Origin of the sequence: Pontibacillus yanchengensis Y32 (assembly GCF_000770635.1) — a bacterium.
Taxonomy (GTDB): domain Bacteria; phylum Bacillota; class Bacilli; order Bacillales; family BH030062; genus Pontibacillus; species Pontibacillus yanchengensis.
In genome coordinates this window covers 1-115,343 of sequence record NZ_AVBF01000002.1, presented here as the reverse complement: position 1 = coordinate 115,343, position 115,343 = coordinate 1, and the positions used below count along the sequence as shown (strand labels likewise).

Genomic DNA, 115,343 nt, shown 5'->3' with positions numbered 1-115,343 from the left:
AGATCACACAAGGGGTAGCGCAACTTGAATTAAATTTAAAAGAAAGCTTAAACAAATCATTAAAATTCGTTTACTACGTAGAGGTGTAAAAATGATTTACAAAAAAGATGCAAATTTTCCATACCCTGTGTTAACGAATAACTCTAATAATTATTCAACAAATCTTTTTATTTTGGATGTAGAATTACATGAAAATACTCATAACTACCGCTTTGATTTTCAATATGAAATTGAGTCACCCTTTATCAACGATCTATTAACAAAGGGCCATGTTCAATTAATATTAATTATTCAATCAAAAGATAATAAGTTTTTTAGATTAGAAAAGAATCAAAAATCTGTCGAAATTGCCAAATCACGTATATCTGTTAGCAAACGTACTTCCATTCAAATGCATATACAATCAAAAGCTGAAATTGACTTCAAACAAAATGAAGATTTAAGTGGATTTTATGATCTATTTAAAGAGGAGATAGTAGTACCCAAGCATGCGATTCTAGGTTTTTCAAATGTCGTCTTGTTTGATGGTAGCTTTAAAGAGCCATTGGAACTTTTTGAGAAAAAACTAGATGCTAATTTAAAATCAGATATAAAAATTGAACTTAGTCACGAAACAATCGTTATTTATTACAGGAAACCAGATTTCCAATTTAATAACTTACCCCAAAGCAATACGTTAAATCACCCATATATATATACTGGTTTATACGCTGCACTTCAACGCTTTATTGTGAATAACGGGGAAGATAGTGAATATGTGGATTTGGAAGTTATTGAACCACCGAACAACCCATTAGAATTCAAGCTATATCGATTAATGAAGAAAAAACTAATAGAAGAGCTGAGCATTAATAATATTGATGAAGTAATATATGCAATTTCAGATCGTATATTAGAAAAATATACATCAGTGGTAAAGGGGTTAATTTCACATGGAAGTTAAGCTATTAGCTAATGGGTATAAGCAAAATGAACAGTTTTATAAAGATTTTTTAGAAGATCAAATACATCTTAAAGACGAGTATTTCTCGGGAGAAGTTGTAAATCTAGAACATGCCCCAGAGTTTCCTATATATATGGCTCATGAAAATGAAGGAGATAAAAAACAATTATTTTTTGAAGCTATTGAAATTTTGGCGGAATATTATTTGAGTACAGATCGAGATATTCACTTTGATGAGCTATTTTGGCACTCCTTATTAGTAACAACTAAACGAGAATTTTTGTTAAAAAATTATCCTCAAATCACACAAAGCATGAACCAATTCCATAATATTGTCCTAAAAAACTTCGATTGGGAAAACTATATTTATAAATGTGTTCTTGGTGCTCAATATATAAATGATAGTGTTGGTGATGAAAGAGAAAGAAAAAGATATTATAGTTTACTAGTTGATAATCTAGATTTATACAATTACATTATAAAATATGAAATATTCCGAAATGAAAATTTTTTAATAAATATATTAGGCATTATAGATGATTTGAACCTTTCAAAAGTTATGAAATCAAAAATAAAGGGGAGAGATGATCTAGGAAAGGATGAAAGGGTAGGTAGACGTGTAATCTTTGAATTTAATAAAAGTTACCCAGTCATTATGTCTCCTATGTTAGAGAAAGAGGAATTGAAAGAAATATTTTTAGAGTATTTAGGCTATTATTATGATCTGTCTCAAACAGTTACACCAGTGTGAAGATACTTGAGTTGTCTAAAAGGTAAGCAGGGGCCTAGTAAAGGTTCCCTGCTTATCTTTTAGCTGGAGGATATTAACAATTAGTATTGAAATATTTGCATAGATAAATTTTTAATTATATTACATACTGTTATTAAAAATTTATTTAATATCAATACGTTAGGGGAGTTAATCTTTATCAGACAATAGTATTTGCATTTAAAAATTAAAGAGATAATATAATAACTATAATGGAGGATATATTATGGCAATTCAAAACTCAGGCAAGGAAACTGTTGGTTCATTTTTACAGAAAGATAGATATTTTATACCTGATTATCAGAGAGAATATGCCTGGGAAGAAGGAGAGCAAATTGATGACTTCTGGGCAGATATTAACTACGCTATTTCAGAGAGGACATTTAATCATTTCTTTGGGCAAGTGGTTATTCATGATAATAGAGATGAACAGAAAAAATACGTTATCGATGGTCAACAACGTACAACCACATCAATTATCTTCTTAGCTGCTTTAAGAGATTTATTTGAAGAACTATTCAAAGCCTCAAATCTATCAGGTGCTCGCAATAAAGTTGAAGATATACGCCTGAAGTTTATTGGAAGATGGTCAGAAGAAGAAAATGAGCTTAGACTGACCCTGGGGGAAATTGATAGTGAATATTTTAGGAAAAATATTCAAATAAATTCACCTGAAGATGCACCACCTAATGAAGACTCTCATCAAAGAATAAAACAAGCTTATGATTTTTTCTACAATAAACTTAAAAAGAAACTAAATCAGGAAGATGATTATGAAGCACAGTATAAGCTATTAACAAGTTACTATAGTACTTTCATCACAGGATTCCAGCTTATGTATGTAGAAACAGATGAGCTAAACGAAGCTTTTATAATTTTTGAAACTTTGAATGCTCGTGGTAAAGATTTAGAAACATCTGACCTATTAAAAAATCATTTGTTTAGAACTTCTGGTACTCTAATAGAGAAGGTGAAAAGTGAGTGGATGAGAACAGTAGATAATCTGGATAATATAGATATTACGAATTATCTAAGACACTATTGGAATTCTAGATCAAACTTCATTCGAGAAAAAGATCTATATAAAAGAATGAGAGATTTTGTTTCCACCCCCAAAAAAAGTGAAGAATTCGTTACAGACTTATTAGCTATGTCAGATGTATATAAAACACTTGTAAGACCTAATGAAGAGTTTTATTTTGTTGACAGTGAAATTAATAAGGTACTTGCTAACTTAAAAACACTTAATGCACGTTCTTTTTATCCTATTGTTTTATCAATGGTAAATAGTCAATATAGTGAGGATACTATTTTAAAAGTGGTCCAAATGGTTGAAACATTCATATTTAGAAACTGTGTCGTAGCAGGTCGAGTTGCGAATAAATATGAGACATTATTTGCAGGAATAGCTTTTAAGATATCTGAAAAACAAATTACCACTAGTGAAGAAATTTTTAAAGAATTGAAACCAGAACTATTAAATGATGAAGATTTCGAAAATGCTTTTCGAACCCTTACCATAAAAAAAAGCTCAGTAGCTAAATATATCTTACGAGCCATTAACAATTATAACGAACAAGAGATTCAAGTATTAGAAAACAATTCAAAAATCCATCTAGAACATATTATGCCAAAGAAATTAGGTGTTTGGGAAGTTGATGAGGAAACACATCAAACATATCTACATAGAATTGGTAATTTAACACTTCTAGGTAATGAATATAACACTAGGTTGAAGAATAAATCATTTGATGTAAAAAAACAGACCTATATAAATTCAAAAATAGAGATAACTAAATCTATTTGTACCTATGATGAATGGGACATAGCTGCTATTGAAGAAAGGCAAAAGCTACTTTTTGAAGGGGCATTGAACCGTTGGGGCATACAAGATTTACTATTAAACACCTAATTTTATGGTATGATGTACCGGGAAAAATTAGGTATGGGATTTCAATTATACAATGCCTTTATCAAAACATCACCCCTCCCAATTATCCTGAAACAGGAATGGGGAAATTTCGTTATAGTGGTAATCTTTCAGATCTATAGATCGTTTTTCATTAAGATTACATTTCAAAATGTAAGCAGTATATACCATCAATAGTTTGTATTAGGTAAACACTTCTACATCAATATGTCTGCTAGTACTCTACAAACCATGTTGAGTGTGTGACATATCTCAAAAGAAAACTTCTAAGTTAATGATGAAATGATTAAAACATAGGGACGGTTCTCATGTTTGTTTATTACTATACAAACACAAGAACCGTCCCTATATTTGTTTACTCATAGGCAGTATTCAGCAAATATTGAAAATTTATCTATCCGCCAAGTTAAGTACAGGTATTTCATCCACCTATTATGTATGCTTAAATAAAGGAAAATAATTTAAAGAAAGTGGAGGTGATAAAGTGAAAAAACATCCTCTCAAACTTAGCACTGTCATCACACTATTTGTCTGTCTAGTCGTCATTATTTCCTTGCTTATTACAGGGGTACTGATTAGAAATTCTACTACCGAAAATATTGAAACTCAATTAAGGGAAAAAGCGGTCATCATCTCTCGGACGGTTGCGGATTCTCAAGTGGTCCAGGATGGGTTACAAGGGGATCCGACGGAGGAAAGTATTCAAAGTTATGCGATGGAAGTGCAGAAGGATGCTGGGGTTATGTTTGTCGTGGTGATGGATATGGAAGGGATCCGAAAGTCTCATCCGAAGCCTGAGAGGATTGGGAAGCATTTTGTTGGGGGAGATGAGAAAAGGGTCTTAGAAGGGGAGGAGTATGTGTCGCGTTCTACGGGGACGCTTGGTGATTCGCTCCGTGCGTTCACTCCTGTGTTTGGAGAGAAAGGGGATCAGGTAGGGGCTGTGGCTGTAGGAATTTCGCTCGAGGCGGTGCAGTCTTCTATGATGCAAAGTCAGAAGCGGATTTTGATAGGATCTTTAATTGGCATGATGGTTGGAATTGTGGGGGCTGTGTTGCTCGCTCGTTATATTAAGCGTAGTTTGTTTGGATTGGAGCCTTCGACGATTGCTCGTATTCATGAGGAGAGGAATCAGATGCTTCAATCGGTGCATGAGGGGATTATTGCGATTGATAACGATGCGACTATTGTGTTGGTGAATCGTTCAGCTCGAGATATTCTTAAAAAAGCTGGGTTGGAAACGAAAGACCCGATTGGGCTAAATATTAATGAGTATCTTCCGAATTCCAGATTAAATCACGTGCTAGAAGGCAAGGAAATAGGGGTCGATCAGGAACAGAATATTAACGGTCTATCGATTATTACCAATCGAGTCCCTATTGTAGTAAATGATAGAATTATAGGTGCTATCGCCACATTCCGTGATAAAACGGAGGTAAATCAATTGGCGGAGCAACTAACGGGAGTACAGATGTATGCGGATACATTACGTTCTCAGTCCCATGAATTTATGAACAAGCTCCATGTGTTACAGGGGATGATAGCGTTAGAAGAATATGAAAAAGTGAAAAACTACATAACGCATTTAGTAGATCACTCTGCTCATGAAGTAGGTAATGTTACCAAATACGTAAAAGATGCTGCTTTTGCAGGTTTTTTAATAGGGAAGATGAGTTATTCCCGGGAAGAGAAAGTCGATTTAATCATTACATGTGAGACGGAAATTCCGGAAACGGACTCCGCTTTTACGCATGAGGTGATTACGATTCTAGGTAACGTGATCGATAATGCTATCGAGAGTGTTGCTGCAAATGATGATAACAAAGAGGTACACGTAGATCTTTCCTTTATAGATGATCTTATGACGATGGTGGTGCGTGATAATGGGCCAGGTATTCCTAACGAGCAGGAGGAGGCCATTTTTGAGAAAGGTATTTCTACTAAAGACGGAACGGACAGAGGCTTTGGATTATTTATTACGAAGCAGAGTGTAGAGGAATTAGACGGTTCCATCGAAGTGGAATCCTATGCTTCCGGAACGACCTTTACCATTATCATTCCTTATGAGGGAGGAGGTAGAAGTGATGATTAAGGTGCTTATCGTTGAAGACGATCCGATGGTAGCTCAGTTGAATAAACAGCATACCAGCGAAGTAGAGGGGTTTGAGGTTATCGGAGTTGCTTCTCATGCGGAAGAGGCGATGCAATTGCTCGAGGAAAAGGAAGTCCACCTTATTTTGTTAGATGTATTCATGCCAGGGATAAATGGCATTCATTTCTTAAAAAAGCTGCGAAAACAAGAGGAAGATGTGGACGTTATCCTCATTACCGCTGCATCTCAAATGGATCAGATCCAGCAATCGTTACGCCTTGGGGCCATTGATTATTTGATTAAGCCGTTTGAATATGAGCGTCTATATGAAGCCCTTCATAAATATAAGGCGAATCGGTTCACGATACAGCGTCATGATAGTCCTGTTACCCAGAAAGATGTGGATGTTCTGTTACGGAAAGAGGAGCAGGAAGGAAAGGCTAGGGATTTTACTCCTCAAACGCTTCCAAAAGGCTTGACGAAAAATACGCTAGAAACGATTAGGGAAACGATTGAAAGTAATTCTCCAGAAGCCTTTTCGACCAATGAAATGGCAGAGGCTACGAAAGTTTCGAGAGTTTCGGTGCGCAAGTATTTGAAGTTTCTGAGTGACATCGGTTATTTAAAAGAGGAACTCGTGTATGGTGTGGGGAGACCTATTTACAAGTATTATTTGAATGAACAAAACCAGCATATCATTGAACAATATGTAGAAAAGTAGCCGGAGAGGCTACTTTTTTTAATTACAATAATAACAATAGTTTCACAATATATGAACGTTTTGTGAATTTTTCTAAAATGAAATCAATCAATTGGAAGCGCTTTCTAATCTAACAAGGAGTGATCTGTATGAGTCAGGCCGCTAGAGAGTGGAATTACGAAGAGGAAGCTTATCAACAAGACGTGCAACCAGAAACGAAGAAAAAAGGATTTACGATCTTTGGAATTCCTGTTCTTTGGTTTAGTATTTTTGGTGTTGTTACGTTGATTAGTCTTTATAGTGGAAGTTTGCCAGGCGGGATGATTGGAAGCTTGTTGCTTATGATGATTCTAGGAGAGTTGTTTGGTTGGATTGGAGACAATACTCCTATTATCAAAACGTTCTTAGGTGGAGGAGCTATTGTTGCGATATTTGGTGCGGCGTTTATGGTGTACATGGGATGGTTGCCGGATTCCTCTGTCACGACCATGACGACCTTTATGAAAGATGGAGGCTTCTTGAGCTTTTATATTGCCGCATTAATTACCGGTAGTATTCTAGGAATGAACAGAGAGATATTGATGAAGGTTGGGTTGAGATACTTTTTACCTATTTTCGGTGCAATTGTTGGAGCGGCTTTAATGGCAGGATTGTTAGGGGCTATTGCAGGATTTTCGATTAGAGATGCCGTTATGGTTATTACCATGCCGATTATGGGAGGAGGCATGGGAGCTGGTGCCGTTCCGATGAGTCAAATCTATTCCGAAATTATGGGGAATGACCCGAGCTATTATATTTCTATTCTAGTACCAGCGCTTGCGCTAGGGAATGTCTTTGCCATCGTCCTTGCTAGTATGCTGAATCTGTTAGGTACTAAAGTCCCTTCCTTAACAGGGAACGGGAAATTGATTAGTGGATTTCATTATAAAGAAGAACAGCATACGTACGATATTCAGAAGATGGGCATAGGTTTACTGGCAGCTATTACATTCTTTACGTTAGGAAATCTATTAGGGGATATTATTCCGCTTCACCCATATGCATTGATGATCATTGTCGTGGCAGTCGCTAAGATTGCGGATATTATTCCTCAAAACATTATTCAGGGTGCTAGTCAATGGTATAAGTTTGTCGCAAACAATTGGACCCTTGCTTTATTATTTGGAATTGGTATTGCTTATACAGATTTAAATACCGTATTGGAAGCATTGACCCTACCATATATTCTTACCGTTTTTGGAGTCGTATCCGGAGCCATATTAGGAGCGGGATTACTTGGAAAACTAGTAGGTTTCTATCCAATCGAATCCGCTATCACAGCTGGTTTATGTATGGCCAACATGGGTGGTACAGGAGACGTAGCCGTGCTATCTGCTTCCCGTCGCATGGAGCTGATGCCATTTGCACAAATTTCCTCCCGTTTAGGTGGAGCGTTAATACTATTATTAGCTGGCCTAATTATCCCTCTATTACAGTGATAGATAGGAAGGAATTTTGATAGAAACTTGGTGAAGTGAAATGGACGTTATTGTAGTAGTTCTTCCAGCATTTATCATCTTTGCGATTGGGTTTATTGGACAAAAGGCAATCGGATTTGATCGGAAAACGATTTCCAAAGCAGCTTTATATTTAATGTATCCTTTCTTAGCCTTTCAAACGTTTTATAACAATCCAATTACGCTAGATTTTCTCTATATCATTCTATTTTGTGTATCTCTCATGACGTTACTGATATTGCTCGTTAAAATAGTAACAAGTATAGGAAACATGCCGGGGCCAAAAGCCTCGGCCATGGTTTTGTCGAGTGTGTTTATGAATAGCGGGAATTACGGGGTACCTATTATTCTATTTGCTTACGGGGAAAGTGGGGTAACGTATGCTATTATTATGATGGTCATCCAATCATTATTAATGAATACCGTGGGCCTCTATTATGCTTCCAAGGGCAGTGCAGATGGCGATGCGAATATACGAGAGTCCCTGAAGAAAGTAATGAAGATGCCAATTAATCATGCGGTCTTATTGGGGATAGTGACGCAGCTATTTCCTATTACGATCCCTTCCTTTATCATGCAGGCTGTTAACCTTGTTGCAGACGCTACCATACCAACGATTATGATTGTATTAGGAATGCAGCTTGCTACGCTTTCTAAAGGCGCTGTTCAAATCAGAGACCTGGTTACGATCGGATCGATTAAAATGATTGTTTCCCCTATCCTGGCTTTCCTTATTACATCGTTACTCGGATTAAGCACCTTGCTATCCAGCATTTTAATTGTGCTGGCAGCTATGCCAACAGCGGCTAACACTACCATGTATTCCATCCAATACAATACCGAACCTCAACTCGTATCCTATAGTACGTTCTGGACTACGTTATTAAGTATTGTCACTATTCCATTGTTATTGTGGATGGTAGGAGCGGTTTAGAGTGATTATGGGATTATGATCATGTGGGCTAACTATTTTAGTTAGTCTTTTTTTATGTAGAGATAAAAGTAACCCTCCCAAGAATTTATAAGAAAACACAGGGACGGTTAGACTGCATTCCACCGGGGATGCAGTCTTTTTTTACATGGGTGGTGGCATGGTTGGTTCAGAACTAACCTATGGGTACTGTCATCACCTGTAGTTTATCGATATAATCCTTCATTAGCAATTAGGAGTGAAGGGTTTTTTTACTAAGAAAATCGACCAATTGTGGGATCTATCCTATTTACCTATTTAATGGAATTGGATACACATGGCTTGAATATACATATAAGAATGATGTTTTCAACGAACCAAAAAGGAAAGGATGATTGGAATGAACAGAGACATCCTTCATATCGCAAGAGATTTTATAGCCACTCATTTTCCAGATAGTCGGGCTGCTTTATTGGCGGGTAGCCATGTTCGAGGCGAGGATACGCCTTCTTCCGATTTAGATATTGTCATACTGGATAGGGATACCTATAGAAAGTCTTATATATTTTTAGATCACCCGATAGAAGCGTTTGTCTATAATGATGATTCGCTTGATTTCCAGTTATTCGCGGAACAACAGCATGGGATTCCCTTGATTACTCGGATGTGTGCGGAGGGTGTTGTACTTAAGGGTGAGGAAGAGGCGCGTACATTAATTTCACAAGGAAAGCAACATTTGATGGAAGGGCCCAACCCGTTGTCACCGAGCAAATTGGATGATTTTCGATACTTCATTACCGACCTACTTTATGATTTAGAAGGTTCTACAGTAGAAATGGAGGATACATATAGTGTGGGCGAACTCACCTTAAAATTGCCGGAATTTATTCTTAGAGCGAACCAAGAGTGGATCGGTGAAGGCAAGTGGATGTATCGGTGTCTAAAAGAGTTTGATCCAACTCTCGCCAAGGATTTTACCAAATGTATTCAAGCTTACTATCAATCAAATAATAAACAGGAGCTAATCGGTTTTGCTGACCATGTATTAGAACCGTTTGGGGGGAGGTTATTTAACGGGTATGAAAAATAGTTTTGAATGGGTATAAGTGCTATGTTGGGGCAGTTTCTATATTTGTATTAAAAAAGAGTGGGAATCCATTTAGGGTTTCTGCTTCTTTTTATATTACCAGGTAGTTCTTTGTACAATACCCTGATAAGGATAGGGATTAAAGTTTGAAAAACATATTTGAGGATCTATTTAATCCTATAATGTTTCCGAGCTATCTATCCCAGATTATGAACTGTTGAGAGCCTTGCAGAATGTATATCTGCAGGGCTTTTTCATTCTAGTAAACGTTTATAATTCAGATATCTAATGCCTCTAATCTAACTGTAATTTAAAAAATTTCTTAAAACATAGACACCAACCAATCGACTCCTTTCGATTATTAAATTGAAGGAAACTAATTCGTAATAGTATAGGAGTCGATAAAAATGAATTATGTAAGTTTAGCAATCAAACATCAACCGTTTAAAACCAAGGAAGAAATGAATCAAGCTGTTAGGTGTCACATTGTAGAGCATGGTGGGCATCTGTCAGCAACAGAAATCGAGATGATCCATCTTCTATCCGTTATGCATGTAAGTATCCAGGGGTGGCGTATCTTAAAAATGATACGATTGCCGATTTAATTGGGAGAAGTAGAAGAACGGTGATTCGAGTAATGAACAAGCTAGTAGCGTATTCTATTATTACCCGCATCGAAAGTATGCGCCCTCAAAGAGGGGGAAATGGGGCGAATCTGTATATTATTAACCCTTCTGTCACTCGGAATGTGTCACGTGGCAAGGAAGTTAAAAATGTAGAAGTACCAACGGATTCAGCTCCTGAAATGCCAGATGAACCATTATCTTTTAAAAACATAAATAATAAAGAATTTAAAGAATCGTTACAGGTAGAAGGATCTCACTTAAAAAACTCGTATCGAGAATTTAAAAAATTGGTCTTCTGCTTCATTCCAGAAAAGCATTTTTTCTACCGCTTGTACCGTTCTTATAAAGCACAAATTAAATCATTAGAGACTATCTATGCTGAAGAAACGCTTCATGAGGTAGGGATTCAAGCTCTAAAGGCGATGTTCTCTGCCATGAAGATGAAAGATGTACATAATCCTGTGGGGTATTTTAGTCGAGTAGTGAAACAGAAGGTGGATGATTTATACTTTGAGCGTTTGATGGAATTGGAGGAGTCTGTAAATCCCTGAATTATTTATTTTGTAGCATAGTTGTGTTGTATCCAAGAACTTATTCCTCAGCATATTTTTGTGATTTTATGATGTGTTAATGCTGGAATATCTCCGTTAAGACCCAATATTAAAAGAAGCTATTTAATGTATGCAAATTTTACTATTTATAGGAGTTAGTCTCACCCTAATATAAGTCTTGTTCAAATATGTCTTACTTACCCAATCATATAAAAGTAAAAATAACAAACAAAAAGTATAATTTCATGCATGTTGATTATCAAGATATTACTCTATGATTTATGTAAAGGCTTACAAAAAGGAGAGGTTCTATGGGTTTTGTGCCATTAAAGCATGGAGAGGTATTTTCAGTAACAAATGAACTTGGAGATATGAATCCTAATGACATAGGAGCTGGAATTTACTATAGAGATACAAGGTTTTTACGAGAGTATAATATGATGATCAATGATCAACCTTGTATATTTTTGAAAAAAGATCAAAGTAAAGGCATTGAGAATCAGTTTAAATTGAGTAATGGAGATATCCAATCGGGGGATGCTCATTATGAAAAGATGGACTTGGAAATTAACCGAAAACAATTGATGTATAAAGGCATCTTTTACGACAAAATACAGGTTAACAATGGAAGTCAAAAGCATATCACGTGTTCCTTAAACTTAACTTTTGATTTAGGTTTTGAGGATTTATTTGAAGTGCGTGGGGCCAAAAGAGAAAAAAGAGGTACACTCCATAAACCAGAAGTAAATCATAACCGCCTGAAATATCAATATTCTGGACTCGATGATATTGAGAGGATATTAACAATTGATGTTTCGCGTAATGGTCACTCTCATGAGGATGGTCTTTCTTTTGATATGGATCTGCACCCAGGAGAAAATCATACCATTGAAATCGCCATTCAAGTTCGAGAAGGTACAGAAGATGATCATGAACCACTGAATTATGAGAGGGCTTATGCAGAATGTGAAAACGAATTAGAAAAGTGGATCAATGATCAAACGAAAATAACCACAAGTCATCCATTAATAAATAAAACACTGGAAAGAGCAGAAAAAGACCTCTATCTTCTAGCAACAGATATTGGTCAAGGTAGCTTTCCTGTAGCAGGGATCCCATGGTTTTGTGTTCCGTTTGGTAGAGACTCGATGATTACTGCTATTCAATCTCTAGTATTAAATCCTGACCTTGCTAAAAGTACTTTACGTACATTGGCGAATTTGCAAGGCGATGTTGAAAATGATTGGAATGAAGAAGCACCAGGTAAGATACTCCATGAAATGAGAAATGGAGAAATGGCTAATCTAAATGAAATTCCTTTTAAACGTTATTACGGAAGTATCGACTCAACTCCTTTATATATCGTTCTGTTTGCGGAAACGATTCGTTGGACGGGGGATATGGAGCTCATGAATGAGTTACTTCCTTCAGTTGAAAAGGCACTCGAATATGTAGAGCAATATGCTGACCTTGATGGGGATGGTTTCGTTGAGTTTCATAAGCAGTCAGATGGAGGGTTAGCGGTACAAAGTTGGAAGGACTCAAACCATTCAATGGTCCATAAAGACGGGACTCATTCCGAATCCCCTATGGCTGTTGTAGAAGTTCAAGGGTATGTTTATGATGCGAAAGCTAAGATGGCTGAGCTATATGAGTATATTGGAGAAGACCATAAAGCACAAAAAATGATTGAAGAAGCTCGGCAGCTAAAGACATTATTTAATGATGCATTCTGGATGGAACAAGAGGATTTCTATGCTCTTGCGTTAGATAAAGATAAACAGCAAGTTCAAACCATTACCTCAGATCCTGGCCATGCATTGTGGTCAACTATTATAGAAGAAAGTAAGGTGCAGGATGTAGCACGAGTTCTATTATCCGACAAGTTGTACTCTGGATGGGGCATCCGCACAATGAGTCAGGAAGAAAAGGTATATAATCCAATAGCTTATCATAACGGAACAGTATGGCCACACGATAATTCACTGATTCTATTAGGGTTAGCGAAGCACAGCCTAAAAGATCAGGTGAATCAATTAGTACAATCATTATTTGAGAGTGCAAACCAATTTGAAGATGCTAGGTTACCAGAATTGTTTTGTGGTCACAGTCGTGAAGAAGAAGAAACGATTGTACCGTTTCCTGTTGCATGCTCACCTCAAGCTTGGGCTGCTGGTACACCATTTGCTTGTGTACAGGCTTTACTTGGAATGGAAGTTAATGCATTTACCAAGTCAATTTCGATCAATCCAACTTTACCTGAAGATATAGATTGGCTAGAAGTTAAAGATTTAACTGTTGGGAATGGGAAGCTAAATATTGTTCTTAAGAAGTCAGAAGATCATGTGGTAGCTAAAGTAGAACAAAATACTTCTGAATTTACCATTAATCAATAAAGCGGGGGATATACATGCAAAATGTATCCACACAAACACGAGCTACGAATGTTAAAGGTAAGCGAAAGATCAGTCGTACAAGGTTAAAGGAAATTGGAACAGGAGTCTTCTTTATGGCTCCTTTCCTCCTGATTGCAGGGATTTTTATTTTTTATCCCATTTTATATTCTCTTCAAATTAGTTTTCAAAATTTTAGTTATTTGAATCCTTCAGCAGCAGAGTGGGTTGGGTTAGAAAACTATAGAAAGCTTCTACAGGATACTACATTTTTAACAGCGATATGGAATACCGTAAAACTTTTAATTATCGTCTTACCGATCCAAACCATTATCTCTCTAGTTTTAGCGAATATATTAAATTCTAAGATAAAAGGTAAATCATTTTTTAGGATTGTATTCTATCTACCATATATCACCTCACCAATTGCTGTTGGAGCGGTAATGGTTTACTTATTCAACCAAGATGGGCTTGTTACTAGATTTTTCACTCTTTTTGGTCTAGAGAATGTTGCGTGGTACACAGATGGTGACTATGCATTTTATTTAATCGTTCTCATAATCATTTGGACACAAATTGGTTTTTACACGGTGATTTATCTGTCAGGTCTTCAAAGTATTCCAGAAGATTTATATGAAGCAGCTCGAATTGATGGTGCTTCAAGGCTGCAACAATTCTTGCATATTACCGTTCCACTCCTGAAACCTACTACGTTTTTAGTGTTATTTATGGGAGGGTTGGCTACATTGCAAATTTTTGAGCAACCTTATGTTGTATCAACAACAGGTGGAGCATTACCAGGAAGTCCAGGGGATTCTACTCTAACTATGGTGATGTATTTATACACTCAAGCCTTTAAATATTTTGAAATGGGATATGCCTCTGCAGCAGCGTTTATCATTTTTGTGATGATCTTTTCATTAACCGTACTACAGTATCTATTCTTTGAGAGAAAGAATAAGGGGTGAATGTCATGAATACGAAACGAATTCTATTTTATCTTGTGTTAGGGTTAACTGCATTTGTTATGCTTTTGCCGTTTATTTGGACATTGTACGCTTCATTTGTAAAGCAAGACTTAAACGTAGATACATTTTCTTTTGATCTAGCTCAGTATGGAATTGACAATTTTGTCTACATCATAACGCAAAGTCATATTGCAGATTGGTATAAAAACAGTGTTTTTGTGACTGGTGTTATTACGATTTGTAACCTTCTGTTTAATTCTATGGCAGGTTATGCTTTAGCACGTGTACGCTTACCAGGGAAAAATATCATGTTCTTCTTCACGCTTGGCATTATGATGGTACCCGTTCAAATTTTGCTAATACCGATCTTTGTCATGATGGCAAAAATGGGGTGGATCAATACGTATTTTGCTTTAATTGTTCCTTTCATGGTTAATCCATTCGGTGTGTTCTTAATGAGACAATTCTTTGTAGGTTTTCCTTCAGAATTAGAAGAAGCCGCCAAAATGGATGGACTAAGTAGGATTGCGATTTTTTTCAGAATTGCCCTTCCATTGGCCAAGCCAGCCTTGATTGCACAAGCTATCTTTATCTTTGTGTGGAATTGGAATAGCTTCCCTTTCCCAAGCATTTTGGCAACTGAACCTGATATGTTTACACTTCCTGTTGGTATTTATCAAATTACCAATACAGCCTATACAAGTTCAATTACCAAGTCTATGGCTGGTGTGGTATTAATGACAATTCCAACTCTCATATTCTTCATGGTTTTCCAGAAACATTTTATGAAAAGCTCTATTAATACAGGTGTTAAAGGATAGTATAATCGAGGTTACAACATCTTGTATTGAGAGGGGGGTCATCTATGAAATATAGGCATAAATTGATGATTGCTTTCACTGTTATAGCTTTATTCCCAATGAGTATTTTCGGGGTTTACGCTTACCAAAGTGCAGTCAGTCACACAAAAGAAAAAGCGTTGACGTACGGAAGAACAATGGCAACAGATCTTAATTCGACTTACAATGAGTGGATTCAAAATAGTATTACGTTAACTCGTTCTATGATAGGTGACCCTCAACTAGAAACATTATTAAAAAAAGATTTTGAGTCTTATCAATATCCAGTATATGAAAAGGTTCAAGATAAAAAATCTTATCAATATTATCTAAACCACACCATGAATGTATATCCGAACGTTGATTATGTCCTTTTGTTTCCTTTAAAGCAGCCATATACTATAGGTTATTCTAACCAAAATGTACTTGTATCAGAAGAGAATAATGAAAATGATCGTTGGTATGAAAAAACAATGAGTGCAGAGGGCTATTGGGTTTATACAGGTCTTCACAAGGAAAGTCAAATCGTTGAAGACCCAAAAGTTGTTTCAATCTCTCGTTTAATTAAAGATTCTCAAACCCAAGAACCTCTAGGGATTATCAAAGTGATGTATAATAGCCAATCTATTTATAATCTGTTAAATCAAAAAGCTAGAACGAGTAATTTCTCTTTTCTTTTAACTAATGATAATGGCGAAACCATGGCTACAAGTGAACACGTTGAAGAAGGTTTTGGTAGAGTGATTGCTCAGGGTGAGAACGATGATGAAGTTTCCTATAAGGATCAGTCTTACTTTATAACTTCAAGTACATCTGATGAAACGGGTTGGACCGTTTATGCGATATCTGATCGAGATCAACTATTTCAACAATTAAATTCTATTAAAGAAATATTCTTATATTTACTTATTGGGACGATTGTCGGTTCCATTGTACTAGCGTATTTAATATCTTCAAGACTAGTGCGGCCACTCGAGCATCTAAAATCGAGTATGAGTCAGCTCACTACTGGGGAATGGAAACAAATACCTGATCCTAATCGAAAAGATGAAATAGGAGATTTAACTTACCACTACAATGATATGCTGACTAGACTTGATGAATATGTAGCATTGCTTGTTCAGAAAGAAAAGCAAAAGAAGGATCTTGAGTATAAAAGCCTTCAGTCACAGATTAACCCACACTTTTTATTTAACACGTTAAATAATATCAAATGGTGTGTGTATCTAAATCAACCTGATCTGGTAAATAGAATGATTGATTCTCTTGTCTATATATTTAAATTCATCTCGAAAAGAAGTGATGATATGATTCCTTTATCAGAAGAAGAGGAGTTCTTGCATCATTATTTACAAATCATGAAAATTCGTTTTGATGGGGAATTCGAAGTTATTTGGGAGATGAATGAAGATGTAAAAGATATGGAGGTGCCAATTCTTCTAATACAACCTCTATTAGAAAACGCTATAATTCATGGAATGGAAAAAGAAAATGAAGATCGAATGATCTGGCTAAGATCTTATTCTAAAGCTCCAAACCGAGTCATTATAGAAGTAGAGGATAATGGAGTAGGTTTCTCTGAGGATCGTCCTCAGCAAAAAGGAGTTAAATTTAGTTCTATTGGTTTTGATAATGTTAAAGAACGTGTGAGATTGATGTATGGGAACCAAGGTTCTATCACGGTTCAAAGTAAAGCAAATAAGGGGACAATCGTTACACTTGATCTAAGCGATTCACTACCATAGTTGAGGTGATAGGATGAATATCTTAATTGTTGATGATGAGAACATTACAAGAATGGGATTACGAAAGACGATTGAATCATCTGAGCAATTTTCTGTTGTTGGAGAGGCCTCTAATGGAAAACAAGCTCTAGAGTTTGTTCGTCAGCAGCATTGTATTGATGTGATTTTATTGGATCTTAATATGCCAATTATGGATGGTTTACAATTCTTAGATTATTTAGACTCTACTTTTCAAGGGAAAGTGGTTGTTTTGAGTAGTTATGATGACTTAGATCATGTAAAGAGTGCTATGAAAAAGGGAGCTTCTGATTACTTTCATAAGCCGACCATGTCCCCTGATAAGATTACAAATATGCTCATAGCAATCTCAAAGGAAGAGACTGGACCCAAGCATTCAGGAGAAGTAGACGATTGGATGAAACATTTAATTTTAACTCCTTCAGAGAAGCTTTTGAAAGTGAATCATCCTTTTGTAGATCATTCCAAAGGAAAAGTCGTTATCCTTGCATCCGTTAATGACTTTGACCAATTAAATTTAAATGATTTTGAGATTTATAATTCCCTTATCCAATGGAAAGAACAATCAAACTTTCGAGGTGAGATTGTGCCCTGGAGGGAAGGACAGTATCTTGTAGTTGATGTATTACAAACAAAGAGTCTGTTAAATCAATATCAACATATTCAAACATTGTGTGATTCCATCCAAAGGTTTTTAAAGACTACTAAAGAGCTGACTTTATCTTTTGGCGTGAGTCAAATGGTTTATGACCCTCTTCAAATGAATCAGAGTGTTAAGGAAGCAGAAGAAATCGTGCAACAAGAATTTTTTAAAGGCCGTCAAACCCTTCACTTTTATAAAGAAGAAAATAAAAGCGAGCAAGACTTTCAGGTAAGTGCACAAAGTATATGGCAAGCAATGGATGATGTAGATAAATCTGCTCTTCAGAACGAGTTAAACAAGTACTTTAAAGAATTGATCAAAATAGAAAATAAAGAAAAAGTCTTACAAGAGTCATTTAATTTATTAATCTCACTCAAAAATTACATGGAAAACTTTAATGAAACAGCCCCTTTGCAACAAATACCTATTCAACACATATCAAAACTACATTATGCTTCTGACATTCATAATGAAGTCTATCAATCATTCCACTTCATGCTTAATTGGATTGCGGAGTATGAAAATAATCACTACTCACCAATCGTTAAGTCTGTTATGAAATATGTTCATCAACATTACACCAAAGAAATTTCATTAGACGGGCTAGCAAGACATGTTCAAACAAATCCATCTTATCTAAGTAGAATCTTTAAAGAACAAACTGGCTCAACAGTCAGTGATTGTATTGCCGAGTTACGTATTAATAAAGCTAAAGAGTTACTTAAACACAATCAACTCAGAACCAAAGATGTTTCCTTAGCGGTAGGGTATGCGAATGAAAGATATTTCTCCCAAATATTCAAGAAATACACAGGAATGACACCAACAAAATTCAGAAAGCAAAAGTAAATATAATGAACGAAAAGTAAAATTTCATACATGTTACTAAAAGACCATGAACGATAAAGTTAAGGTAAGGTATTCAAGTTAATTTAATCAAAAATGAAAGGGGTTACATTATGAAGCGAATGCAGTGGAAGTTCATGGTACCGGTATTTATTTTATCTTTGATCCTATCGGCTTGTGGTGCAGATTCTGAAACAAAAGGAGAGGAAGAGAGTGAGGAAGGCGACGGTAAGGTAAACCTTCAAATCGCTATTGAAGCAACTGGTGATATTCCTGCAGAATTCCAAAAGCAGGTTGATCGTTTTAATGAACAAAACGATGAAAATATATCAGTGAAAATTCGTACATTTAGTGGTGGCGACTCTTATAACCAAGCACTCATGGGACAAGTAGCTGGAGGCGTAGCTCCTGATATCTTTTTATTAGATGGAGGTCAAAGGACTAAAACATTCGCTGATTCTGATGCAATTCTTCCTTTATCCGAATTGGCGTCGAATCATAATCTTGATTTAAATAATTTTCAAGATACATTAATGGAGGCCTTTAAAGTAGATGAAAAACTCTATGCTATACCTAAGGATTACAATACAACAGCACTTTTCTACCATAAAGACTTACTAAAAGAAGCAGGTGTCCAGCCACCAAAAACTTGGGATGAACTTAGAAGTGCAGCGAAAAAGTTAACAACTGAAGACCGTTATGGGTTTGGAATCAATCCTCAAATCAATTACTTTTTACCATTTGTTGAATCAGCAGGTGCTAATGTTATTACATCCTCTGGACTTCAGAATGACGCTCTTAAGTCTGAGGAACATCAGAAAGCTTTAGAATATATGTCCACTCTATTTAATGAGGATAAGACAGCAGCTTCTCCTCAGATGGTAGGAGCTGGTTGGGATGGTGAAATGTTTGCGAACAAAAAAGTAGCTATGCTTTATGCAGGAAGCTGGGTAACAGGAGTTTTAGATGAAAATTCAAACGTTGGAGCGGTTCCGTTACCGGTTAAAGATGAAAAAGCTAGTATGCTTTATACAGCTGGTTGGGTTATTTCTAAGAAATCTGAAAATCCAGAAGCAGCTATGAAACTAATTAAATTCTTATCTTCAGATGAAGAGCTTGTAAAAGGAAACAAAGCAGGTCTTATCGGTTTGCCACCAACCAAATCTGCGATGGATAAACTAGTGAAGGAAAAGAAAAATGATCCTTTCTTAGATGTGTACTCCAACGTAGTTGAATATGGAACACCATTTGGATGGTTAAATCCTAAGTTCGTAGACGAATATAACAAGAAGATGGAAGTTCTAATGTATAAGCCAGGTGAGATAACTCCTGAAGAAGTAGCAAATCAACTTGCAAAATAAACGCAAACAGAGGTGAACATCATGTTTCAAACAATTTCTCCAAAAGATTGGGGTTATGAAAGACCTAATGATACTGGCAAAAACTATGTAAAAGAAGTAATAGGTTACTCCTATGACGATTTAGAAAAACGAGCTTCTAAGGCAGTATATGAGTTTGTCGATCGTTTGTATAACGAAGAAGAAGGTGCCCTACATCACTACTATCGTGGAGATATTCAATATACTTCAGAAATGGATAGTGGAAACTTTTTGATGGCAATCAACTATTTAACGATGTATGATCGCTTCCATGATGAGAAGATGCTGCAAAAGGCAGAAAATTGCTTTAAGTGGGCTTATGATAATTGGACGGAAACGCATCCGATGTTTACATGGCAAGGTGGTGTGAAAGACGGATTTAAGCCTAACGAATTGTATGTTAAATATACTGGTGATGCTTTCTGGCTTGCTTTAGCTTTGTTAAAAAGAACGAATAAGGAAGAATATCAATTTTATATTAAACAGTTTCATAATTTCATGAAACAGGCTAGAAAAGCGGGGTTCAAATACAAGTATGATACAAATACGTATCAATGGACAGATACAGGATTCACGTGGAGAGGGTTTGGCTTCCCTGTTACAGCGTATCTTGAACTGTATGAACTAACAGAAGATAAGGCTTACGAAGAACATGCTATAGCTTGGGGAGAACATGGTTTAACTCTTCAAGAAGAAGACGGTGGTTTTTATTTAATAGACGGCCAGTTCTGGAATTCTGATTTAGTAGCTCCTGAATTGAGAGGGCTTGTATTCCTATATGAAATTACAAAAAATGAGAAGTTTCTAGTAGCAGCCAAAAGATTTGCGGATTGGCTTATAGAACATCAACGTGAAGATGGTGCTTGGCCAATTGGTATTGATGATGATGGGGAAGTATGTGCCCCTAACGTGGGACCAGGGGACATGCCGAACATTGCAATTAGTTTAATTCGTCTCCATCAGAACACAAAAGAGCAATGTTATTTGGACTCTGCAATCTTAGCAGTTCAATACGGATTAAAAATGCAAGCAGTAGAAGACGGCCGTTACCCTTATTATTTAGATGACCCTAATGTGAAATGGGGATTTTGGTCCTGGGAACCGTTAAATGATTATTCATTGTCTGGAGACCAGAGTGTTCACCATGTTAGAGGAATACTTTTCTTAGCTGACTATATTGGGAGTCTTAAAAACTAATATGATTCTTGTATAAGTTTTTTAATAAAAAGAAGAAGCAGGGCCCAGTTTAAGGGATCCCTGCTTCTTATTTATTATGTAGCCATAACTTTGTTCACCTAATGTTCCGTTATTTACTCTTTTTATAAATGTAATTGGTCAACGAATAATAGGTGCCTTTCACTATGAAAAATGAAATATATCCGCAGTGATTTATTTCTAATAAACTTTACATAATTTTGTAATCCAAAAAATTTTTTAAAACACAGACACCAACCATTCGACTCCTTGCGATTACTAAGACGAAGAAATCTAATTCGTAATAGTATAGGAGTCGATAAAAATGAATTATGTAAGTTTAGCGATCAAACATCAACCGTTTCAAACGAAGGAAGAAATGAATCAAGCTGTTAGGTGTCACATTGTAGAGCATGGTGGCCATTTGTCAGCAACGGAGGTCGAGATGATTCACCTTTTGTCCCGATATGCGTGTAAGTATCCAGGGGTGGCGTATCTCAAAAATGATACGATTGCCGAATTAATTGGAAGAAGTAGACGAACGGTGATTCGAGTAATGAACAAGCTAGTAGCGTATTCCATTATTACTCGCATCGAAAGTATGCGCCCTCAAAGAGGAGGAAATGGGGCGAATTTGTATATTATTAACCCTTCTGTCACTCGGAATGTGTCACGTGGCAAGGAAGCTGAAAACGCCGAAGCATCAACGGATTCAGCTCTAGAAATGCCGGACGAACCATTATCTTTTAAAAACATAAATAATAAAGAATTTAAAGAATCGTTACAGGTGGAAGGATCTCATCTAAAAAGCTCGTATCGAGAATTTAAAAAATTGGTCTACTGCTTCATTCCAGAAAAGAAATTTTTCTATCGCTTGTATCGTTCCTATAAAGCACAAATTAAGTCTTTAGAAACTATTTATGCTGAAGAAACGCTGCATGAGGTAGGTATTCAAGCTCTAAAAGCGATGTTTTCAGCTATGAAGATGAAAGATGTACATAATCCTGTTGGTTATTTTAGTCGGATAGTGAAACAAAAGTTAGATGATTTGTACTTTGAGCGTTTGATGGAATTGGAGGAGTCTGTAAACCCCTGCATTATGTAACCTTTTTCTTAAGGGATTACTGTAACTGTGAGAGCGGATGGTTTTAAAGCGAAGACTGGCTGCTATGTCAGTTTATAGAAGCAACAAAAGTGGTGTTGTTGTAATCATGTCATGATGAGTTGCAAACATGAGAGAGGTGGCAGTGTCCCTCCTAAATCAAAAGTTGTGTTCTAGTTCTTTAACTAACATTTTCTCAGCTATTAGCGTACTGACTCGAAATCACCAAATGTAAATAAATGTATTTAATACTGGAGGTAACCTTTAACAAGAGGAAAATTTTCCTCAAATTAAGATTTTTTTAATAAAATCAGAAAATTTTTCGAAAAAATCCTTTACTTCTATATCTCAGTAAATTAGAATCGCTAATAAGAAAACGCTAACAAAAAAGGAGGAAGGGAAATGCAGCAGGTTAGAGAGAAAATTACTGATTTTGAAATGGATTTCTTTAGTTTAGAAGGTAAAGTTGCGATGGTAACAGGAGGAAATTCTGGGTTAGGACAAGGATTCGCACTTGCGCTTGCGAAAGCAGGAGCCGACATATTCGCAGTAAGTATGGGGGGAGATGATGACCAGACAAAACATCTAATTGAAGCTGAAGGAGTAAACTATCATCTATCAATTGCTGATCTTACCGAGGAAGGTGTTTGCAAACAACTCGTTGAGGAATGCATCGAGGTTTTTGGGAAGATTGATATTTTAATAAACAACGCAGGGATAAATATTATCGAGCCAGATGTTACAAAGTTTACTAGACCACAGTGGGATAAGATGGTTTCGGTTAATTTAACAGCACCTTTTGAATTAGCTCATGAAGTCTCTAAGCATATGATTCCTCAACGAAGCGGTAAAATTATCAACACATGTTCCTTATTTTCCTTCCTAGGAGGTCAATCAGGACCAGCCTACGCTGCAACAAAGCACGGTTTGGCAGGCTTTACGAAAACGTATTGTGATGAACTTGGTCAGTATAATATTCAAGTTAATGGTATTGCACCAGGTTACTTTGCAACAGAACTTTCGGCGAAAACCAGAGCTGACCCTGTTTCCAATCAACGAATTTTAGATCACATCCCAGCAAATAGATGGGGGAATATTCTCGATTTAATGGGAACAATGGTGTTCTTATCTTCCGACGCATCCAATTATGTTAACGGAACTCTAATAACAGTAGATGGTGGTTATCTAGTTCGATAGAAAAAACTATTAAATATGGAGGAGATTATTATATGGACGCACAAACATTTGAAGGATTAAAGTCTATTATTTCAGAGGAACAAATCGTAACAAATCAGGAAGCTTTATATGATGCAACGGTCGATCGGTATAAAAAATATGCGAAAGTAAAAAATGCTCTTCATGTACCATCCCCAGCTTCCATCGTATATCCATACTCAACGGAGGAAGTAAAGTCCATTCTAGCTTTTTGTAACGAGAACAATATCAACGTTATTTCTAGAAGTGGTAAAACAGGAACGGAAGGCGGATTAGAAAACTGGAAAGAGAAGTCCATTGTAGTGGACGGGTCTAAGATGAACAATATCGTAAAATTAGATCCCTACAATATGCAAGCAACGGTTCAAACAGGTGTAGTATTACAAGACCTAGAAGACGAGTTGCGTAAATTAGGTTATACCACCGGACACTCCCCACAATCGAAACCAGTAGCCCAAATGGGTGGATTGGTAGCTACCAGAAGTATCGGTCAATTTTCTACCTTGTATGGGGCAATTGAAGATATGGTAGTTGGTCTGGAATGTGTATTTCCGGATGGGCAAATCTCTAAAATAAAGAACGTACCTAGACGCTCTGGAGGTCCTGACATTCGCCATATTGCAATTGGAAATGAAGGTACCTTGTGCTACATCACGGAGGTAACCGTGAAGATATTCAAATTCTATCCTGAAAATAACACATTTTATGGTTACTTAGTGGACGATATGGACTCAGGTCTTCAGATGCTAAGAGAGGTTATTGTAAACGGATTTAGACCTTCTGTTGCTCGGTTGTATTCAGAAGAGGATGCTAGACAGCATTTTAGTCATTTTTATAAAGGCAAATGTGTCTTGATTTTCATGGTAGAAGGTCCAGAAGGGATTGTTAAAGCAACAAATGAGGCGATTGAGCAATCTGTAGATAAGTTCAGGTCCAGCGTTGTGGAAAAAGTAGATTCCTCCTATATAGAAGAGTGGTTCAATAACTTAAATTGGGGCCAAGACAGGATAGATAAAGAGATCCAAGACATGATTGAAAATGATACCCATGATGGATATACCACAGAGGTTTCTGCTGATTGGGAAAACATTATTAAAATCTATAACAATGTGATGCATAGGGTAAAAAATGAGTTTGATAGAGTAGAGGATTTAACTATGCTAGGTGGTCACTCCTCCCACAGTTATATTAACGGTACCAACATGTATTTCGTTTACAACTATACGATTAACTGTGCACCAGAGGAAGAGCTGCAAACCTATCACCATCCAATTCATGAAATTATTATCGAAGAAACATTGAAGCTAGGCGGTTCCATGTGCCACCACCATGGTATTGGAAAATATCGTTCAGAATGGACAAAAGAAGAGCATGGTTCTGCATATTACATGCTAGAGAAATTGAAAGAAGCCTTTGATCCAAAAGGAATCATGAGTCACGGAACTATTTTCCCTAAGAAGGAAGAAATCGAGAAGTACATTAGAGATTAAGTAAGGTAGCAACCATTAACGGAAACACTTTTTGATTATCTAATAGAACCATATGAAGGTAAGCTATTAATCTAAGAAAAAGGGCCTCCTTGGAACAGAAGAATGAAAATCATCACATCCATTCCAGGGAGGCTCTAAATACAATACAAAAGCGAAGGGTAAGGTTATTAATTATATGATGAATAAAAGCTATATCATTGGAATTGATAATGGATCCCAGAGTACAAAAATAATCATCTTTGACACGGAAGGTAATGAAGTTGCTTTTGGTTCTTGTGAATTAAGAGACCCACTAACTCCCGAACCAGGAGTAGTTGTCCACCCAGATGATGACTTATGGGATAGTGTTTATACTGCTATGGAAAATTGCTTAGAGAACTTTGAGGGGGATCCGCAAGATATTGTTGGGATAGGGTTATGCTCCATCCGAAGTTGTCGAGTATTGCTCCAAGAAGATGGTTCATTAGCTCATCCAGTAATAAGTTGGATGGATGTTAGGTTGTCAGAAGCTTATAAGCACGAGGATGATCAGGTAAGCTATGTAACTACAACCTCAGGCTATTTAGGATTAAAGCTAACAGGTGAATTTAATGATACTGCTGGGAACTATGAAGTATCCTATTGGCCGTTAGATCGTACAACGCTAGATTGGACCAAAGATGACACCGTGATAGAAGCCAATGGTTTAAGGAGAGACATGCTCTTTAATCTTGTGAAACCTGGTGAAAAACTAGGCTCTATTCGCAAAGAATTAGCAAACCATTTTGGCCTGAAGGAAGGCATACCTGTAGTAGCCACGGCGAATGATAAAGCCGTTGAGGTACTAGGGTCAGGTATTAAAGAAGAGAATTCCTGCATGATCTCATTAGGTACATTCATTTCCTCTATGATTTTTCGAGAAAACGATTATGAAAGCGCTAACAACTTTTTCCCGACTCTTTCGGCCATACCGTTTAAGTACGTTTATGAATCGAGCGGAATAAGAAGAGGGATGTGGACCGTTAGTTGGTTTAAGAAATTAATAGGAGAAGAGTTAGTAAAGAATGCATCAGATTCAGGACTTTCAGAAGAGGAATTTTTAAACCAGAAAGCTGAAGAGGTTCCTGTAGGTAGTGATGGACTTATCACAATTCTAGATTGGTTGACTAGTCCTGATACACCTTATCGTAAAGGTCTAATGATCGGTTTTGATGAACGACACACGAAGTATCATATCTATCGCTCTATATTAGAAGCAATAGCGTTTAATATCAAAAACAATATAGATGAGATGTTAAACGAGATTGAATCAGAAATAAATGAGGTTGTTGTGACAGGTGGAGGGGCAAAAAGCGATGTAATTATGCAAATTATCTCAGATTTATTTGGTTTGCCAGTACATCGCCGAAAAGGAAATAGTAGTGCATGCTTAGGCGCAGCTATTAGTGTATGTAACTATCTGGACATGTACGATGACTTTTATGAGGCGATCGATAACATGGTAGAAACAGATGCAACGTTTACACCAGATGCAACTAACCACGCTTTTTATAACGAAATAAATAACAACGTTGTGAAGCACGTAAGGACGTACACGGATGAGATTCTGAAGCTTTCGTATCCAATATTTAATAGGGAAGAGTGATAGTAATGCGTACAAATGATATAAAAAGGTACTTTCAATTTGCTCTGATCGTTTTAGCAGGTGGCTCTATTTTTCCGCTTATTTATTTAAGAACAAATTACCAGGAAACGATTCTTGATGTATTTGGTATCACGTTACCTCAGTTGAATATTATCTTATCTGCGTTAGGAATTGCATATGTTGTTGGTTACTTCCCTAGTGGTTGGCTAGCCGATAGATTTTCAGCAAAGAAGTTACTTTCCGTATCTCTTCTCGGGGTAGGATTAGGAGGAGTTTGGTTTGCACAAGTTCCTAGCTATCCATACATGATAGCCATATTCTGCGTGTGGGGAATATTTTCTGTCTTGACGTTTTGGTCGGCGCATATAAAACTAGTTAAGCTCATTTCTAAAAAAGAAGAAGAAGGTAGACTCTTTGGTATTTTAGACGGTGGTAAAGGTGTTGTAGAAGCAGTATTAGCTAGTATTGCTGTAGCTATTTTCTCCGCCGTACTTGGATCAAGCACTGCAATTGCAGATAAAACAGATGCGCTTGTATCCGTTATTTATATGTATTCGTTAGTGTTAATTGTCGTTTCGATATTAATCATGATTTTTGTAAATGTCGATGAATCTTCAGCTGAAGAAACGGTAAATGAAGATGAAGGAAAGAAAAAATCAAACCTAAGTCTAGAGGCATTTAAAAAGGTATTTGCTAACAGACTTGTAATACTACTTGGTTTTATCATTTTTATGGCTTATATCGTAGCATGGACGGTTTATTACGTAGGTGGGTTTTTACAGACGAACATTGGCATATCTGCTTCGGCCGTAGGAACTGTTACTGTAGTGATGCTTTGGATGAGACCTATTGGAGGAACACTGGGTGGATTCTTAGGAGATAAGTTTGGAAAAAGCTTTATTTTAACCATCTCCTTAATCCTTGCGACTGTTGCGTTATTTGTTACGGCAATTCTACCATCTGGTCTACCTCATATGTACTTCTATGTATTGATCCTTTTAATTGGATTAGGGGTTTATTCCATTCGTGGTCTATATTGGTCGCTTCTTGGAGACTGTAATATAGATAAAGAAGTACTTGGACTTTCTATAGGATTTGTTTCTCTAATTGGGTATCTACCAGATATCGTGCTACCACTTGTTGTGAGTGGATTGATGAGTACATTTGGTGATTCTGGTGGATATAATGCTTACTTTATCTTTAGTGGTGCAGCAGGAATAGCAGCTATTATCTTCACAGTGATGTTTGGTATTAAAACGAAAAAGAACATGACAGTTACTCAAGAAGATGAAACCGCTTCCTTATAAGTATCCTGGTCGTTACATTTCGATTTTTAGGGTATAATATGCTAGTATAAAAGTTGTAGAAAAAATTCAGTATTACCTTACATGACACAAAGGTTAGGGTAGATAAATGTTAAGTTTAAGTACAGAAAATTTAACCCAATTAGAAAATAAAATACATGGTATATTGTCAGAAGAAATTACTAACAACAGTGATTTGAAAATTCTTGAGGCTGCAACATTGTGTCAGGTGTCATCATCAAAAATTTCAAAGCTCGTTCGTAAGTTAGGATTTGAAAATTTCAAGCAATACAAACTATATTTCAGTGGACAAGCAACTGATTTAGAAGTCAAAAAAAGATCCAGTGAGATTGAACGATTAATGCAATTTTTAGAGGATTTTGACCCGAAAATGGTAGATGATTTTATTTCTGTATTTAATAAATACAATAAAGTTATTCTATTTGGTTTAGGTCCCTCCCATATTAGTATGGAATATTTTGCGTATAAACTTGGTGCAGTAACAGATAAAAACATTTTCTCATCTCATGATGAAAATTATGTAAAACGCTTAGCGGATGAAGACACATTGCTCATTGTTTTCTCGGTAACAGGAAGATTTTCTTCATTTGAAAACCTGTTCACTTCAGCTAAGATGAAGGGCTCTGGAATCATGTTGGTCTTAGAAGAACATATCAATACTCGAGATTCTAAGGCAGACTACGTGTTTCACTTATCGAAATACAATCAGAGTGATAGCTTACAGGCGTTTGAAAAGACGCGGACAGTATTCTTTATCTTTATGGAAGAGATTGTTGCTAAGTTGGAACAGCGGATATAGTAATAGTAGGTAGATGATTTTCAGAGATTGTTTTAAAAAGGTAAGCACTACTACTATATCGTTTTTCTGCAATCACTTTAAAAGACATGTTTAGTGTATGACAAAACTAGAAGAAGCAGGGATCCCAATTCAGGGATTCCTGCTTCTTTTTTTCCTCTAGATCTTCCTTTATCCTCTTTACTTTTCCTCTCCCAATCATCAGTCCTAGCGCTATTCTAATCAATAACACTAATCTTCTGGTTTTCATACAACCCCTTAATCGTTGGGTTAATCTCTTCGGTAATCAGATAGGTCAAGTTATCTGCTGGACAAACGATATGATTAGAAACCGTGTCCAGTTTATCAGCTGTAACCATTCCTATTATTTCTGTGGAGATGGAGGCCATTTTTCGTTTTACGGATGCTTCTGATGAGCTTGGGACGCTTATGCCGATTTGAGGATCGATTTTATATATTCCCATAATATATAAATCGGCTCTCATGGTATTTAATGTTTCAGTCGTATCTATCCCTAAATTAACCATTGATTGCTTGAATAACGTGCCGCCGACCATGATCACTTCCACTTCGTTGTGATTGGAAAGCGCCATGGCGATAGGGGGGCTGTTCGTTATGATTGTGCCTCTCAACGTTAACGGAAGCTCTTGTACCAATTGCAAGTTCGTTGTTCCGCCATCTATTAGAATTACCATATCGTCTTTAATGAAGTCTAAGGCTTTCGTGGCCAGGCTTGTTTTTGTTTCGTTATACATTTCCTGTCTCGTGGAAAAATCTTCGACTGGTGGTCCTTTTCGTAATGCCCCACTATGGACTCTTTTAATGAATCCCAGGTTATCCAACTCTTTCAAGTCTCTGCGTATCGTATCCTCTGACACAGATAATCGTTTGCTTAAGTCGCTTGCGATGACTTTGTGCTCTTCATTTATTATATCGACAATTTTTTGTTGTCTTTCCTGTTTAAGCATAGACCTATTACTCCTCTATTCATTTCTTAAATTGTACCATACATTACTATTACAGAAAATTATTGCGCGCATTAATCGGCACAAAAATGCAAAAACATGCTTTACAATATCGTGAAAACGCATTAATATGGAAATACACGCAAAGATAAATGCAAAAGGAGGCAGAAACATGCAAAATCATGTAACGATTGCTCCCTCAATTATGTGTGCTGATTTATGTAATTTAGAGAAGAGCATTAAAGAAATCGAAAGCGCAGGGCTTGATACATTACACATTGATGTAATTGATGCTTCGTTTAGTCCAAGCATGCCACTCGGGCTTTCTACAGTTGAACAGTTACGAAAAATTACTGACATGAACTTTGATGTTCATATTATGTCTAACGATAATGAGTTTTTTATACAAGAGATGCTAAAAATTGGGGTGGAACAAATAACCTTCCATCTTGAGACGACGAAGCATGTGGATCGCTATATCAATATGATTAGAAAGCACGATACAAAAGTTGGAGTTGCGCTTAATCCGGCAACGCCTTTATCTGCTTTAGATTATGTGTTACCGCAATGCGATACTGTTTTGCTCATGTTAATTAATCCTGGTTTTGCCTCTGATAAAGGGGAAGCACAAGTACCATATGCAACGAAGAAGGTAGAGGATTTATACAATTTAATCCAATCTAAAGGTTTAGATACAAGCATAGAAGTGGATGGTCGCGTTTCTCTAGAAACGATTCCTAAACTAGTAAATGCCGGTGCAGATATATTAGTTGCTGGTAGTACGAGCTTATATGCAAAAGGTCAAAGCTTAGCAGAAAACAAAAAGACAGTCGAAAATCTCATCGAAGAAGGATTAAATGAGGAGGTAAGAGTAAATGGCTAATTATCAAAATGCTACGAATGTGATCACGGATGAACTGACAGCAACGTTATCCAATATTAACGACAACGAAGTAGAGCAGTTGTTAGAGGAGATCGAAAAAGCGGACAAAGTATTTTTCGTCGGAGTAGGAAGAGTTCTTTTATCCTTGAAATCAATTGCCAAAAGGTTGGCTCACCTTGGAGTAAACACTTATGTTGTTGGTCAAACAACGGAACCAGCTATTACGGAAAATGACTTGCTAATCGTAGGATCTGGTAGTGGGGAGACAGCTTTTCCATTAATTATTGCACAGAAGGCAAAGCAATATGGTGCGTCTGTTGCCCATATAGGTTCCAATCCGAATAGTTCCATGTCTGAATATGCGGATGTGTCCGTTCGAATTCCTGCTAGTTCAAAAATAGATACGCCGGAAGAAGTGCACTCTGTACAGCCGATGAAGAGTTTATTCGAACAAACTCTATTATTATTGGGAGATACGCTCGCACTCATGATGGTTAAAGAGAGAGACATAGAAATAGAGTCTCTTTGGGAATATCATGCGAATTTAGAATAAAAAGAGATCATATATAGAGACGACGATTTGGGATAAAAGGAGGGAATCAAATGAAAGCGCTCCATTTTGGCGGAGGAAATATTGGACGAGGCTTAATAGGATATGTGCTGCATCAGAATGGCTTTGAGATATGTTTTGTTGATGCGAACCAACAAGTAGTCGATGATATGAACCACTACAATAATTATCAAGTAAAAACACTAGATCAAGAAAGCACCGTCGAGACCATTTCTCCAGCCCGGGCGTTGCATGTCAGCTCCCAATCAGATGTAATCAATAAAATCATCGAATCTGACATAATTACCACATCGGTAGGAGTGAATAATTTACCGAAGGTTGCGCCTATCATTGCGAAGGGTCTATTAGAGAGAATTCGTTTGAAGGAGAAGAAAATCGATATTATCGCAAACGAAAACGCTATCAATGCTACTTCTACACTAAGGGGAGAGATTGAGAAGAACGTTTCGGAGCGGGAAATGGAGACGATTCAATCCTATGTTGGATTTCCGAATTCAGCCATTGACCGCCTTTCCCTGTCAGAAGAACGGAATGGAAGAGATGTTGCAGTTGTAGAGCCGTACTATGAATGGGTGGTTAATGAATCTGAACTGGTTAATCCAGAGATTTCTTCTTTAAACAATGTTACGTATGTGGAGAGTCTAACACCATATATAGAACGGAAATTATTCCTAGTTAACTTAGGGCATGCTACTACAGCTTTTCTGGCATTTTTAGAAGGGTATCAAACGATCCAGAGTGCGCTAAAGGACTCCCGAATGGAAGAGTTCCTGAGGGAAACGCTTAACGAGGTTAGTCGTTATTTTGTCCAGACGTACCATGTTCCGAATGAGGAAATGACTGAATTTATCGAGGAAACGATTAAACGGTTTAAAAATGAACAAATAAGTGATGATATTTTTCGAGTGGGTAGAGCGCCAATCAGGAAGCTTAGTTATAATGAGCGGTTGGTCAAGCCACTTAGAAGCATTTATGAGTTAGGCTTGCCTATCGAAAACGTAACAACAGCAATAGCGGCAGGTTTTCTATTCGATAACCCTGATGATGAAGAGTCTGTCCAGATTCAATCCTTCATTAAGGAGTATGGAATAGAGGAAGCTATTTCTCACTTCACACAAATAGAGGATACGACACTTAAGACGAAGATAAAAAATAACTATGAGCGATTAAAAGAAGGAAACGCATTAGGAAGCTTGAGCGAAAGGTGATGGTACGATGTTAGGTGAACATTTAAAAGGAAATGTACGTTTTCTAGAGTCCGTTAATTCTTGGGAAGAGGCGATTCGAGAATCAGCTGCTCCATTGCTAGAAAATGGTTCTATTACTTCTAAGTATGTTGATGATATGATTCAAAATGTAAATACGAATGGACCTTATATCGTAGTGGTTCCGGAGTTTGCGATGCCACATGCGAAAAATGAGAACAGCGTAGAGAAAACAGGAATCTCTTTTTTACAATTGCAAGAGCCTGTAATGTTCCCGGATGACAAAGAGGTGAAGGTTCTGTTTGCGCTAGCTGCTGAAGACAGCACTGGTCATTTGGATTTAATATCTGATTTGTCTGGTGTCTTAATGGAAGATGAGGCTAGGGATGAGTTAAAACAAGCTAAAAGTGAGAAGGAAATAATAGATTTAATAAACTCGGTTGAGTAGATTTTTTGGGATAAGGACATTTTATTTTTTGATTATAATTTACTGAATAATAAGAAAGGTGTGAAAAATATGTCTACGTCAGCAGATACAGTGAGCATGGGTGGAGGGAATAATTCCCCATCCATCCGTGCAAAAGTTCAAGCTTTTGGTGGCTTTTTGACGAATATGGTGTTGCCGAATATTGGCGCCTTTATAGCTTGGGGACTGTTAACAGCTTTGTTTATCCCGTCAGGCTGGATGCCGAATGAGGAGTTCGCAAAAATCGTTGGCCCAGCAATCAACTTCTTGCTACCGCTACTTCTGGCTATTACGGGCGGTCGCATGGTAGGAGGCCAACGCGGGGCTGTAATGGGGGCAATTGGTGCAATTGGATTGATCGTAGGCGCAGATATTCCAATGTTCTTAGGAGCAATGGTAATTGGCCCGCTAGGTGGCTTGATTATTAAGAAGTTTGACGGTCTCCTTGAAAATAGAATCCCTGCTGGGTTCGAAATGATTGTGAATAACTTCTCCCTCGGAATCTTAGGTTTTTTATTAATGCTTGTATCTTTCGAATTTATTGGTCCGGTTATTGAAGCCGCAAATAATGGTATAACGGTAGCCATTGAAGCACTAGTAGCAACGGGACTATTACCTTTACTTTCTCTTATCAATGAGCCAGCCAAGGTGCTGTTTTTAAACAACGTAATCGACCAAGGTATCTATTATCCTTTAGGCATGCAAGCAGCTGCTGAACAAGGAAAATCCATTTACTTTACGGTCGCTTCTAACCCAGGCCCAGGATTAGGGTTATTGCTAGCATTTACGTTCTTTGGTGGGAAGACTTCTAAACGAACGGCTCCAGGTGCAATGATCATCCACTTCTTAGGTGGTATTCACGAACTTTATTTTCCATACGTATTAATGAAACCCCTTACAATTGTTGGGATGATTGGCGGAGGTATGACAGGGATTGCGGTGTTCGAACTATTTGACGCAGGCCTTGTTGCAGGACCAAGCCCAGGCTCTATCTTCGCCTATCTAGGATTGACGCCTAAGGGTAGCTTTATTGGAATCATCGCAGGTGTCCTAGCTGCCGCTGGAGTAACTTTCCTCATCACCTCTCTTATTTTGAAGATGGATAAAAACACAGAGGAGACGGAAGAAGAGAATCTAAACGAATCTATTGAAAAATCTAAAGCAATGAAGCAAGAAGGGAAGGAAGTATCTGCAGCTAGCGAACAACATACTACTCAGATCGAAAAGATTTCCTTCGCGTGTGATGCAGGTGCAGGAAGTAGTGCAATGGGTGCAACAGCATTCAGGAAAAAGCTGCACAAGAAAGGAATAGAGGGCATCGAAGTCAAACACTATCGAATAGAAGATGTTCCGGAAGATGCAAACATCGTAGTGGTTCACAAGGATCTATTGGATAGAGCGAAAATAGCTCATAGTGATAAGGAAATTATTACGATCGAGAACTTCCTAGATGACCCGAACCTTCATGGACTGTTGGAGAGACTAGAAAATGTGAGTAAATAATAGAGTGGGATGGGGGGACAGGTCCCTCATCCCACTTTTTGTGTGCCTGACCCCCGCCGCGTTAATGCTTTAGCAGAGCGGGGGTCAGGCACCATTTCTAAATGGGAGAGCAATTTGAGTTTTTGAGCCTGCTTCCTGAGTAAGATGTTATTTTAATAAGCGTTCATACTTGCAAAATTCACGCATATAAATTAGAATATTCTTAATATTCTGCTTACGGAGAAGGGAGGTCTTTCGAAATGACAACTGACAATAAAAAGAACGAACATAATCAAAGGTTTCGCAGAGAGGGCAAAAGGCCAAATTTCCTTCAAGATGAAGTAGAAGTTCAAGGTGTCCTACCTGGAGAATCCGCTGAGAAGAAGAAGTAAATAAGATGATGAGGGCTTGTTTATGAATAGGATTTTGACCTGCCATCTTAAGGTATATAGAGGATACACATCTTAAGGAGATAATTTTTCATGTGTTATATTGGTCATAAGAACTTGGATATCATTTCTTTAATGGGCAGATTGGATCTACTTTCCTTTCTGCCCTTTTCTATGTAAAGCCCGTTTTCGTTTCTTCTGTTTCTGAGCTACTACGCGCCTTATGAAGGAATTGCGTGTGTCACCTTCTAATTGGACAAACCTAAAATATATCTCTTCTCCGTATGTTTTATCTTTCAAGCTTCATTTGAGGATGAACCTCTTAGTGAAGGAAGCGACCACCTATCCAATCATAATTGAAATGGATACTAACTCCCATTCCTGAAATCCTGGATAATGTTCGCCCTCTACCTGAAAAGAGGTGGAGTTCTTAATACGAAGAATGGGACGAGGGACCTGTCCCTTCGTCCCATTTTAATTAATAAGCGCCTTCTGAATAGGTTAATTCATAGCTGTGTGTGTAAATTTCAAAGATAATACCAAATGGATCTTCGACGTACACCATTTTGAACGGCTTTTCACCTGGGTAATACTCACGGATTGGCATGCGCTGCTTACCGCCGTGTTGTTTGATTTTTTCAACGAGGCCTTCGATGTCGGGGTCTTGGATGCAGAAATGGAATAAGCCTGTCTTCAAGTATTCGAAGTTATTTTCAGGTTGTTCATTTTCAGGGAACTCAAACAGTTCAACACCAATTCTATCTCCAGTGGAAAGGTGTGCAATGCGGAATCTCTCCCAATCGTTACCGAACACGTCTCGACACATTTGCCCGATTGGCGTGTCATCATTTTTTACCTCAGATGGTTCCATAATGACGTACCAGCCTAACACCTCTGTATAAAATGTAACTGCCTCCTCCAAGTTTGGTACAGACAGTCCAATATGAGAAAAAGCTCTTGGGTATGTTAGCATAATTTATATCCTCCTTCACAAATAAGGTAACCTCAATTGCAGCTTTATTATACGAAACAATATATAGTCATGTAAGAATGCACTTTTTTGTAAGACACTAACCTATAGGTAAGAAAGGGTGGTTAGCAATGGATGCTCCTGTGAATGATGAAGGAAAGTTAAACTGTTCGATTGAATATACATTGAGGAAAATTGGCGGTAAGTGGAAGACGGTTATTTTATGGCATTTAGGCACGGAAGGGACGTTGCGATACAACGAAATGAGGCGCATGCTTCCTGGGGTGACCCATAAGGTGTTGAGTCAGCAATTAAAAGAGCTCGAAGAAGATGGCTTCATTCATCGTGAACAATACAATACCATACCTCCAAAAGTGGAGTATTCGATTACAGAACACGGAAAGACCATAATGCCGATCTTGCAGCAAATGCATAAGTGGGGCACGGAACATGGAGATTTTTAAAATGGGATGGGGGGACGGGTTCCTCGTCCCACTATAGAATGGGACGAGGAACCCGCCCCCCCCATCCCACATAAAAAAGAGGGACAGGGATCTGTCCCTCTCTAATCCTATTAATAGTAGCAGACTGCGCCTACGATGATTAATAGGATGAACAATACAACGATTAATACGAATGTGTCTGTGTTTCGGCAAGGGCCATAGCCATAAGCAGGGGAAACGTAAGATGGTTGTGGAGGCATATTTGCGCCCATAGTAAGAGGTGCATTTACGTTAGCATACATGTTCATTCTCCCTTTCATTTGGTTATTTTCACTACATTATACGCACCTAGTTCAAACATGAGCCCGTCAACCTGCAAAATGGGTGTTTGTCACAGCACCTGTTACATTCCTCGAGTTACTTTTAGCAGATAACGTAAGTAGTGTGACGATGATATAGAAATTCTATTGTGATGGATGACAAATGGTAATATTTTTTGTGCCTTGTAGTCTCTTCGTTGGTAGGCAAACCTCTCTATGCTCTCTTGGGAAAGCCTTGAAAGGGAACGTGTTAAATAAGCAGAGCGCGTACTTCTTGGGTACCTTTTTTCATTAAGGAATTCTATGATTTCCTCAGCAGTACCTATCCCAAATCCGTGCCCAAAAAACTTTCCCCCGGTCAGTGCAATAGCATTTTCCCCTCTATAACCAGAATTCTCCTGGCTGAAGTCAGGGTTATTAAAATACACGACATCTCCAGGTAAATAATGATTCGCATAAAAGGTATATAAACCAAGGTCAGGGTCAGTGTGCCAACTATACAAATAAAGATTTGGAAAATAGGCATTAAACATGGATGCGCCAATACTATTTAACAGGGCGTGATAAAAGTTAATGACACTCGCTGTAGCACATTCGAATGCATAAAGGCTGCCGTTTTCAAAAATATCTTGAATGGCATCAGAAGGAAGAACATAAGGCTTCATCATAAAGCCACCTGCTGATGTCAAAATCCAGTATGCAGGATTGCAAGTAGATTCGCTAAAACCTTCAAATGTAACTCCACTTTCATTCATCTCTATTGCACTTTCCATCATATTTTTTCGAAAATTTATATCAAACATCAAGGTCTGGAGGGAAGGATAGGCATAGGATGCACTAACGTTTTGCATCTTTTGAAGGATTTGTTCGCCCTTATTTCCAACGTTCAGCGATTCACTTATTTGGAAAGGGCTTCCTGATACTTGTAACATGGAAATTCCCCATTTCAGGCTTTTATTGTTACCTATCCTATTCAGGGGTGAGTGTAAAGATGTATTGGAGCCCATTTCTCTAACGAAAAACCTACCCCTTGTTACCTTAATCTAGTAAAATGATAGTGAGACGGAGGGACAGGTCCCTCGTCCCAAAATGGGACGAGGAACCTGTCCCCCCATCCCACCTGAAACGTTTTTCAACTTCAATCGTATATAAATAGTAGTGAAAAAGGAGGAGTTTTATTGGATAGCGAAACGAGTAATGTCAGGGGAATGCCCTCTGCTCGAAAAAAGAAATGGAATAGATTTGGAGGCTGGTTTGGGAAAGTTGCACTTGTGTTATTTGTGCTCTTAGTACTTGCTCTATTGTCCTTCAACTGGATTACAGACTACATATGGATGGGGACTGTGGGGTATCAGGAGTCCTACATGACGATTCTCACGAGTAAGTTGATGCTCGGGGGCGTTGGTTTTATTGTGTTTTCCATTTTTACGTATATCATGTTTAATTGGATTCGAAGGGTATATGTTGGCTATTTTACCAACGATCAGTTACCAGGGGTTGTTACCAGCAAGAAGCTAAGTAGTCTATTGTTGCTGCTCATTTCCTTGATTATCGGATTTTTCGGAAGTTCGATTGTGCAAGGAGTGGGTTGGGAACCGTGGTTAAAGTTTCTCAACTATGAATCATTTGGAGTAAATGACCCGCACTTTAATCGCGATGTATCCTTTTATATGTTCGTGTTGCCTTTTATCGAGTTTGTGCTATCGACTGTGCTCGGTTTGGCAATCTTTTTCTTATTTGTGGAAGTTGGGCTTTATTCGGTTTTCCAAATGTATCAAAAGAGCAGAGCTGCACAGGTGCACATGGGTGTAACGCTCGCTATCGTTGGTGTTTTGTTAGCGGCTCAACATGTGCTTCAACCGTTCCATTCGTTGCTTACAAATCGGGTGAACGTAGCTCAGGAAAGTGTTGTGTATGGTTTAAGCTACACGGATGATGTTATTAATAATCCAGCTTCCTATGTTTTGGCTGGTGTAGCGCTGTTAGGAACGATTTGGGTAATTATTTCCTTATTCCGTGGCAAGTGGCAAAGTATGATTGCACCGATCGTCATATATATAGCGGTTGGGTTTCTTGCTCAAGGGGCGTCGATTATTGTGCAAAACTTCGTCGTATCCCCGAATGAATTTTCTCGTGAAAGTCCTTATTTAGAAGAGAATCTTTCTATGACGCGAACCGCTTATGATTTTGATAATATGACAGAGAATCAGCATCCTGGAGCGGATACGCTGGATCGGGCGATGGTTGATCGAAATCAAGATACGATTGATAATGTTCGTATCAACGATAGTCGACCAATTCTTGATGTGTACAATCAGCTTCAAACGTTCCGTACGTATTACGAATTTAATGATATTGATATCGATCGTTACAACGTGGATGGAGAATATGAACAAGTTTTCCTAGGAGCTCGTGAATTAAATACGTCGGATTTACCTTCACAAGCGCAAACTTGGGTAAACCAAAATCTACGTTACACGCACGGTTATGGTATCGCGATGAGTAACGTTCATGAGATCACACCGCAAGGACAGCCAGAATATATGGTCCAGAACTTGCCTCCGCAAGGGGATATTGAAATCAGTCGCCCTCAAATTTATTTTGGGGAAGAACAGTACGATACTGTTATTGTGAACAGTGGTGTCGATGAGTTTGACTATCCCGCTGGAGATCAAAATAAATCGAATCGATTTGAAGCAGATACTGGGATTCAACTATCTGGTATTAACCGCGCACTTTTTGCAATCAATGAAGGTTCGTTCCGTTTATTCGTTTCCGATCAGGTGACCGGAGACAGTCAGATGTTGCAGACGCGAAATATCATGGATCGTGTGGAGCGCATTGCGCCATTTTTAAGCTATGATGAAGATCCTTATATTTTCGTCAGAGATGATGGCACGATGGCTTGGATGATTGATGCGTATGTAACGGAAAGCAATTATCCGTACTCCGAGCCTTACGAGGGAAATAGAAGCTATATTCGTAACTCAGTGAAGGTCACGGTGGATGCTTATACAGGGGAAACGAACTTTTATGTAGTGAACCCAGAAGAACCACTGTTGCAGACATATCAGAACATGTTCCCGGATCTATTTACCGAGGAAGTACCTGAGGATGTACGCAGTCACTTCCGTTATCCAATCGATTTATTTAAAATCCAGTCGCAAATGTACCGGACGTATCATATGACGAATTTGGAAGTTTTCTATAATCGTGAGGACTATTGGGAAATCCCAACGGAAAAATACTTCAACGATGATGTGACGATGGAGCCTTATTATGTGACCATGCGTCTGCCTGAGGCTGATGAAGAGGAATTCATTCTCATGACGCCGTTTACTCCGAGAAATCGTCAAAATATGATCGCCTGGATGGGTGTTCGAAATGACGGGGAAAATTACGGAGAGATGATGATCTATGAATTCCCGAAACAGGAAAATGTCTATGGACCACAGCAGATTGAGAATCGAATTAATCAGGACAGTGACATTTCGCAGCAATTGAACCTATGGTCACAAGGTGGATCAGAGGTAATTCGAGGAAACTTGCTCGTCCTACCGATTGAAGATACGATTCTTTATGCAGAACCAATCTATATTCAGTCTTCCAATGAAACGTCTTTACCAGAAGTCAAGCAGGTTATCGTTGCCTATCAGAACCAAATTGTCATGGAGCCGACGTTCGACCGTGCCTTAGAAGAACTTTTATCCAGAATTGATCCGGAAGGGGAACAACCAGAAGGAGATGGAGAAGGTGATCAAGGAGACGCACCTGATACAGGACAGGAAACACTCGAATCGAGTCAAGTACTTCAGGAAATAGCCGATTTATTCGATCAGTATCAGGAAGAAACGTCTCAAGGAAACTATGAAGAAGCCGGCCGTTTAATGGAGGAAATCAAGTCCATATTAGAGGATGCACAAGAAGAGCAACAATCATCCCAGCAGGAACTTGATGGGGAACAGCAGTCTTCTGACGGGTCTTCTGATGATGCTTCAGGAGAGTCAACGGATGATACAGAGGAATAACGCATATTCGAAAAGCCTACCCTTTCGCGGGTAGGCTTTTTTTGGTGGGATGGGGGGACAGGTCCCTCGTCCCACTTCAGGCATAAAAAATGGGATGGGGTACCTGTCCCCCCATCCCACTTATCTGTATTGCTGTCTTCTTACCCACTGGGTTGCTGCCCATTTTTCTCCTACGATGACAGGGGAGCCACCGTGTAAGGTTAGCTCGTTCAAGGAAGGGTCTTGATAGAAATATTCGAAGTACACAGCCATTCCTTTTTTGGGCGCGACAGATAGGTTTAAGTGAGGGAAGTAGGTTTCGCCACCTTCCTCAACATCATTCAGGTACATAACAAGCGTGCTTATCCTTGGGTTTTTTACTGTTCTGTTAGCGGAAGTGAAGTAGTCTAAATGGGCTTTGTATTCTTGCCCCACTTTGTAGTTTAGGATATGAAGCCCCTCACCATTTTCAACGGGCACATTCATGATTTGAGCAACGCGCTTTTCAACACGCGTCACCACATCACTATCCATCTCTGGAAGAAAGGTGCCACTGCTCGTCCGAATGTTGCTTACTTCTCTGTGTGAGCCAATCTTGGAACGGTTCATGTTATCTTTGGATAAACGAATTAGCTCGTCACATTCTTCAGTGCTTAGCACATTTCCAAGTACTGCGATACATGGTTCCTCGATTTTGGTGATAATATCAATCTCTCTATCTTCTGTTTTGATTGTATTTCCTTCGTGATTGAAAATGGATGCTTCTTTTACATGCATGGCCATTTCTCATCATCCTCCCCTGATAATTATGTCTCTTATTGGAAGCGTTTTCAAAATATCTATATAACTATTGCTACCACTGAGAAGTAGCTCTATTTGATAGAAATTATTTACTTTATTTAATATATTTTACCATATAAATAAGGTGGAGGGAGAGATTTTTTTGGGATGAGGGGACAGGTCCGTCATCCCAATTTTGGGAAGCAGTGGGACGAGGGACCTGTCCCCTCATCCCAGTCAAAAAAAAGAGTCCCCGCAGTGGGGACTCTTCGTATTGATCAAACGTTTGATCAATACACCTATTTTATTAATCGCAACCGTCGTCTGTACATACGCCTGTTTGCTCGTCACCAATGGATTCAAATGCTGGTGTCTTTTTCTCTTCTTCGAGAGCTTTGTTCAACCCTTGCATGAATGCTTCTTTTGGTTGAGCTCCGGAGATTGCGAATTTACGGTTGAAGACGAAGAATGGAACACCTTGAACACCGATTTGTTGAGCTTCTTGTTCGTCTTTTCGGACGGATTCTGCGTATTGCTCCTCTTGAAATGCAGCGTCCACATCTTCTTGCGCCATTCCAGCTTCTAGAGCTAGTGCAGTTAATGTTTCTCTATTTCCAATGTGTTTGGTCGCTTCGAAATGCGCATGGAATAGTTTTTCCGAAACCTTGTCGCCCAGCCCTTTTTCATGGGCTTTTTGGAAAAGACGATGAGCGTCAAATGTGTTGGTTGGAATCATATGATCGAAATCAAATTGCAGTCCAACTTGCTCCGCTTGTTGACGTACACCTTCTGTCATTTGTTTCGCTTCCTCAAGGGATTTTCCATACTTAGCTGCAAGTCTCTCATATGTGTTTTTATCGGAATCCACTGGAGCGGATGGGTCTAACTCAAAGCTCTTAAAGCTGATGTCGACTTGATCAGCCTCAGGAAATTCCGCTAACGCTTCCTCTAAACGTCGTTTACCTATATAACAAAACGGGCAGACGAAATCTGACCATACTTCAATTTGCATGTGTAACACCTCGATTTATTTGTCTTTTTTTTATTGTAACATGGTTGCTCCTAAAAGAAGGAAGTGGCTGCTTGGGAAGCGCTTGGTTTTGTGTATGAGTGTAGAATGATGGTTGGATAGTATCTAGAGATTTCTGTATTATAGTGCGAGTGAAAAGTGTTTATTTCTAACTTAGAATCTTAGAAATAAACTCATTCATTATGTGTTTTGTTCGAAATGCCATTGAGAACTTTATGGGGCGTGATTTTAAAAGGGAAATGCAAGACCTGTGGGAATAACGTTGCACGACTTGTTGAGATGTAAGTGAGATGGAATCAGAATCCATAATAGGGTTCTGATTTTTTATTAGCTCTAATTTACTAAAAAATTTTTATAAAAAATACAAAAATCGAAAGCAAAACACCCTTACCTCACGTCTAATCAATAGAAAAGCACATAAGGAAGCAGGTGATGAAGATCATACGACTCGTCAAAAAAGCTCAAAAAGGAGACCGGAAGGCGTACTCGAAGCTTTTTCAACACTATGAGGACGCCGTTTACCGTACCGCCTACATATATATGAAGGATCAGGATGATGCGCTTGATGTGTTGCAAGAAACGGCTTATCGTTCTTTTACTAAGATTCATACGTTAAAGGATCCTACCTATTTTAAAACATGGCTCATTCGAATTGCCATTAATGCTTCATTCGATATGTTGAGGAAGCGTCAAAATGTAGTACAGCTTCACCCGGAGATGGAAGAAGGTATAACAGACCACGATGAAGTGGACATTCCGTTGTCGATATCGTTACAGCAACTGTTGCATGCTTTGGAGGATATGGAGAAAAGTGTGATTCTGCTCCGTTTTTATCATGATTATACGATTCGGGAAACGGCTGAAATACTAGATATACCTATAGGGACAGGCAAGACGATATTATATCGAGCACTGAAAAAGCTTCGCCGTATGGCAGAGGAGGCTGATGTACGTGAGCAATAATATTAAGAAAGAAGTAGATAAGATCACCATTCCTGAACAATTGGAGAAAAATAGGGAAAAAGGCATTCATCAAGCTGCTGAGGCGCAGGTTCATAGAAAACAAACCTCTTTTCAAAAATGGATGGTCGCGTCGGTTCTGATTGTATTGTTAGGATCAGCTTTTATGTACCATTCGGAAGTTATTGCAGCTGTGCAAAAGGCGCTACAATATGTCCCTGGAATTGGCGTTGTGGAAGAAGAGGAATCGGAAGGGGAAAGGTATGTATTAGAGGAAACCAAAGAAGTAGAAGTGGATGGAGGTACAGTGACCATCACTAATGTTGTCGTAGATAGTGAACAAATTTATGCTGTCTTAAGCGGTGAAGGGACGCCGCAGTATCTTGAGATGACACTCGTAAATGATTCGGGAAAAAAATACACATTCAATTCTTCCTATTGGTCTAGTAGTTCAAATCAATGGACTAGTAATTTTTACGAGAAAGGGGAATTCAACTTATCTGGTCAAGTTGAGGTTGTGCTTAGAGACAAAACCATTCCTATTACTCTCGTTGAAACGAAATCCTATGAAACGTTTCGAGACATGGGGATCACAGACACACAGAATGGCATTACCATCGCAGCGATTCCTTCTAGGGATGGTGATAAAGGTAGAATTTCACTAGTCTCTCAGCATTCGGAGGATTTTACGATTAAGGAATATGGGTTACATGAAGTTCCGGAAGATAAAAAGATTCACGTGCAAGATAATGAGCAAAAGCAGTATGAACTTTCTCGTTATAAAGGTATTTCACGTGCTTCAAATGAACTCTATTTTGAGCTCCCAACAGAAGAGAAGGAATACTATACACTCCGTATCCCAGTGGTGAATGTGGAGTATAAGGATGAGGTGGAGATTACCTTACCTCTACCTAAAGACGAGGAGAAGATAGATGAATCGTTTAAGCTTGCTGGTTACCCGGTAGATATCACTGGACTGGAACGTACCGACGATGACAGGCTGAGAATAAACGTTGATGTTCATTATGAGGAGAATGATTCACGATCGCTGCATATGTTTAGAATCAAAGAAAAAAGTCACATGGCTAAGTTTAACCCGAAAACGAATGTAATCCAGTACCTTGAGTTCGATGTGGATTGGGATCAAGAAAAGGTTAATGTAAAATTCGACGAACCTGAAGTATTCATGCGAGGCCCATGGGAATTTGGGGATGAGGGGACAGGTTCCTCGTCCCTTCGCTTTCCGGAATGAGATGAGGTAGTGGGACGAGGGACCTGTCCCTCCGTCCCACTATGCCACTATTCTTAACAAAAATTGTTGTTGGTCGTTGATAGACTTCATATGCATTCTCCTATATGCTTTGGTTAGGATAAGGAAATGAGGATATGATTGGAATGAATATTCATATTTTACGTAAGAAATATAAGATGAGCCAGGAGGCGTTAGCGGAGCGGTTGCAAGTTTCCCGTCAAACTGTAGCGAAGTGGGAGAATGAGGAAGCGCACCCGGATATATATAAATGTAAACGGTTAGCGGAAATTTTCGAGGTGACGTTGGATCAACTATCGGAAAAGATGACAGAGGCGGAGGTAGAGCAGTTAGGACCCAAGGGGAAGCAGTTCTTTGGTGTGGTGAAGGTTGGCGAGCGAGGGCAGATAGTCATTCCGAAGCATGCCAGGGAAATGTATCAGATACAAGCAGGTGATAAGCTTGTTGTGTTAGGGGAGGATGCGACGAAAGGGATAGCACTTTTAAAAAGTGACGGGTTTTTAGAGCTGGCTGATAAAATCCGTAGCTCAGAGTTGTCTGAGGGAGATGAGTTCGATTGAGTAAAATTGTGTTTTTTTCCATACCCGCGCATGGTCATACCAATCCCACAATCCCTGTAGTAGCTGAGCTAGTAAGCAAAGGCCATCAAGTTTGGTACTATTCGTTCTATGAATTCCAAGGAAAAATCGAAGGTGCTGGAGCCACTTTTATTCCGTGTGATGAGTTCTTACCACCTGCTTCAGAGGAGGAACTGAATCGCAAGGTTGGGAAAGATTTTGCTGCATTGATTGAAATGGTCGTAGATACAACTATTGCCTTGGATGAAAAAGTGTGTTCAGAGTTAAGAGCTATGCAGCCAGATTGTATCGTATCGGATTCTTTATGCTTTTGGGGAAAATTATTCGCGAAAAAATTAAACATTCCATATGTCTGCTCCACTACTTCCTTCGCATTTAATAAGCATACGTCTAAACTGATGGACAGAGGCTTGAAAGAGATTTTCAGGATGATTGTTGGCATGCCAAGAATAAACAAAAAGATGAAGTTGCTGAGGTCCCATGGATATGAAGTGGAGAGCTTTGTGTCGATTGTCCAAAATGATAATGAAACAGATACCATTGTGTTTACCTCTAAGGAATTCCAACCAATGGCCGAGACATTTTCCGATAGATATGCCTTTGTCGGACCTTCCATTCCCGAAGTTCCTGATGTAGCGGATGAAGGTAAAGGTGAAAAAACAATCTACATTTCATTAGGGACGATACTCAATCAAAACCACGATTTTTATCACAATTGCATAGAAGCTTTTGAAGGTAGTGAGTATAATGTGATTCTATCTGTTGGTCAAAAAACGGATATCACCACTCTAGGAAAGATTCCGGATAATTTTACTGTAGAAAATACCGTGGATCAACTTGCTGTTTTACAAAAGGCAGGTGTATTTATCACCCATTGCGGCATGAATAGTGTGAATGAGAGCCTTTACTTTGGCGTGCCCATGGTATTGTATCCCATGCATAGCGAACAAAGATTAGTCGCGAACCGTGCTTCTGAACTAGGGGCAGGTGTTCGATTAAAAAGCATCAAGTCCAAGCATCTAAGAAGGGCAGTAGATGAGGTGGTGGCGAATCAGCACTACCATGAAAAAGCTCATAAACTTTCTCAAACCCTTCGACATAACGGAGGCTATAAGAGAGCAGCGAACACTATCTTGGATAAGGTGTGAGAATGTGGGATGAGGGGACAGGTCCCTCATCCCATTTGAATAAATTCAGTAGAGGAGCTTCCGAATCGGAGGTTCCTTTTTATTTGGTGGGACGAGGGACCTGTCCCTCCGTCCCACTCCCTCCATCTCAGACTTTTTTATGAGAAAAATTCAATACCTATGCAGGAGGTTCCATGAACGGATTGGTCTTATTATGATAGCAGAGCAAACTTATTCGTAAAGGATCCTGACCATGTCACTCTTTACAGTAGCAGTCATTGGAATTTCAATCATACCAAGTGTTGGATTATTTCTATGTCTAGCTATTCTTCTTGGTTGGGGGAATGCAGGTACAAGAATCAATTTGAAAACACTTATGATGAATTTGGTTCCGGTCAAGCTTATGGGAAGGATTCAAGGTTTTTTTTCGCGCAATCGGGGTGTTGATATGAGTGTTGTTGATTGGAGCTTTCACACTTTCCTTTGATACCATGGGGTCTTCCTTTGCGCTTATGATTGTAGAGGGAGTGCTCATGATTGCTCTTATCGAAGTTTGGGTGAGTAATGGTATTTATGTTCAGAGTGAGGAGGTAGAACAGAGAGAGGACGTTAAGACTCAATCAAGTTAAGAAGTAACGTAGAACCCAGTGTTAAACATTAAGGCGCCCAGTAGGCTAATCCAGCAGATAGTAGAAAAATTAAAATAATAATACCAGTGAAAAGGAAGAAAAGTTTCATGTTACACCCTCATTCGAATAGATATTTATCTTAAGTATGGATAGTGATGAGCTTATTTATACACTTCTACTGATACGGGGGAGATGGGAGTGGGATGAGGGGACAGGTCCGTCATCCCATTCCTTATCCCATTTTGGGATGACGGACCTGTCCCCCCCGTCCCAACCCGCTCATCGCAGAAAAGTGGGACAAGGGACCTGTCCCCTCATCCCAGTCTGAATATTCTTTACTTTATGAGCATAAACTCTTAAACTATGAGTGATATGATTATTTTTCCAGTACATAAGATGAAAGGAGGAGTTGGCAATGATGATGATTGTCGATGTGAAAGTTGAAATGGTGGGATTCAATCGTTAAATACTAGAACTTGGAGGAACTTGTATGAAAACAATGGAACGTGTGAATATAGTCGAGTATCATGATGATCTGGCGAAGAGTTTGGCGAAGATGTGGAATGAGAGTGGGGAGAACTGGGGTGGCGATGCTGTTGTTACAACAGAGCAGGACGTCATCGATAAGGAAGCCAAGTCTACGAATCTCCATACATTCCTTGCGCTTGTGGAGGACGAAGTGGTTGGATATTGCGGTCTCTCTGAGTATAGGGAGGACATTGGCGCCCTTTATATTCCTCTAATCAACGTCCATCCAGATTACCAAGGATTAAAAATTGGCAAACAACTTCTCCTTACAGCTATTGATAAAACGGTAGAATATGGGTGGCCAAGGCTTGATCTATTTACATGGCCAGGCAATACAAAAGCCGTACCGTTATATAAAAAATGCGGATTCTTTTGGGAAGACAGAGATGATACGACGCATTTGATGAATTTTATGCCGATGGTTTTGCAGATTGATTGGCTACGACCATTTTTCGAAAAACATAATTGGTACACGACTAGTCAGCGAACGATCGACATCAAGCCTGATGGCATTAAAACAAATGAGCACACCTTTTATGAGTATAAATGGGAAGCCGGAGATGAATTCGTTCGCATTCAATTTGAGAGGACGGGAAGAGGTATTCGTCTGATCGAAACACAGGATTTGTTAATCGAAATGGAGCTACCTGATTTTAAGCTTCTGGAAAAGAAAGATCATGCGGCGAACTATCATATAAAAAATAAAACGACTACCCCTCTTACCGTATCGCTAACAGGGGATGCATCAGAGCTTGTTCATCATCCATTACAAGAAAACGTAACCATCCCAAATGAATGGAGCGGAGAATTTCCTTTTTCTATAACGGTTCCAAAGAATGAACCTAGTCCATGGAAGACGCACCCTGTAGTTGGTGCCACCATTAATATTGGAGGATACAAGTTCCCTATGAAAATGGGTGTATTCCCAATAAAAGCAGGAAAAGTGGAGGTCCGTTCTGTTACAAAAAGCTGGAGAGCGCAGCAAGAAGGAACCCTATATTTGGATTTAGAGAGTCAGTTAGAACAGGATTCAACCTGGACGATCAAGCTTCCACAAAATAAAGTCGTGAAATGGGATACGTCCGAAATTAGTACGGATTTGACTGGGAAAGGCCGCATTTCCATTCCATTACCCGTACAACTTTTACAAAATGGATTCTTATCTGAAGAAGTGGATGTACTTGTTGAATCTGAAAATGGAGAGTCTTACACGTTTACTGCTCGTTTAACACAGGCATTCCCAGGCTATGGCGGTAAATTTGGAGGAGATACGGACACACATTGGTACGGCTATAACGGACTAACGTATGTAGAGATTGAAAAAAGAAATCATCTTGTGAAGATAGGTTCCATCCATTCGTCCGAAGACCCTGTTGGATTGTTAACTCCTAAGATTGGTAAGCCATACAGTGAAGAATTTTCGAAAAAAGAAGCAACGGATGTGGAATACATCGAGCTTCCTGAGGCGTTTGTGATCAAAACAACTCTAGCATCAGAAGCCTTCTCGCCACTTTTACTCCATACGTATCTCAAAGTCTATGGAGAGGGGTTAGTGGAAGTTAAGCATGAGTTCGTAAATGACAGCATAGAAGCGATACAATCCGTCTCCCTTTTGCAACCAATTTTTATGGAGTTTAAAAGTGCAGCCATTCCTCAGCAAGGTCAAGTCATGAAAGGGCATGAAGCGTTGATTCCTTTTATGGAGTATATTCGTGATAAAGACATCTCGGAACGATGGTTATTCACGAAATCGATGGGGGAGACAAAGGGCGTTGCTTGGCCTGATGATGCTGTTGGGAAAAAGGACGATTGGCGTTTTGCAGTTGAGTATTCCGTTGACTCTATCCAACCGCAGGAAAATAAATGCTTAGGTCCGATTCAAATAGGAGTTAATATTTCACCGGACTGGCAGAAATGGAGAGAGTTTGTATTAGGGGACAATGCTCCTAATATAAAAGAAACTTCCATGTTTGCGTTAGAAGCAGAAGATGGAGCATTCATTTCTAGAGTAGGAGAATCGGTGGATTATGCGTTTCGCTCGTTGCTTACTCCGTATGTGCATGGAACATTACGAGTCAAAAACGGTGGCGGAACGTTTATAAAAGAAGCTGGAAAAGAAGATGAGATAACGAAAATGAACGTAAAGCTTAAGCATAATGAGCCTGGTGTGAAAGCAATAGCAGGGCAATTCCACTCTCCGGGACAACGAGCAGCTTTGCACACGTATCAGCTCGTACAGGGAACAGGCGATGTGCAGGTATCTCCGGGTGCCGATGGTTGGACTGTTGATAACGGGGTTATTTCTATGAAAGCATGTCCTGACTATTATCCAGGATTGTATTCTCTCTCCTATAAAGGAAAAGAAACATTGCATCACCAATATCCAGAAGCTGGCCCGAGAGCTTGGTGGAATCCATGGGGAGGCGGAATCAGCTACAGGTTCCACGCTGTCAGCGCTTATTCCATGCTAAAAGAAAAAACGAAGGTCGAACCTGCTACGAAAATCGACCAGCTCGGAAATCAATGGACAGGGATTTGTTTATCGACTTCGTTCACAGAGCATGAAACCTTCAATGGAGTTGCGCTACGTCAATATATTCTGACGCTACCAGAGGTTCCGGTTCTAGCAGTCTATGCGGAAATCCATCAAGGTGCAAACCGCACGTTTGCAAAGGAAAAATTACTATATGATAGCTTTTTTAACCCAGCTGAAAAGTTAACCTCAAGCTATGTGAATGTGAAATCGGATGGCATATTCCAAAGGTATTATGCAGGTGTGGAGGAGTATGAACTACACGATACCCCTTCTGTAACGATTGGCGCCGATGAGCGCAAAGAAACGATGACAGTCATACACCCAACGACGCGGAAAATGGCGGGCGTGTACATGAACCCAGAAGTGTTTCTTGTGGAAGCAGATTATGAATGGACTGCTGCAGCTGGAGAAACAACAGCAGTAGATCCAACCATTCTATTCTTCGGGGAAGAAACGCAACCCCCAACCCACCACCCCTTCCACAACATCACTTTTTGGGATGAGGGGACAGGTCCCTCGTCCCACTAATTGGGACAACGTACCTGTCCCCGCGTCCCACTCAGTCAAGGAGGATAATTTTGAAGATTATTGATGCACATATTCATTTTTCGGCTATTGATAGTTTTGAATACACGGCCAATGAACTCTCGCACGTAGATTATTCTGGTAAGGGTCTGCAAAAGGAAATGGAAGATGGGAATATTGAGATGGCTATTGGTATGGGTGTAACGGAAACTCCTCAGATGGGGTTTCCGGATCACCATGCCGCATCACCAATGGGACTTGATTTAGAACAGGAATTGCCAGCTGGTGTAGCGATGTGCCCTGGTATCAACCCGTTTCACTTGCATCAATCTGGCCTGGACAAGCTTGAAAAAGACCTGCAAAAGGAAGAAGTTGTGGGTATTAAAATTTATTTAGGGTATTATCCATACTACGCTTATGACGCAGTGTATCAGCCTGTTTACGACCTGGCGGCTGCTTACAATGTGCCGGTTGTCTTTCATACAGGAGATACGTATTCGGAGCGTGGGTTATTAAAATATGCACATCCACTTACGTTAGACGAAGTTGCCGTAGCAAGGCGAGATGTGAATTTTATGATGGCTCACTTAGGAGATCCATGGGTGCTGACGGGAGCAGAAGTGGTGTATAAGAATCCTAATATGTTTGCAGATTTATCTGGATGGGTCGTTGGCACGGATAAGACGCTAGAAGAGAAGATTCATAGCAATTACTTCAATCACGTGCGACATGCTCTTACCTTCTGTGGTCATTATGAAAAATTGCTTTTTGGTTCAGACTGGCCTCTCGTTCCGATTAAGGGGTATGCTGAGTTTATTGGACATTTTATCCCTTCCAAACATGTGGAGCGCGTATTTTATGAGAATGCGGTGCATCTTTTTCCGAAATTATCAGAGGTGAGGAATGCAACATGAAATACAAAGAAGTAGCGTTCCATCAGGATAGATATTTTGTTGGGAATACACTGTTGCATTTAATTGTTCCACTAAAGAGCCTGTAAAATGTTAGGTAGTTCCGATAATGTAGGGAAAACGTTAAATTGCACATATGTTTTCGTAGCATAAATAAGAAAGCTTGGGATATCCCAAGCTTTTTGTCATTAAATATAATGTTTTTGTTTAATGCCAAATCCCACTTAATCACCTTTTTCATCTGTGTTTGAGCCGTTTCTTTCTTTCATCATTTCTAACTCAATTTGTTTCTCTTCCAACTCAATTTCTCTTAATTTTTGCTTATGGTTCAATTTATTCTTATGAGCATAATAAGCCAGAGAAAATGCAACAATTAACGGTATCCCGAGCCATGCCAACATTGTTACCCCTTTTTTTCGTTATCAATGTTATACCTGCTTATTTTTTAGAAGTGTGGAAAATCTATTTAGTTCTTTACCATACATTTTACCATATAATGGGTAAATCCTTGGGTTTCATATACATATTAAAATCGCATCCCAAATACAAACCAGCAAAAACAATCATCTAATTATTGTTCTAAAACATATCCTATTTACAATTTTTCACCGCGAAAACAGAACTACTTTAGTAAAATGTACAGGTTCTTTTTTTAGGGAGTAAAGTGAAAAAGTTTTTGGCGCTAGTACGTCGCTTCTATTTATGGTTGATGCTTCTTTCAATAATCGCTTCTAACATGAAGCTGGTGTGAATACCTTATCAAATGAAGTATAGCGATGAGAAGGTCATTCATATAAGAAAGAAGTGATACCCATGAAAGCTATCCTGTATAAAAAATATGGTTCGCCAAATGTCATCCAATACATAGAAAGGAATCGTCCCGTACCCAAAGAGGATGAAGTGCTCATTCAAGTGAAAGCTACTACTCTATCTCCCTCGGATATTGCTTTTCGTTCTGGGAAACCTTTTCTTATCCGTTTTTTCGATGGACTTGTAAAGCCAAAGTCCATACCTGGAGATGCTTTTAGTGGGGATGTGGTGGAGGTAGGGAAAAGTGTGAGGTCACTTAAAATGGGGGACCGAGTGTATGGCACAACCGCCCCAAGTAATGGGACGCATGCTGAATTCGTTACTATTTCGGAAAAAGGCGCAATTGCGAAGGTGCCTGATACGATGACATACGGAGAAGCAGCCTCTCTTGCTGATGGTGCTATAACAGCGTTACCTTTTCTTAGAGATAATGGCCAGCTGAGAGAGAAGCAAACTGTACTTATTAACGGCGCATCCGGTTCGGTCGGAAGTTATGCGGTTCAACTCGCTAAGAATTATGGTGCTGAAGTCACCGGGGTGTGTAGTACAGCTAATCTTGAATTGGTGAAAAAATTAGGTGCTGATTACGTCATCGATTATACAAAAAAGGACTTTACGGAAAAAACGTAGGAGCATATAATCTCATATTCGACGCTGTTGGAAAAAGTTCTTATACCAAATGCAAGAAAGCACTCGCAGAACAGGGGAGGTATATGACAACTGTTCCCAATCTAGATGTTATGCAAAATATGGTGATTACATCAAGATCGAAGCGCAAGAAAGCTATCTTTGCCGCAACAGGTGTACGAAAAGCCGCCGAGAAAGCCAAAGATTTTCAGTTCTTCAACAACCTCATTCTAGAAGGAAAGCTATCATCCATTATTGACCGCACATACACATTTGAGGAAATGATAGAGGCACATCGCTATGTTGAAAAAGGCCACAAAAAAGGAAACGTAGTCATCCATTTATAAGAAGTGGGATGGGGGGACAGGTCCCTCATCCCACTCCACGAAGTGGGACGAGGGACCTGTCCCCCCATCCCAAAAAAGCGGGTGGAATCCTAGCTTAATAGAATATATAATGATAGAAGATGTGAAAGTAAACAAGTAGGTGGTAGAAGGTAGGTAAAATGCCTTCTACCATCTACTTTTCTTATTAATGTTAGGAGGAGGACAGCCCTATGGATTTCTTTAAACGAATGGAAGAAAAAACGGGCGTCTGTCTGAATGATGTTCAGAAACAGGCGGTAGTGCATACGGAAGGGCCGTTGCTCCTGTTGGCTTCTCCGGGATCGGGTAAAACGACGACGCTCAATATGAAAATTGGTTATCTGTTATTGGAGAAAAAAGTGAATGCCAATCAAATCATGGCAGTTACATTTAGTAAAGCTTCTGCACAAGATATGTCTGAACGGTTTGATTCCTTCTTTTCTGGATTAACAGAAGATAAGGTCCATTTTTCAACGATTCATAGCTTTGCCTTCAAAGTGGTTCGTGAGTGGTTAAGAAAAAGGGGACAACATTTCTTGATTATTGAAGGAAACATTAGTGAGGAAGAGCTGAAAAAAGGTTTTAATGGACCGGATATCCCTCTTCATAAGCATTTCATCTTGAAGAAGCTGTATGAAGATACGAATGGAACGCAAATTTCTGATGATGATATGGACGAGCTAATGACATATATTAGCTATGCAAAAAACAGAATGCTAGATGAAAATAGCCTAAAACAGGTTCAAGTTAATGTGAAAAATGCTGCTTCCATCTATCATTCTTATGAACAGTTCAAGCAACATCATGAGGACAGACTGCTGCTAGACTTTGATGATATGCTCACTTATTGTTATCACATCTTATTAGAAGATGAGGAAATTCTCTCAAAATATCAGCAGAAGTTTGAATATATTTTAACCGATGAAAGCCAGGATAACTCGGTGGTCCAGCATAAAATCGTTGAGCTATTAGCTAAGCCTCATAATAATCTTTGTGTGGTGGCGGATGACGACCAGTCGATTTTTATGTGGCGTGGCTCTGATGTGAAGAATCTTTTGCAGTTTGAGAAGACATATGCCAATGCTACTGTCATGACAATGTCGCAAAATTATCGCTCTTCACAGGAAATTGTGAAAACGTCTAATCAGTTTATCAAGCGCAATCAAAATCGCTATCCTAAAGAAATGTTCACTGAAAATGCTTCTAATCAAGCCATCGAAATAAAATCCCTTCGTAGCTATGAAGATCAGCTCAATTACGTCACGGAACAAATCAAACGAAGTGGGGGGGATGAGGAGATTGCGGTCTTGTACCGTAACAATTCATCCGCGGTACCACTAGTGAACAAGCTCGATAAAGCTGGGATCCCTTTTTACATGAAGGATATTGATGCTAAATTCTTCAAGCACTGGATCGTCGAGGATATGCTAAACTTTATGCGTTTTTCCTACAATGATCGCCGGGTCGATATTCTGGAGAGAATTCATACGAAATTCAATGCGTATATATCAAAGCAGCAAATTGCCTTTTTAAAAAAGAAAGGCAATTATGCATCTGTTTTTGATACGTTGCTCGATAGTGAACTCCCTTCCTATCAACAGAAATATATTACGAAAGCCAAGCAACAGTTCAAAAATATAAACGAGATGGAGCCAGCCAAAGCGATTCGTACGATTCGGGAAAAGCTTGGTTATGACCGTGCGATAACCAATATGTGTGAAAAATATGGATTCAACGCTGAACATCTTTTCGGCATTCTTGATACGCTGGAGGAAATCGCAGAGGGACTTGGTTCGCTCAAAGGGTTCGCAGATCGCTTAAAAGAGCTTGAGAAACTAGTGCAAACATCTAAATACAACAAACAGAAAAGCAACCTCACGCTCACCACTTTCCACAGCGCCAAAGGGTTAGAGTTCGATAAGGTGTATATGACAGACCTTGTTGATGGGGTAGTTCCGTCAAAAGATGATATGGATCGCTACCGTAATAAAGAGTATGGCCCTATGGAAGAAGCGACCCGACTTTTCTATGTAGGCATGACAAGAGCCAGGAATCATTTGGAGCTTTTAAGCTACAACTATAAAGGAAATGAACGCGTCTCCGAGTCAATATTTATGTCTAACGTTCGAAAAATCGTCCAGCCTAAAGACGCGAACGCTCTTGTAAAAGATGGACAAGATGCAAGCCTGATGCAAATGGATGAAATGGAAGTCGGCGAAGAGGTTGTGCATAAAAAATTTGGTATAGGTTCTATTACATTGTTTGATGGAGATTTGATAGGCATTCAGTTTGAAGAAGCAGGTTATAAAGAGCTGAATGTTGGTATTTGTGTGGAGAATGGATTGTTGTGGAAGTCTGAAAAGGTAACATAAGGAATATGAAATGTACAAAAAGTGCGCTACTCTAAGTTAGAGTAGCGCACTTTTTAATTCATTCATCCCCAAAAGCTTCCGGCAACATCTTAAACCCATCAATCTCCGCATCTTCATCCACTTCAATCATAATACAGCGTTTCCCTTTGTAGTTGACTTGTTTTACGAATTGCAAGTCTTGTGGACTTATGGAGATGTTAGCTACTTTAGTATTGATTTTAATAGATTTGGAATTGTATTTAGGGACAATATTGCTTGCTTTTAACTCGTAAGCTTCATTATCGGTAACGGTTTGAAAAGCACTTTTCACTTTTTCAGAATCGACTGTCTCGCCACTTTCTACTAAAAGACGTTCGACATCCCTGTATCCGAGTGTAGGCGCTTCGTCTTCTTCATTTTCTTCGACAACGCGGTTGATTTCTCCGTAAACATTAGCGAGGGTAGAAGGGTTGAGCTCATCTCCGACTACACCCCGAACGACTTCCTCAAACACCGCTTTGTCTTCTTTGGCGGTCATTGCTTCTTCACCATTTAACACTTCTTCGATAAAGTGGTGGTCAGGCTCATGCGCTTTCCCCGCTACATATAAAATGTGATTCACATCTGCAGCATGATTCGTGAAGGTAGGGAATAGAAAACCTCCCATTGGAGCGTTAAGGTCAATGACAGGATCAACATCGATGTTGTACTTGAACTCCTTCTCCACGTAATCAAATAGCCATTCTTTCTTAGGCTCTTGGGTTTTGTTAATGCTACAAAGAATGAAAGGGTGAGAATAAACGGTATCTCGTTCACTCTCCTCGGATTCTTCATTTTTTCGTTTCTTTGGCTTCAAATATTCAGCTCGAATGAAGGTGATGACAACGTCTTTTTCATAAGGCTGATCCTTGATCATTTTTTCAATCATGTGTAGCATTTGTTCTTTCCAGTCCTCAACGTCGCTGCTAAGAAGCCCTTTATGTAGGATGAGCTGGGTGTGATTTTCGGCTTCCCGTTGAAATTTCAGTTCAAATAGTTTTTCATCTATTTGCCCAGTGAGTAATTTTTTAAAGTTATTCATAAACAGTTCCTGCTGATCTCTGTCTAGCATCTCAAACGGCTGACTTTGATGGTGAAAAACCTCAGTCGTTTCTTTCAAAATATACACGTTAAATATGTCCGATATCTTCATTAAATCATGATCTACTTTCATTTGCTTGCGGATGCCGGCAATATCTTTTTTGTCCATCCATCGTCCACTCCTATGCTGCTTGGGTTAAAAATCTTCCTTAATCATCCTTTTATTTTAACATATGGAGGAGTCTATTTTAGAGTTTATGGTACATGTTATAGCTATTAATTGGGCAGCCCTTTTGAAAGCATGAATTGGTGAAAAAATCAACAGGGACTTTCTTAGACAACGCTTACAAATTCTATATATGTACATTTTGTTACAGTCATTGCTTATAGATATTTATAGAGCTACACTATATTGTGAAATGTTTCACAATATAAAAAGGCGGTGGTCTGATTGGAACAAGAAGCTCTCGCTAAAGTGATACATACGGCCAAGCGAAAAAAGAATATGTTGGAGGAAACACCTCACCAATATATGATTCGTGCGGTATTAGCAGGAATTTATATAGGATTTGCTGTAGTATTGTCTTTCTCATTAGCTCAGCCATTTTTTGAACAACATGCAGCATCGACTTACTTCATAAATGCCATATTCTTCGGAATTGCCTTTTGTTTAATTGTGTACGGGGGTTCTGAATTATTCACATCTAACACACTATATATGACAGTTTCCTCTATTACGAAAGAGACGAGTTGGGTCGATACGGGAAAAGTGTGGATCTATTGTTATACTGGAAACCTCATCGGGTTATTATTTTTTGCTGGAATGATCTATTTTACAGGCCTCTTTCAATCCATTGTTCCAGAGGACTCATTCCTTATCACTATTGCTGAGAAAAAGATGAATGTACCGACGACCATGTTGTTTACCCGTGCGATTTTAGCGAATTGGCTCGTTTGTTTAGCTATTTGGATTCCACTACAAGTAAAGGATGATGTATCTAAAATAACGTTGATGATGTTCATTGTATTTACCTTTTTTATTTCTGGCTATGAGCATAGCATTGCTAATATCGGCCTTTTCTCGATAGCATTATCCTCCCCACATACAACTATGGTTAGTATGGAGGGTTTTGTTCATAATATCATTCCAGTTACCTTAGGGAACATCATTGGGGGAGGTTTTTTCGTAGGGGCAACATATGTCTACTTAAACACCAAGAATAAAGTTGAATACCAGATTGAAAAAGTTCACACCCTGGAAGAGAAAAAATATTTATAACAGTTAGTTCCTGTCACTACCTGAGAAGTCGATCTCAAGAGTGGCAGGTATTTTTATGAGAAGCTATTTTGTATCAAAAAAGGATTTCTCTATAAAAAAGAAATCCTGTTACATGTCTACTTATTTTGCTCCGGCTGTTGAGATTTACGAGCTTTTTTGGCTTTTTCCTTGTGTGCCTCATTAGCAGCTGCACTTCCGAATTCTTCCCCAAATTCTGTATCTGCTTTCTTCGGATCAAATCCTTTTTTATGTTTTTGCTCTGCGTCATGTTTCTTTGTTTTCTTTGCCATGAGAATCCCTCCTTGTTATGTGTTTTATTATGAGGCGTGGTGAGGGATTTTATTCTGATTGAACAGTTTGGAATAACGCTATCTTTAGTGGTTTCTGTCCATTTCAAGTTCAATTATTTGATTTCGTAAACCCACATGTATTAAAGTAATTGATGGGTCAATAATTGATGCATCAATTATTTGGGGAGGAGGGAATTTATGACGAATTCCTATCAAGAAGAACAGAAAATTATTCTTCAACTGAATGAGATTTATAAGCAGATGAGCCCTAAATTTGAGCGCTGTACAGGGATTAGTCAGTCGCGTTTAGAGCTTTTGCATAAATTAATGGAAGTAGATGAAATCAACCAGACTGCATTAAAGCAACAGGTTCATATAGATGGTGCTGCTGTGACGAGACACTTAAAACAACTAGAGGAAAAAGAAATTGTCACACGCCGTAAAAGCTCTGAAGATAACCGCATCACCTTCGTTCGTTTAACAGAAGAAGGGCGGAAGAAGATAGAATCGTATTGCAAGGAAAAACAAGATTTTATCGCAAAAGTCTTTGCCGGTTTTTCAGATGAAGAACGTGAGAACTTAACAACATTACTGACTAAAGTTCAGAACAATATAAATCAAATAGAAGACTAAATAAAGGGGAACTCAACATGACACAAGCAACAGTAAACGATTTTAATCACATCATCACAGGTCGTCGTTCGATTCGAAACTATGATCCATCCGTAAAAATAAGCAGAGAAGAGATGACGGAAATTTTGAGAGAGGCAACGCTTGCTCCCTCTTCCGTAAATCTACAACCTTGGCGCTTTGTAGTTATTGATAGTGAGGAAGGGAAAGAGACCCTAAAACCACTAGCAATGTTTAACCAAACCCAAGTAGATACATCTTCTGCCATGGTGGCAGTTTTTGTTGATATGAACAGTACTGCATATTTGGAAACAATTTATAACCAAGCAGTTGAGGAAGGGAAAATGCCTGCTGAGGTTAGAGATCGTCAAGTTCCTGCCATTCAAGGATTGATTGAACAACTAACGGAAGAGCAGTATCGTGAAATGAATGTCATCGACGCTGGTTTGGTGTCTATGCAATTTATGCTAGCAGCACGTGCACATGGTTATGATACCAATCCAATCGGTGGTTTCGAGAAGGACAAAATCGCTGAAGCTCTCGATCTAGATAAAGATCGTTACAAACCAGTTATGTTATTATCCATTGGAAAAGCAGCGGAAGATGGGTATAAATCTGTCCGCTTACCAGTAGATACAATCACAGACTGGAAATAAACCTTTAGAAAAGAGGGATGGCAATGATCATCACGCATGCACATTTTCAAATCGATCCTACGAAAGAACAGGAATTCTTAGAAGAAATTCGTCCCCTAATGGAGCAATCAAGAGCAGAAGACGGGAACATTTCGTATGACCTTTTGAAAGATACTGAAAAGGAAAATACCTACACGATGGTCGAGGTTTGGAAAGACATGGAGGCTGTAGAGGTTCATGGTAATAGTAATCATTTTACAGCCTTTTTAGAAAAAGCACCCCAGTTTCTAACTGCTCCGTTACAAATCGAATCGTATGAGGGGAATAAAATAGAGCGTTAAAGGGAAGAGGCACTTAACATGATGTTAGGTGCCTCTTATCTATTTAACGTGCAATCGTTTTAAGATAAACGTTTACATATCCCGTGCTAGATAATTGTCCATGCCTTTTCAATTTGTAATAATTGAAAAAGAAAAAGAATAGATTTGAAAGAATAATTGTGCTTAACGTATGGAGTGCGTTAAGTAATCTTGGGTTTTAGTATAAAATTTATTAGAGAGAGGTTCCAAAATGGGTTATATTCTTTTGATTGTGGGATTTGTACTTCTAATAAAAGGCGCAGATTTATTTGTCGATGGATCGTCCAATATTGCACGCTCCTTTCAAGTTTCTCCTTTGTTAATAGGGTTGACGATCGTCGCATTAGGTACAAGTTCTCCTGAAGCAACCGTAAGTATCATTGCGGCATTAGAAGAGAATGCAGGAGTCGCTCTTGGGAATGTTGTGGGCAGCAATATTTTAAATATTACGTTAGTAGCAGGAGTGGCTGCTATCATTTATCCCTTGAAAGTAGAAAGTGAAACAATTAGAAAAGAAATACCTTTTACCTTGTTAGCAAGCTTTGCTTTGCTGATTTTAATTAGTGATGTGTTTCTTCAAACCGTTTCCGAAAACCTTCTTACAAGAGGCGACGGCTTTATCATTATGTTATTTTTTGCAATCTTCTTATACTATATCTTTGAAGTAGCAAGGAACAGCAGAGATAAAGTGAAATCGGAGACGAAGGTTAAAAGTACATGGGGAAAAAATGTTCTCTATACAATAGGTGGACTAGTTGGAATCATTTTTGGGGGAGAGTTAGTTGTGAAAAATGCCACTAACATAGCGTCCTCCTTTGGCATGAGTGATACGTTAATTGGCCTAACCGTTGTAGCAATTGGTACGTCGTTGCCAGAATTAATTACATCTATTACTGCCGCATTAAAGAAAGAAAGTGAAATAGCTCTAGGGAATATAGTGGGCAGTAACATCTTTAATATTTTATTTGTACTAGGCATTACTGCAGTTATTCACCCACTTACAGTTAATAGTAAGATTATCGTTGATATTATCATTATGATCATATTAACCGGTACACTACTTATCTTTTCAAGAACGAATTATAAGATTGGCAAGTTTGAAGGGGCTTTTCTAGTAGTTGTATATATAATTTATATGATTTTTATCATTTTGAGGAATTAAATCAATAGTAGGATTAATCATCGAAATCAAGTCCTCTGCTTCAACTTAATAATAAGGCTTTTTGGTGCTGAGTTGTTGATTCGGTGGGAATTCACTCGCTTTCCGCGGACAATCGGTGAAGCCTCCTCGTTCGGCTTTGCCTCTCTGCGGGGTCTTCACTCGATCGTTTCCGCAGGAGTCTCGCAAATTCCCGCCGAATCAACGCCAAGTCTTGGAGTCCTATCAAGGAAGGTATTTGCCTTTTATTTGGATTAAGGGGAATGTTTCAACAATATTGACTCATATATTCAAGGTGGTAAAACATGTTTGGATCCATCTGATGTCCAGGGGTCTAAGATGATAAACAGATTGACCATCCTGTTACATCATTATACTAACTCAACCTAGCACTAACTACGATGGATCCGTTATCCCCTATACCGATGGGCGGAGGGAAATGGTGAGACTCCTGCGGAAGAAGGGACAGTGCGAGACCCCACAGAGAGGCGTAGCCGAACGAGGAGGCTCGCATGTTCCTCCGCGGAAAGCGAACCATTTCACCGCAGCCCCTTCCTCACAAACGTAACGGATCCAGCTTCACTAGTTATGCAAGGTTATGGTGCTTATATGAAAGAACATAAAACTATTTCATTATTATATCAACAACAAACTTTAACAAAGCCAATAATAAAAAAGCCCGCAAATATATAGTTTATAAAACTCTATATTGTGCGGTCTTTTTTTGAATTGCTGGTGCTTACTCTTTTAGCTCCAGCTAATACTTAAGAGGGAGCCCCGAGCTTTTATTCTCGTCTAGGAAATTATAAAATTCAATGCTTGTGTATAACTGAAAAAGTGAAGTAGCCACGTCCAGCTCCAGCGCCCAGCGACTAGCAAACTTCCTGCACCTCCTTACGATAAGTCAACATCGAATCGCTATCGCTCTTCGTGTTTCCTTTATCTCATACGGATTCAAGGGAAGTTCGATTAAAATCGCTACGTCACGTAGCAACATCGAACCAACCCACGTCGTGTGGGCAGCAGTTTGTACGTCGCTAACCGGGCGCTTGCGCTTTTGTTCTTTTACATACTCATCAACTGAGCATTCCAATGCGCTAAAAGAGACCCAGCCGGAACGGGTTTACTAAAGTAAAAGCCTTGTACTTCTTCACATTGTAATGTTGAGAGAAGGGCTACTTGTTCTTGTGTTTCGACGCCTTCTGCTGTAACTGTAATATCTAAATTTTTGGCAACGGTTAGAATCGATTGAACGATAGCTAGGTGGTCTTGATTGTCTGGTAAATATTGAATGAAGGAACGGTCTATTTTAATACGGTCTAATGGGAACATAGATAGATAGCTTAGGGAAGTGTACCCTGTTCCAAAGTCATCCATCGAGATTTGAATTCCATATTGTTTTAGCACCTTGATTTTCTCTATCGTAGATTCTGTATTTTCAATGGCTAGTGATTCCGTGATTTCTAAATCTAACTTTGCAGGAGACATATCCGTTTCCTCTACTATTTGGATGATTGTATCCGTGAAATTAGGGTGAAGAAATTGTTTAGGTGATATGTTGATGGATAGATGAAAATTAATATAAGAATGTTGTTCCCAAGCCTTATATTGATGGCATGCTTCTCTTAATACCCAATTGCCAATTTGTATAATAAGATCACTTTCTTCAGCGAGAGGGATGAATTCCCCTGGGCTAATCATGCCTTTTTCAGGATGTTCCCAGCGAACAAGTGCTTCCACTCCTACAATGTGATTGTGAGCCAATCCATACTTTGGTTGAAAATGAAGCAGCAATTCGTCCTCTTCGACTGCCTTTTTTAAGTCCTCGAACAGAATAATCTTGGAAACATTCTTTTCTTCAAAGGATGGGGAATATTCCATAAAGCTATTTCGTCCACTTCTTTTTACTTCATACATAGCCATATCTGCATGTCGAATAAGTGTATTAAAATCTTTTCCATCTTCAGGATAATAGGAGACTCCAATACTTAAGGAAATATCCTTATAGTATTCTCCTAATATGAAAATCTCCTTCATACTATCTTGAATGGCTGTGATCTCCTTAGTCACGTCTTCGCTACTTTCAATAGAAGGGAGGCAGATAAGGAATTCATCTCCCCCTAATCTCGCAAGTAATCCATGTTCCCCAATCGCTTCTTGCATTCTTTTGGCTACCAATTGTAAAAGTTGATCTCCATACGTGTGGCCAAGGTGGTCATTGACATCTTTAAATAGATCAACATCGATAACAATGGTGGCTAATTGCTCCCCAACGTTTTCGATGAGGTTTTCCATCTCATTTTTCATGCCTCTGCGATTTAATAGTCCTGTTAGTTCGTCATGATAAGCTAAGTATGCAATTTGTTCCTGGGCTTGTTTTTCTGCTGTGATATCTTGTGCGATACCATACACACCTGTTATCTCGTTATCTACTTTTATAGTAAACGCAGTAATATTTAGGTTAGCAGTATCCCCCTCTTTGGTTAGGATGGAGGCTTCAAAATTGGCTGTATTCCCTTGTTTTACCTTTTCATATTCTTCTAATACATTAGTGATTTCTTCTGGTACTATAAGATTATCCATTTTAAGATTTAACAATTCATTTAAGCTATAGCCAGTTAGCGGAACTGCAGAAGGGTTAAACGCTGTGAAATTCCCTTTTAAATCTAAAGTGAAGATAGCTTCAGGGTTATAGTCGAAAAGAGAGCGATAATGTTGCTCCTGTACCTTAAGTTCCGTATGCTTTTCCTTTAATTTCTCTTGCTGGTGTATAAATTGATTTTCAATATATGTGATAGTTATTAAAAATAAAAGTAATACACTAGTTGCTTCCACTGCATTCATAAAGAAACTATTATGTAGGAATAACCCATTTATAAAGCAATAGGTGACCGAACAAATGGCAATGCTAATCATAGTAAACAACGAGATGTTCTTTAACCATGATACCTTGCGGCCAAGCAATGCTTCGTCCATCTGTATATGCTCAAAGATTCTGATGGTTGTATAAATAGTCCCGATTAATAGAAGTAGAGAGTAAGAGATATTGTCTTTTTCCAGACTGATAGCATCGGCATAAGTGTCTGTTATGAAGTATGTGAATAACAGTATGAAGAAACTCACGGTAACACTTAACACTAAATGGATATGTACGTTTCGCTGTTGGAGATGGTCTGCATTTATTTTTTTCTTACCTAAGAAGCTCATGGCTAAAAACGTTATAAGAAATAGAGCTAATGAATAGAGGCAGTGGAGTAGGAATGGAAGCGTAGTCCCTAATGATACGTCAATTACTCCTTGAGAGATTAGAGCCATCGTAGGAATGATGGTAATCGTGATGCCGCATAAACCAGCTAGAATGAAGGAAAGGGTGAATTCGTTGAATTTTTCTTTCCATTTGCTTCGAGTTACAAGCATTATAAGATGTATGAGACTAACGGTCATAATGGATCCAAGTAGTAAATAAACAAGTTGGTTTCCCATGCTTTGTTCTCTCCCTTATGTCCTAAGAGGGTGATAGTACTTAAGGACTATTATCCCATAAGGTGGAAAACATTGCGAATAGTTTACAAAAATAATATGTAAGGATTATGTAACGAAAAAGAAGACTGTCACCTGGAAAATACGACAGTCTTCTTCTATGTTTATACTTTATGATGGAGTACGACATGATAGTCTAAGCCTTTGGTTGAGCCAAATTCATTTCACTAGAGAAGCTTTTTTAAGAGTGAAAAATGTTTACTAGTACATATCTGAATGCATTTCTCGAAGCTCAATCCAATCCTCAATGTGGCAAAATAGACACATAAGAGATGATTAAGTCGGTGGGGTTAACGTGTCTTCGAGCTATTACGTTATGACTAGATTCAATCTCCAGTAAATTTCCTACCACTCTTTAATATAACGGAGAAGAGATCTTACGAAGTTCTTTCTCTTTATACACGGGCGAAAAGAATATTATTCTCTAGATGAATATGCTCATGCAAGTCCGTTTCTAAGGCTTCAAGTCGCTGGTAAACAAGCCGATACGTGCCACATGCTCCTTGAGGAGGGGTGTAATCATTGGTAGCCTCACGTAGTTTTCTCAATAGATTTCCAGCTGTATAATGTTCATTTTCTAATTCCTGTACTATCTCATTGACCTTCATACGAGTTTCTTCTGTTGGATGCTGCTCATGTTCTAGTAATAAAGGGAAGTCCTGTGTTTCTTCCTTAATCGTATGTTGTTCAAGCTCTGTCTTTAAGCGATGAAATAGATTATGAACAGTAGTTAGGTGCGGGTTAGAAGTGCCGTGAACTCGCAATACTTTTGTTACATATGGACTTAGCTGTGGCAATTCTTCATTTAAGTATCGATGATGTTTGGCAATAATATGATCAATCAATTCCTGAGAGGAAGCATTGGCCCAATCAATTTCTGCATCCTGTAATGCTTTTGATTCACTGTAAAGGGTGTTCAAGTCCGTTAACACTTGTTCTGGAGATAATTTTCTTTCTTCAATAGCCTCAATGAGGGGGCGATTTCCTCCACAACAAAAATCAATTCGATACGATTTAAACAAATCACCAGCTTTAGGGAATTTCGTTACAATATCACCTACGATGGACTCTTTCGTGAACGTTTGTTGCATCCTAATCCCTCCATTTAAAAAGAATAAGTAACTCTATATACAGAATATCAAGGTGGAGGTACTTTAAATGTGATGTATGTCACACTATTGAGCTTGTTTTATGACAACTTTGTGTAGTTGGTTACTTTTTTAGATGTGAAGAAATCATCGAACATTTTTAGTGGAGAGCCCATACGCTTTGTCACTAGATCAGTTGTAGTTGGCATTTAATCTATGTAGGTTTTGGCAGTATGAAAATTAGAACAGTGGAATAAATAAACGCCATTTAAATGTATGAAGAATAGTATGTATTCAATTAACTCGAATTCAATTCTTCATGTTTAGGCCATAATATGGAAGACTTGATTTCGAGATGATGGTGAAAATTTGTTTGAGATTGCTTCTTTTCAAGTGTATGTTCTGTTAATGGATTAACTGTTATCGTGTGATATAATATAAATAAGAATAACGATGAATTAGCTGGTGAAAATAAAATAATTGAATGTTCAAATGAAAATATAAGGTATTGAAACCATTAGATTAAGGAGGCGATTTTATGAAAAAAGTAGATGCTCAAGCGGCAAAGGTATTGGAAGAAATTGTTCAAGATAAAGATCAGTCCTTTGAACTAAATGGACAAAAATATAAAATAGTGGCGATTGATAATAAAGATGATTCAGAAACAACTGTAGCTGAAGATGTTGAAAAAGACCAGGAGCTAAAACGAATATTACTGCAGGCTAAAAAGGATATAAAAGAAGGTAATTCCTGTACTTCAGAAGAAATGAGAGAACTGATACGGAGCGGGCAAGTATAAATGAGGTTTGTTTGGCTGTGGACTACAAAGGAAGCATTTGAGAATATTAAGAGTGAGCACTTTTCTTATAATGAAACCATTAAATACAAGTTAACCTTATTAGAACGTATTGAGAAGAAAATTAGAACAGTTGGAACTAGTACGAGAGCAGATAAACCTGAATGGAAAGGAAGTTATAAAGTACTTGTAGATCAATTTATTATCTACTACTCCTTTTCTGATGATAAACAAACTTGTTATATAGAATATTTTAAGCACTCTCGTCAACATTATTAAGCTATCCTTCATGAATTAAATGCCATATACACCGGTACCAATAAAAACCATGGTCCCCTCTTAGAGAGAGACCATGGTTTTGTATCTCGTATAGGAAATGATAAAATTCAATGCTTGTGTATAACTAAAAAAGTGAAGTGGCCACGTCCAGCTCCAGCGCCTACCCCCTCGGGATCTTAAGCAAATCCTCTCTGTGACAAATTCGCCACGACGAGGCTCTACTTAATCCTGTCGTGGGTGAGTAAGGCGCCCCGAGCTTTAGCTACGCAAGGGTAAGTTCGATTAAAATCGCTACGTCACGTGTGGGCCGCAGCATATACCTCGCTAGCAGGGCGCCCTGAGCTTTGTTCTTTATTAGGACAGGTTTTCTTGATCCACTTTCGTGACTATCCAATTGTCACCGTCATGTTTCAAGGTGAATATCACTCGGATATGACCTTCTAATTGATTGTCTTTTTCCTGTGTCACAATATAGGTTGCATCGCCTTTAGACTCAACAGAAATAGGCTTGTCCTGATTGATGGCAAGGCGTGCTTGCATTCCAAGTATGGTGAATTCGCCATCTCGTTTATCAAAGCGGCTATCAACAAAGCTCTGTGCGAGTTCTTTGTCCATGAATTTCATGAGATAATTAACCGGTTCCTGCTTGGTTTCGTAATTGTTATCAGGGTTATCGTCTTCCGTTACGTTAACGACATGTGCATAAGCTTCTTTATACTCAATCAGTTTCTGCTTGGCTTCTGATTTGGTTAGCTTAGGGGCGCGTTGCTCGTCAGAACTGCTTGAGGATTCTCCCTCAGAAGTGGATGACTCATCTGAATTGCTTGAAGATTGCCCCTCGGAATTGCCATTGGAACTGGATTTCTCTTTGCTTGAGTCACTTTGTTCTTTATCCTGATTAGAACTTCCTTCAGAGGAGTTTGATGAGGAAGCGTTGTCTTCCGAGTTAGATTCCTCTGTAGAAGATTCCTGTTCCTTATTGTTTGAGCTAGATTCCTCGGATTCCTCGGTATTGCTCTCTTCTGTTTGAGTTGAGGATTCTTGGTTTTCTTGGGCTTCATCACTGCTCGAGTTTGCGCAGCCTCCGATAACGAACAAACCAGCAAGCAGGGTCATGAGTAATTTTTTCATCCAAAACACTCCTTTCTCCATCTTCGGTACCACAAAAAATGAAAGAAAAACAAGCTTCCATTTTAATTGGAAATCCACGTGATTAGACGGATAAGTGGGGAGGTGGGTTTCATTCTTTCTCTATTTGAGGAGAAGAATTTTCGCCCTGAGCTATGTTCTTACCCCTTGGCTTTTCGCATGCTTTTCGGAATATACACACAAGCTGGTTCACTTTCTAAAAAGTCCCCCGTAAGCGCATAGGCTCTTGATCTGGAGCCTCCACATACATAACGGAATTCGCATACGCCACATTTGCCTTTGTACTCATCTGGGTTTCGTAAACTTTTGAAGATAGGGGAGTGGCGATAGATATCAGCTAGGGACTCTGTGCGAACGTTGCCTGCTTTAAGGGGCAATAGACCACTCGGATAAACATCCCCAATATGTGAAATAAATACAAATCCATTTCCGTCATTTACACCTCGTGGCGCACGTCCAAGCCCGTCAAATTGGCCTGTCTTCCCGGCATGCAAAGCATCTTTATATTGAATTTCGGTTTGTTTATCTTTATTTTTTCTCATCTTATCCATAATGACTACTCGGCGGTAATGTTGAGCGGCGGTTGTTTTAATATCGAATGATACCTTTCCTTGTAAGTCGTTTAGCCATCGGAAGACTTTTTCGTGTTCAGCCGGTGAGATCATATCGCTGTCTTTCCCTCTTCCAGTTGGGACAAGGAAGAACACACTCCAAAGCACACACCCTAATGTCTCTATCAAGTCTGCCATTTTGTCTAAAACATCCACATTATAGCGGGAGATGACAGTGTTGATCTGTAACGGCAAGGATAATTCATGTATATACTCAATTGCGTTCATCGTTAGGTCGAATGATCCAGAAGTACCTCTGAAATGGTCGTGTATGTCTGCAGTTGGACCATCCAAACTAAAAGCCCATCTTGCAAGTCCGACATCCTTCGCTTTTTTAATTGCTTCTTTGGTTACATTTGGCGTCGCACTTGGTGTCATAGATACTCGAACACCCTTTTGAACAGCATAAGAGGCAATATCATAGACATCAGGTCTCATAAGAGGATCACCGCCAGTGAACACAAGCATAGGGTTGTCCATTTCATAAATGGAATCGATTAATTGTTTTCCTTCTTCAAAGTTCAATTCAAGTGGGTGGCGGGTGTACTGAGCTTCTGCTCGACAGTGCAGACAATGTAGCTCACACGCTCTCGTTAGTTCCCATATCACAATAAAGGGATTTTTGTTAAAGTCTCGATCGATCATATATATACCCCCTAATTCTAGTTACTTCTATCATAAAAATAGAAAGAACGTATGTATGTGAAATTTATCACATTAAATCTATTTTTTGTTCATTATAATGAAGGTAATTAGATAGAAAGGAAGGGATTGCAATGAAACCATTACTGCCTAAGCAACATGGAGCATGGGCGATGCTACTTGTACCATTCTTATTAGGAATAACCTCAAGCACATTTACTAGTACCCATATCCCCTTGTTCCTAGGATGGTTATTCCTCTATTTATCAACGTATCCTTTGTTAATGTTAGTGAAGGGGAAAAAGAAAAAGCAGTACTATAAATGGTCAGGTATATATGTCGGCTTCACTATACTTTTTCTCGCTATTGTTATGTTGTCTGAGTGGAAGATGCTCTATTTTGGACTTATGATGCTTCCTTTATTTTTCGTTAATTTGTATTTTGCAAAAAAGAAGAGAGAGCGGGCATTTCTCAATGATGTAACAGCTATCATCGTGTTTTGTATAGGAGGATTGGCAAGTTATTACCTTGGAGCTGGTAGCTTAGATAAGCAGGGGTGGATGATTGCTCTACTATGCTTTCTATTTTTTCTAGGTAGCACATTCTTTGTTAAGACGATGATAAGAGAAAAGAAAAATGTAGCGTTTCGTTGGTATTCTTGGAGTTACCATACATTGCTTCTCGTACTTGTCGTTTTGTTTACGCAATCATTGCTATTCATGATTGCATTTATTCCAAGTGTGATACGAGCGTTTGTTCTTTATGGTAAAAAGCTTACTATTATGCAGTTAGGGATTGGAGAAATTGTGAATGCAGTGTGCTTTTTGGTTACGATCATTATCTTGGTATAGGGTGGAGGATAAAAGAAGGATAAACTATAGAAAAAAGCGAATAGATCAGAGCGACTCGTTCACTTTTTGGAATCAGCTAATAACGAACGCAAGAATGGACAGGGTATTGGGCGGTCGCTCCTATTTTTCAAAAGTCGCTCCTATATCTGAAATCTCGCTCCTATATTTTGAATGTTACTCCTGATTTTCGATTGTCGCTCAGAATGCAGGAAAAGTCGCTACAGAGCACATGACTTTAACAAAAAAAGGAGGGGAATCAAATTCCCCTCCTTGTACTTCCTATATTTTAGCTAATTGCAGTTAAGCGTTTTGTGTTTGTTGGTTTGAATGTTGCTGTGAACTTGATTCTGTTTCTTGTTGTTCCACAGGGCCATCTTGCTTTTTCACAAAGAAGGATAGGATCATCCCTAAGAAGGAAAGAACCGTAATGACCATGAAGGCAACGTTGACGCCATGTATTTCAGGGTTGGCGATAGATGGTTGCTGCTGAGCACTCTCTGCTGTTTTCGTCATCACCGTTACGAGAATAGCTGTACCTACAGATGCCGAAACCTGACGCATTGTATTATTCATAGCTGCACCATGTGGGATGAGTTTGTCTGGTAGCTGATTCAATCCAGCTGTAGTAGATGGCATCATCACCATAGATAGACCAAACATTCGTATCGCATAAAATACGGTTAGCATCGTTAATGTCGTCGCTGTATCTAAGAAGGAAAGAAAGAACGTGGCGACAGTGATGATGGCTAATCCAACCATAGTCAACAGCCTCGCTCCAATTCTATCAAAGATACGCCCTGTAATAGGGGACATTAATCCAGAGATAACCGCCCCTGGTAACAGAACAAGTCCAGATTCTAGAGCTGAATAATCACGCATGTTTTGCATATACAGTGGGATAAGTGTCTCAGAACCTATTAACCCAATAAATCCAATCATTCCAATCATCGTTGCAATGGTGAAAATAGGATATTTAAACACTCTAAATTCAAGCATAGGATGATGGAGTCGCAACTGACGTAAAATAAATACAAGTAATGTTACAGCTCCAAGTGCTAGGAAAATGACGGTTCTTGAGCTGTCCCATCCATAATTCCCGGCACTTGTGAAGCCGTACAACAGACCTCCAAAGCCTATAGAAGATAGAATAATAGAAATAGGATCCACTTTTGGTTTGGTAAGTTCTGTGACATTTTTTAATGCGTAATTAGCAACTCCAATAATGATAAAGGCGATTGGTAGAATAAATACGAACAACACTCTCCATGAATAATGCTCGGTAATATAACCTGATAATGCCGGGCCAATTGCTGGAGCAAATGAAATAACAAGTCCAATATACCCCATAGCTGCACCGCGTTTATTGTAAGGGAAAATCATGAGAAACACGGTTTGCATTAGTGGGAGCATGACACCTGCACCACTTGATTGAATAACCCTTGCCATAATTAACACAGGATAGTTTGGGGCAATCGCACCAATTAACGTACCAAAAGCAAAGACACCCATTGCGGTCATAAATAATTGCCTGGTAGTAAAACGTTCAATTAAAAAAGCACTAATAGGAATCATAATCCCATTCACGAGCATGAAAATCGTTGTTAACCATTGAGCCGTATTCGCTGTGATGTTCATTTCTTCCATAATTGGTGGAATTGCTGTAATCATAAGCGTTTGGTTCAATACGGCGATAAACGATCCGGCAAGAAGCAAAGCAGCAATTAAGACTTTATTGTAATTTTGATCTGCCATCGAGCATCCTCCTAACCTATAAAAATACCATAAACGATAAGTTCTATTTAAAAGCATCATTAAATTCTTCTAAGCACCAATTATCAAATTATACTCCTTGTTTAACATGTAGACAACAATATTGCTCTATTATTTTGGGTTAGAATTTACAATAATGTTTCCGTAAGCCTTAGGTTATTAGAATAACTGGTGAGGCTGGATTCGTTGCTTTAGTAGGGAGGGGGCTGCGGTGAAATGGTTCGCTTTCCGCGGAGGAACATGCGAGGAGGCTTCACCGATTGTCCGCGGAAAGCGAGTGAATTCCCACCGAATCAACCACTCAACACTAAAACACTCCTTATTCTAGATTATGTATCCCTATACTTGATCAAACGTTTGATCAAAAAAGGAACCCTCTCTAGCAGAAGGGTTCCTTTTACAACTCATATACTCATAGCCTCGCTGGATAGGGGGTTAATGGTTCGTAAGTGTTTCTTAAATTGATGCATCACCCATAAGTGAGCCTTTGCCTGGGTGTACTTGTAGATGAACCATGGTAAGGATGGCATGTAATCGTGTATGGCAACGATGCATTCTTGCTGATTAGGGATTTGTCTAAACTCTAGCCTACCTCGCTCATTTTTCTTCGTATCTTCGAACACGCCTCCTGTAATGTAAAACAGGGCTCGATCTTCCGTGCTACGCTCTGGTGCGTACGTGAATTCCAAGACAGGCTGCTGTGTGATAGGGAACATGATTTGGTATTGGCTCTGATTCTTTTCTTTCACCTGTAAAAAAGGATGGACCATTCGAGACAACCATTCAATATAGTAGAGAGCTACCCAGTCAGCCTTTTTTCCTTCAGGCAAAGGAATTCGCTGCACAGAGCGTACATCATGTTGAATAGAAGGTGGTTGTAGTTTCATAGATGGCAATGTTTTCTGTTGGCCTTGTTTTTCCTCTTCTTGTAGAGAGTGTCTGGCAGCTTCTTTGAATGGGATTTTTCCATAACTGATTTCCTCAGACATATTCTCAGGATGAGCTGTCATTGGATGAACAAGGCTTTCAATCAATGGATAGACCATTTCTTTTGGTGTATTCGTCGTTAAACTTACCCATAATCGGGACAAGTTGACGGTTAAAAAAGGGACATCAATCATACGTCGTTCTTTTCCCATTGCTTGAGCTGTTTGTCGCATCATTTCTTTGTAGGTCATCGTTTGTGGTCCGCCAACATCAATCGCTTTTCCTGACAAGTTAGCGTTACCGATGCTGTGATCTAATGCATATAAAACATCTGGTAGTGCAATGGGGTGCGTCTTTTTCCTTGTCCATTTAGGCAACAGCATCACAGGTAGTCGCTTCACGAGCTTGGCTAAAATAGGGAAGGATGACCCTTTTGGACCGACGATAAGACCGGCTCGGATAGTGGTTACAGGTGTTCCGTATGCTCTTAGAATATTTTCTACCTCAAGACGGCTCCGTAAGTGACGGGAAAGTCGTCTCGATTTTGGGATAATGCCGCTTAAGTACACAATTTGTTTCAGACCTTGCTTGTTTGCTGCTTGAGCAAAATTGTCAGCTAATATCACGTCCATATCCTCAAACGAGCCTTGTGTAAGCTTGGCAGAAGGGAGCATGGAATGGACAAGATAGACCGCAAAATCTGCGCCTTCCAGTGCTTGTTCAGCATCAGCTAATGAATATAAGTCACACGCACGCCACGTAATATGCTCTGTGTCTTGTTTGTTCTCTATGTTTCTGGAAAGGGCTATGACATCAGCATGCTTGGTCAATTTTTGTAATAGATTATTCCCGATGTATCCACTTGCACCAGTTAAGGCGACAACAGGTCTTCTTCTGGTTGATGGGTTTTGATTCATCGTAACACTCCAGTACATCTTAAGTCTTTGTACCATTCGTTTTACCCCTTATATGTGTGTGCTTAACGTTATAACTCTCTTGCCAACAAGGTGTTGTAACATCTTATCCTACTATGGACGAGGTGGTAGGCATAAACTAAAACAACGACCACTATATAAGAAATTAGATAAAGGATACGAAAAACGGTAAGGAGGGAAAAGGGATGGCTTATGTTGAGGTGGATGATGGTGTTGAATTGTATTATAAAGCAGAAGGGGAAGGGAAGCCTGTTATTTTCATTCATGGTGTGTGGATGAGTAGTCGTTTCTTCCATAAACAAATGGCTTATTTTAAAGAGGGATACCGTGCCATAACATTAGATTTGCGCGGGCATGGTAACTCCTCTAAAGTACAATCCGGACACACTGTAGCTCAATATGCTCAAGATGTGAAAGTGTTCATGGAGAAGCTGGAGTTACAAGATGTAACGCTGATTGGTTGGTCGATGGGAGCGTTTGTGATTTGGGAATACCTGCACCAATTTGGAGAAGACAATATTAAAGCATCTGTCATAGTGGATGAGCTGGCTTCTGATTTTAAGTGGGATGATTTTGACATTGGTGCATTTGACCTTGCTACGCTTACAAGTATGATGAGAGATATTCAAACAGACCAATCGCAGCTACTGGAAGGATTCCTACCTTTAATGTTCAAAGAGGACCTCTCTAAAGAAGAGTTGAGGTGGATGCTAAGAGAAACCATGAAAGTACCAGCCTCTATTGCTAGTGCTATTTTATTCGATCAATCGATTATTGATTGTCGCCCCTATTTTTCCTCGATTACGTTACCTACATTACTTTGCTTTGGAAGAGCGGAGAAGCTCATACCTGTCGCAGCCGGCGAGCATCTGCACAAAGAAATTCCGTATTCCCGCTTAGAAGTTTTTGAAGATAGCTGTCATTGTCCATTTTTGGAGGAGCCGGAGCGGTTTAATATGGTGGTTGATCGGTATTTGCAATCGTTATAGGAAAAGATAGGTACAACAATAATCATGCCTAATTTCGTCTTTTCGAAATTAGGCATGAACTGGGTCTAAGAAGCATTGGTTTCTTCTATTACTCTATTCATTTCATTTTTATATAAGTCAGAACGACCTCCAAAGATTGCTTGGATGTTGTGGTCAACTTTTACAACTCCTGATGCACCAAGCTCCTTCAATTTATCCTCATCGATCTTATCTAATTCAGAAACTTCTACTCTTAACCGTGTAAAGCACGCGTCTACATGTTTAAGGTTTTGTTGGCCTCCAAGGGCATTCATGATTGCTACGGCTGTTTCTTTGGATTGGCCGCTTTTCTTTCCTTTTTTCTGTTCGTTGTAATCCTGACGGGTAAATAGCTTGTTATCCTGTCCACCACGTCCAGGTGTGGCAAGGTCCCATTTCTTTATGGCAAAAGAGAAAGAGAAATAATAGATAACAAAGAATACGGCACCGGCTACAATATTGACCCACCAGTTATTCGTTCCAGGAATGGCGTTAACAAGAATGTAGTCAATTAATCCTGAACCACCTGCCCAGCCAAGGTGTACATCTAGCATGTACATAACAGCAAAGGAAACTCCGGCTAGAAGAGAGTGGAACAAAAATAGGAATGGGGCAACAAATAAGAACGTAAATTCAATTGGTTCTGTGATTCCAGTTAGGAACGCTGTACCTGCAGCTGCTACTAGCATGCCTTTTACAACTGGACGGTTTTTCAAATCTGCTTGACGGTACATAGCAAGGGCAGCACCAACAAGTCCGAACATAATTACAGGGAATTTACCAGCCATGTAACGTCCTGCGGTTACTTTCACACCTTCTGAAACCTGAGCAAGGAAAATATATTGGTCACCAGAAACTTGTTCACCAGCTACTTCAGCTGTTCCACCAAGAGGTGTCCATAAAAATGGAGCATACCAAATATGGTGTAACCCTGTAGGGATTAATGCACGTTCTAGAAAACCATACAATCCGATGTAAAGTGGGTTAGTAGCTCCGTTTGATATAACATTGGCTACGGCATTAATGCCTGTTTGGATGGGAGGCCAAACGACCATCATTGCCATAGCAAGAAAGATGGAAGAGAAGACCATTGCTATTCCAACAGATCGATCTCCTGCAAAGAAACCCAGAACTTCTGGAGGATCAAATTCATGGAACTTGTTATAAATCCATACGGCTAATAAACCAACGACAATTCCACCGAGCACGCCTGTTTCAAGCGTGGGTATGCCAAGCGCCAAACCGTATTCACCGTTATTCGAAGCCATTTCAGGTGTAATGCTGAGGGTGAAGGAAATGGTTTTGTTCATAATAATGTAACCGAGCAATGCTGCAAGAGCAGCGATACCAGAGCCCCCGGTAAGCCCAATAGCAACACCTATAGCAAAAATGACTGCCAAGTTGTTAAAGATACTAATACCAATATCAGACATGCCTTTACCAATAAACTGAACGACGTCATTTTGTAGGAAGGTGAGTGTATCAACCAGTGGTCCTGTGAGAGCAGCACCGAAACCTAGTAATATACCCGCAGCTGGAAGCAAGGCCACAGGTACCATCAGTGACTTTCCGAACTTTTGTAGGCTTCCAAAATACTTCTTCATGTATTATCCCCCTTTATAGTAACCGCTTTCTTTTATGGGTAGAAAAGAACCGGAAACCTGTTCCGGTTCTGAGCTAGTCTATGAAGTTACTGCATGCTGCTTGTTTGCATGGAGAGTTGGCCAATAGTCTTTATTCGCATCGATAAGGTCATCGAGTATTTTCCGTGCTTTTGGAACATCCACGACAGTACGGTTTAACGTTAGTGCTTGTAGGGCTTTCTCATAGCTATTTTGTTCGTATGCATCTACGACGAGCTTTTCATAAGCAAGTTGGTTTTCGATTAACCCTTTATAAAAAGTAGAAATATTACCAACAGAGAAAGGCTTAGGTCCGCGGTTCGTGATCATGGCTGGCACTTCTACCATGACATCGTCCTGAAGGTTGGCAATCGTTCCGTTGTTCTCCACCATTACGATAAAGATATCTCCGTTGTTATAAGCCATCGAAGCTGCTACTCGAACCATATATCGACCATGGATATCGACTTCTAATTCTACATTTTCGGTCGATCCGTCTTTGATGATTTGATCGGCTAATGTGTGTACTCTTTTTTCTCTACCATTGATTACTTGGCGAGCTCGAGTGTTGGCTGGGTCTTCTTTTTCTACCATTTGAGATGGATATAAGTAATACTGTAAGTACGTATTAGGTAGGTATTCAGGGAAGTCCGTCACCATCTGTTCAACTTGCTTAAAGGTTTTGATCCAGTTCGGGTCATTCGCAATTTCTGCGTCTTCAGGAATGAAGCCATCTTCTGTAATAGCTCGTTTTAATGTGTTTGTATGATCCACTCCTTGTTTATCATAAATTTTAGTGAACCAGCCAAAGTGATTTAATCCGAAGTATTCTGGTACGAGATCAAAGACTTCCTTTCCTAGAATGCTTGCATAGCTAACCATGATGGCAGCAGGCATATCGCAAATGTTGAGGAGTTTGTTGTCTTCTGGGAATTCACGGCGTAACGCTTCTGCTACAATCGCAGCTGGATTTGTATAGTTTAAGATCCACGCATCAGGTGAAAAGGAGCGAACATCGTTAACGAGCTGAATCATGTCGCCGATGGAGCGTAGGCCGTAAGCCATTCCACCAGGACCGCACGTTTCTTGGCCAACCGCATCGTAGCGGAGAGGAATTTGTTCATCCTTTTCTCTCATAGCAAGACCGCCTGTGCGAATTTGAATGAACACGAAATCTGCGTTTGAGAAAGCTTCTTGTTTATCGGTCGTATAGTGAAAACTCTCTAGTTCTGGGTAGCGCTCTTTAAGAATGATTTCGGAGGCTTTTGCTACCTGTTCTTGTCGGTCTGCATCGGTGTCATAAAAAGTGATGGATTTAAGCGGGAACTGTTCTTTTTCTGCAATTAAGCTCATGATCATGCCAATGGTGTACGTGCTACCTGCACCAACCACTACTAGGTTTTGTCTTTTCATTGTGTGAACCTCCCAAAATTTCAAATAGGTATTATATTTGTATCTTCATTTATTTAATACAAATATAATACCTTTATATGAAAGCGTCAACATATAAAGTCGAGTTTTTGTTTGGAATTCGTTATAATAGGCTTATAGAACTAACAGGAGGACTACATATGGCAGATCCCTTATATAGAAAGATTGCGACCCAAATTAAGAATGAAATTAAAGAAGGAAATTGGAAAGAAGGGGAGTCGATTCCGACAGAGGCGCATTTGTCTGAGCAATATACAGCATCGCGTGTTACCATCCGTCAGGCCATCAAAACGTTAGTAGAACAAGGGCTGCTGGAACGAATCCAAGGAAGTGGTACGTATGTAAAGGAACATAAAGTAGAGCACAATATATTTGAACTTGTAGGGTTTACCGAGGAAATGAAAAAGTTGAATAAGGAACCAGTTAATAAGGTTCTCGATTTTCAATTAATGACTCCTACTGAACATGTTCGAAGTATGCTTCATATTGGTGAAGAGGAAAAAGTGTTCTATATAAGAAGACTGAGAATCGTCGAAGATATTCCATACGTACTAGAAATCACCTATGTTCCAGTAAGTATGTTTCCCAATTTATCTTATAGCACCATGCAAGGTTCGAAATATGACTATATCGAAAGGGAAGTAGGGATGAAAATTAAAGAAAGTTATCAAGAAGTTATCCCCATTTTACCTGAACAGGAAATTGCTGAGGCGTTAACGGTGGATGAATCAATGCCTTTATTAAAAATACAGTCGTATAGTGTACTGGATGACGGTACGATTTTCGAATATACGGAGAGCTATTTTAAGAGTGATGAGTACCGGTTTAAGCTAAAAGCGAGCAGACCTTAAAGGAAATAGATGAAAAGCCAGGACCTGATTGATAGGTCCTGGCTTTTTTGGAATGAAGAGTTATCTTTCTAACCGGGCGCCCCGAGCTTTTGTCGTAGTCCAGCTGCGGCTCCTAGCTCCTAGCGTCATAAGCAATCTTTTCTCCAGAGGCTAAACGCCTCTTACGAAAATCTTGCTTATGCGTATGGAGCTAACCGGGCGCTTGCGCTTTTGCTTCTAAATCCAAGTATAATCCTTGCCCCAGCTCTCTTTTGCGAGGTTCTGGGTTTTTTGGACAAGTTGAGCATCAACTGCGTATGCTTCGCCTTGTTCGTATGGGTTGTAGTGAAATGCATAGATTCTGGAAGTGAATTCGTGGAACAGGAGGGAGCTTTCGCCTTCTTGCTCACCGTTTCCAGTCACACTTGGCTCAATGTTTTGTCCCCAGTTTTGGGAACCATCGTTGTTAGGATTATAAAAGTAAATACGATATTCTCCGCTTGGGTCTGTATCAATACGAATAATAGATACTGCATGGAAACCTAGTAGCTTTCCATGAACATTCGTAATGAAGATGCCAACAGGATTTGGATAAATCATTTCATAATCATCGTTGTATTCAGGATGATGGGTTGCGTAAAAAAGACGGACGAATCCAGGGTAATCGTGAATGTATCCTGTTATAGGATCGATGACAGTGCTGAATCCTTTTTGAACCCAGTTGCCATAGAAGGCAGGATTGACCCAACGGTGCCCATCTTCTCCGCGTAAAGCCACTCTTGCCATCATCTCACTATAGATCCGGTCAAGGTGTGGTACTAACACAAGCGATACAGGATCAAGCTCCGTATGCAAGTCAGGAGCAAGTCCTCCACTAAGGTTTTTAGAATGAATTGATGCTCCTTCAAAGGTGAAGTCAATGTCTCCGTCACGAGCAGCTCTAGGAATGATTTCTAGTAAAAATCCAGGAGCATGTTGAGCCCATAGACTAATTCCTCTGGCTGCCTGGCATGTAGGATTGAACCCTTGACCCACACCAAGTGGTTGGCCTAGAACGCTTATCGTACCAGCTACAAGAATGCTATTCGCCGTTAGTCCTTCTCCATTTTGAGAAGATTGATAGAGCGCACTGCGCACGTCTGCACGAATATCGAGCTCAATTAATCTACGAAGACCTGGAGCGACAGGTGAAGAGGAAAGAACTCCACGCTCAAGCATCAAGGCTAATCCGTAGATAGACTGACGCGTTGCTGGGAAAATGGCAGCCTTAATAAGCTGCATGACCAGTTCGTTATTTTCTTCTAAATTCGCAATCCCCTTACTGTTTAGTTGTAAGGCGTAAGGTAGAATGCCAGGCATGCGCTTTGTTAAAAAGCGAACCAATGTAGCATGATGAGGAGCTACTAATCCAGTTTCGCGCATGGATTTAGCCAAAGCCACACTTTCAGAAATCAGTTCTCCACGAGAAAGGTCTTTTAAGCGTAAGCGGTATGCATTTACATCTGTGTATTGCTCGCTTAATGGAGAAGGACCTTCTATAGCTGCAATGAATCCTCTTAACTCGTTTTTATGCTCTTCATCTAAATCTGTATCTAACATGCCTTTTGCCATTTTAATCATTGATACGACACGTTTAATCATAATAGGACGTTGCGCTGTTAGACGCTCAATCTCATATATAAGCGTTTTTGTTAGTTCATTTGTAGATAAGTAGCTTGCTAGAAACTGGAACAGCTCACTCGCTTTTTCGTCATTTTCGTGTTTTTCGATACGATCGCTTTCAGACGAATTAGGAAACAATAGATTTAGGTTAAGGGCCATGACTTCATTTAAGAAATCTTCTGCCATCTGAGCGGGTACGTTCGGATTTTGATAGATTTCCTTAGCGATTGCAAGCATACGTAGCTCGCTTAGGACCTCAATAATCATAGGTAGCCCTTTGGCTTTTAAAGATCCTGCCACGAGTGGAGCTTGCAATTTTTCTGCATCCTCCCACGGTCCATCCTGAAATACACCAGCACTTTCAAATCGGTGAGCATACTGGAATAAATGTTCAAAGCCCTCTTCCATTTCAATTAAACGATTTGCCTCTTGATACACATCTGTTTGGTATCTAGCTTTGGCAAATGGTGGTGCTTGATCTAACGTTTCTAACGCTTTTTCGAATCGTTCAACAACAATAATAGTAGGCTGAGCCATATCACCTCTCCTTTCCAAAGAGCCTGTGCTACTTAACGGTAGAAATTGTACTGTTCATAGAGCTTCAATAGGTCAGTCATCTCATCACTATCTTTTCCAAACATAAAAATCGTTCCGTAATGATTTCCAAAACCAACACGTTCCGCCACTTTGCCTTGAGGCGGTGTGAACATATCATGCTTTTCAAAGTATGGGTGCTGCTCTAGTTCTTCAGGAATGTTAAGATCCTCTACATAATCAATCTCAGGGTGAACCATCAAACAACCAGCATACCCTTTGAAATCATCGGCACTTGGGAAGAATTCGTTTATCTCTTCCTGTGTTGTATTCGGGTCACTACATAAAATTTGCGCTTCATAGGCACTAAAGCCATATGCTCGCTCTATCAAATCAAAAATGTGTCCACCTGGTACACGAGCTGCTACCTCACCGAAGTGAAGCGTACCGTCTGGCATGATGAAGTACTCAGGGTGAATCACTCCATATTCGATTTCAAAAGCATCTACCAATTGTTGAACCGCTTTTTCAATTAATGGTCGTTTTTCTTGTAAGGAAGGAGAAGCTGGTACAAAATTGGAATACCCTAAGCGAATATATTCTGTTATGTTTAAGAATTGCACTTTACCTTTATGGACAAAAGCTTCACAGGAAAACTCCTGACCATCTAGATGGCTTTCCATTAACAATGGAAAATCTACATCTTCTAATTGATCAATATCATCTACTGTATCAATTGCCAGGTGACCTACTGATCCTGCTTTATCAAGAGGTTTAACATGGATTGGGTCAAAATGGTCCCCATCTAATTTAAGTAAGGCTTGATTCACACGTTCTAGAAATCGTTTTACATCATCTTTTGTTCTGGCTTCTTCAAAAACGCCAACCTTGATGCCTGCAATTTGTGCTTTACGCTTCATCATACCTTTATCACGCAGTAACCAGGAGCGGTTAAATATGCGTGGGTCTTGACGGAAGCGAGCATTTAGCGCACCTGCCCATTCCACACATTCTTCATATAACGGAACCGCTAGTTCTACACCTAACGCTTCTAATTGTTTATATAGATTATCAGAGCTTTCATTGAGTTTACTGAAATCCCACCCAACAAATTGTAAATCATGCTTCTTGGCATAGCTTTCAAAATCAGGAGGACCAACAACGACGAAAGGTCGATTCATGCGGGAAGCAGCTTCAATCGCCTCTAAACTCCATCCAATTAACGCAGTTAAGTATGGCTTTGTTTTGTCTTTCGTTTTAGCTTCTTCCACTGAGGTATTACGTTCTAGCTGATCTAATTCCATTTACTCCCTCTCCTTTTTATAAATTGTTATGGGGTGTAAAACAGTAAAACGTTATGAAGCAAATGCGGATGTAACTCCGAATAGCATCTCATCTTTAAACGTAACAGAACTTCATAAAAACTGTAAGCTTTTGTTGTGGGTTTCGACAGTATATGTCAAAACTAGTGAACATTCTACGAAATCTTTATCTGAAACTATCTGTTTGAAAAGTGAAAGCTTTGCGAACCCCCTGTCAAATCAGTTACGATAAATCAGATAAAGATTATATGGTGCCAGACCCCCAATGCGGTGATGCGTTATCGCTGAGAAGTGGTGGGGGTCTGGCACCATAAAAAAGCTGCATAAAAATGAGGGATACATATGAAGCAAATATATAGCGATGTTTTGCAATTTCGAGGGACGCATTACGATTTTGGATATATGCAAGGGGAGCTACTAAAGGATTCGTTAACGGTAGAAAATAGAGAGAAACAGTGGAAGCTACGTAAACCTAGATTTTCCGTAGAAGAGCAGGAAGTGAAAGATGCGATTCTTCGCTTTGCTCCAGGTGTTTGGGATGAGCTAGTCGGAATCAAAGATGCAATGGAATGGCCGATGGAGCGGGTGTTAATGGAATTTGGCGGATATCGTCTTGATTATGTGAAGTCAGGTTGTTCGATCTTAACCGGTGACGACTACATGGTGCGTAACTATGACTATCAGCCAAAAACGTATGAAGGTCGGTTCGTATTTTTCCAGCCAAGTGATCAAGGCTACGCCATCATCGGACCTTCTCAGCGTATTACTGGTCGTATGGATGGCATGAATGAAAAAGGGTTAGCCCTTGGTTATAACTTTATGCATCGAAAAAAACCAGGCGAAGGGTTTATTTGCTGTATGATTGGAAGGTTGATTTTAGAGAGCTGTGCAACTGTTGAGGAAGCGGTAGAGATGCTGCAAGAAATCCCACATCGCCATTCCTTTAGCTACATCGTGTTTGATGCGAGTGGCCAAACCTATGTGGTCGAGACGTCGCCGCGAGGAGTCGAGGTACGTCAATCCAATGCATGCACGAATCACTTTGAACAAATGAAAGATGAAAATAGAAATTATTTAGCCGATTCCTATCGCCGTTTAGATACGATGAATGAACAAAAAGATCAGTTGTCCTCTTCCTATGAGGCATTCCGATTATTAAATGATACCGATAAAGGCGTGTTCTCAAAGCAATACAAAAATTGGGCAGGCACCATCCACACATCAGCATATCTTCCTAAGGAGAAAAAGGCATGGTTTGCATTAGGTGGAGATCAGGAGCCTGTTGTTTTTGATTTTGATAAGTGGTTAGCTGGAGATGATGTGACGATAGAGCGTATTACTGGAGAAGTAGATACAGATCTTCCATTTCCACACATGGACAAAAACGCAAGATAGAAGAGGGGGCAGGTTATGTACTTAACCATTCAAGAAACAGCAGAATATCTAGAACTCCCAGAAACCTATATAGAAAAACTAATCCAACACAACCGCATCCGTTCCTTGCATGACGGCGAGCAATATTTAATCAACAAAGAACAATTTAACACCCATTTCGAACAAATGGAAAAATACCGCGAATACGTCCAGCAGATTTTGAATGAACCACTACCGGAGGACATGGATGTGAAGGATGAGGATTAGAGTTTGGAGAATGGTGTAGCTATGGGGATTCGTGCTTTTGAAAGGAGAAGAATTACTTGTGACTAGATAGGTGATGAGTACCTGCGTGAAAGTAGCGGATAAGGTCTGGTGAGTGAAGGATACCGAAGCGAAAGTAGCGGATAAAGCCATGGAAGTGGCGGATAACGAAGAGAAAGTAGCGGATAAAGCCATGGAAGTGACGGATACCGAAGCGAAAGTAGCGGATAAAGCCATGGAAGTGACGGATATCGAAGCAAAAGTAGCGGATAATGCCGGGAAAGTGACGGATATCGAAGCTGAAACAGCGGATAAAGCCACTAAAGTGACGGATATCGAAGCAAAAACAGCGGATAAAGCCAGAAAAGATACGGACACCCGCACCACCCCCACCAATACGCACAAAAAAAACAAGTGAGCTACCACAGCTCACTTGTTTTGCTTTCATCACTAAAATCTATTCCTTCACAGCAATTGCTTCTACTTCAACCTTCGCACCCTTTGGTAGTTTTCCTACCTCAATAGCTGCGCGGGCTGGGTATGGTTCGCTTAGGAAGCTTGCGTACACCTCGTTTACGACAGCGAAGTCATCCATGTTATCGAGATAGATGTTTGCTTTGGCGATGTGTTTGTAATCCAAGCCTGCTTCTTTCAGGATTGCGCCGACGTTTTTCATCACTTGTTCTGTTTGTTCTTTCACGTCATCAGAAACGAAGGCTTGTGTTTCTGGATCTAATGGGATTTGCCCTGATACGAATAGTAGATTTCCTAGGTCGACAGCTTGGGAATAAGGTCCAATAGCTGCTGGTGCTTGATCTGTTGCGATTGGTTTGAACATGAAACAACACTCCTTTTTGTATGATAGGAAATGGTAAGATATTGGCTCGTGTATAACTTGAAAAGATATAGAAGCCACGTCCAGCTCCAGCGCGCCATGCGCTGTTCTCATTCCATTATAGAGGTTAGCCTCTATGTAAGAAAAGGAAAACCCTTCTACACAGTAGGAAGAGTTTCTCCAGGTTCCAGTGTAGGGACATGAACATCTACGGTGTCTGGATATTTGATGCCTGCACCTGTGTTCAACACCACCACTTGATCGTCCTCTTGAATCCAATCTTGCTTTCGTAGTTGGCGGGCGGCAGCAAATGCAGCGGCGCCTTCTGGGCATACAAAAGCACCTTCCATCTCTGCGATACGCTGTTGTTCTTCTAGTAGAGTATCGTCGCTTACTGTCACCGAGCAACCATCCGTTTCATATAACGCATCTAATACGAGAAAATCTCCAAGTGCTTTCGGGACATTGATTCCAAAGGCAATGGTCTCTGAGTTAGGCCAAAATACGGAACTTGTTTGGCCATTTTTCCATGCTTCATAAATAGGGGCGCACCCTTCTGACTGTACTGCCACTAAGCGAGGCATCTTTTCGGAGTCAATCCAGCCTAATTCCTGCAACTCACGCAATGCTTTGTATATCCCAATTAGTCCTACACCGCCGCCAGTAGGATATAGAATCACGTCTGGGACTTGCCACTGGAGCTGCTCAGCTAACTCTAGCCCCATTGTTTTCTTGCCTTCAATGCGATAAGGTTCTTTTAAAGTAGAGACGTCATACATGCCTCGTTCTTGAACGGCTTGTCCAACCATTTTGCCTGCATCGCTAATGAGGCCATTTACTAAAAATAAATGGGCTCCAGATATGGCACACTCATTCCGGGTGATTTTAGGTGCGTCTACTGGCATGACGATGGTAGATGAGATCCCTGCTCTAGCAGCATATAGGGACCACGCTGCGCCGGCATTACCATTCGTAGGCATCCCTAATTCTGTAATTCCGAGTTCTTTTGCCTTTGAAACACCAACAGCTGCTCCGCGAGCTTTAAAGCTACCTGTTGGGACAATGCCTTCATCTTTCATCATTAATTGGGGAATGCCCATATCAATACCACTTTTATGCATAGTCAGTAAAGGTGTCATGCCTTCTCCTAATGTTATTACGGATGATCTATCCTTCACAGGTAAAAGCTCGTGGTACCTCCATAAGCTAGCTTCCCTCGTTGATACATCATCCCGTTTCCAATCTTTTTTTAAGGTATGTAAGTCATAAGAAACGAGAAGAGGAGAACCGCATTGGCATAAGTTGTGTACTTGATCACTATCATACGTCTGGGAGCATTTTGGACAATAAAGGTGAGAAACGTAACTGTAGTTCATCTTCATAAAACTCCTTCTGTCAGGTTTATCACCACTGTAACATACTCTGAACAGACCGTAGGTGCGCTTCCAAAATATATAAATTGTCATTTTCATAAGCCTGTGGTATTCTTATACGTAATGCCATCCCTTAAATCGTTACGACTGCGGGAACTTAACCACCTGTATGGGATGGCAGGTTATTTTTAAAAATTGAGCAAAACAACTATCATGTTTTTACATATACCTTCATACAATACTTCATAAGAAAAATTGCAGTTTATTACTTTACTTCGCTACCAAATGTATGTATGATGAGTGTTAACAAATATTTTAAATAGCGCTAACTTCTTATCCAGAGAGGCGGAGGGACTGGCCCTTTGATGCCCGGCAACCATTCAATCAATTTATTATTAATTGGAACGGTGCCAATTCCTGCAAGGTGAAGACCTTGGGAGATGAGAGGATCGTACGGTTATATACTTACGACCCCTTTCTTTGGATGAGAAAGGGGTCTTTTACGTAAATAAAAGGCTCGTCGATCTCTACGATAGAAGTTTTCGTTAAGAGAAAGGAAGAGATGATTATGGCAACAGCATTGTTTGCGGCAGGATGTTTTTGGGGAGTAGAGGCATTTTTTGAACGACTTAATGGAGTAGTAACGACTCGAGTAGGCTATTCAGGTGGCCATGTCGAGAATCCATCCTATGAGTTAGTCAAAACAGGGACGACAGGTCATGCTGAAACAACCAAAATTGAATTCGATCCAAATATTATCTCCTACCAACAACTTGTGGATGTATTTTTCGAATGCCATGACCCAACATCTATCAATCGTCAAGGTGAAGATGTCGGCTCGCAATATCGTTCCATTATCTTCTATGGAGATGAGGAGCAAAAAGAAATTGCCGAACAAAAAATCCAAGAGTGGTCCAATAAAGGGTTATTCAAACGCCCAATTGTAACTGAAATTACAGCATCTGCACCTTTTTATGATGCTGAAGAATACCATCAAAAGTACTTGCAGAAAAACGGATCCGTTTCATGTGGAATCGTGTGATGAACTACTCATCACACGATTTTTTTCTTGGGCTTTGTTAAATTCTGTTGTTGAAATAAAGAAATAGTTTTATGTTATTCCAAAAACGCAGCAATAACTGGTGGGGGCTGGATCCGTTACGTTGAGGGGTGGGGCTGCGGTGAAATGGTTCGCTTTCCGCGGAGGAACATGCGAGCCTCCTCGTTCGGTTTGCAACCTCTCTGTGGGGTCTCGCATTGTCCCTTCTTCCGCAGGAGTCTCACCATTTCCCTCCGCCCATCGGTATGAGAGATAACGGATCCAAGTAAGATAGAGCATGGTGGAGAATTATGATTATAACAGTTGATAGGAAAGGGATATACTTTAAAATAATTTAACTATCTCCTTAATCTTTTTAAAAGCTCCATCGCCAACTATTTCTAGCTTAGTTTCCTATCTTATATACATAAATCGGGGTCATCCCCATTGAAATATGCTCCTCGGGTTGATGACTTGGTAAAGCAAACGTATGGGTGATCAGTCTGGTGGAAGATACCTGACGACTAAGCTTCGTCATAGCGCCACCGTATAAATAACAAAAGACTACATCATACCGAGAGGAATCGACGAGGTAGAAGTCTTTTTTCCAAATATGAAGATTTGCATAACCGTTCATCCGTTGGCGCACCTTCAGTAGAAAAAATGGAATCCATGACGTTTCATATGCATCTACTCTCGCATTTGGAAATGCCTTGGCATAAGCAAATGCCATGGTACCAAACCCTGCTCCGAAATCAGCGATGGTCATTGGTTGGTAGGACTTAGTTAGGGAGAGTATTTCTTTTTTGATACGAGCGCTTGTTGGTGTTGGGGTTATACCGTTTTTTATTGAGAAATACATAATAGATACGAAGCTGAACATAACAACAAGTAGTACCGTTACTTGTAGGATAGTATAAACCATATAGATAACCCTCCTTTATTGCATAGCGAAATTATAAAATTCAATGCTTGTGTATAACGAAAAAAGTGATGTGGTCACGTCCAGCTCCAGCGCCTACCCCCTCGGGGTCTTAAGGCAATCCTCGCTGTGGCAAAAAACTCCACTTCGAGGCTTGCCTTAAGCCTGTCGGGGGTTACCAAGGCGATTGCGCTTTTGCTCTATACGTATGGGGGTAAGCAAAATCAGCGATTCCAGTAAGATAACCTGATATAATGCATGTAGAATAACAAAAGGTGTTGATAGAAATGAAACGTGCACAATCAATTGAAGAAGTGCGATCCTTCGTACAACAAGAAGATATCTCCATCCTATATATCTCTAGACCAAACTGTTCTGTTTGCCATTCGTTACTTCCGCAAATAGAAGAATTATTAGAAGATTATCAGAAAGTAACCACGTTATATGTAGATGCTGATGAAATTCCAGAGATTGCAGGAGAATATGAAATTTTCACTGTTCCTGTTTTAATTGTATCAGTGGAAGGAAGAGAAATGTTCCGAAAGGCCCGAATTATCCCTATAGAAGAACTAAACCAACAATTAGGCAAGCTATATAGCGCATACTGGGACGAAGGGACAGGTCCCTCGTCTCACTGGGATGAGGGGACAGGTCCCTCATCCCAATAAGTGTTTTTGGATAGGAATGGAAGGGTAACGTATAGTATAAGAGAATATACTGTTGCGGAGGTGTTTGTGATGCCTTGGGATACTGATGATTATCCAAGCTCATTAAAGAATCTAGAAACCCCTGTCCGAAAAAAGGCCATCGAGATAGCGAATGCTATGTTAGATGAAGGGTACGATGAAGGAAGTGCTATTCCGATTGCTACCGAGCAGGCCAAAGAATGGTACGAGGATGCTAGTGAAGATGAAATCCTTGAAATGAAGCAAAAAACCGACCAGAAATTAAAGCAGCGTGACCCTGAAGACCGCCAATACGATAACCGTCCGGAATTATTAGATAAAGGCGAGCATGTGGTCGCTCATGAGGATGGTTGGGCAGTTCAAGCAGCGGATGCTAAGAAGCCAGCTGCAACCTTCTCAAGTAAGGATGAGGCTGTAGACCGTGCCAAGGAGATTGCGTCCAACAAAGGAACGCAAGTCATTATTCACCGAAAAGATGGAACCATCCAAGATCATATCGGATTTAGTTCACAGTAAAAAATCATAGATTGCCGATAGAAAAAGTCCTGTCTATTCCTAAATAGACAGGACTTTTTCTATTACTAGAGAAATAATGATATATAGAAGAAATTTTTGTATGGGGAAAGGGAGTTTAAGATGAGCAATTATTCAATTGAAGAGTTTATAAAACAAACAAAACAAGATGAAAATGAAAATAGTTTCTTTGAGCTTGAGACGCAACGTATGCTTGAGGTAAATTTGACGGATGAAGTGTGGGCAAAGATGGGCTCGATGATTTCTTACACAGGGTCCATTAAATTTGAGCGTGAAGGCATTTTAGAGCATGGTTTAGGCAAGATGTTTAAAAAAGCTTTTTCGGGAGAAGGTAGTGCTCTCATGAAGGCAAAGGGTCAAGGGAAACTGTACTTGGCTGATCAAGGAAAGAAGATTACCATTTTAGATTTAAATAATGAAGCAATCACGGTAAACGGTAACGATTTATTGGCATTTGAGCCAGGCATTGATTGGGATATTCATTTAATGAAAAAAGTTGCTGGCATGATGTCAGGCGGACTGTTTAATGTATCTCTTGAAGGTAGAGGGATGGTGGCGATTACGTCTCATTATGAGCCACTTACATTATTAGTAACTCCAGATCAGCCTGTTATTACCGACCCTAATGCAACCGTTGCGTGGTCAGGCCATCTACAGCCTGAGTTTCTAACGGATGTAACCTTGAAAACATTTTTTGGTCGAGGAAGTGGGGAGTCCATCCAAATGAAATTTTCTGGAGAGGGATTCGTCATTGTACAACCGTTTGAAGAGATATATTATTCTTCTTCCTCTCAATCGTAATAGGGTTAAAATCACTTCGTATCGTCCATACTGCTCCTAAATAGGAAAAGTGGGAGCGATGCGGATGATCCATCAGTTGAAACGGATTGAGAAAAGTCCAAATCGAAGGGCGAGCCATAAAATCGTCGGAATTAGTGAGTCCGATCGAGAAGAATGGCTTTGGACAGCTTTTGTGAAAGGGAAAAAAGTGATGTGGATGTTTGTGTCTAGTCGTCCTTTAATGCTTAATGGGCGAGAAGTGCAATGGAAGGGTCAAGAGACGATCCCTCCAGAAATCGAAGCACATGTGAATCAAGTAGCTACACAAATTGGTGATTTATTTAAAACAGTAGAAGTATCATAGACATAATAGCAAAAAGAATCCTAGTGCCATGTATGGGCACTAGGATTTTCTATTCCATAACGTTCTTATTTTGTGTCAATGGATTCTAACTCCACAAAGTGAAGCCATGTTGCGATGTTGATTTTTTGAACAAGTTCCTTAGCTTCTTCTTCCGAAAAACTACCGGCAATTTGTACGGACTCCGTGTTAAGTGGAGTGGATACCCGCGGAGCTGATACATATGCTGGGTTTTCTTTATCCTTCTCTTCTTTAAAGCTTTGATTATCTTCATAGTTGATCCATATGACCAGTTGTTTTTTCCCGTTCTCTCGATTAGCAATGTCTTTCGTAATCTCGTGGAAGTGCTCTTTGTCCTTCATTTGGACAGCAATGGAAGCTGTGTCCAAGTCCTTTCGTGTGCTAACTTCTGCCGTACCGGCAACTAGATCTTTTTCTCCGAGCATTTTCTTATCGTTAAAATCACGAAAGGAAAGGTCAATTCCTTCTTCCAGCTTTTTTTGTAAGGTTTCTTTTTGAGAAGAAGAGATATCCTCGTTCAATGTCGCAGTAACCTCCCCTTCTGAACTACTAACCGACCCTTCCATTTCCAAAAGAGATAGTATAGAAGAAACAGCTTCTTTCGCTTCCTCATTATCAACATTTTCTGCGGCAGTGAAATGAAGCGTTGAACCACTAGTTCCGCATCCTGAAATGAAAATCGTTAGCATCAAACCAGCTATCATCAGCCAAATTTTTCGCATAAATAAGGGCCCCTTTTCCTACGGTGTACCTCTTATTATAAAGGATGATAGCTTGTGATGTAATAATCAGGAAGAAGGTTGTGCTCTACAAGCATCTTGGAATTTACCTTTATGAGACCCATCACAAAATGGTTTGTTTGCAGAGAAGCCACAACGACATAGAGAACACACTTTTTTCGTTTGAAAGGTATTCCCCTCTGCATCCACGATTTCGAAATCACCAGAGATAAATAAAGACCCGTTGTCTTTGACTTGAATCTTCGCCATATCAACACTCCTCTCGTAATCTTTCTTATATATATGTTTACAGTACTTGTCCTACTAATGCGAATACGCTGAAAAGAGCAAACGGCCAAGCAGTGCCTCATATAATACAGATAAAGTGTCTATAGAAATGAGGGAGTGGCGATGCATCCTAAATTATTTCCAGCACCTATTAATAGTAAAGAGGGGGAACGGTGGGGGTACATTGATGCGCGAGGGGATTTTCGAATCCAGCCCCAATTTGGAAGAGCGAATGATTTTCAAAAGAATGGATTGGCTATTGTGGAAGATGAGAATGGGAACTACGGAGTGATTGATACAAAAGGTCAGTTTATCGTAAAACCAGAATATCAATATATTGCTCCGTATCAGGATGGAAGGGCTGTTGTGTCAGACCAAAATGGTTACGGTGTTATAGATGAAAAAGGTAATGTGCTTACAAATAAGTATTATAGTTTCATAGGTTCTTATCAAGATGATGTAGCTGTATTTAGTCAACAAAAGGAAGAGGGGACATTATACGGCTATTTGAATAAAAAAGGAGAGGAAGTAATTCCCGCACAATACTTACTGGCAGAGGATTTCAAGGAGCGGAAGGCACTCGTGAAAATACATGAAAATCAATATGCCTTGCTCAATAAAGAAGGGAAGCTCTTATATACGTATCCATACCCTTACGTTGGGCAACGTGGGGATGGTTTACTTGTTTTTCAGCGCGAGACTGATGGGAAATATGGTTACATCAATGAAAAGGGAAAAGTCATTCTAGAACCACAGTATGATGGAGCTCAAGCGTTTCGGGATGGGAGGGCGGTTATTAACCGCATTGATGATTACCTTTACTATTATGGATTAATTAATAAAAGTGGCAAAAAGATTTTAGATACAGAGTACAATGATATCGAACAGTTAGGAGAGAATCGTATTGCTGTTGGGAAAGCGGTGAAGGCGGACCAACCTTATCTAGGTTCCCTTTACGCAATAGCTACGACCAATGGCGAGTTTCTTAGTGATTTTCGATATGAAAATGTACTCCCTTACAAAAAGGGGCTCGCTTCAGCGCATGATCAGGAACAAACCTTCTTTCTGAACCGTAAAGGTAAAATCGCTCAAAATATGCCGATACTACCAGGGCAAGGAACCTTATCTATAGAAGGTCCGCTCATTAAAGCAATGATTGACTATCAGTTATATTACGTGAATGATGCTGGAGAAATCGTCTGGCGTCCTAGAAAAACGATTCGATTAAACAATCAGTATCGAGTGCTACAAATGAAATACAAACCAAATCCTGATTACCTTGTCTACTATCCTATTGTTCGTGGGATGGAAGATGTGGTGGCGCAGCGAGAAGTGAATGATAAATTGAAGGATTATTCTCAAGTGAAACCTATCCCATCTGATCAGCAATTAGAATATAGCTACTACGGTAATTTTGAAATTGAATTCTTTCAAAAAGAATTACTCGTTCTTGAATTAAATGGGTCCCAATATTATTTTGGAGCTGCCCATCCTATGCCGACCAAAATCTATACGAATATCAATCTAGTCGATGGAGAGTTTTTTGAACTTAAGGATTTATTTAAGCCAGGGAGCTCTTATGTTGAAGTCCTTAGTCAGATTGTCGCTGACCAAATAGCAGAAGATGAGAATAATTTTTATACATTCCCAGATGCGTATCAAGGGATTAAACCAGATCAACCTTGTTATGTAAATAAAGAGAGCTTATTCGTTTATTTTCCTCCTTATGACATAGCTCCTTATGCTGCTGGGTTTGTAACATTTGAGATTCCATTTTCCGAGATAATCGATATCATTGATCAAGATGGAGCTTTTTGGAGGTCATTTCATTAAATCCTGCTGGGAAGCAGGATTTTTTTCTATCTAAAGAAACCATAAACATGTAATATTTCAAGAAAATATTGACTTTTCTGAATACTCATTATTATATATCACCCCTTATTTGTGATATTCTGTACATAAGTCAACCAAAGATTCTATATCATTATGTCGAATTTAGTTGAATATTGTATTATATTCCCGAACATATACAAATATTAACTGATTTAGTATAAGATAATAGAAACGGTATTTGGGAATGTTCGGAAAAGGTTAACTTAAGAGAAGAGAGGTTATATTGTGGTTCATGTTACTGGAAAGGGCACACATCTTTCAATGGAGGAATGTTTCCAATTAGTAGAATCGATGGGACATTGGGTGTGTATACACGAAAAAGAACACAATAGCATAGCTTGTCATCCTAAATTTCAACAGTTAATTAACGAACCGCAACAGGATATGTATGCAGAATCGTGGTTATCTTCTTTCCATATAAAGGATCGATCGATTTTGCGCATTATTCTGAATGACAAGCAAAAATTGCCGGCAAATGACGTGAGAGTACGTCTTTTTACGAAGGATAAAGAAGAACCTCAGTGGATTCAGTTAAAAATTGTTGCATTATCTGATGAATTAACGGCCATTATAGCGAAAACTCTGCAAACGGAAGATATACTTACTATCCCAAAACCAACATTAACTGAACCTTATGTCTCTAATAATGTAGATCATCTAATGACGTGGTTGTCGCTTATTGATAATCAAATGAGCACGCCACAACAAAATACCACGAGAGAGAATTTGTATCCTTCCCCAACAAGTTCTAGATCTGACAGCTTATACAGAAGAGTCAAAGATATCGTGGAGAAAATACCGCACGGATTTGCTGTTATTAGTCAAGAATGGGAAATAATCTATCTCAACCCAACATTAGAAGATATTATTGGGAAGAGTTTGAAAGATATATATAAGAAAAATTACTGGGATGTTTATCCAATTGATTTGTATCATAATTATTTTATACAATTCACAAAAGCGTTTGAGACAAAGCAAGTAGTCCAGTTTCAGGATTATTTATATGATGTAGGTAAAATTATTGAAGTAACAGCCTATCCATCTGATAATGAATTAACGTTATTTGTTCAAGACATTACCCAATCAAAATCATATGTAGAAGCTCTCCGCGAAACAGAGGAACGCTTTTCCTTGCTTGCTGAAAATGTGAACGAAGCATTCTGGATAGGGTCATCTTCTTTTCAAGATTACGACTACATTAGCCCTAGTTTTGAGAAGATATTTGGTATCTCCATAACGGATTTAATGAAAAATCCTTCTATCTGGTTACAATATATTCATGAAGATGATCAGAAAAAGGTGATTGAAAGTTACAAACGGATGCGCATGGATAAGGTTGCGGTTGAATTTCGTTTTAAAGTTCCGTTAGGGGAGCTGAAATGGATTCGAACCAAAGGTTATCCACTGCACCGGATGGGTAAAACCATTGTTGTAGGTGTCCATGAAGACATAACCGAACATAAGGATAAAGAAGTACTCGAGGCAAAGTCTGAGCAGTATGAAACGGTGGTAAGAGTCGCCGCCGGGATAGCTCATGAGATTCGAAATCCACTCACTTCCATAAAAGGATTTTTACAATTGATGCTTTCTAATGAAAAGGGTGAGAATCAATATAGTGGCATTATCTTTTCTGAATTAGCTCGTATTGAAACGATTGTGAATGAGTTTATGTTATTAGCGAAGCCTGAATCAGAGAAAGCATTAGTGGACACGAATGTAGTAGAGATTGTTCAGTATGCTGTCTCTCTATTTCGTCATCAAATCAAACAGCAGAATGTTCAGGTGGAAAAAGTAATTGACTCGGATATTCCAAATATAAATTCTGATCCCAAGCGATTAAATCAGGTATTTATTAATTTAGTTAAGAATTCGTTAGAAGCTATGGAAGATGGAGGAGAACTACTAGTTTCAGCATACTATGATAAGGATGAACAAAGCCTTGTCTTCAAAGTTCAGGATAGTGGTAAAGGGATCGAAAAAGAACAGCTTGAACGAATTGGCGAACCTTTTTTTACTACAAAAGAAAAAGGAACCGGTTTAGGTATCATGGTTACTACGAAATTTGTGGAAAGCTTAGGCGGAAGTCTGCATTATGATAGTGAGGTAGGAAAAGGTACTACAGCTACCGTGACATTACCTAAGTATATGAGGTAAATTAAGTAAGCACCCCGATTTTTGGGGTGCTTTTATTTGATTTACTGTCTCAGGAAAATTAAATAACATCAAAAATAGACAGACAGGGTCAATCATTGCTTTCTAAATAGTTTACTCCCTGAGCTGTTAAATTTGTCCCAGTTCGGCCTCTTCCAATTGAAATATACCCTTTATGCTGCAGTTTATGGAGTTGTGTTCTAATTTGTTGTTCGGTCATGGTTAATCCTTGTGACATGGATTCATTTATCAATTTCTGTCTACTGGCTCGTTCCCCGCGCTTGTTTATTTCATAAATGGATTGTAGAAGTGTGTCGTTTCTTTTGACGTTAACCCAGTCCTCCTCAACTACGGTAGGGGAAGGTTGTTGGTATATATATTCGTTGAGTGGTGCTGCATTTGGTAGGTCCTCTAGTGTTATTTGTTCTTTTTCCCTCACGGCAAGCATATAGGAGATGGTGTTTTTTAACTCGCGTACATTCCCATACCAATTCGTTTTCATTAGGGAGTCCATGACTTCCTGTGTGATTGTTACAGGCTCGTTGGTTTGTTCCTTCATAAAGTGTTCAATTAGTAAAGGAATGTCAGCCACTCGTTCTCTTAATGGTGGTAACTGGAGACATAATACCTTGAGTCTATGGTATAAATCTTCTCTGAATTGTCCTTCCCTTATTAAGGACATAAGGTCTTTATTCGTAGCGGCAAGTATACGAACATTGATAGGAATATTCTTATTTCCACCTATACGGCGGATTTCCATTTCCTGAATAACGCGTAGCAATCTTGCTTGTAGCTTTAGACTTACATCACCAATTTCATCCAGAAAGATCGTGCCTCCATCTGCTTGCTCAAAAAGTCCTTTTTTTCCGCCTTTCTGTGCTCCTGTAAATGCCCCTTCTTCATACCCAAATAACTCACTTTCGATTAATTCCTCAGGTAATGCACTAAAATTTATTGCCAAGAATGGTTGATAGTTTCTAGAGGATACGTTGTGAATGGAATTGGCATATAGCTCTTTTCCTGTTCCACTTTCCCCTTGAATGAGAACAGGTAGTTCAGTCTTTGCTAGTTTCGTAGCTATCTTCTTCGTATTGTCTATCATTTTACTGTTACCTATTATGTGATCAAAGGTATATTTGGCTATATAACCTTTTTGTACAAGGTCATGTCTAGCTGCTTTTTCAATCGAGATGGTTTCATCAGCATTTTTGAATATCAAGATGGTAGTGCCCTCTTGTTCAAGGTGGAACCGGTAAACCATTAGATTATAATGATTAATGGTTAAGAAACGACTTCTATCATTCTCCTTAAAAAGAAAGGAATGTAATTGGTCATTCTTCAAAATTTGCTTGATGTTCTTATTCATTGCATGTGTAGCAAAAACACCAGTGTATTGCTCCATCATCTGATTAAAAACGGAAATGTTTCCGTTCGTATCCATTGCAACAATTCCATCATTCACTCCGTCAACGACTTGTTTTAGGTGTTCATTTAATTGAACCGTTTGTTTATGCATATCTGAGATATTCTGACTTAGCTCAATAATCTTTCTTGTATATCGGTCAGAGATATCTCCTCCTAGCTGCTCTTTTAGGTGAAAATGCTCTAAGATGTCCATGATAGTAGTAATATCAATTAGTCTAACACCAATGTTTATGATGGTATCAATATGATCTGGAACTAGATGAACTTCACCAGGAGTAATGGCTGTCTTGATCCCTAAATGTTCTTGTGTGACAGCCGTGCCGGGGTGGTAAGGAATATACTCAATATGATCAATCCCAGTTTTGAGTAAAGTGTGGATTGCCTCTTCAGATGTTTCTGGGAAGTCGTTTACATATAAAACCTTTGACCCTTCTTTTAATTGAAAAAGTTGTTCAATGTACTGATAATTTGTTGTTCTTCTACTAACAATTACTTCGCAGCTATCATCAACCACATGACGAACCTCCTCATCTATTAAATGAGAGGAATAGACTATCAGTTTGTTCGTCAGCATGTTGGGGAGTGAAGTCTCTGAGGCGTAGCTTGTAATGGATATGTACTTTCCTAGAATATCTTTGAGTTGTTGGTGGAGGGTTAGTCTAGTCTCTTCTGTACCTGCTAGGAGAATAAGATCTCTTTTATTATCCAATATAATCACCCTTTAATTGGTTCTAATTGGGTATATTATAACAACCAATTCACCAAAAGATATAGTGAAAACTAGCGATTTGGTGGGAAAATTCAGAATTTTAAACTTGGCACGATTTTTGCATATACAAACATAAATAATGAGGGAGGAATCCAAATGACTGAAGAGCAACAACAGAAAAATAAAGAGGTCAAAGTGCCTCACACATACGTCATTATCTTCTTTGTAGTCTTACTTGCTGCTGCATTAACGTACTTAGTGCCTGCCGGAAAATTTGACACGAAAGAAGTAACCTATCAAAAGGGTGGGACAGAAGAAACCGAGACAGTATTAATTCCAGATAGCTTTCAAATTGTAAAGGATAACGATGGAGAGGCATTGAAAGAGGGAACGACCCTATTTGAACCTGGTGGTGGTGCCGGATTATTAAATTATGTGTTTGAAGGATTGGTATCAGGAAGCAAATGGGGCTCTGCAGTAGGTGTTATTGCCTTCATTCTCATTGTTGGTGGTGCATTTGGAATTATCATACGTACACGTGCAATAGAAGAGGGGATATTGAAGGTTATTGATCGAACCAAAGGTAAAGAATCTTTAATCATACCTGTCTTGTTCTTTTTATTCTCCTTAGGTGGTGCAGTATTTGGTATGGGGGAAGAGGCAATTGCTTTTGCCATGATACTTGTACCTATCGTGGTTGCTCTAGGGTATGATGCCATAACAGGGGTCATGATTACGTATGTTGCTACACAAATTGGATTTGCAACTTCTTGGATGAATCCATTTGGAGTGGCGATAGCTCAGGGTGTAGCTGGTGTGCCAGTATTTTCGGGTTCTATGTTTCGGATTGTAATGTGGCTTTTCTTTACCATTGTAGGGATTATATTTACATGGCAATACGCTTCAAAAATTCGGAAAAACCCTGAGCGCTCCTTGTCCTATCAATCGGACGAATATTTTCGAGAAGATTTTGAATCAAGAGATCTAAATGTCAATTTCACCCTTGGTCACTCATTGGTATTATTGACTGTTCTTGCAGGGATTGTATGGATTATCTGGGGTGTAGTGGTCCATGCTTATTACATTCCGGAGATTGCTAGCCAATTTTTCACGATGGGTATTGTAGCGGGTCTAATTGGTGTCCTATTCAAATTGAATAAAATGGGAGTCAATGATATAGCAGATGCATTCGCACAAGGGGCGAAAGATTTATTACCAGCAGCGCTTGTTGTAGGTATGGCTCAAGGTATTGTGATTATATTAGGGGGAGATAATCCTGCAGAACCTTCTATTTTGAATACGATCCTTCATAGTGCAGGAGAGTTATTTAGTGGCGTAGCACCATCCATATCTGCATGGTTTATGTATATTTTCCAAACGGTATTTAACTTCTTTGTTGTTTCAGGATCAGGACAGGCTGCGTTGACGATGCCACTTATGGCTCCTCTAGCCGATTTAGCTGGTGTAACGAGACAGGTCGCTGTATTAGCATTCCAGCTTGGCGATGGGTTTGCGAACATTATTGTTCCAACATCGGCAGCTCTTATGGGTACACTTGGAGCGGCTAGGTTAGACTGGGGAACATGGTTTAAATTTGTAGTGAAGTTCTTCGTCGTACTATTTATTTGTGGATCCTTATTCGTCATCGTTGCCTCCTTGATAAATTTTGCATAATGAAGACTAGAAAAATATTAAAATACGCTAGGACATACAACATGAAAGGTGTGACACACATGATTACGATACTAAAAAATGGAGATATATATGCTCCGCAATATTTAGGGAAAAAAGATATCCTTATTGCAGGGAGTAAAATTAGCACAATAGCAGATGAGATCCCTATACCAGAATGGATTGGGGATGTTGAGGTCATTGATGCTTCAAATAAAATAATCACACCTGGTTTTATTGATGCCCATGTCCATATTACTGGTGGGGGTGGAGAAGGTGGTTATAAAAGCCGAACACCTGAACTTAACCTAACCGATGCAACCATAGGTGGGGTTACTACCCTTGTGGGAGTGCTCGGTACTGATGGAACAACAAGAACAATGGGCAACCTCATTGCTAAAGCAAAAGGATTACGGGAAGAGGGAATAAGCTGTTATGTTCATACAGGCTCTTACCAGGTGCCTGTTAAAACGTTAACAGGAAGTATTGAGGGAGATTTGCTATATGTAGAGGAGATAATAGGTGCAGGGGAGATTGCTATATCGGATCATCGATCTTCGCAGCCTACTGTGGAGGAATTTGCTCGTATAGCATCTGAAGCTCGTAATGGAGGAATACTTTCTGGAAAGGCTGGGATTGTGAATATTCACGTTGGGGACAGTAAGGATCAGGTGGATTTACTAGAGGAAGTTGCAGAAAGTACGGATATACCGATTAGACAATTTTATCCTACCCATATGAACCGAACACCTGAATTATTTGATGCAGGAATTCGCTATGCGAAAAAAGGTGGATATGTGGATTTTACCACGAGCACCATTCCAAAGTTTTTGGAAGAAGGCGAATTAAAATGTGGTAGTGCCTTGAAAAAAATGCTCGAAGCCGATGTCCCTGTTGAACAGATTACATTTACTTCAGATGGCCAAGCTAGCTTACCAGATTTTGATCAAAATGGAGACTATATCGGTATGAAAATTGGAAAGGTGAGTAGTCTTTACAATGCTGTTAAAGAAGCAGTTACAGAGTATCAAATTAGCTTAGAAACAGCCGTAAAGGTGATAACCTCAAACCCTGCTTCAATATTGAAGCTTCACCATAAGGGTCGTATAGAAACTGGCCTAGATGCTGACCTCGTCATGTTAAATCGAGATTTAGAAGTTGATGGTGTATTTGCATTAGGCAAGGAAATGGTGAGAAATGGGGAGCCGGTAGTGACAGGCACATTCGAATAATGAAAAGCCAATAGACCTCTGGAAAAGGGGTCTATTTTTTATAGATATCGGGAAAACAATAAGAAAACGGTTCTAAAAGGGTGATCATATGAAAAAAATGATAGGGGTTTTCTTAGTTGCGATGTTGGTTGGATGTAGCTCTTCTCCCTCAGAGCAGGAATCAGAGTCAGATCCAACAGTAAACCAAACAACAGAACAGGAAGTGCTTGCGACTAATTTAAAAGTACCTTGGGATATTGTGAAGGTAGGAGAGGATTTTTTCATTAGTGAGCGAGGTGGAGATATTGTAAGAGTGGATAGAGAAGGGGAAAAGACACCTATGCAGCTTCAGTTGCAACAAGATGTAGTTGAAGTTGGAGAGGGAGGTTTACTAGGTTTCATCGTTGCTCCTGATTTTGAGGATTCAAAAGAAGCTTACTTATATCATACATATGTAGATGGCGGTAAGCGATTAAATCGGGTAATAAAAGTAAAGCTTCAGGATGAAACGTGGGTAGAGCAACAGGTATTGTTAGACAAAATACCAGGAGAGAGAATCCACAACGGTGGGCGTTTAGAAATGGGACCTGATGATAAATTATATGTATCCACAGGTGATGCTGCAAAGGAAAGCAGTTCTCAGGATCTTAATAGCTTGTCAGGTAAGATACTGCGGATGAACTTAGATGGCACGATACCTAGTGATAATCCATTTGAAAACTCGTATGTCTACTCATACGGACATCGTAACCCACAGGGTATGACTTGGAGCGAAGATGGAACCATGTATGCAGCAGAACATGGCTCTACCGCCCATGATGAGATTAATGTCATCGAGCCTGGTAACAATTATGGCTGGCCTGTTATACAAGGGGATGAGCAGAAAGAAGGAATGGAGACGCCTCTGTTTCATTCTGGTGATGAGACATGGGCTCCATCAGCATTAGCGTATCGAGACGGTAAGTTATATGCTGCAGGTTTACGAGGAGAGCAAATTAGAGAATTCAATTTAGACAGTAAGGAGTCTTCCGTTTTTCTTAGCGGTGTAGGACGTGTGAGAGATATTTTATTTGCGAATGGAAATATGTATTTTATTACGAATAATACAGATGGAAGGGGAAATCCTCAGCCAGAAGACGATAAACTCATCAAACTCTCTTTGGAAGGTGAGGAGGGAGCGTAAATAAGAAGCTTGCGGAAGTCCTAAACGCGTTGAAAGAGGAATTAACGGCACTTAAAAGAGAGAGCCCGGCAAATGATAACTCATGAAAAGTAATAATCATGAAGGGCTTTGTAACAAATACCCAATTGATGAATACACTATCATCGACTTCTGAATAAAAGGGGAGATGACTTACATGTATCATCAGCAACCATATAATATGCAAATGCCATACGGACAAATGATGCCAGGTCAACAGCAAGGTCAAATGGGTTATGGACAACAAATGCCAATGCAACAAGGGCAGAACATGCAACAAGGAAAAAATATGCAACAAGGGCAAAACATGCAGCAAGTTAAAGGTATGCAAGACATGAAGGATTATTGTTCGAAACATATGTACTATTTTGTCATTATTCAAATGAATGACGGATCGGAACATGAAGGGATAATTGAAGACATCGATGCTGAAAACGTGTTTATTCTAATGCCGGTTGGCGATGAAGATGAGGACGGTATGGAATCCTCTGATGAGCGTCAATTTGGCTATGGCTATGGACCTGGCTTTGGGTATGGTGGAGGATATGGCGGTGGCTATGGCTATGGATATCCTCGTCGCTTCCGTCGTTTCCGTCGCTATCGCTTCCCGTTCTTTGGAATTCGTAGCTTCTTTTTCCCGTTTTTTTGGTAGGAGAATGGTTGAGAAACCCTGCTCACTTGGGCAGGGTTTTTCTTATGTTTTGCTGGGGCGACAGTGGCCAAAACAGTGGTCGCTCATATATTTCAAAAGTCGCTCATAAAATTCAAATTTCGCTCATATATTCAGAATGTTGCTCATAAATTCCGAAAGTCGCTCATAAAACTAAAATCTCGCTCAAACCCGCCGTAACCCTCTCTCAAAAGCACATCTACACATAAAAAACCGGAGAACCCCTAAATGGGAATCCTCCGGTACAACGCTATACAGATTCTCTAAGTGGAGTGTGTTGCTCTTCACTAGAAAAGTTTTGCTTAGGTAGTCTTGGGATAGAAATACCTGTGAATCCATAAAAAAGGTTAAATGCAATGACCAAATATGCAAAGAAGATGAACGGAATGAAGCTATATGGGCTTACTTGAAGGATGTTGCTAATGAATACAGCTGTTACACCCCAAGGGACTAAATTGATGCCTACTGTACCTGCTGCTTCAACGGAACGGGATAAATTCTTCGGATCGATCCCTTTTTGTTGATAGGACCCAACTAATCCACGAGCAGGTAAAATGATGGATAAATACTGCTCCCCACAAGAGAAAGCCACAACCAGGGTAGACAATATTGTTGTAGAGATTAAGGAACCAGTACTCTGAATTTTTGAGATGATGCCTTCTAACAATGTTGCAAAAACCTTAGTACCCTCTAATACTCCTCCAAGAGCTGTAGCGATTATAACCAGTCCGATTGTACTGAGCATAGAGGTGATTCCACCTCTTGATAGTAGAGAGTTTAGTGCTTCGGAATTTGTATCTGCTTGGTATCCATCCGTCATGACTGTCGCGATATCGTTGATGGAACTCCCTTGTACAAAAAATGCCACTACCCCTCCAATTGCAGAAACGATAAGAAGTGAAGGGAGAGCAGGATACCTTCTCGCAATGATTAAAATAGTTAGTAAGGGTAGGAGTAAGAGTGTTGGATGAATGGTAAAAGAACTCATAAGCCCATCCATGATGTTATTCACTTTGCCGTTTTGTATGTTGCTAGTAGACGTGTTCATCCCTAGCCACCAAAATAGCAGGAGAGTAATGATAAAGGCTGGGATGGTATCCCACAACATATGACGCACATGATCAAATAAGTTAGCTCCTACCATAGCTGGTGCAATGTTAGTTGTATCGGATAAGGGAGACAGTTTGTCACCAAAAAATGCACCGGAAACGATAGCCCCTACTATATGAGCCGACGGAATTCCCATGCTAGATCCAATTGCCATAAATGCTAAACCTACTGTTGCGACAGATGTAAAAGAACTACCTAAAGAGATAGCAACAATGCCGGTAGTAATCGCAACAGTTGGAAGGAATAACGTAGGGTTTATAAATTCTAAGCCGTAATAGATAATAGTTGGAATGGTTCCACTAAGCATCCAATTGCCAACAATTGTACCTATTACAAATAAGATGAAGACAGCTGGTAAGGCTCGAGATACACCATTCTTCATGAAATCTTGTAATTCATTCCATGAGTAGCCGTTTAGGAAACCTAGTAGGGAAGCTACGGCTAGTCCAATCATTAAAGGTAAAAACATGCTTATCTCCCAAACCATAATCGCGTATGCAGCTGAAATAATAACCGATAGTAAGGGTAATAAAGCTAGTAAAAAGCGTGGTTGTTTGTTCATGATGAAGTTCCTTTCTCGTAATCTATATAGATGCTTTAGTGCTTTTATGCTTTTATTTGCTAAAACATATTGTAAAGATTAAGAGTAGGAGAGTCAATGGAAATGATATAATAATAGAAAAAGAGGTTGCCCGGTTGGGGAACCTCTTTTTCTGGATGGGTATTATAAAATTGTTGGCGATTTTAATTGGACTACCCTAATTAGGACAGTTTGTACGTGGCTAAGCGGGCGCTTGCGCTTTAGCCACGTCCAGCTCCAGCGCCCAGCGACTAGTGTGCTTCCCTCACCTCCGTCCGATAAGTTAACATCGAATCACTACGTTCTTCGTGTTTCCTTTATCTCAAAACGATGAAGGGGAAGTTCGATTAAGATCGCTGCATCGTGCAGCAACATCGAACCAACCCACGTCGTGTGGGCCGCAGTTTGTACGTGGCTAAGCGGGCGCTTGCGCTCTTGCCACGTCCAGCTCCAGCGCCCAGCGACTAGTATGCTTCCCTCACCTCCGTCCGATAAGTCAACATCGAATCACTACGTTCTTCGTGTTTCCTTTATCTCAAAATACACAGAGGAAGTTCGATTAAAATCGCTACGTCACGTAGCAACATCGAACCAACCCACGTCGTGTGGGGCCGCAGTTTGTACGTCGCTACCGGGGCGCTTGCGCTCTGGCCACGTCCAGCTCCAGCGCCCAGCGACTAGCAAACTTCCTGCCCCTCCTTACGATAAGTCAACATCGAATCGCTACCGCTCTCCGTGTTTCCTTTATCTCATACGGAGCCGTCCAGTTTGTACGTCGCTTAACGGGCGCTTGCGCTTTTGTTTTTACTTTGCTGCTTTTTGTAATTTCTGAATCATTTTCAGTGAACGTCCGGTGCCGATGGCTACGGATTCTAGTGGGTTTGGGGCAAGGTGGACTGGGACGTATATTTCGTTGCTCAGCCATTCTTGCATTCCTTTGATTAACGCTCCGCCTCCTGTAATCACAACACCATTATCGACAATGTCTCCGCTTAGTTCTGGTGGGCAATCTTCGAGTGTTGTTTTTACTGTTTCGAGAATGTTTTCTAATGATTCTCGAATGGCAGTTTGAACTTCCGTAGATGTTAGTGTAATCGTTTTTGGTAAGCCAGAAACCATGTCACGACCGCGAACTTCCATTGTTTCCTCTTCATGATCTATTAGGGCATATCCTATTTCCATTTTAATTTCTTCTGCTGTTTTTTCCCCTATTAAAATGTTGTAATGCCTGCGTACATGCTGGATAATTTCTTCATCCATAGTGTCTCCACCATTACGAATAGAACGGCATGATACGACACCACCAAACGAAATAATAGCGACTTCACTTGTACCTCCACCAACGTCTAAAATAACATTGGCAACGGGCTCGCTTACTGGTAAGTCTGCGCCAATCGCTGCAGCTACGGGCTCTTCAATTAAGTGTACATGCTTCGCACCATAGCTTTTTACAGCGTTATGAATGGCGCGACGTTCTACAGATGTAGAACCTGATGGTGTACATATAACAACATTAGGCTTGCGCATAGACAGGCCTATGTCTTTGCTTACTTTCTTAAGCATTTCCTTAAGCATTTGAGCTGTAATGTCATAATCAGCAATTACTCCTTCACGAAGCGGTCTTACAGGGATAACGTTCTTTGGTGTTTTACCAACCATTCGTTTCGCCTCTGAACCGACTGCCAATACGTTTTTTGTTGCCGAGTCGATCGCAACAACGGAGGGCTCGTTCAACACAACCCCTTTACTCTTAGAGTAAACAAGAATATTAGCAGTACCCAAATCTATTCCAATCTCTGCATTTGTAAACATATAAAATTTCCTCCACTGGTGATAGGTTCTATTTATAGTACTTCTACCATTGTAAGCATTTTTTGAGGGTATAGGTCGTGGTAAATCGTACCTATTTCCGCTAAAATTTAGCTAATACCCACTCTTTCCCATTAAAATACAATTGTTAAACACACTTACTTCCAGAAATTATGGCTTGATATGAAAAAAAGGCATAAAAAAACAGGAAGCTGTTGTGCTTCCTGTTCTTTTATTATTCAGCTTTGTCGAAGTATAGGTTCGCTAGGATGTGTTTTTTGTAGCTCTCAAGCTTACGTCCTTCATAACGGCTCATGCCAAGTTTTTTAAGTTCGTTAACGTACCAACCTTTGCTTCCGATATGCATGCCTATCATCCTTTCATATATAATTCCTATCATTTCAGTGCACAAATCGTCGATAGTCATTGTATCATCATTTCCAAATAAGCGAAAGTCATTCACGAAAATTTTTTTCTGTACATTATTACGATATGTGGGTGCTATTGCATCGTTTGTTATAATACATGGGAAGGAGGGTTGTACGAATGCAGCCACAGTCTTATTTATCCTACGAAGAGATACTTCAAAAGATTGAGCTACTCAATGCTCAATATGAAATAAATGACGAATATTTTTCTAGTATTGTGGACCAACTGTTAGCGAGTGATAAAGACGCTAATGAAATTGTGATGGAAGGGTTCCAATTAATGCTAGAACAAGTAAATAGAGAAATGGCCAAGATGGAGAATTTCATGGATGTGACAGCTTCCTGTTTTATGGGATGTGCCTTTTGCTGTTATTTTCCGATTATCATTACTGGAATGGAAGCCAAGACAATGACACGAATCATGGAATCATGGCCAAAGGATCGTAAAGACAAGATTGTCAATCACCTGCAACAGTACTTTGAAAAATATGAAAAAGAAGTAGAGCAAGTGACTTCCCTTGACCGTGATGATCCTAAATTCAAGCAAAACTATATCGCATCCCAGGTGCCATGTCCGATGTTAGATACGGAAACAAATATGTGTATGGCATATGAAATTCGCCCAATTCCATGTAGAACCTATGTGAATTATGCAGATCCTCAAGTTTGTGCAGATAATTATATGCCGAAAGAAACGATAAGTTATGAGTTTCTCTATGATTTCTACATGGGTGCCTTAAATGAGATTATGCAAGAACTCTATGAAAATGGGGAAGAAGCATTTGTCGAGTACCCATCCGATGTATGGAACTATGATTTCCTTGCAAATTGGTTAAAAGATTGGGTTCAAGGTGAGCAACAACAAGCGTAAGTATGTATGGGGAAGAAAATAAACTTCTTGCGCTTTTTAATAGGAGAGGAAAGGGAGTATTGTAATGGAAGATGATTTTCGCATTATATCGATGCATGTAGGCGGACCAAAAAATGTTGTGCGAAATGGAGAAGAGCTTTACACAAGTTTTCTTAAGACACCTACGACAGATCGAATTGCTCTCTCCTCTCAAGGCTTAAAAGGCGATGGCCAAGCTGTCACCAAGTTCCACGGTGGGGTAGAAAAAGCGATTTGTGTGTATCCTTATAAGCACTATGCATATTGGGAACAGCAACTCGACAAAAAAATGGATTTCCCTTCATTTGGTGAGAATCTTACTATAGATGGTCTTCATGAAGAGAATATCAATATTGGCGATGTGTTTCAGTGGGGAGATGCTAAACTTCAAGTGGTGCAGCCTCGCAAGCCATGTGAGCGTATCGCGTTTGTTCACCAAGTCAAACACCTTACGAAGCAAGTTGTTCACACGGGGTACACCGGTTTTTATATGAGTGTAGTGAAAGAAGGGGAAGTTTCGGCTAACGATCGTTTTGAACGAATCCAAACAGACCCACATGCTGTTTCTGTAGCATATGTGAATCAGATAAAACTGAAAGACCGAAACAATATCGAGGGAATACGTACCATTCTTCAAGTGGATGGTTTAGCAAATGAACTACGCCAAGGATTGCAGGAACGTTTGGACAAATTACAAGACACAATATAACAAGTGTTTTACACGAAGGCCTTTATTGTAACAAAAAGGCCTTCTTTTTTTATGCGTCAATAGGGATTTACAAGAAATTTTTAGGTTTAATGGATGAGATACCCAGTATTTTGTTAATCATATGAATCTCTTAAAATTCACACATTTCGGGTAGTTTATATTAAATTAAGTAGAGGAATATTCTTTTTGATAGATCACGTGGAAAATTATCCCGTAATTGTTACAAAAAAATAGATGCTATGATGAGGTTGTCCCAAAAAACAACAACACGGGAGGAGATTCAACTTGTTTAAAAAAATCACTATTACGTCTGCATTAGCAGCAAGCGTTATCGTTGGAGGCGTAGCTCAAACAGAGGCTAGCGCTCAATCAAACCAACAAGAAAAAAATATTCAGGTGTACTCAGAGCAATCTCTACAGTCATTTGATAGAGAGGATATCCAAAATTGGTTCTCTAAATATCTATCAGACTATCAAGTAAAATGGGGCGAAAAGCAACCAACTCAGGAACAACCTGATCAAAATACAGAACAACAGCCAACTCAGGAGCAGCCTGATCAAAATACAGAACAGCAGCCAACTCAAGAACAGCCTGAGCAAAATACAGAACAAGAAACCCAACAACAAGCTGAGCCTAAAGAGCAGCAAGAAGCAACTCCAAGTCAATCATCTCAGCAACAAGAACAAGCACAAACAGAGCAGCAAAATACAGAGCAACAAGCGTCAACACTAAGTCAATATGAACAAAAGGTAGTGGAACTGACAAACGAAGAGCGTACAGCTCAAGGTCTAGAGCCACTAAAAATAGACAAGCAGCTTAGCGATGTGGCTGAGAAGAAATCAGAAGACATGGCTCAAAACAACTATTTCTCTCACAACAGCCCAACGTATGGTTCTCCATTTGATATGATGAATCAATTTGGCGTAGATTACCGTACCGCTGGTGAAAATATTGCTAAAGGTCAACGTACACCACAAGAAGTAGTAGATGCGTGGATGAACAGTGAAGGCCACCGCAAGAACATTATGAATGAGAACTTCACTCATATTGGAGTAGGATTTGTAGAAGACGGTAATCATTGGACTCAACAATTTATTGGTAAATAAACGATCACAATAATCCCCTTTTATAACGTTTACTTTGGCGCATGGATGTATTCCATGCGCTTTTTTTAGTTTAAGAGAGGTTTTTTATCATATAGGCTTTGTTGAAGTTTGTTGTAATGACTTATTTAATCTGGGAAAGAGGTTGGGAGGTACGGAAACATGGCCAGGAAGGGGATTGGGGGTGGTCGCTCCTAATTTGAAAAAGTTGCTCCTATATCTGAATTCTCGCTCCAAAAATCCAAAAGTCGCTCCTATATTCGAAAAGTTGCTCGCAAAGGCCCCCAGCGAATCCGAGCGCAGGTCCGGGTCTGCATGTCACGAAAACTGTTCTTGCTAGTGTTATTGGCATTTCACTAGGAAAGAGAGCTATAATAAAAAAAAGCCCTCAGACAAAATCTGAGGGCTCATAAACTACAAGACGCCTATTAACTTCAATCCTAAGAATACGAAAATCCAACTGTCTAATCGATCGAGTACGCCGCCATGGCCAGGGAAGATATTACCTGAGTCTTTTACGCCATAATGGCGTTTTAGGCCTGATTCTACTAGGTCACCAACTTGTCCAGCAATGGAGACCACCAGGGTTATAGCTAATGCGTGTACGTAGCTTTGGTAAGCATCTAGTATGCTGTGTAGAGCGAAGCCGATGACAAGGGCTGTAATGATTCCGCCAGTTGCCCCTTCAATTGTTTTGTTAGGACTAATAGCTGCAGCTAGCTTGTGTTTGCCGAATTTTTTCCCGATGAAATAGGCGCCGGAGTCGGTTGACCAAATCGTTAAAAGCACGACGAACGTCCAAATGACACCTTTTTCAATCCTAGCCTCTGCTAAAGATTCAAATCCAAAGCCCAAATATAGAACTCCAATCAACACAGTGCCGGCCTTTTCAATAGAAAATCCTTTGTTAAAGATTGTTGTGGTAATGAAGAAGATCACAAGGGCTAACAATACTCTAATTTGGAATTGGGACGTCCCACCAAACAATAGGGGGGAAAATAATAAGATCACCCCTAACGAGCCTACAAACCACTTTGTTCCAAACTTCCTTATTTTAATAATTGAGGAGAATTCATAAAATCCTATAAGAGCAAGCGCTAACGTTAAATAGGTAAACACATGCCCGCCTATTTTAAAAGGTATTAAGAATAGAACCGCTAGCAAAACTCCCATTAAGATACGTTGTTTCATTATTACACTTCCTTGCATTTTCTACTTATTTCAATAAAGAGCTAGTAAACAGTTTAAGGTTTTTCATCATGTACTTATACATAGAAACGATAAGTAAATACTGCTTTACTAAGCCTACCATATGATTCGATGGAATAAAAAATGAATTTTAATATAATTTTTACAAAATCATGGTGGATTGTTTGAAGATTCCTGAAGAAAGGTAGAGAAATACTAGAATCTTTCTAACGAGGAAGGATGGATATGAATGAATAAAAAAATACAGGTCATAAAAGGCGACATAACAGAGATACAAGTAGACGCCATCGTGAATGCTGCTAATGAGCAACTAGCAGGTGGTGGTGGGGTTGATGGAGCTATCCATAGAGCTGGTGGTCCTACCATCATGGCAGAATGTCGGGAGATTGGCTCTTGTCCAACTGGTCAAGCTGTTATAACAAACGGTGGAAAGCTTCCAGCGAATAAAGTAATTCATACGGTTGGCCCAGTTTGGAACGGAGGCAATAAGAATGAAGCAGAACTTTTAGCAAGCTGTTACCAACAATCCCTTTTACTAGCTGAAGAATATCAATTGAAACGGGTAGCCTTTCCGAATATAAGTACAGGTGTATATGGATATCCTAAGAAAGAGGCTGCACGAATAGCTGTTCAAACAGTAGAAGAAACATTAAGAAATCTTAACGATGTAGAAGAGGTGTATTTTGTATGCTTTGATGAAGAAAATGAAAGCATATATAAAGAATGGTTAGGTCATAACTAAGTAAGTCATAATATAGCCCTTTGTATGGTTTTTATATAACGTGTATAGGGTAAGTTTCATAGTAGAGCAACTGATTGAGTAAGTAGGAGGAAACAAGATGAATTATGTAGAACACGCTTTGGAATTAGCCGTCGAAAACGTTAAGGAAGGTGGTCATCCTTTTGGAGCTGTGCTTGTTCAAGGGGATAAGGTTATAGCCGAAGGTGTGAACCAACTTCATCATAGATTCGATGTGACTGCACATGCCGAATTAGAAGTGATTCGTAAAGCACAAGAGAGCTTACAAACTCAGGATCTAAGTGACTGTACGATGTATGCCAGTGGTGAGCCATGTCCGATGTGTCTTACGGCCATGTACTTTGCTGGAATCAAGACAGTCTATTATTCTCAGTCCATCCATGAAGCAGAAGAAGCTGGGTTAGGCATGGCGAAAACGGTGTATATGGATTTAGCGAAACCAAGTGAACAGCGTAAAATCAATATGATCCATACTCCACATGAAAGTACGAACGAAGATCCAATGGAACTTTACAAACAACAAAACGAATCCAATACACACTCCGAATAGGGATAAAGGTACTTTAGTGCTTTACTTGACAAACTACCTAAACGAATATACTCTATAGGTTGAATTCAATAGGTAGGATTGTCACTGTTTGGCAGGCAAGACCTAAAACGTATGAGGAGTCTTCCAGGGTGTTTTAGGTCTTTTTTTAAAGTAAAGAAAGTATAAATTTCTGACGCTTACGTGTCTAGCTCCAGCGCCCAGCGACTAGCAAACTTCCTGCACCTCCTTACGATAAGTCAACATCGGATCGCTTGCGCTCTCCGTGTTTCCTTTATCTCTGAAGGATTTAGAGGAGGTTCGATTAAGATCGCTGCATCATGCAGCAACATCGAACCAACCCACGTCGTGTGGGCAGCAGTTTGTACGTCGCTAGCAGGGCGCTTGTGCTTTTCTTAATTATACTTCCTGGAGACTCTACCTTAGCTTATTTATTGCAAGAGGCTCTATGCGCATTTTTTGAACGATAAGAACAAAAAAAGGGTGATAAATATGTTAAAAAAACTATTTGGTAAGAAGGAAGAAAGCAAAGAAGCAACATTAGTCGCACCATTAGACGGAAAGATTGTTCAACTAGAAGATGTACCAGACCCTGTATTCTCCCAGAAAATGATGGGAGAAGGCATTGCGATTGAACCGGCAAATGGAGAGGTTGTAAGCCCTGTTGAGGGAGAGGTCGTTCAAGTATTCCCAACAAAACACGCGGTAGGCCTTCAAACGAAATCTGGAATTGAATTACTTGTTCATATCGGTCTTGAAACAGTTAGCATGGATGGAGAAGGATTCGAAGCTCATGTAAAACAAGGCGACAAAGTAAGTGCTGGCGATAAACTCATCACATTTGACGTTGATTTAGTTAATGAGAAAGCGAAAAGTTCGGTAACTCCAGTGATTATTACAAATAGCGATTCAATCGAAAATCTAGAAACACTAAATACAGGTGAAGCAGTTAAAGGCGAAACAGAATTGCTTCACGTTCAAATGAAATAAACGGTTGGCGTCAGGAAAGAGCTTGGATTTGTCCGAGCTCTTTTTTCGTGAGTTATTATTCGATAAGTGGCCATTATGCTGAGGACTTGGGTTTGAGAGGGGGGGGCTTTCAAACTCCATTTATGCTCGCATCGGATTGGGTTATGCTCTCTTCCAATCCCCGTATGTTCACTTTGATTTGCTTTTTTATCTCCATTAGGACAAGACGATGTTATCAATTTCCGCTATAATATAAGTAACTTAAATTGAGATTGGTGGGAGTTTTCTTGAGAAAAGGTATTATAAGCTTAGGTGAAGCATTAATTGACTTTATCCCGATGACAGCTGAGAATGTTCACTATCAAAAAAGTCCTGGAGGTGCTCCTGCGAATGTGGCGGTAGGTGCTGCTCGACTTGGTTCAAAGGTAACGTTTCTAGGGAAAGTGGGAGATGATTCCCTTGGACGATTTTTAAAAGAAACATTGACTAGTTATGGAGTTTCCACAGAAGGAATGATTTTTTCACAAGAGACGCGTACCAATATAGTTATGGTGACTCTATCAGAGGATGGGGAGCGTAATTTTGAATTCTTCATCAATCCAAGTGCTGATCAAATGCTAGAGCAGAAGGAATTAAATGGAGCGTTATTCGAAGATCATAAAATCTTGCATTTTGGTTCCATTTCGATGATACAAGAGCCAGTCAAACAAGCTACAAAATATGCAGTTGAATTAGCAAGGGAAAAAGGCATGATTGTATCCTTCGATCCGAACTTACGCTCAGCGCTTTGGCCTTCTCAAGAACAGGCAAAAGAAACAATTGTTTCGATGCTTGATCAAGTAGATGTTTTGAAAATATCAGATGAAGAGCTTGAGTTTATTACAGGTGAGTCTGATATAGAGGCAGGCATAGAGAAGATGCGTGATTATCAAGTTCCATTAATGCTCGTAACGTTTGGCGGAGATGGAAGTTATGTTGTTAAAGATGGTGAATTTGTTCAAGTACCAGCTATGAAGGTGGAAGCAGTCGACACGACAGGAGCAGGAGATGCTTATGTTTCTGGGATCTTACATAGCTTAAATGAGGTTGATCAGTCACTTGAGGAGTTAACGCTAGAACAAGTAAAGCAGATGGCAGAATTCGCTAGTGTATCAGGAGGGCTTGCAGCGTCCACCAAAGGTGCGATGACAGCACTGCCTACATCAGAACAGGTGAAAGATTACTTGAGTAAGTAATTCTATCTAACGTAAAAAACCCTAGCCTTCACATAATAGGCTAGGGTTTCATTATTTAAATAGAATGACTAAATAAGTTTAAGTTCAGGTCAGAAGAGAGGCGCTCTAGAATCTTTCCGCCTCCAACACTATTCCCTTTTTCATTAATAGCTGGTCCAATCACTCCAATACCATAACGGCCAGGAACAACACTTACAATGCTTCCACTTACGCCACTTTTACAAGGGAAGCCGACTTTAACAGCAAAGTTTCCTGATTCGTTGTACATGCCAGATGTCATCATAATGGCTTGCAGGGTTTGTAAATGTTTATCGGAGATGAGTTGCTCATTGTCGTTTAGCAATTTTCCTCCGTTGGCTATGAACAATCCTACTCTTGCTAAATCCTCTACCGTGAAGCTGATTGAGTTGATGCGAAAGTATAAATCCAGAGCCTCTTCAGGGTCTAATGCTACTGCTCCAGTACTACTCATATAGTAGGCGAGGGCGCGGTTACGATCACCTTTTCGTTTTTCTGCTTGATAGACACTATTGTCATATGAAATGTTTTCATTATTTGTGATGGTCTTCAACATCGACATAATCCGTTCGAACCGCTCTTGGACGCTATCTCCTTTAATTAATGAACAAATCGCTATGGCTCCGGCATTCACCATAGGATTATACGGTCTATGTACATCATTTGATTCCAAGTGACTAATTGTATTAAAGAAGTCGCCCATTGGCTCCATCCCAACCGTTTGGAATACTTTTTCTTCGCCGAGGTCTTGTAACGCGACCATCAGGCTGATGATTTTCGAGACACTTTGTAAGGAAAAGCTCAGATCCGTCGATCCAGCCTTATAGATTTGATTATCCATATCAATCATGGCAATCCCCAGGTCGTTTTGATTCTGGTTATCCAAACAAGGTAAATCAGCCATTACTTCTCCTTTCGTTGTATAGGGTCTATATTCTGTAATGAGTTCTTTTAAATAATCATTGCTTACATGTTTCATAGTTACGACCTCCATTTCCATAGTGGTCTATTCCCCACGGGGAGTAAGTATCAAACAATATCACCAGTATAGTGGGCTATGATATAATAATGGAAAATGAGCGTTTAAACTGAAGGAGTGGTGCTTGATGGACTTTGCATATCGAATGGCAGAGGAAAAAATTAAGCAAGCTGAAAAAAACGGAGAATTCAAAGATCTCCCAGGAAAAGGGAAGCCGTTAGACTTTAGTGAGATCAATGCTGTACCTGAAGACTTACGGATGAGTTATACCATTTTAAAAAATGCCAATATGATACCTGAAGAAATGCAGCTTAAGAAGGATATGGTTGATTTAGAAGAGCTTATTGCATTGTGTGAGCATGAAGAGGATAAGAAGCCGTATCGTAAGCAGCTAGGCGAAAAGCAAATTCGGTTCCAAACATTAATGGAGAAACGAAAACTAGGAAGCTCAGGTGCGTATCGGCAATATCGTGGACAGATTGATCGGAAGATGGGTTTATAAAGAAGAAAGCCAACAGTTTTTACTTCGTATTGAAGTAGGAGTTGTTGGCTTTTTTACATTATATAAGTTTCTGTTAAAGTTTGGTGTTGATTTTGGAATCAACTATCCAAAATAGCCTTATTCAAGATAAGAAGCATAATGTTGAAGACTTGGATTCGAGATATTTTATAGAATCAACGTGTCGCAAAAGAGGGATGTTTCCGTTGCTTTTGTGAGAATAAAGGTGGCCTCTGGAACAACTCGCGTCCTACCGGCGAGCTGGCAAGCCTCCTCGAGCCCAAAAGCGGGGCTCTGCGGGGTCTCGCCTACCTCTTTCTCCGGCGGGAGTCTCCTTGTTCCACGGCCACCTTTGCTTTTTTGGGAGGGACGGAAACATGGGCAGAAAAGGGAGTTTTAGGTTGTGGCTCCTGATTTTCAAAAGTTGCTCCTGTTTTTCGATTCTTGCTCCGAAAGTAGGAAAAGTCGCTCCAGAGCCCCATAAGTATGGCGAAAGGTCGCTACTAAGCATAGCAATGTTCAATCAATTTTATG

The 115,343-nt window shown here is 39.5% G+C and carries 104 protein-coding genes and 1 riboswitch (1 of these 105 running past the window's edge); of the genes, 74 read left to right on the top strand and 30 right to left on the bottom strand.

Annotated elements, in window-relative coordinates; all coding sequences use genetic code 11:
• The 24 genes from N782_RS01510 to N782_RS01395 form a co-directional block, all read left to right on the top strand.
• Window positions 1–89, top strand: the final stretch of a protein-coding gene (locus tag N782_RS01510; protein ID WP_036815497.1) for a hypothetical protein. Its footprint begins 1,852 nt before the window's first position; 89 of the gene's 1,941 nt are visible here — the last part of the coding sequence; the start codon falls outside the window, past its left edge; it ends in the stop codon at window positions 87–89.
• 2 nt (window positions 90–91) lie between these two features.
• Complete coding sequence (locus N782_RS01505; RefSeq protein ID WP_036815496.1) at window positions 92–943, top strand: hypothetical protein; 852 nt, start codon at window positions 92–94, stop codon at window positions 941–943.
• Window positions 933–1,694, top strand: a complete 762-nt coding sequence (locus N782_RS01500) for a hypothetical protein (protein WP_036815495.1) — start codon at window positions 933–935, stop codon at window positions 1,692–1,694. The genes N782_RS01505 and N782_RS01500 overlap by 11 nt, the downstream gene beginning before the upstream one ends.
• A gap of 244 nt (window positions 1,695–1,938) precedes the next feature.
• Window positions 1,939–3,624, top strand: coding sequence for a DUF262 domain-containing protein (locus N782_RS01495; protein ID WP_036815494.1), 1,686 nt, complete (start codon window positions 1,939–1,941; stop codon window positions 3,622–3,624).
• Window positions 3,625–4,126: 502 nt separating this feature from the next.
• Entirely contained in the window at window positions 4,127–5,734 is a 1,608-nt protein-coding gene (dcuS, locus tag N782_RS01490) for a DcuS/MalK family sensor histidine kinase (RefSeq protein ID WP_036815493.1), read from the top strand.
• On the top strand, window positions 5,727–6,455 hold the full coding sequence (locus N782_RS01485) for a response regulator (protein WP_036815492.1): 729 nt from the start codon (window positions 5,727–5,729) through the stop codon (window positions 6,453–6,455). The genes dcuS and N782_RS01485 overlap by 8 nt, the downstream gene beginning before the upstream one ends.
• A gap of 128 nt (window positions 6,456–6,583) precedes the next feature.
• Window positions 6,584–7,912, top strand: a complete 1,329-nt coding sequence (locus N782_RS01480) for a 2-hydroxycarboxylate transporter family protein (protein WP_036815491.1) — start codon at window positions 6,584–6,586, stop codon at window positions 7,910–7,912.
• A 40-nt stretch (window positions 7,913–7,952) separates the two neighbouring features.
• Window positions 7,953–8,864, top strand: coding sequence for an AEC family transporter (locus tag N782_RS01475; protein WP_036815490.1), 912 nt, complete (start codon window positions 7,953–7,955; stop codon window positions 8,862–8,864).
• 376 nt (window positions 8,865–9,240) lie between these two features.
• On the top strand, window positions 9,241–9,930 hold the full coding sequence (locus N782_RS01470; protein ID WP_052111095.1) for a nucleotidyltransferase domain-containing protein: 690 nt from the start codon (window positions 9,241–9,243) through the stop codon (window positions 9,928–9,930).
• Window positions 9,931–10,334: 404 nt separating this feature from the next.
• Entirely contained in the window at window positions 10,335–10,532 is a 198-nt protein-coding gene (locus N782_RS01465; protein WP_036815489.1) for a hypothetical protein, read from the top strand.
• The gene (locus tag N782_RS01460; RefSeq protein WP_161783054.1) at window positions 10,496–11,104 is read left to right on the top strand and encodes a helix-turn-helix domain-containing protein; all 609 of its coding nucleotides are present in this window, start codon (window positions 10,496–10,498) and stop codon (window positions 11,102–11,104) included. The genes N782_RS01465 and N782_RS01460 overlap by 37 nt, the downstream gene beginning before the upstream one ends.
• A 311-nt stretch (window positions 11,105–11,415) precedes the next feature.
• Complete coding sequence (locus N782_RS01455; RefSeq protein ID WP_036815487.1) at window positions 11,416–13,500, top strand: amylo-alpha-1,6-glucosidase; 2,085 nt, start codon at window positions 11,416–11,418, stop codon at window positions 13,498–13,500.
• Window positions 13,501–13,514: 14 nt separating this feature from the next.
• Window positions 13,515–14,465, top strand: coding sequence for a carbohydrate ABC transporter permease (locus tag N782_RS01450; protein ID WP_052111094.1), 951 nt, complete (start codon window positions 13,515–13,517; stop codon window positions 14,463–14,465).
• Window positions 14,466–14,470: 5 nt separating this feature from the next.
• Window positions 14,471–15,286: a carbohydrate ABC transporter permease gene (locus N782_RS01445; protein ID WP_036815486.1), complete on the top strand. Its 816-nt coding sequence runs from the start codon at window positions 14,471–14,473 to the stop codon at window positions 15,284–15,286.
• Between the two features lie 44 nt (window positions 15,287–15,330).
• Complete coding sequence (locus tag N782_RS01440) at window positions 15,331–17,049, top strand: cache domain-containing sensor histidine kinase (protein ID WP_036815485.1); 1,719 nt, start codon at window positions 15,331–15,333, stop codon at window positions 17,047–17,049.
• Window positions 17,050–17,062: 13 nt separating this feature from the next.
• Complete coding sequence (locus tag N782_RS01435) at window positions 17,063–18,559, top strand: response regulator (RefSeq protein WP_036815484.1); 1,497 nt, start codon at window positions 17,063–17,065, stop codon at window positions 18,557–18,559.
• 110 nt (window positions 18,560–18,669) lie between these two features.
• Entirely contained in the window at window positions 18,670–19,917 is a 1,248-nt protein-coding gene (locus N782_RS01430; protein ID WP_036815483.1) for an ABC transporter substrate-binding protein, read from the top strand.
• Window positions 19,918–19,938: 21 nt separating this feature from the next.
• Window positions 19,939–21,132, top strand: coding sequence for a hypothetical protein (locus tag N782_RS01425; protein ID WP_036815482.1), 1,194 nt, complete (start codon window positions 19,939–19,941; stop codon window positions 21,130–21,132).
• A 322-nt stretch (window positions 21,133–21,454) separates the two neighbouring features.
• A complete protein-coding gene (locus N782_RS01420) occupies window positions 21,455–22,234 on the top strand; it encodes a helix-turn-helix domain-containing protein (protein ID WP_036815481.1) in 780 nt (259 codons plus the stop codon).
• A 399-nt stretch (window positions 22,235–22,633) separates the two neighbouring features.
• Window positions 22,634–23,428, top strand: a complete 795-nt coding sequence (locus N782_RS01415; protein ID WP_036815480.1) for an SDR family oxidoreductase — start codon at window positions 22,634–22,636, stop codon at window positions 23,426–23,428.
• A gap of 32 nt (window positions 23,429–23,460) precedes the next feature.
• Window positions 23,461–24,936 (top strand): FAD-binding oxidoreductase, encoded by a 1,476-nt coding sequence (locus N782_RS01410; protein ID WP_036815479.1) that lies wholly within the window; start codon window positions 23,461–23,463, stop codon window positions 24,934–24,936.
• A 178-nt stretch (window positions 24,937–25,114) separates the two neighbouring features.
• Window positions 25,115–26,560 carry an FGGY-family carbohydrate kinase gene (locus tag N782_RS01405; RefSeq protein WP_036815531.1) on the top strand — a complete coding sequence of 482 codons (1,446 nt, stop codon included), beginning with the start codon at window positions 25,115–25,117 and terminating at the stop codon, window positions 26,558–26,560.
• A gap of 5 nt (window positions 26,561–26,565) precedes the next feature.
• Window positions 26,566–27,867, top strand: a complete 1,302-nt coding sequence (locus tag N782_RS01400; protein WP_036815478.1) for an MFS transporter — start codon at window positions 26,566–26,568, stop codon at window positions 27,865–27,867.
• Window positions 27,868–27,973: 106 nt separating this feature from the next.
• The gene (locus tag N782_RS01395; RefSeq protein WP_036815477.1) at window positions 27,974–28,684 is read left to right on the top strand and encodes a MurR/RpiR family transcriptional regulator; all 711 of its coding nucleotides are present in this window, start codon (window positions 27,974–27,976) and stop codon (window positions 28,682–28,684) included.
• A 215-nt stretch (window positions 28,685–28,899) separates the two neighbouring features.
• Here N782_RS01395 and N782_RS01390 read toward each other — a convergent pair whose 3' ends face one another.
• Window positions 28,900–29,649 (bottom strand): DeoR/GlpR family DNA-binding transcription regulator, encoded by a 750-nt coding sequence (locus N782_RS01390; protein WP_036815476.1) that lies wholly within the window; start codon window positions 29,647–29,649, stop codon window positions 28,900–28,902.
• A 169-nt stretch (window positions 29,650–29,818) separates the two neighbouring features.
• On the opposite strand from N782_RS01390, the gene N782_RS01385 reads away from it, so the two are divergent.
• The 6 genes from N782_RS01385 (at window position 29,819) to N782_RS22050 (ending at window position 34,645) form a co-directional block, all read left to right on the top strand.
• Window positions 29,819–30,529 (top strand): ribulose-phosphate 3-epimerase, encoded by a 711-nt coding sequence (locus N782_RS01385; protein ID WP_036815475.1) that lies wholly within the window; start codon window positions 29,819–29,821, stop codon window positions 30,527–30,529.
• Window positions 30,522–31,082, top strand: a complete 561-nt coding sequence (hxlB, locus tag N782_RS01380) for a 6-phospho-3-hexuloisomerase (RefSeq protein ID WP_036815474.1) — start codon at window positions 30,522–30,524, stop codon at window positions 31,080–31,082. The genes N782_RS01385 and hxlB overlap by 8 nt, the downstream gene beginning before the upstream one ends.
• A 50-nt stretch (window positions 31,083–31,132) precedes the next feature.
• Window positions 31,133–32,308, top strand: a complete 1,176-nt coding sequence (locus tag N782_RS01375; RefSeq protein WP_036815473.1) for a mannitol-1-phosphate 5-dehydrogenase — start codon at window positions 31,133–31,135, stop codon at window positions 32,306–32,308.
• Between the two features lie 7 nt (window positions 32,309–32,315).
• Entirely contained in the window at window positions 32,316–32,753 is a 438-nt protein-coding gene (locus N782_RS01370; RefSeq protein WP_036815472.1) for a PTS sugar transporter subunit IIA, read from the top strand.
• A 69-nt stretch (window positions 32,754–32,822) separates the two neighbouring features.
• Window positions 32,823–34,274: a PTS mannitol transporter subunit IIBC gene (locus tag N782_RS01365; protein WP_084102940.1), complete on the top strand. Its 1,452-nt coding sequence runs from the start codon at window positions 32,823–32,825 to the stop codon at window positions 34,272–34,274.
• Window positions 34,275–34,513: 239 nt separating this feature from the next.
• Entirely contained in the window at window positions 34,514–34,645 is a 132-nt protein-coding gene (locus N782_RS22050; RefSeq protein ID WP_272913634.1) for a hypothetical protein, read from the top strand.
• Between the two features lie 475 nt (window positions 34,646–35,120).
• Here the strand turns inward: N782_RS22050 and N782_RS01360 are convergent, their stop codons facing one another.
• Entirely contained in the window at window positions 35,121–35,615 is a 495-nt protein-coding gene (locus N782_RS01360; RefSeq protein WP_036815471.1) for a lactoylglutathione lyase family protein, read from the bottom strand.
• Window positions 35,616–35,743: 128 nt separating this feature from the next.
• Between N782_RS01360 and N782_RS01355 the strand changes: the two genes are divergently transcribed.
• Window positions 35,744–36,076: a winged helix-turn-helix transcriptional regulator gene (locus tag N782_RS01355; protein WP_036815470.1), complete on the top strand. Its 333-nt coding sequence runs from the start codon at window positions 35,744–35,746 to the stop codon at window positions 36,074–36,076.
• Between the two features lie 110 nt (window positions 36,077–36,186).
• Here N782_RS01355 and N782_RS22170 read toward each other — a convergent pair whose 3' ends face one another.
• Together N782_RS22170 and N782_RS01350 are read right to left on the bottom strand one after the other, a co-directional pair.
• Window positions 36,187–36,357, bottom strand: a complete 171-nt coding sequence (locus N782_RS22170; protein ID WP_152600690.1) for a YjcZ family sporulation protein — start codon at window positions 36,355–36,357, stop codon at window positions 36,187–36,189.
• A 101-nt stretch (window positions 36,358–36,458) separates the two neighbouring features.
• A complete protein-coding gene (locus N782_RS01350) occupies window positions 36,459–37,307 on the bottom strand; it encodes a protein-glutamine gamma-glutamyltransferase (protein ID WP_036815469.1) in 849 nt (282 codons plus the stop codon).
• Between the two features lie 246 nt (window positions 37,308–37,553).
• Between N782_RS01350 and N782_RS01345 the strand changes: the two genes are divergently transcribed.
• The gene (locus tag N782_RS01345) at window positions 37,554–40,403 is read left to right on the top strand and encodes a UPF0182 family membrane protein (protein ID WP_338048232.1); all 2,850 of its coding nucleotides are present in this window, start codon (window positions 37,554–37,556) and stop codon (window positions 40,401–40,403) included.
• A 120-nt stretch (window positions 40,404–40,523) separates the two neighbouring features.
• On the opposite strand, the gene N782_RS01340 is transcribed toward N782_RS01345, so the two are convergent.
• Together N782_RS01340 and N782_RS01335 are read right to left on the bottom strand one after the other, a co-directional pair.
• Window positions 40,524–41,165, bottom strand: coding sequence for a 2OG-Fe(II) oxygenase (locus N782_RS01340; RefSeq protein ID WP_036815468.1), 642 nt, complete (start codon window positions 41,163–41,165; stop codon window positions 40,524–40,526).
• Between the two features lie 304 nt (window positions 41,166–41,469).
• Window positions 41,470–42,174 carry a DsbA family oxidoreductase gene (locus N782_RS01335; protein WP_036815467.1) on the bottom strand — a complete coding sequence of 235 codons (705 nt, stop codon included), beginning with the start codon at window positions 42,172–42,174 and terminating at the stop codon, window positions 41,470–41,472.
• A 450-nt stretch (window positions 42,175–42,624) separates the two neighbouring features.
• Between N782_RS01335 and N782_RS01330 the strand changes: the two genes are divergently transcribed.
• The 7 genes from N782_RS01330 (at window position 42,625) to N782_RS01305 (ending at window position 51,259) form a co-directional block, all read left to right on the top strand.
• Window positions 42,625–43,155 carry a sigma-70 family RNA polymerase sigma factor gene (locus tag N782_RS01330; RefSeq protein ID WP_036815466.1) on the top strand — a complete coding sequence of 177 codons (531 nt, stop codon included), beginning with the start codon at window positions 42,625–42,627 and terminating at the stop codon, window positions 43,153–43,155.
• Window positions 43,145–44,404 (top strand): DUF4179 domain-containing protein, encoded by a 1,260-nt coding sequence (locus tag N782_RS01325; protein WP_036815465.1) that lies wholly within the window; start codon window positions 43,145–43,147, stop codon window positions 44,402–44,404. Before N782_RS01330 ends, N782_RS01325 begins: the two co-directional genes overlap by 11 nt.
• 143 nt (window positions 44,405–44,547) lie before the next feature.
• Window positions 44,548–44,982, top strand: a complete 435-nt coding sequence (locus N782_RS01320) for a helix-turn-helix domain-containing protein (RefSeq protein ID WP_237582307.1) — start codon at window positions 44,548–44,550, stop codon at window positions 44,980–44,982.
• Entirely contained in the window at window positions 44,979–46,148 is a 1,170-nt protein-coding gene (locus N782_RS01315) for a macrolide family glycosyltransferase (RefSeq protein ID WP_036815463.1), read from the top strand. The genes N782_RS01320 and N782_RS01315 overlap by 4 nt, the downstream gene beginning before the upstream one ends.
• Window positions 46,149–46,579: 431 nt before the next feature.
• The gene (locus tag N782_RS21405; protein ID WP_161783053.1) at window positions 46,580–46,756 is read left to right on the top strand and encodes a hypothetical protein; all 177 of its coding nucleotides are present in this window, start codon (window positions 46,580–46,582) and stop codon (window positions 46,754–46,756) included.
• A gap of 490 nt (window positions 46,757–47,246) precedes the next feature.
• On the top strand, window positions 47,247–50,348 hold the full coding sequence (locus tag N782_RS01310; RefSeq protein WP_036815462.1) for a GNAT family N-acetyltransferase: 3,102 nt from the start codon (window positions 47,247–47,249) through the stop codon (window positions 50,346–50,348).
• Window positions 50,349–50,398: 50 nt separating this feature from the next.
• Window positions 50,399–51,259, top strand: a complete 861-nt coding sequence (locus N782_RS01305; protein WP_036815461.1) for an amidohydrolase family protein — start codon at window positions 50,399–50,401, stop codon at window positions 51,257–51,259.
• 221 nt (window positions 51,260–51,480) lie between these two features.
• Here the strand turns inward: N782_RS01305 and N782_RS21400 are convergent, their stop codons facing one another.
• Window positions 51,481–51,654 carry a hypothetical protein gene (locus N782_RS21400; protein ID WP_237582297.1) on the bottom strand — a complete coding sequence of 58 codons (174 nt, stop codon included), beginning with the start codon at window positions 51,652–51,654 and terminating at the stop codon, window positions 51,481–51,483.
• A 415-nt stretch (window positions 51,655–52,069) separates the two neighbouring features.
• Between N782_RS21400 and N782_RS21895 the strand changes: the two genes are divergently transcribed.
• The 3 genes from N782_RS21895 (at window position 52,070) to N782_RS01295 (ending at window position 55,430) form a co-directional block, all read left to right on the top strand.
• Window positions 52,070–52,696: an NAD(P)-dependent alcohol dehydrogenase gene (locus tag N782_RS21895; RefSeq protein ID WP_052111093.1), complete on the top strand. Its 627-nt coding sequence runs from the start codon at window positions 52,070–52,072 to the stop codon at window positions 52,694–52,696.
• A 14-nt stretch (window positions 52,697–52,710) separates the two neighbouring features.
• Window positions 52,711–53,040 carry a zinc-binding dehydrogenase gene (locus N782_RS21890; RefSeq protein ID WP_237582321.1) on the top strand — a complete coding sequence of 110 codons (330 nt, stop codon included), beginning with the start codon at window positions 52,711–52,713 and terminating at the stop codon, window positions 53,038–53,040.
• A gap of 209 nt (window positions 53,041–53,249) precedes the next feature.
• The gene (locus tag N782_RS01295) at window positions 53,250–55,430 is read left to right on the top strand and encodes an ATP-dependent helicase (RefSeq protein WP_036815460.1); all 2,181 of its coding nucleotides are present in this window, start codon (window positions 53,250–53,252) and stop codon (window positions 55,428–55,430) included.
• A 58-nt stretch (window positions 55,431–55,488) separates the two neighbouring features.
• On the opposite strand, the gene N782_RS01290 is transcribed toward N782_RS01295, so the two are convergent.
• A complete protein-coding gene (locus N782_RS01290) occupies window positions 55,489–56,658 on the bottom strand; it encodes a DUF4317 domain-containing protein (RefSeq protein WP_036815459.1) in 1,170 nt (389 codons plus the stop codon).
• Between the two features lie 282 nt (window positions 56,659–56,940).
• Between N782_RS01290 and N782_RS01285 the strand changes: the two genes are divergently transcribed.
• Window positions 56,941–57,768, top strand: coding sequence for a formate/nitrite transporter family protein (locus tag N782_RS01285; RefSeq protein ID WP_036815458.1), 828 nt, complete (start codon window positions 56,941–56,943; stop codon window positions 57,766–57,768).
• A 116-nt stretch (window positions 57,769–57,884) separates the two neighbouring features.
• Here N782_RS01285 and N782_RS21725 read toward each other — a convergent pair whose 3' ends face one another.
• Complete coding sequence (locus N782_RS21725) at window positions 57,885–58,058, bottom strand: hypothetical protein (protein ID WP_202595657.1); 174 nt, start codon at window positions 58,056–58,058, stop codon at window positions 57,885–57,887.
• A 198-nt stretch (window positions 58,059–58,256) separates the two neighbouring features.
• Here N782_RS21725 and N782_RS01280 point away from each other — a divergent pair, with 198 nt between their 5' ends.
• The 4 genes from N782_RS01280 (at window position 58,257) to N782_RS01265 (ending at window position 60,844) form a co-directional block, all read left to right on the top strand.
• Window positions 58,257–58,691, top strand: coding sequence for a MarR family winged helix-turn-helix transcriptional regulator (locus N782_RS01280; RefSeq protein ID WP_036815457.1), 435 nt, complete (start codon window positions 58,257–58,259; stop codon window positions 58,689–58,691).
• A 17-nt stretch (window positions 58,692–58,708) separates the two neighbouring features.
• The gene (locus tag N782_RS01275; protein ID WP_036815456.1) at window positions 58,709–59,344 is read left to right on the top strand and encodes a nitroreductase family protein; all 636 of its coding nucleotides are present in this window, start codon (window positions 58,709–58,711) and stop codon (window positions 59,342–59,344) included.
• A 23-nt stretch (window positions 59,345–59,367) separates the two neighbouring features.
• The gene (locus tag N782_RS01270) at window positions 59,368–59,664 is read left to right on the top strand and encodes a putative quinol monooxygenase (protein WP_036815455.1); all 297 of its coding nucleotides are present in this window, start codon (window positions 59,368–59,370) and stop codon (window positions 59,662–59,664) included.
• 229 nt (window positions 59,665–59,893) lie between these two features.
• Window positions 59,894–60,844, top strand: a complete 951-nt coding sequence (locus N782_RS01265; RefSeq protein ID WP_036815454.1) for a calcium/sodium antiporter — start codon at window positions 59,894–59,896, stop codon at window positions 60,842–60,844.
• A gap of 1,062 nt (window positions 60,845–61,906) precedes the next feature.
• Here the strand turns inward: N782_RS01265 and N782_RS01260 are convergent.
• Window positions 61,907–64,324: a sensor domain-containing protein gene (locus N782_RS01260; protein ID WP_052111091.1), complete on the bottom strand. Its 2,418-nt coding sequence runs from the start codon at window positions 64,322–64,324 to the stop codon at window positions 61,907–61,909.
• Between the two features lie 452 nt (window positions 64,325–64,776).
• Complete coding sequence (ric, locus tag N782_RS01255) at window positions 64,777–65,472, bottom strand: iron-sulfur cluster repair di-iron protein (protein ID WP_036815453.1); 696 nt, start codon at window positions 65,470–65,472, stop codon at window positions 64,777–64,779.
• Window positions 65,473–66,007: 535 nt separating this feature from the next.
• Between ric and N782_RS01250 the strand changes: the two genes are divergently transcribed.
• Together N782_RS01250 and N782_RS01245 are read left to right on the top strand one after the other, a co-directional pair.
• Window positions 66,008–66,268: a hypothetical protein gene (locus tag N782_RS01250; protein ID WP_036815452.1), complete on the top strand. Its 261-nt coding sequence runs from the start codon at window positions 66,008–66,010 to the stop codon at window positions 66,266–66,268.
• On the top strand, window positions 66,269–66,544 hold the full coding sequence (locus N782_RS01245; RefSeq protein WP_036815451.1) for a hypothetical protein: 276 nt from the start codon (window positions 66,269–66,271) through the stop codon (window positions 66,542–66,544). It begins immediately after the preceding gene.
• Window positions 66,545–66,898: 354 nt separating this feature from the next.
• Here N782_RS01245 and N782_RS01240 read toward each other — a convergent pair whose 3' ends face one another.
• Window positions 66,899–67,675 carry a hypothetical protein gene (locus N782_RS01240; RefSeq protein ID WP_036815450.1) on the bottom strand — a complete coding sequence of 259 codons (777 nt, stop codon included), beginning with the start codon at window positions 67,673–67,675 and terminating at the stop codon, window positions 66,899–66,901.
• Between the two features lie 158 nt (window positions 67,676–67,833).
• Complete coding sequence (locus tag N782_RS01235) at window positions 67,834–68,949, bottom strand: TIGR04053 family radical SAM/SPASM domain-containing protein (protein WP_036815449.1); 1,116 nt, start codon at window positions 68,947–68,949, stop codon at window positions 67,834–67,836.
• 131 nt (window positions 68,950–69,080) lie between these two features.
• Between N782_RS01235 and N782_RS01230 the strand changes: the two genes are divergently transcribed.
• A complete protein-coding gene (locus N782_RS01230; protein ID WP_036815448.1) occupies window positions 69,081–69,797 on the top strand; it encodes a YwiC-like family protein in 717 nt (238 codons plus the stop codon).
• A gap of 300 nt (window positions 69,798–70,097) precedes the next feature.
• Here N782_RS01230 and N782_RS01225 read toward each other — a convergent pair whose 3' ends face one another.
• Window positions 70,098–71,549 carry an MDR family MFS transporter gene (locus N782_RS01225; RefSeq protein ID WP_036815447.1) on the bottom strand — a complete coding sequence of 484 codons (1,452 nt, stop codon included), beginning with the start codon at window positions 71,547–71,549 and terminating at the stop codon, window positions 70,098–70,100.
• 422 nt (window positions 71,550–71,971) lie between these two features.
• Complete coding sequence (locus N782_RS01220; RefSeq protein ID WP_237582287.1) at window positions 71,972–73,447, bottom strand: NAD(P)H-binding protein; 1,476 nt, start codon at window positions 73,445–73,447, stop codon at window positions 71,972–71,974.
• A 167-nt stretch (window positions 73,448–73,614) separates the two neighbouring features.
• On the opposite strand from N782_RS01220, the gene N782_RS01215 reads away from it, so the two are divergent.
• A complete protein-coding gene (locus N782_RS01215; protein ID WP_036815446.1) occupies window positions 73,615–74,418 on the top strand; it encodes an alpha/beta fold hydrolase in 804 nt (267 codons plus the stop codon).
• A gap of 65 nt (window positions 74,419–74,483) precedes the next feature.
• On the opposite strand, the gene N782_RS01210 is transcribed toward N782_RS01215, so the two are convergent.
• Together N782_RS01210 and N782_RS01205 are read right to left on the bottom strand one after the other, a co-directional pair.
• Window positions 74,484–76,040 carry a PTS transporter subunit EIIC gene (locus tag N782_RS01210; RefSeq protein ID WP_036815445.1) on the bottom strand — a complete coding sequence of 519 codons (1,557 nt, stop codon included), beginning with the start codon at window positions 76,038–76,040 and terminating at the stop codon, window positions 74,484–74,486.
• Between the two features lie 78 nt (window positions 76,041–76,118).
• The gene (locus N782_RS01205; RefSeq protein ID WP_036815444.1) at window positions 76,119–77,471 is read right to left on the bottom strand and encodes a 6-phospho-alpha-glucosidase; all 1,353 of its coding nucleotides are present in this window, start codon (window positions 77,469–77,471) and stop codon (window positions 76,119–76,121) included.
• A gap of 158 nt (window positions 77,472–77,629) precedes the next feature.
• Between N782_RS01205 and N782_RS01200 the strand changes: the two genes are divergently transcribed.
• The gene (locus N782_RS01200; protein WP_036815443.1) at window positions 77,630–78,340 is read left to right on the top strand and encodes a GntR family transcriptional regulator; all 711 of its coding nucleotides are present in this window, start codon (window positions 77,630–77,632) and stop codon (window positions 78,338–78,340) included.
• A gap of 216 nt (window positions 78,341–78,556) precedes the next feature.
• On the opposite strand, the gene N782_RS01195 is transcribed toward N782_RS01200, so the two are convergent.
• Window positions 78,557–80,518, bottom strand: a complete 1,962-nt coding sequence (locus N782_RS01195) for a hypothetical protein (RefSeq protein ID WP_036815442.1) — start codon at window positions 80,516–80,518, stop codon at window positions 78,557–78,559.
• A gap of 32 nt (window positions 80,519–80,550) precedes the next feature.
• Window positions 80,551–81,819 carry an ATP-grasp domain-containing protein gene (locus N782_RS01190; protein WP_052111090.1) on the bottom strand — a complete coding sequence of 423 codons (1,269 nt, stop codon included), beginning with the start codon at window positions 81,817–81,819 and terminating at the stop codon, window positions 80,551–80,553.
• 360 nt (window positions 81,820–82,179) lie between these two features.
• Between N782_RS01190 and N782_RS01185 the strand changes: the two genes are divergently transcribed.
• The 3 genes from N782_RS01185 to N782_RS01175 all read left to right on the top strand — a co-directional run bounded on the left by N782_RS01185 (window position 82,180) and on the right by N782_RS01175 (window position 83,893).
• Complete coding sequence (locus N782_RS01185) at window positions 82,180–83,232, top strand: C45 family autoproteolytic acyltransferase/hydrolase (protein WP_036815441.1); 1,053 nt, start codon at window positions 82,180–82,182, stop codon at window positions 83,230–83,232.
• A gap of 15 nt (window positions 83,233–83,247) precedes the next feature.
• The gene (locus tag N782_RS01180) at window positions 83,248–83,478 is read left to right on the top strand and encodes an excisionase family DNA-binding protein (protein ID WP_036815440.1); all 231 of its coding nucleotides are present in this window, start codon (window positions 83,248–83,250) and stop codon (window positions 83,476–83,478) included.
• Window positions 83,479–83,590: 112 nt separating this feature from the next.
• Window positions 83,591–83,893: a hypothetical protein gene (locus N782_RS01175; protein ID WP_036815439.1), complete on the top strand. Its 303-nt coding sequence runs from the start codon at window positions 83,591–83,593 to the stop codon at window positions 83,891–83,893.
• Between the two features lie 39 nt (window positions 83,894–83,932).
• Here the strand turns inward: N782_RS01175 and N782_RS01170 are convergent, their stop codons facing one another.
• Together N782_RS01170 and N782_RS01165 are read right to left on the bottom strand one after the other, a co-directional pair.
• Entirely contained in the window at window positions 83,933–84,313 is a 381-nt protein-coding gene (locus tag N782_RS01170; protein ID WP_036815437.1) for a RidA family protein, read from the bottom strand.
• A 155-nt stretch (window positions 84,314–84,468) separates the two neighbouring features.
• Window positions 84,469–85,686 (bottom strand): threonine synthase, encoded by a 1,218-nt coding sequence (locus N782_RS01165; protein ID WP_036815436.1) that lies wholly within the window; start codon window positions 85,684–85,686, stop codon window positions 84,469–84,471.
• A gap of 327 nt (window positions 85,687–86,013) precedes the next feature.
• A riboswitch (SAM riboswitch) is annotated at window positions 86,014–86,130 on the top strand.
• A 121-nt stretch (window positions 86,131–86,251) separates the two neighbouring features.
• Here N782_RS01165 and msrA point away from each other — a divergent pair.
• Entirely contained in the window at window positions 86,252–86,725 is a 474-nt protein-coding gene (gene msrA, locus N782_RS01160) for a peptide-methionine (S)-S-oxide reductase MsrA (protein ID WP_036815434.1), read from the top strand.
• Between the two features lie 403 nt (window positions 86,726–87,128).
• Here msrA and N782_RS01155 read toward each other — a convergent pair whose 3' ends face one another.
• On the bottom strand, window positions 87,129–87,647 hold the full coding sequence (locus N782_RS01155; RefSeq protein WP_036815433.1) for a class I SAM-dependent methyltransferase: 519 nt from the start codon (window positions 87,645–87,647) through the stop codon (window positions 87,129–87,131).
• A 284-nt stretch (window positions 87,648–87,931) separates the two neighbouring features.
• Between N782_RS01155 and N782_RS01150 the strand changes: the two genes are divergently transcribed.
• The 4 genes from N782_RS01150 to N782_RS01135 all read left to right on the top strand — a co-directional run bounded on the left by N782_RS01150 (window position 87,932) and on the right by N782_RS01135 (window position 90,008).
• Window positions 87,932–88,312 carry a thioredoxin family protein gene (locus N782_RS01150; protein WP_052111089.1) on the top strand — a complete coding sequence of 127 codons (381 nt, stop codon included), beginning with the start codon at window positions 87,932–87,934 and terminating at the stop codon, window positions 88,310–88,312.
• A 69-nt stretch (window positions 88,313–88,381) separates the two neighbouring features.
• The gene (locus N782_RS01145; RefSeq protein ID WP_036815431.1) at window positions 88,382–88,846 is read left to right on the top strand and encodes a DUF2188 domain-containing protein; all 465 of its coding nucleotides are present in this window, start codon (window positions 88,382–88,384) and stop codon (window positions 88,844–88,846) included.
• A 120-nt stretch (window positions 88,847–88,966) separates the two neighbouring features.
• Window positions 88,967–89,665, top strand: coding sequence for an AIM24 family protein (locus tag N782_RS01140; RefSeq protein ID WP_036815429.1), 699 nt, complete (start codon window positions 88,967–88,969; stop codon window positions 89,663–89,665).
• A 64-nt stretch (window positions 89,666–89,729) separates the two neighbouring features.
• Entirely contained in the window at window positions 89,730–90,008 is a 279-nt protein-coding gene (locus tag N782_RS01135) for a hypothetical protein (protein WP_036815428.1), read from the top strand.
• 65 nt (window positions 90,009–90,073) lie between these two features.
• On the opposite strand, the gene N782_RS01130 is transcribed toward N782_RS01135, so the two are convergent.
• Complete coding sequence (locus tag N782_RS01130) at window positions 90,074–90,748, bottom strand: SecDF P1 head subdomain-containing protein (protein WP_036815426.1); 675 nt, start codon at window positions 90,746–90,748, stop codon at window positions 90,074–90,076.
• A gap of 66 nt (window positions 90,749–90,814) precedes the next feature.
• Window positions 90,815–91,015 carry a CDGSH iron-sulfur domain-containing protein gene (locus N782_RS01125; protein ID WP_036815425.1) on the bottom strand — a complete coding sequence of 67 codons (201 nt, stop codon included), beginning with the start codon at window positions 91,013–91,015 and terminating at the stop codon, window positions 90,815–90,817.
• Between the two features lie 141 nt (window positions 91,016–91,156).
• On the opposite strand from N782_RS01125, the gene N782_RS01120 reads away from it, so the two are divergent.
• Entirely contained in the window at window positions 91,157–92,866 is a 1,710-nt protein-coding gene (locus N782_RS01120) for a WG repeat-containing protein (protein ID WP_036815423.1), read from the top strand.
• 285 nt (window positions 92,867–93,151) lie between these two features.
• Window positions 93,152–95,080 carry a PAS domain-containing sensor histidine kinase gene (locus tag N782_RS01115; RefSeq protein WP_052111088.1) on the top strand — a complete coding sequence of 643 codons (1,929 nt, stop codon included), beginning with the start codon at window positions 93,152–93,154 and terminating at the stop codon, window positions 95,078–95,080.
• An 88-nt stretch (window positions 95,081–95,168) separates the two neighbouring features.
• Here the strand turns inward: N782_RS01115 and N782_RS01110 are convergent, their stop codons facing one another.
• Window positions 95,169–97,211 (bottom strand): sigma-54 interaction domain-containing protein, encoded by a 2,043-nt coding sequence (locus N782_RS01110; protein ID WP_052111087.1) that lies wholly within the window; start codon window positions 97,209–97,211, stop codon window positions 95,169–95,171.
• Window positions 97,212–97,367: 156 nt separating this feature from the next.
• Here N782_RS01110 and yfcC point away from each other — a divergent pair, with 156 nt between their 5' ends.
• The 4 genes from yfcC to N782_RS20560 all read left to right on the top strand — a co-directional run bounded on the left by yfcC (window position 97,368) and on the right by N782_RS20560 (window position 101,946).
• Complete coding sequence (gene yfcC / locus N782_RS01105) at window positions 97,368–98,885, top strand: putative basic amino acid antiporter YfcC (RefSeq protein ID WP_052111086.1); 1,518 nt, start codon at window positions 97,368–97,370, stop codon at window positions 98,883–98,885.
• A 59-nt stretch (window positions 98,886–98,944) separates the two neighbouring features.
• Entirely contained in the window at window positions 98,945–100,114 is a 1,170-nt protein-coding gene (iadA, locus tag N782_RS01100) for a beta-aspartyl-peptidase (RefSeq protein WP_036815422.1), read from the top strand.
• A gap of 88 nt (window positions 100,115–100,202) precedes the next feature.
• On the top strand, window positions 100,203–101,276 hold the full coding sequence (locus N782_RS01095) for a PQQ-dependent sugar dehydrogenase (RefSeq protein ID WP_036815421.1): 1,074 nt from the start codon (window positions 100,203–100,205) through the stop codon (window positions 101,274–101,276).
• Window positions 101,277–101,451: 175 nt separating this feature from the next.
• Window positions 101,452–101,946: a hypothetical protein gene (locus N782_RS20560; protein ID WP_052111085.1), complete on the top strand. Its 495-nt coding sequence runs from the start codon at window positions 101,452–101,454 to the stop codon at window positions 101,944–101,946.
• 268 nt (window positions 101,947–102,214) lie between these two features.
• On the opposite strand, the gene nhaC is transcribed toward N782_RS20560, so the two are convergent.
• From nhaC to N782_RS20905, 3 genes are all read right to left on the bottom strand, one after another.
• Window positions 102,215–103,636 (bottom strand): Na+/H+ antiporter NhaC, encoded by a 1,422-nt coding sequence (gene nhaC, locus N782_RS01085; protein ID WP_036815419.1) that lies wholly within the window; start codon window positions 103,634–103,636, stop codon window positions 102,215–102,217.
• A gap of 822 nt (window positions 103,637–104,458) precedes the next feature.
• Window positions 104,459–105,466, bottom strand: coding sequence for a rod-share determining protein MreBH (mreBH, locus tag N782_RS01080; RefSeq protein ID WP_036815418.1), 1,008 nt, complete (start codon window positions 105,464–105,466; stop codon window positions 104,459–104,461).
• 232 nt (window positions 105,467–105,698) lie between these two features.
• Window positions 105,699–105,830: a YflJ family protein gene (locus tag N782_RS20905; protein WP_084102941.1), complete on the bottom strand. Its 132-nt coding sequence runs from the start codon at window positions 105,828–105,830 to the stop codon at window positions 105,699–105,701.
• A 179-nt stretch (window positions 105,831–106,009) separates the two neighbouring features.
• On the opposite strand from N782_RS20905, the gene N782_RS01070 reads away from it, so the two are divergent.
• The 3 genes from N782_RS01070 (at window position 106,010) to N782_RS01060 (ending at window position 108,596) form a co-directional block, all read left to right on the top strand.
• A complete protein-coding gene (locus N782_RS01070; protein ID WP_036815415.1) occupies window positions 106,010–106,762 on the top strand; it encodes a YkgJ family cysteine cluster protein in 753 nt (250 codons plus the stop codon).
• A 64-nt stretch (window positions 106,763–106,826) separates the two neighbouring features.
• Complete coding sequence (locus N782_RS01065) at window positions 106,827–107,489, top strand: MOSC domain-containing protein (RefSeq protein ID WP_036815414.1); 663 nt, start codon at window positions 106,827–106,829, stop codon at window positions 107,487–107,489.
• A gap of 285 nt (window positions 107,490–107,774) precedes the next feature.
• Window positions 107,775–108,596: a CAP domain-containing protein gene (locus N782_RS01060; RefSeq protein WP_036815413.1), complete on the top strand. Its 822-nt coding sequence runs from the start codon at window positions 107,775–107,777 to the stop codon at window positions 108,594–108,596.
• 411 nt (window positions 108,597–109,007) lie between these two features.
• Here the strand turns inward: N782_RS01060 and N782_RS01055 are convergent, their stop codons facing one another.
• Entirely contained in the window at window positions 109,008–109,784 is a 777-nt protein-coding gene (locus N782_RS01055) for a phosphatidate cytidylyltransferase (RefSeq protein WP_036815411.1), read from the bottom strand.
• A 247-nt stretch (window positions 109,785–110,031) separates the two neighbouring features.
• Here N782_RS01055 and N782_RS01050 point away from each other — a divergent pair, with 247 nt between their 5' ends.
• The 4 genes from N782_RS01050 to N782_RS01035 all read left to right on the top strand — a co-directional run bounded on the left by N782_RS01050 (window position 110,032) and on the right by N782_RS01035 (window position 113,313).
• Complete coding sequence (locus tag N782_RS01050) at window positions 110,032–110,544, top strand: O-acetyl-ADP-ribose deacetylase (RefSeq protein ID WP_036815410.1); 513 nt, start codon at window positions 110,032–110,034, stop codon at window positions 110,542–110,544.
• Between the two features lie 97 nt (window positions 110,545–110,641).
• Window positions 110,642–111,112: a nucleoside deaminase gene (locus N782_RS01045; RefSeq protein WP_036815409.1), complete on the top strand. Its 471-nt coding sequence runs from the start codon at window positions 110,642–110,644 to the stop codon at window positions 111,110–111,112.
• Window positions 111,113–111,601: 489 nt separating this feature from the next.
• A complete protein-coding gene (locus N782_RS01040; RefSeq protein WP_036815407.1) occupies window positions 111,602–112,099 on the top strand; it encodes a PTS sugar transporter subunit IIA in 498 nt (165 codons plus the stop codon).
• A gap of 266 nt (window positions 112,100–112,365) precedes the next feature.
• Window positions 112,366–113,313 carry an aminoimidazole riboside kinase gene (locus tag N782_RS01035; protein ID WP_036815406.1) on the top strand — a complete coding sequence of 316 codons (948 nt, stop codon included), beginning with the start codon at window positions 112,366–112,368 and terminating at the stop codon, window positions 113,311–113,313.
• Between the two features lie 55 nt (window positions 113,314–113,368).
• Here the strand turns inward: N782_RS01035 and glsA are convergent, their stop codons facing one another.
• Window positions 113,369–114,310: a glutaminase A gene (gene glsA / locus N782_RS01030; RefSeq protein WP_036815404.1), complete on the bottom strand. Its 942-nt coding sequence runs from the start codon at window positions 114,308–114,310 to the stop codon at window positions 113,369–113,371.
• A 127-nt stretch (window positions 114,311–114,437) separates the two neighbouring features.
• On the opposite strand from glsA, the gene N782_RS01025 reads away from it, so the two are divergent.
• Complete coding sequence (locus N782_RS01025) at window positions 114,438–114,812, top strand: DnaJ family domain-containing protein (protein WP_036815403.1); 375 nt, start codon at window positions 114,438–114,440, stop codon at window positions 114,810–114,812.
• Window positions 114,813–115,343 lie beyond the last annotated feature (531 nt).

Coding starts and splice junctions, on each gene's coding strand:
- N782_RS01505 (WP_036815496.1), top strand. CDS start 92: ATGATTTACAAAAAAGATGCAAATTTTCCATACCCTGTGTTAACGAAT.
- N782_RS01500 (WP_036815495.1), top strand. CDS start 933: ATGGAAGTTAAGCTATTAGCTAATGGGTATAAGCAAAATGAACAGTTT.
- N782_RS01495 (WP_036815494.1), top strand. CDS start 1,939: ATGGCAATTCAAAACTCAGGCAAGGAAACTGTTGGTTCATTTTTACAG.
- N782_RS01485 (WP_036815492.1), top strand. CDS start 5,727: ATGATTAAGGTGCTTATCGTTGAAGACGATCCGATGGTAGCTCAGTTG.
- N782_RS01480 (WP_036815491.1), top strand. CDS start 6,584: ATGAGTCAGGCCGCTAGAGAGTGGAATTACGAAGAGGAAGCTTATCAA.
- N782_RS01475 (WP_036815490.1), top strand. CDS start 7,953: ATGGACGTTATTGTAGTAGTTCTTCCAGCATTTATCATCTTTGCGATT.
- N782_RS01470 (WP_052111095.1), top strand. CDS start 9,241: ATGAACAGAGACATCCTTCATATCGCAAGAGATTTTATAGCCACTCAT.
- N782_RS01465 (WP_036815489.1), top strand. CDS start 10,335: ATGAATTATGTAAGTTTAGCAATCAAACATCAACCGTTTAAAACCAAG.
- N782_RS01455 (WP_036815487.1), top strand. CDS start 11,416: ATGGGTTTTGTGCCATTAAAGCATGGAGAGGTATTTTCAGTAACAAAT.
- N782_RS01450 (WP_052111094.1), top strand. CDS start 13,515: ATGCAAAATGTATCCACACAAACACGAGCTACGAATGTTAAAGGTAAG.
- N782_RS01445 (WP_036815486.1), top strand. CDS start 14,471: ATGAATACGAAACGAATTCTATTTTATCTTGTGTTAGGGTTAACTGCA.
- N782_RS01440 (WP_036815485.1), top strand. CDS start 15,331: ATGAAATATAGGCATAAATTGATGATTGCTTTCACTGTTATAGCTTTA.
- N782_RS01435 (WP_036815484.1), top strand. CDS start 17,063: ATGAATATCTTAATTGTTGATGATGAGAACATTACAAGAATGGGATTA.
- N782_RS01430 (WP_036815483.1), top strand. CDS start 18,670: ATGAAGCGAATGCAGTGGAAGTTCATGGTACCGGTATTTATTTTATCT.
- N782_RS01425 (WP_036815482.1), top strand. CDS start 19,939: ATGTTTCAAACAATTTCTCCAAAAGATTGGGGTTATGAAAGACCTAAT.
- N782_RS01420 (WP_036815481.1), top strand. CDS start 21,455: ATGAATTATGTAAGTTTAGCGATCAAACATCAACCGTTTCAAACGAAG.
- N782_RS01415 (WP_036815480.1), top strand. CDS start 22,634: ATGCAGCAGGTTAGAGAGAAAATTACTGATTTTGAAATGGATTTCTTT.
- N782_RS01410 (WP_036815479.1), top strand. CDS start 23,461: ATGGACGCACAAACATTTGAAGGATTAAAGTCTATTATTTCAGAGGAA.
- N782_RS01405 (WP_036815531.1), top strand. CDS start 25,115: ATGAATAAAAGCTATATCATTGGAATTGATAATGGATCCCAGAGTACA.
- N782_RS01400 (WP_036815478.1), top strand. CDS start 26,566: ATGCGTACAAATGATATAAAAAGGTACTTTCAATTTGCTCTGATCGTT.
- N782_RS01395 (WP_036815477.1), top strand. CDS start 27,974: ATGTTAAGTTTAAGTACAGAAAATTTAACCCAATTAGAAAATAAAATA.
- N782_RS01390 (WP_036815476.1), bottom strand. CDS start 29,649: ATGCTTAAACAGGAAAGACAACAAAAAATTGTCGATATAATAAATGAA.
- N782_RS01385 (WP_036815475.1), top strand. CDS start 29,819: ATGCAAAATCATGTAACGATTGCTCCCTCAATTATGTGTGCTGATTTA.
- hxlB (WP_036815474.1), top strand. CDS start 30,522: ATGGCTAATTATCAAAATGCTACGAATGTGATCACGGATGAACTGACA.
- N782_RS01375 (WP_036815473.1), top strand. CDS start 31,133: ATGAAAGCGCTCCATTTTGGCGGAGGAAATATTGGACGAGGCTTAATA.
- N782_RS01370 (WP_036815472.1), top strand. CDS start 32,316: ATGTTAGGTGAACATTTAAAAGGAAATGTACGTTTTCTAGAGTCCGTT.
- N782_RS01365 (WP_084102940.1), top strand. CDS start 32,823: ATGTCTACGTCAGCAGATACAGTGAGCATGGGTGGAGGGAATAATTCC.
- N782_RS22050 (WP_272913634.1), top strand. CDS start 34,514: ATGACAACTGACAATAAAAAGAACGAACATAATCAAAGGTTTCGCAGA.
- N782_RS01360 (WP_036815471.1), bottom strand. CDS start 35,615: ATGCTAACATACCCAAGAGCTTTTTCTCATATTGGACTGTCTGTACCA.
- N782_RS01355 (WP_036815470.1), top strand. CDS start 35,744: ATGGATGCTCCTGTGAATGATGAAGGAAAGTTAAACTGTTCGATTGAA.
- N782_RS22170 (WP_152600690.1), bottom strand. CDS start 36,357: ATGTATGCTAACGTAAATGCACCTCTTACTATGGGCGCAAATATGCCT.
- N782_RS01350 (WP_036815469.1), bottom strand. CDS start 37,307: ATGTTACAAGTATCAGGAAGCCCTTTCCAAATAAGTGAATCGCTGAAC.
- N782_RS01340 (WP_036815468.1), bottom strand. CDS start 41,165: ATGGCCATGCATGTAAAAGAAGCATCCATTTTCAATCACGAAGGAAAT.
- N782_RS01335 (WP_036815467.1), bottom strand. CDS start 42,174: ATGCAAATTGAAGTATGGTCAGATTTCGTCTGCCCGTTTTGTTATATA.
- N782_RS01330 (WP_036815466.1), top strand. CDS start 42,625: ATGAAGATCATACGACTCGTCAAAAAAGCTCAAAAAGGAGACCGGAAG.
- N782_RS01320 (WP_237582307.1), top strand. CDS start 44,548: ATGAATATTCATATTTTACGTAAGAAATATAAGATGAGCCAGGAGGCG.
- N782_RS01310 (WP_036815462.1), top strand. CDS start 47,247: ATGAAAACAATGGAACGTGTGAATATAGTCGAGTATCATGATGATCTG.
- N782_RS21895 (WP_052111093.1), top strand. CDS start 52,070: ATGAAAGCTATCCTGTATAAAAAATATGGTTCGCCAAATGTCATCCAA.
- N782_RS01295 (WP_036815460.1), top strand. CDS start 53,250: ATGGATTTCTTTAAACGAATGGAAGAAAAAACGGGCGTCTGTCTGAAT.
- N782_RS01290 (WP_036815459.1), bottom strand. CDS start 56,658: ATGGACAAAAAAGATATTGCCGGCATCCGCAAGCAAATGAAAGTAGAT.
- N782_RS21725 (WP_202595657.1), bottom strand. CDS start 58,058: ATGGCAAAGAAAACAAAGAAACATGACGCAGAGCAAAAACATAAAAAA.
- N782_RS01280 (WP_036815457.1), top strand. CDS start 58,257: ATGACGAATTCCTATCAAGAAGAACAGAAAATTATTCTTCAACTGAAT.
- N782_RS01275 (WP_036815456.1), top strand. CDS start 58,709: ATGACACAAGCAACAGTAAACGATTTTAATCACATCATCACAGGTCGT.
- N782_RS01270 (WP_036815455.1), top strand. CDS start 59,368: ATGATCATCACGCATGCACATTTTCAAATCGATCCTACGAAAGAACAG.
- N782_RS01265 (WP_036815454.1), top strand. CDS start 59,894: ATGGGTTATATTCTTTTGATTGTGGGATTTGTACTTCTAATAAAAGGC.
- N782_RS01260 (WP_052111091.1), bottom strand. CDS start 64,324: ATGGGAAACCAACTTGTTTATTTACTACTTGGATCCATTATGACCGTT.
- ric (WP_036815453.1), bottom strand. CDS start 65,472: ATGCAACAAACGTTCACGAAAGAGTCCATCGTAGGTGATATTGTAACG.
- N782_RS01250 (WP_036815452.1), top strand. CDS start 66,008: ATGAAAAAAGTAGATGCTCAAGCGGCAAAGGTATTGGAAGAAATTGTT.
- N782_RS01245 (WP_036815451.1), top strand. CDS start 66,269: ATGAGGTTTGTTTGGCTGTGGACTACAAAGGAAGCATTTGAGAATATT.
- N782_RS01240 (WP_036815450.1), bottom strand. CDS start 67,675: ATGAAAAAATTACTCATGACCCTGCTTGCTGGTTTGTTCGTTATCGGA.
- N782_RS01235 (WP_036815449.1), bottom strand. CDS start 68,949: ATGATCGATCGAGACTTTAACAAAAATCCCTTTATTGTGATATGGGAA.
- N782_RS01230 (WP_036815448.1), top strand. CDS start 69,081: ATGAAACCATTACTGCCTAAGCAACATGGAGCATGGGCGATGCTACTT.
- N782_RS01225 (WP_036815447.1), bottom strand. CDS start 71,549: ATGGCAGATCAAAATTACAATAAAGTCTTAATTGCTGCTTTGCTTCTT.
- N782_RS01220 (WP_237582287.1), bottom strand. CDS start 73,447: ATGGTACAAAGACTTAAGATGTACTGGAGTGTTACGATGAATCAAAAC.
- N782_RS01215 (WP_036815446.1), top strand. CDS start 73,615: ATGGCTTATGTTGAGGTGGATGATGGTGTTGAATTGTATTATAAAGCA.
- N782_RS01210 (WP_036815445.1), bottom strand. CDS start 76,040: ATGAAGAAGTATTTTGGAAGCCTACAAAAGTTCGGAAAGTCACTGATG.
- N782_RS01205 (WP_036815444.1), bottom strand. CDS start 77,471: ATGAAAAGACAAAACCTAGTAGTGGTTGGTGCAGGTAGCACGTACACC.
- N782_RS01200 (WP_036815443.1), top strand. CDS start 77,630: ATGGCAGATCCCTTATATAGAAAGATTGCGACCCAAATTAAGAATGAA.
- N782_RS01195 (WP_036815442.1), bottom strand. CDS start 80,518: ATGGCTCAGCCTACTATTATTGTTGTTGAACGATTCGAAAAAGCGTTA.
- N782_RS01190 (WP_052111090.1), bottom strand. CDS start 81,819: ATGGAATTAGATCAGCTAGAACGTAATACCTCAGTGGAAGAAGCTAAA.
- N782_RS01185 (WP_036815441.1), top strand. CDS start 82,180: ATGAAGCAAATATATAGCGATGTTTTGCAATTTCGAGGGACGCATTAC.
- N782_RS01180 (WP_036815440.1), top strand. CDS start 83,248: ATGTACTTAACCATTCAAGAAACAGCAGAATATCTAGAACTCCCAGAA.
- N782_RS01170 (WP_036815437.1), bottom strand. CDS start 84,313: ATGTTCAAACCAATCGCAACAGATCAAGCACCAGCAGCTATTGGACCT.
- N782_RS01165 (WP_036815436.1), bottom strand. CDS start 85,686: ATGAACTACAGTTACGTTTCTCACCTTTATTGTCCAAAATGCTCCCAG.
- msrA (WP_036815434.1), top strand. CDS start 86,252: ATGGCAACAGCATTGTTTGCGGCAGGATGTTTTTGGGGAGTAGAGGCA.
- N782_RS01155 (WP_036815433.1), bottom strand. CDS start 87,647: ATGGTTTATACTATCCTACAAGTAACGGTACTACTTGTTGTTATGTTC.
- N782_RS01150 (WP_052111089.1), top strand. CDS start 87,932: ATGAAACGTGCACAATCAATTGAAGAAGTGCGATCCTTCGTACAACAA.
- N782_RS01145 (WP_036815431.1), top strand. CDS start 88,382: ATGCCTTGGGATACTGATGATTATCCAAGCTCATTAAAGAATCTAGAA.
- N782_RS01140 (WP_036815429.1), top strand. CDS start 88,967: ATGAGCAATTATTCAATTGAAGAGTTTATAAAACAAACAAAACAAGAT.
- N782_RS01135 (WP_036815428.1), top strand. CDS start 89,730: ATGATCCATCAGTTGAAACGGATTGAGAAAAGTCCAAATCGAAGGGCG.
- N782_RS01130 (WP_036815426.1), bottom strand. CDS start 90,748: ATGCGAAAAATTTGGCTGATGATAGCTGGTTTGATGCTAACGATTTTC.
- N782_RS01125 (WP_036815425.1), bottom strand. CDS start 91,015: ATGGCGAAGATTCAAGTCAAAGACAACGGGTCTTTATTTATCTCTGGT.
- N782_RS01120 (WP_036815423.1), top strand. CDS start 91,157: ATGCATCCTAAATTATTTCCAGCACCTATTAATAGTAAAGAGGGGGAA.
- yfcC (WP_052111086.1), top strand. CDS start 97,368: ATGACTGAAGAGCAACAACAGAAAAATAAAGAGGTCAAAGTGCCTCAC.
- iadA (WP_036815422.1), top strand. CDS start 98,945: ATGATTACGATACTAAAAAATGGAGATATATATGCTCCGCAATATTTA.
- N782_RS01095 (WP_036815421.1), top strand. CDS start 100,203: ATGAAAAAAATGATAGGGGTTTTCTTAGTTGCGATGTTGGTTGGATGT.
- N782_RS20560 (WP_052111085.1), top strand. CDS start 101,452: ATGTATCATCAGCAACCATATAATATGCAAATGCCATACGGACAAATG.
- nhaC (WP_036815419.1), bottom strand. CDS start 103,636: ATGAACAAACAACCACGCTTTTTACTAGCTTTATTACCCTTACTATCG.
- mreBH (WP_036815418.1), bottom strand. CDS start 105,466: ATGTTTACAAATGCAGAGATTGGAATAGATTTGGGTACTGCTAATATT.
- N782_RS20905 (WP_084102941.1), bottom strand. CDS start 105,830: ATGCATATCGGAAGCAAAGGTTGGTACGTTAACGAACTTAAAAAACTT.
- N782_RS01070 (WP_036815415.1), top strand. CDS start 106,010: ATGCAGCCACAGTCTTATTTATCCTACGAAGAGATACTTCAAAAGATT.
- N782_RS01065 (WP_036815414.1), top strand. CDS start 106,827: ATGGAAGATGATTTTCGCATTATATCGATGCATGTAGGCGGACCAAAA.
- N782_RS01055 (WP_036815411.1), bottom strand. CDS start 109,784: ATGAAACAACGTATCTTAATGGGAGTTTTGCTAGCGGTTCTATTCTTA.
- N782_RS01050 (WP_036815410.1), top strand. CDS start 110,032: ATGAATAAAAAAATACAGGTCATAAAAGGCGACATAACAGAGATACAA.
- N782_RS01045 (WP_036815409.1), top strand. CDS start 110,642: ATGAATTATGTAGAACACGCTTTGGAATTAGCCGTCGAAAACGTTAAG.
- N782_RS01040 (WP_036815407.1), top strand. CDS start 111,602: ATGTTAAAAAAACTATTTGGTAAGAAGGAAGAAAGCAAAGAAGCAACA.
- glsA (WP_036815404.1), bottom strand. CDS start 114,310: ATGAAACATGTAAGCAATGATTATTTAAAAGAACTCATTACAGAATAT.
- N782_RS01025 (WP_036815403.1), top strand. CDS start 114,438: ATGGACTTTGCATATCGAATGGCAGAGGAAAAAATTAAGCAAGCTGAA.